Origin of the sequence: Streptomyces sp. NPDC002564, assembly GCF_042889645.1 — a bacterium.
Taxonomy (GTDB): Bacteria; Actinomycetota; Actinomycetes; order Streptomycetales; family Streptomycetaceae; genus Streptomyces.
This window is the reverse complement of record NZ_JBIARE010000002.1, coordinates 248,621-363,963: the sequence shown is the minus strand read 5'-3', so window position 1 is coordinate 363,963 and position 115,343 is coordinate 248,621. Positions and strand designations below refer to the sequence as shown.

The window sequence follows — 115,343 nt, the reverse complement described above, 5'->3', positions numbered from 1 at the left end:
TTGGACCGGTCCCTCCTACACCGTCCACGCCGAGGAGGCCTCCGGGACCGAAGCGCTGCGCATCGGAGCCCGTGCGCTGGCGGCCGGGGAAGCCGACGCCGTCGTGGCCGCCGCGGTCGACCTCTCCCACAACCCGGTGCACAGCGACGCCCTGGCGGCGATGGGGCATGCCGCCACCCCCGGCGACGCCGCCGTCGTCCTGGTCCTCAAGCGGGAAGCGGACGCGACCCGGGACGGCGACCGCATCCTTGCCGTCCTGGACGACAGCCCCGAAAGCGACGCCGCCGAACCTGTTCTCGTCCTCGACAGCGACGGCGGCCTCGTCTCCGACCTGTTCGGCACCGCGCACGCCGCCCACGGCCTGCTGTGCACGGCGGCAGCCGTCCTCGCCCTGTACCACCGGGCCGTCCCCGGCCTCGGACGCCCCGCCACACCCCTCACCGGTGACGGCGTCGCCGAGGTCCGCGTGCACCCACTCGGCGGGATCCCTCACCACCTGCGCCTGCGAGCCGCCCACTGCGCGGGCTGGACGCGCAGGCCGGCGCCTTCGCTGCACACCTACTCGGGGGCCGACCGCGCCGAGGTCGGGCAGGCGGTGCGGCAGGGGCGCCAGAGCGATACCGGCCCCGCGCGGCTCGTGCTGCTGTGCGAGCGGCCCGAGGAACTGATCACCCGTGCGCAGCAGGCCGCGTCCTGGCTCGCAGACGGCGCCGTGACCCCCGCACCGGCCGACACCTTCTACGCCGACGCACCGCTGGGCGGAGAGGTCGCCTTCGTCTTCACCAACGGCTCCGCGGCGCAGCAGCCCATGCATCCTGCCCCGTTCCTCGCCTTGCCCGCGGCCGTGGACCACCTGCGCCACCTCTACGGCAGTCGCCTGCGCTCCACGACGGCCTGGATGTTCACCGAGCCGTCGGGAGAATCGGACGTGCTGACGCAGATGTCCGCGACAGCCTGCCTGGCCCATCTCCACACCCATCTCACCCGGAAGGTCCTTTCCCTGCATCCGTCGGCCGTGATCGGATACTCCTCCGGCGAAGCCACGTCCATGCTGGCGATGGGCGTCTGGCCCAACCGCCGGGCCTTCCTTACCGCGGTGGAGGACTCCGGCCTCTTCCGCACGGCACTGACCGGCCCGCTCACCGCCGTCCGCGCCGCCTGGGCGCACCAGGGCATCACCGGTGACAGCTGGAGCAGCCACCTCGTCCTGGTCTCCCGTGCGCAGGTCGAAAGCGCGCTGGCAGCAGAGAACGCCGCCCATTTGCTGTCGGTCAACGCACCCGGTGTCTGCGTCATCGGCGGCGAAAGCGGCGCCTGCGGACGGGTCCTGGCCCGCCTGCCCGGGGCGGTGCACACCCCTCTGGACTACGACCTCGCCGCGCACGCACCCGAACTGCACGGCGTACGCGACCTGTGGCGCACCGCCCACACCCACCCCGTGGCCGCCCCCACCGGCGTCCGCTTCTATTCCGGCGCCACCACCCATGCCTACTGGCCGACAACCCAGACGGTCGCGGACAGTGTCACCGAGCAGGCCATGGGCACCCTCGACTTCCCGCGAACCGTGGAACGGGCGTGGCAGGACGGTGTGCGGGTCTTCATCGAGCACGGGCCCGCGGCCCTGTGTACCGGGTGGATCCGCCGCACTCTGGAGGGCCACCCTCATCTCGCCGTCGCCCTCGACGACGGTGGCGATCCACGGCAGTTCTGGTCCGCGGCAGCCCAACTCGTGGCAGCCGGTGTGAGCGTGGACCACGAACGGCTCGCCCGGGCCACCGCCCCGTCCGTCGCGGCCCACCATCCGGTCCTGCCGCTACGCGTCGATGTCCGGGCCTCCCCCGTCGAACTCCCCCAGCCCCCCGCCCCACACCCGCGCGGCCCGCACCGGGCGCGGCCCGCACTCCCCGCCCCTCGGCACATACCCGTGCCGGATCAGGTACCGGCGCCGCGCCCGCCGTCCCGGCCCTACGCGGACACTCGTGACACCCTCACCGCCACCCACCAGTGCCACGTCACCGGATACGCGGCGGCACACCGTCAGTTCCTGCACACCATGCACTCACTGCGCAACCTCGCCCTGCCTCTCGACACGCCCGCGCAGCGACCCGGGCGCGCAGCAGCGCCCGCTCCCCTGCGCCCACCGGACAGCCTGCCGCGCGGACTTCGCACCCCCACAGGGCCGTCCTTCAGCCGCGCCGACCTCGAACGCCTGGCGGCGGGCCGTATCTCCGACCTGTTCGGTCCTCGCTTTGCACCCCAGGACGCCTACGCGGTGCAGACCCGCATGCCGCGGCCGCCCATGCTCCTCGCCGACCGTGTCCTGGGCCTGGACGCGGACCCCGGTGTCCTGGCAGCCGGCACCGTCTGGACGGCCACCGACGTGCGGACCGACAGCTGGTACCTCGATCCGGCCGGACGCATGCCGGCCGGCCTGATGATCGAAGCAGGGCAGGCCGACCTGCTCCTCATCAGCTGGATGGGCGCCGACCTCCTCAACCAGGGCGAGCGCGTCTACCGTCTGCTGGGCTGCACCACCACCTTTCACGGACCGTTGCCCACTCCAGGAGAGACCCTCACCTTCCAGATCGTCATCGACGGGCACGGCGAACACGACGGCGTGCGGCTGTTCTTCTTCCACTACGACTGCTGGTCGGGCACCGCACTCAAACTCAGCGTCCGCGACGGCCAGGCCGGCTTCTTCACTCCCGCCGAACTCGCCGCGACCGGTGGCATCCTGCAGGCACCCACCGCCGTCACCTCATCCACGCTTCCGTTCACCCCTCCCCCCAACCCGAGCACCGCCTGCGCCTTCACCGCCGCCGAGGTACACGCCTTTCGCGCCGGGCGACCGGCGGAGTGCTTCGGAGCGGACTGGGATGACACCCGCTGCCATGTGCGCACCCCACGCATCGGGGACGGCCGCCAGGCCCTCTTCGAACGCGTTGATGCCTTCGATCCGGCAGGTGGCCCCCACGGCCGGGGCTACCTGCGCGCCGCCACACCCATCCGTCCCGACGACTGGTTCTTCGCCGGACATTTCCTCAACGATCCCTGCATGCCCGGCACCCTGATGCTCGAAGGCTGCCTGCAGGCCATGGCCTTCCACCTTGCCGCCTGCGGTCTCACCCGGGGCCTGGACGGCGCACGGTTCGAACCCGTCCCCGGCAGCGCGATCCCGATGAAATGCCGCGGCCAGGTCACCCCCGACAGCCGAGAACTGCTCTACGAGGTCTTCGTCACCGGCCTTGGCGACGAGCGCTATCCCACCCTCACCGCAGACATCATGTGCACCGTCGACGGGGTAAAGGCCTTCCACGCCGAGGGCCTGGCCTTGCGCCTCGTGGCCGACTGGCCGCTCGCCCACTGGCGCCAGCTGGGCCCCGCCCGCGTGCAGGAAACCGGAACCCCTGTAGCTCTCGCCGACCTCGCAGGGCTGATCGGGCACCACGAGCAGCGGCCCGCCGCACAGGTCGACGGGCACACCTTCGATCACACCTCCCTGCTCTCCTCCGCCTGGGGCATGCCCTCCGACGCCTTCGGCTCCTTCTACCGCGTCTTCGACGGCGACCGGCGCAGCCCGCGCCTGCCGGGCCCGCCCTACCTCTTCATCAGCAGGATCCGGTCCGTGCGCGGCCCCATGGGCGGGATGGAAACCGGCAGCGAGGTCGTCGCCGAGTACGACCTGCCCGAACGGGTCTGGTTCCGGGAGCAGAACCCCGGCGGGGGTGTGCCGCTGGCCGCACTGATGGAAATGAGCCTGCAGCCCTGCGGCTGGCTCGCCAGCTACGCGGGCAGCGCACTGACCGGCGACCAGGATCTGCTGTTCCGCAACCTCGGCGGCACCGCCACCCTGCACCGGCCCATCGGCGCCGGGCCCCGGATTGTCACCACCCGGGCCACCCTCACCGATCTCAACCAGGACGGCGCCAGCGTCATCGCGTCCTTCGACATCGAGACCTCCGACGCCGAGGGCCCCCTGGCCGAACTCCACAGCTCCTTCGGGTTCTTCCCGCCCGAAGCCTTCGCCGAACAGACCGGCCTCGGCGCCACCGCTGCCGGCGACGGACCGGACGTTCCCTTCCCGGCTCAGCCCGCACCACCCGAGCGGGGCGAGGCAGCCTGCGGACAGCTCGCCGAACCCATGCTCCGCATGATCGACCGCATCACCGGCTACCTGCCCCACGGCGGCAGCGCGGGCCTGGGTCGCATCCGCGGCGAGAAGGCCGTCAGCCCCGACGACTGGTTCTTCAAGTCACACTTCTTCCACGACCCGGTCCAGCCCGGCTCTCTCGGGGTGGAAGCAATGAACCAGCTCGTCCGCCACCACCTCCTGCAGCAACACCCCACAACACGCCCGTCCTTCGACACCCCGCCCACACCGCTTCAGCCCTTCACCTGGACTTACCGCGGACAGGTGACTCCCGCTACCCGGCTGATCACCGTCGAAGCCGACATCACCGCCCGGACAGCCGACGAGCACGGAATGCACGCCGTCGCCGACGCCCGGCTGTGGGCCGACGGGCTGTGCATCTACCGCACTACCGGCCTCGCCGTACGCCTGCACACCCCACCGCACCGAACACCAGGAGCTTGATCATGACCATGGGACGCCGCACCACCCCCCGCATCGCCCCCATCGCTCAGGAAGACTGGGACGAACCCCTCACCCGCATCATGGCCGTCGCCCAGAACCAAGGCGTCAAGCCCGTCAACATCGTCTCCACCATCGCCCGCCACCCCGACCTGTTCAACAGCTGGCTCGGCCTGGCCACCTTCCTCCTGGCCGGCGGCGAAATCCCCCTGCGTGTCCGCGAACTCGCCATCCTGCGCACCGCTCACCACAACCAGTGCAGCTACGAATGGGCCCAGCACGCCTGTCTCGCCCGTGAACTCGGCCTCACCGACGACGAGATCGCCGCTCTGCGTGAGCCCCTCACCCACCACGACTGGCAGGAGGACGACCGAATCGTCCTGAACGCCGTCGATGAGATCCTGAACACCGGGGAGGTCACCGATCCCACCTGGAAGAACCTGACCGGTCGCTACGACGACAAACAGCTGATGGAACTGGTCATCCTCGTCGGCCACTACACCATGCTCGCCTTCGTCGTGCGCACGCTGCGCACCCCGGTAGAGGCCTGGTACGACACCACCGCAGTCTGACCCCACCCCTGCGAGCGCCCGAACAGCGCTGAGGGCGGTCCGTCACCCACCGTGCCCCCCTTTGGCCGGGCGCGGCTGCGCACGCGGTCAGTCCCGGCAGGCGCCACCGCCTGCCGACTGGCAACAGCCTGGGCCACAGCGTGACCGGAGCGGTGGCCTTGGGCTGGATCCTCAACCGAAGAAGACGCCAGCCATCGCCTTCCCCGGCTCCCCCACCCCTGGCGTTCCGGCAGATGGCTGGTCGGAATCTGTGAGATCCACTTCGGTTCTGAACCATCGAGAGGAACCACATGTGGGCAAGACCCCGGGGCCTGTTCTTCTGGCTCTGCCTGGTCATCGTGCTGTTCACGGTCGCTGTGAAGCCCGTCGAGTTCGCCCATGTCATCACCGGCGTCCTCCGCTGCGTGGGCGCGTTCTTCAGCGGCCTGAGGCACTTCCTCAACGCCCTCGCCACCACATGAGCGTGCACTGCACGGAAGGCGGCCCTGCCGACCGGGCCGCAGCACATCTGCGAACAAGAGGAGGAAGCGATGCGTGCAGTGATGGCAGTGCTGGCTCTGTGTGCTCTGAGCGCCCTGGGGCTCGTCGGCTGCAGCGGCACATTTCCCGACGTCACCGTCGGAGGAACCCCTCCCGCACGGGACGCTCCACGGCCTCCCGCGCCGGAGGGCGCTTTCCCCTTTACGGTCCAGAGCCCGATATCCCCTGCGGGAACGCCGCCCAAGACACCGGCGAGCAGCCCTGCGGAGGCAGCCCGCCCCCCGTCAACGGCCCCATCCACAGAGCCCGTCGAGGGCACGTCCGCCTCTGAATCTGCCCCCCTGGCCTACGCCTCCCCGCGGCCCGCGCCCAGCGGGCCTCTCGTGCTCGAGGTCCTGATCCCGTGTCCGGCAGCCCCCGCCGTACCCCCTCCCGACCCGCCCACGCCGAGCGCCACCCCTTCCACCGGGGACGGCTGCCAGGCCGCCGATTCAGCCCCACCGGGCACAGCCTGTGCAGCGACGCCGACAGCACCTCCCCCTGATGTCGCATCGGCGTCGGCTTCGTGCTGCCCGTGCACTTCCGCTCCCGCGCCAGCACAGTGCCGGCACCCCTCACGGCGCCCCTAGAAGCCCATCAGCGACTCCCCCATAGTTCTGTACGGGCCTGCGCACTTCCAGCGCCAGGCCCCGCACCTTCGACTGCTCCTGATCGACGACATCTGTGGCGTGTACACAGCGGCAACCAGCAAGGGCCGTGCCAGCCAGGACGCTTGTCAGCGCGCGGTGCGCGGGCAGAGCGTGCGGTGGGCAGCACGACTGGTCAGGTCCGCCGGAAGAACTCGACCTCCGCCAGTGCGACATGGCGCCCGGGCCTCGTGCCCGTCACCGCCCGCAGGACAAGCCGGGCCTTCACTACATCGCTGACGCCGAGCTGCACCGTCTGGGGTCCCGGCTTGTCGTTGAAGGTCAGGTTCTTGCGGTGCAGCGAGCCGTCGGCGGCGGTCACCACGAGTTCCGCCTCCACGGGCCGCTCCTGCCGGCGGAACTGCTGCGCCTTGGCGGAGGGACCCGTGTGAACCACCATGGCCACCAGCCGGAAGGGTTTGCCGAACTCGAACGACACCCCCGCCCCTGGCCGGGGCGAACCCCAGTACCTGTTGGACAGCCCGTCCGCCGCCATGGCGGCCGGATGGCCCGGGACCTCGGCGCTCGCGCTGACCTTGGTCGGGGCCACTTCCGTCGCCTTGCCCAGCTTGTCCCGCGTGTCCTCGAAGAGCGCCCGACCGGCCGGTACGAGCAGGACGACAGCCGCCAGCACGGCCAGCACCGCCAGGACGGTCAGGACGCGCCGCAGCACGGCGCGGGAACCGGACCCCGCGCGGCGCCGAGGCCTGCGCCTGCGCCACCACGGCAGGGTGGCCACCGCGGCCGGTGGCGTCAGCCGTGCCGCGCAGCGGCGGCAGAAGGTGCGCCCGGCGCGGTTGGGTGTGCCGCAGGCGGGGCAGGGCGGGCCGTCCGGGCCGCGGCCCGACGGCTGGGTGCGCACGACGGGGCGGGGCGCCATCGGGCGCGCGGGCAGTACGGGCACGATCGGGTCGTGCGCGCCGGCGCCCGGCCGGGCATCGGCACGCGCCCCGGGGCGGGGGGCAGGGTCGGATTCGGGGGCCGCAGGGTCTGAGGCCGGTGGGACGGTGGCCGCGGGTGGCGGGGGCCCGAGCGGCGCCGCAGCGGCCGGTGGCGTAGCCGATGGCGTGGTCGGTGGCGTGGCTGACGTGTCCGGGGCGGGCGGCGATGGCTCCTGTGTCCACCCCAGGTAGGAGCCACAGCTTCCGCAGAAGTCGTCGCCCTCGTCATTGGGCACGTCGCAGGTCGGGCACGGGCGCATGGGATCAGCTCCTTGCCGCGTCGGGCGGGCCGGACAGGATCTCGACCTCGAAGCTGAGGTGGGCCGGGCACGACATGCGTACGATCCTGCGGACCTGGTCCGCGTCGAGGTGTTCGGTGCTCACCGGCCAGGCCCGCACCAGGAGTTCACCGGTCGCCGGGGGCGGCGACTCCGGGGCTGCCGCCGTGGTCCAGCGCGCTCCGCCGCCGTCGCGTATCTCGACGCCCGCGCCGAGGCCCAGCCGCAGCAGTTCCGCCAGTCCTCGCCGGGTCCCCCGCCACCGGTGGAGCTCCACGGCGCGTCCCACGACTGCCCTGCGCAGTTCCTCCGGCCACGTGGGGTCGATGTCGATGCCCACCCAGGAGGCCAGCCAGACCAGGAAGTCCGGGGGCGCGAGACCGGGGTCGAGGTAGGCGGGCAGGTTGTCCAGGGTCGAGAGCGCGGGGGCCAGCACGGTGTCGAGCCCTGCGGTGAACCGCTGGGCGAAGTCGTCCTCCGCGTACAGCGCGGGCAGCAGGCCACCGATGCGGTAGCGGCTCTCCAGGCCGGGGATGGCGGCTCTGGTCATCGCACATCGCCTCCGTCCGGGGCGGTGACGACCACCTGGTGCTGGTAGGAGAAGACCAACGCATCGGACGCCACGTCGACGCGGTCGGCGGCGGAGCCGCGGCGTCCGGTGATCGGGTCCGCGGGAAAGAGCTTGATCTCCTCGACCAGTACGGCGCCCGGCACGCGTTGCAGCACGGCGAAGACCTCTCCGTACTGCACGGGTCGTCCGAACGGCCAGCCCGCGCGGTCGGCACCGCCGCGCAGCGGATTCAGATGACGGTAGAGCGCGGCGAGCGCGTCCTCACGCACCCGGTCCGCCCCTCGCCCCGCCTGGATCCGCGCGACCACGGTGACCCCCTGGTACACGGGCGGCTGCACGACGAGGCTGGTGCCGAGCAGCCGCCGCTCGTTCAGCCGGTCGGCGATCGCGGAGAGCATCTGCTCGGAAGGGATGAGCTGTTCCAACCGAAGCCTGTCGCCCTCGTCGGCGACGGCGTCCGGCACGACGAGGACCCGTACTGCACCTCGCTCCCCGGCCTCGGCGGGCAGGCAGCGCACCCGGCGGGCCGAGGGCGCGGCCTCACGGGCGATGAACTCGTGGTCCTCGACCGTGACCGCGCGTTCCTGTACGCGCAGGGCGTGCGGAGCCCGGACCTGGGCGTTGGCGACGCTCTCGCCGTCCACGCCGCCCCGCGCGGCCTCGCGGTTCGCCACGCGGGTCACGTACGGTACAGAGCTGCGCAGCACGGAGATGGCACCGCGGGCCACATTGCCCGCCGCCCCACCGCCGGTGCGGCAGCGGGGCACCTTCAGGTGCGCGCCCTTCTGGGGCACCGCACCGTAGGTACGCAGCGTCCCGTCCGGCTGACGTACGGCGGGCGGGAAGGCGAACTCCCCGGACGTCGCGTCGAGCAGCACATGCCGGTCGTCCTGCGACGAGTTGGCGAAGTGCTCGACGACCGTCCAGGTCTCCCAGCCCTCGCCCGAGGACACTTCGACGACCGGGGCCCCGTCGTCCAGCAGGACGGGGGCGGTGTCGAGCCGGAAGCGCTGGCCCGCGACGCCCGCGGAGGTGCCGAGCGGCACCTCGGTCAGCGTCTCGGCGTGCTCCACGGTGCCGGTGCCGCCGACGGTGAACACCTCGGCCTCGCGGATGGTCGGCGTCTCGGAGTAGAAGGGCTGTCCCGCCTCGGCCCGGGTGACGCGGCAGCGCAGCCACCCGGCCCGCACACCGGCGACGACCGACGCGGTGTGCCCCGAGTGCACGTACAAGGTGACCTCGCCGGGCCTGTTGAGCCCGCCGGTGGTGTCGGCATCGGTCTCGCAGGCCGCCCAGCGCGCTCCGTCCCAGGCCTCCCACACCAGCGGCGGCTGACGAGGATCCACGCCCACCCCTTCCACCCGGCTGTCCAGGCGTACGGCGACGATGCAGCGCGGCACGGCGGTGGGCAGCCCGAACAGGAGGGCGTCACCGGGCTCGGGCGTGGCCTGGAAGCACGGGATGTCCCGGCCTTCGTCGAGTTCGCCCGTGCGGTCGGACTGCTCGCCGGACGCGGGCACGGTCACAAGGCGGTGCAAGGAACTCGGCACGATCGACAGGTCGTCGGTGGTGGCGAAGACGACGGCTTCCCCCACTTCGCCGCGCTCCGTCGCCACCTCGGTGCCCTTGCGCAGGATCACCGTCTCCGGCTGCGGCGCGGACAGCCAGAAGTCGGTGTCCGCGCGGGCGGCCGCGGGGGGAAAGAGCTGCACGCCCAGCAGATTGAGGAACGCCGTGTAGTTCTTGTCGGGCACCCGGTTCAACCGGTAGAGGAGCTGGTCGACCATGTAGGCGAAGGTCTCGATGAGGGTGACGCCGGGGTCCGAGACGTTGTGATCGGTCCATTCCGGGGCCCGCTGCTGCACGTACCGTTTCGCCTCGTCGACGAGTTGCTGGAACCGTCGGTCGTCGAGGTTGGGCGAGGGGAGCGCCATCAGTCACGGCCTCCGTCCGCGGCCGCTTCGCCCACTCCGTCGCTGAACGGGATCGTGTAGAAGGGGAAGACGAGGTTGCGCCGGTCGTTGGTGGTCCGCACGGTGTAGCGGACGTCGATGTAGAGCGTGCCTTCGTCGACCGCGTCGAAGGCGACCGCCACATCGCCGACCTCGATGCGTGGCTCCCAGCGCTCGAGTGCCGAACGGACGTGATGGGCGACGCGCCCCGCGGTGGCGCTGTCCCCCGGCGCGAACACGTGGTCGTGAATTCCGCACCCGAACTCGGGGCGCATGGGCCGCTCACCGGGAGCCGTGCCGAGGACCAGGCGGATCGCCTCCTCGATCTCGCGCTCCCGGTCGACCATGCCGATGCCGCCGGTGGGTCCCACGCGCAACGGGAACCCCCAGCCCCGGCCGATGAACCGTTCGCTCACAACGGCCCTCCGATCAGTACGTCGAACGCGCCCGTGGTGATGGGTGCGCCGCAGGTGGTCATGTCTCGCATCCGGGCCGCCGGGAGCCCGCCGATCAGTACCGTGCCGCGGGCCGCGGCCGCCGGGTTGGGCAGGATGACGTTGCCGGGTCCGAGGTAGGCGTCCGGCACGCACGCGTGCAGGCTGCCGGTGACGGCCGCCGGCCTGCCGGCGATCAGTACGGTGGCGACCAGGACGGCTCCCGGTGGCGGGGTGCCGATCACTCCGCCGTGGCCGGTGAGGTCACCGGTGCGAACTGCGGGAGGCATGGCCTCTTCTCCTTGTATCGCTGGGGGGTACCGCTGGGGGTTTCGCAGGAAGGGCACGGTGGGCTCGTGGTACGGGAACGTGACGTGCGCGGGGCATCGGCCCTCAGTTGATCCGGATGAGTTTCGCCTTGAGGACGGCGAGCAGTCCGCCGTTCACGATGGTCTGCGCCCGCCCGTCGATCACCACGGAGCGGCCGCGCAACTTCACCTCCCCCGTTCCCGCGTCGAGGGTGATTCCGGTCGGGGTGAGGGTGACCGAGCTGAGTCGTCGTCTGCCACCGGGCCCGAGGACCTTCAGCTCCAGCCGGTTCCTGCGCTCGTCGAGGTGGACCACGAGTTGTTTGTCGCCCGTGGTCAGCCGGACTCCGGACGGCCCGCGCGGGGTGTCGAGCAGTTCCACCCTGTTGCCCGAACGCGACACGAGGGAACGGCGGTTGACCTTGCCGGTGGTCTTGTCGACCAGTGGCACGTCATGGCGCGACGGCAGGTCGACGCCGTTGTAGAGTCCGCCGATGACATAGGGGCTGTCCAGCATGCCCTGTTCGAAGCCGACCAGCACCTCGTCGTTCACCTCGGGGCTGAACACCCCTCCCCCGCCCTGTCCGCCCCACTGCACGGTGCGGACCCAGTCGGTGACGTAGGTGTCGTCGAGCCACGGGAACCGCAGCCGGACCCAGCCGCGCTGGCCCCGACCCTCCTCCCGGATGTCGGTGACCAGGCCGATCGCGAGGCCCGGCATGCGTGGGCCGCGTGAGGGAGCGTTCGCGCCGGTGGCCAGTCCGGCGAGGGAACGGTCGGCCGAGGCACTGACGGTGACGGTGGTCCGGTAGCCGCCGTTCGGCTCCAGGACATGGTGGACGGAGGTCGCGGTGTAGCGGCCGGAGAAGGCGGGTCCGACGTTGCCGAGGGTGAGGGCGACCCCCGCACGCAGCTTGGGGTTGCCCTCGGCCACGGCTTCGAACTCGCCTATTCCGGAGCTGACTTGTGCGGCGACGGATCCGGCGACGGCCATCGTCTCCGCCTGGGTGCGGTAGGGCGTGTCCGCCACGGTCACCCGGGCGGGCGCGCCGAACGCCGCGTTGACCAGTCCCGCGCTCAGTCCCGGGTTGACCTCCTTGCTGATCACCGACCGCTCCTTGGCGATCAGCGGCTTCTTGGTCAGGACGTTCCAACCGCGGACCTCGACGCTGCCTGCCTGCGCCGCGCTGGTCAGCACGGCGCGCAGGGACAGGAGGTTGCGGCCGAACTCGAGGACCATCGGGCTCATCACCGCGGAGGTGCTGGGCGGTGGCGCCGTGGCCGCGGGCTTGGGCCGGGTGAACTGCAGGGCGCCCGCGTCGTCGACCCGCACCTGCGCACCGCTCTCGCCGGCCAGGTACTGCAGGAACTCCCAGTCCGAGACATTGGCCTGGGACAGCTGTTGGTACCTGATGGGCTTGGCGTCGATCGTCCCGCAGCGCAGCCCGGCGCCCGCGGCGACCTTGCGGACGATCTCGGTGGTCGACATGTCGCGGTAGGCCACGACCTTGCGGCCGCGCTGGAGCCGGTGGGCTTTGGAGTACGCCCGTACGACGGTGAAGGAGCCCGTGGTGTCGGTGTCCAGTTCGAGCGCGGTGACCTCCCCGCTGAACAGGCGCTGTCGGGACTGGCCCTGCACCGTGACCACCGAGACGGTCAGCCGCTTACCGATGGTGATGCCGGTCTCGGTGAGCAGGGTGTGCTGCGGGTCGCGGAAGGTGAGCGTGGCGCTGTCGGGCAGGCCCACGTTCTCGTCCACCACGCAGCTCACCAACTGGGTGGCCCAGAAGCGGGGCAGTTCACCGGGGACCTCGACAATGGGATCGGCGGCGAAGGACCGGCCGCCCGTCCGTGCGCCCGTCATGACCATTCCTCGCCCAGCAGCGACCGGTGGCCGGGCGGGCCCGGTTCGTCCTCGCGGGCGCCGACGGCCGCACCGACCGTCCAGGCGTCCGTCAGCCCCTCCGACGTGGCACCGGCCTCCACCGCCGCCACCTCTCCGTGCCCGGGCAGGATCAGTTCGGTGCCGGGAGCGACATCCATCGGGTCATCGATGTCATTGGCGCGGGCGATGGCACGCCAGGCCTCGGCGTCGCCGTACTCCCGCCACGCGAGCAGCGGCAGGCTGTCCCCCACCACCACGGAGTGCGTGCTGCGCGACTCGGGCGCACCGGACGTCGGATTCTGGCCGGGCGGATCGACGGTGGCTTCCTCGATGGTGAGGCTGCACTTGGCGCGCAGGGGCTTCCCGTCGACGTCGAACAGCGTGTAGTTGACGGAGAGGTTGGACAGCACCCCGTCGAAGGAGGTCGTCTTGGCGCTGCCCCAGTCCATCCGCACCCAGGGGCTCGCCGGGGCCTTCCTCGCCAGGCTGGCCTGGGTGGGCACACAGGCACGCATGAGCGTCTCGACCGCCTTCTCCACCGAATCGTCGTGCTTGGCCGTCGCGTCCAGGAGGACCTCCAGGGACAGGGACCGGGGCCCGCTGCCGACGAATTCGGGCAGCGCGGACTGGCCGGCCATGCGGGAGGGGGTGCGACGCCACTCCGTGGTCTTGTTCATGGCCAGACTGGCGGGGTTGAACTGCAGCTTGAGCCGGGCGAGGGCACCGCCCGGCTTGCCACCGACTTTCGCGGGCGGCTCCATGAGCGTCAGCTGAGCTCGTACGCGGTTGGTACGGCCGGAGGCCATCCGGTTCCCTCCTTACGGGCCTTGCGGCACCACGGCAGGACGACGAGTGAGCGGGGCGGGGTCGCGACCCGCCGGGTCACCCCGGACGCAGCCCCTCGTGCGCGATCTCCAGGGTTTCGACCGCGGCCTGCGACTGCGCCGGATCGAAGGACGGGCCCTGCCAGCGAACCGGGACGATACCGAGGACCTGCCAGCTGACGATGCGGCTCAGATCGGGTTTGAGCGCGACGATCTCGCCGTCCTTCGGCTCGACCTGCCGGACGAGTTCGTCCAGCCACCGGGCGATCTTGGCGGTGTCCTCCGTCACCGGACGGGTCAGGGTGATGTTCGACCAGGTGATGCGGCCGGGCAGCTGCCAGGCGAAGCCGTTGTTGCCGCCCTCGGCGAACTCCTCGATCTCCACTTGGGCGCCGAGGCCGGAGCAGGTGTGGAACGCGCCGAGATCACTTCCGCCGATCGCGAGCTGGAAGAACACACTCGTCGCGAAGATCTGATCCGTCATCTGTGGCTACCGCTTCTCTCATCGTGTCTCGCCATCTGTGGTGATGCCTCGCCATGTCCCGGCTCGTCTTGGTGTGCTGTGGCGTGCCCCGTCCCTGTGCCGCCCTGATGGCCGGTCAGCGGCCGCTGTCGTACAGGCGGCCTGCGCGTTCCCTGCCTTGGCGTAGATCGGCACGCAACATGCGGCTGAGGGGGCCGAGCAGACGACGGGCCAGCTCGTCCGGGTCGAGCGACGAGGCGGCATCGGCCGACGAGGAGTCCGGCGGGCTCTTGGATGCCGCCTGCGCCGCCGTGGTCCGCTGGACGGCGGGGACGGTCGGGACGCCGGGCGGTGGTCGTACGCCAGGCTGCGCGGCAGGCTTCGCGGATCCCGTCGCCCCTGCGGAGCCCCTCGGTTCACGGCCGTGGCCCGCGCTCGGGTGCGATGACCCGGGAGCCACGGGCAGCACCGGGCCCGTGGCCGATGACCGGGCGGCGGCGGTCCCGTCCCGGGGCGGCTCCACCCCATGGGAGACGAACGGGACGGTCGGCAGGTGTGCGGCGGCGGTCGCCCCCGGCGACGAACGCGCCTGCCGGGGCGTGTCGTTCGGGCGCACAACCGGCCGGGGAGCCGTGGAGCGCTGCACGGCGGTCCGTGCGCTGACCGCGCTCGGTGTCTGGCGTGCACCGTGACCGGGGGTGCCGGTGCGGGCGTCGGTGGTGGTGCGCCGCCCGCGAGCGGGCCCCGACGCGGGCACGGACCCGCGCGTGGGCCCTGGTGGCGGCACGGACCGGTCCCCGGCAACCCTGCCCCGGCTCACTTTCCCGTCGTCTGCGTCCTCGGCCCGCTTCCCCGACCGCCCTCCGCCCCGCCCGCCGGTCTCCCTGCCCCGGGACTTCGTGGCCGGGAGCGGGGGGACGACGGGACCATCACCGGTCAGGCCCCGGCCCACCGGCCGTCCGGCGTCCGACGCCCGCTCCGCAGCGGTGGCATCGCCCGGCCAGGCCACCGGCACGACCGGAGGCGAGGGCTCGGCCGAGGACTCGGGCACGGAACCGTACCCGTCGGAGGTCATGTTCACCGCCAGGGGGCGGTCGACGAGCAGGCTCAATGTCCGCTGGACGGGGAGGCCTTGCTGCCTCCCGCCGCGCCCGCCGAGTTCCGCCCCGCGGGACGGCCCCACCGGTCGGACCGGCACCCTCGCGACCGTGCCGGGGGGACTTTTGGCGGGTGTGCCGGTACGCGGCCGGGCTGCGCCTCGCGGGCCCGTCGGGCCGGTGGCCCGCACCGGCTTGGACGACGTGCCGGATTCCGGGGGCACCGTGGGGTCCGGCCGGGCCGCCACGGGCAGCCGCTCCTGCGGCCCGTCGGTCGGGTGAGTCGTCTCGGTCCCGGCGGTCCGGTCGGTCACGACCAGGGCTTCATCGCCTGAAGTCGTCCCTGTCAGGTCGCCGCTCCCCGCAAGCCCCAGCAACGGGGCGTCCGGCACGGGCTCTTCGTGCCCGTGCGCAGATCCTTGCGGGCCTCGGCCAGTCGCTGCCGCTCCGGGCACGGGGCCTTTGGTCGAAGGGGCGGGCGTGTGTCCTCCGGAGCCTGTCGCCGTGCTGCGCTGGACCGTCTTACCCCGCCCGGTGCCCGGTACGTCTCCCGGTGTGCCGGTGGCGGGGATCGCGGTGGGCGGAAGCGCGGAGAGCTGCGGGCCGATGCCGGTCCGGCGTGGTCGTTCAGGCCACGCCCCGGCCTCGGCGCTCCGGGAGGAGTCGGACCGCGCGGAGTCGGGGTATGCCGGTGCCGGGTCCGACGGCGAAGGGCGCGGCACCCGCGTCGGGCGGTCCACACCGCCCGACGGCGTGGACGACGGCCCTCGCGTCGGCTCCGGCCCCGTACTGGAGGCAGGGTTCGCACGTCCTGGTACGACCGGCAGCGTCGCCCCGTCCGGTGCCGAAGGCGCACTCGACGGGACCGCGTGACTCCCGCCGCCCGCCGGAATCGCGCCGGACGGGAGGTGCCCGAGCGGCTCCCCCAGGGCGGGCCGCAGGCGTTCCACCGGTTGCGCGGATACGGGCCCGCCGTTCGAGTCCGGCACGGCAGGGACCAGGGCGGTCGCAGGGCCGGTCGGGGGTTCGACGGGCGTCACCCGAGGCGCCCCGTCGGCCGGGGGCTGGTGCGTATGCGGCGCAGGCGTGCGCCGTGGCCGCGACGGGGCCGCGTCGGTCCGGCCGTCGCTGTCGGGCGCGGTCCGCGCAGTCCGCGGCGTCCGCGCCGTCTGCACGGTCGGCGCAGCATTCCTCGGCGGCTGGCCGGTCGGGGGCAGCACCGCCTTCAGGGCACGCTTCGGCAGGGCGGGGCTGCGGGCGACGACGGCCGGCGGGCCCAGCGGGCGGGGGCGAACCGACACCGGTCGCTCCGGCACGTGACGCTCCGTCTCACCGACCTGCCTGCCGGTTCCGGCGGGGGGAAGTGAAGGTCTGCCGTTCTCCGGGGCGGACCGGGTATCGCCACCGCCTGTCCGGGGGGTTCGCCCGGGTGCGGCGGGTGTCCGCTGCACGGTCCGTCCCCTCCCGCCCACGGCCGGTTCGGTGCCGGTATCTCCGCCGCCGTCCGGAGTTCGCTGCTCCCTCTCGGTGGCCGAGGTGCCCGGGCGGGTGGGCGTGGTTCCCGGACCGCTGCTCCGCCGCGCCGTCCCCCCCACGGGCCCCGGCCGATGCCGGGGCGAACGGGTCGTGGCGCCCGGCCTGCTCCGCAGGGCGGCCCGTTCGCCCTCGCCCTCGTTCTCGGCGGGCGCCTCGGTATCCTCCTCGCCCGCCCTGGCGACACGCAGCAGCAACGGCCCGCCTCCGGAGGTGGTGCCACCGGATACGGCCGGGCCGGTGACACCGTGGATGATGCCCGCGGGGGCGGACGGGAGGACCGCGTGACCGAGCTCCGCGCCGAATCCCGGGTTCTGCCAGGCCGCGAGGCCGTCCCTGAAACGCAACCCGTCGCTCACAGCGAGCGACGGATGCGCGAGGGTCGTCTCCAGGGGCGTGACCCGACGCCACCCGCCGTCCCAACCGGCCGCCCGGGAGGGCGTCCCGGGCCCGGCCCCCGTCGGCGCACCCCCGTCCCGCTCCGCCTCGCGGTCCGCGCCGGCCCGCCGTCCGGAGCGTGCCCGGCCCACGCCGCGGCGCATCGAGTCCCACGCGCCCATGCCCCTCACCCGCTCTCATTGACGCGGGTGTTGATCCGCGCGATCTCGCCGACCCACTCCAGTCGCTCCCCGTGCGGGAGGTCGAGGATGTCGTCCAGGGGCCAGTGGAAGTGATAGGCGACGTACGCGACTTCCTCCCGCAGCCGGGGAAGGGCGTACGTCACGATTCCCCCAGGCGCCCACCCGAGAGGTCCACCTCGAACGACCCCTCGCACAGCGGACAGGTGACGGCTGCGTGGGTGTGGCCCTCGCTGTTGATGCGCCGGTAGAAGTCCTGGAGGAAGGCGACGTCCGTGGCGTACATCCGCTCGACGACCCCGGCGTGCACGTCGTTGACACTGCCGAGCCGGGTGATCACCTGGCTCAGCAGGACCACGCTCAGATAGGCCGGGTTCTCCTTGACCCTCATGTCGATCTGGGGTCGGAGTTCGTCGCGCGCGGTGGCCAGCCGCATCGTGCCGTCGCGGTGCTCGTTGCCGTCCTCGTCGACGTAGCCCCGAGGCAGGGTGAACGCGAACTCCGCTCGGGAACCGCCGCGTTGCGTGGCGGGGGTGCGGCTCGTCGGCTCGTCCCGCGCCGCCGCCCCCGCGTTCTCCAACAGGTCTTCCAGCTGACTGGCGCCGGACACCGCTCTGCGCTTCATTCGACCACGATTTCCTCGAACGTGATGGTCACCGACTCGGTGGCCCCTGACGATTCGCCGGCCTTCAGGGCAGGGCCCTCCCACTTGCTCGCCCATCCCTGCATGAGCTGGATGCGCCGGACGGCCTCGCCGGTGCTGTCCATGACCTCGATGGTGATGTTCTGTCGGGCCGTGTCGATCGCGCCGTTGTTCAGGGTCTCTTTGATCCACTTGGTGAATTCGCTGCTCTTGTCGAGGCCTCGGGTGATGGTGATCTCACCCGCCTGCCGCGCGCCCGGCTGCTTGCGGATGATCTGTTTGCCCTCCGCCGTCACCTGGCGGACCTCGACGACTTCCTCCTCGACGGTGAAGCCGCTGACTTCCTGAATGGATTCGACGAGGTAGCCGCCCAGCTGCACGCCGAAGATATGGGTGGAAAGAGCATCGCCCTCTGCCATGGCCGTGTGTCACCTTTCGCTCTGGGAAACGTTACGGGCGACCGGCGGGTCACCCCGGGGTCATTCGCTGATGAGGCTCGTGCTGTCGGAGAACTGCGCGAGCCGGAAGACGACGAACTCGGCCGGTTTTACCGGGGCCACGCCGATCTCGCAGACCACGCGCCCGAGATCAATGGACTCCTGCGGGTTGTTCTCCCGGTTGCATTTCACGTAGAAAGCCTCTTCGGCGACGCGGCCGAACAGCGCGCCCCGGCGCCACTCCTCGGTGAGGAATCCGGTGACGTTGCGCCGGATGCTCGACCAGAGCCGGTCGTCGTTCGGCTCGAAGACCACCCATTGGGTCCCCAACAGGATCGATTCCTCGAGGTAGTTGAAGAGCCGCCGCACATTGAGGTAGCGCCAGGCCGGGTCCGATGACAGGGTGCGCGCACCCCAGATGCGGATGCCCCTGCCGGGGAAGGCCCGTACGCAGTTGATGCCGATCGGGTTGAGCAGTGACTGCTCGCCCTTGCTGAGGCGGATGTCGAGGTCGACGGCGCCCCGGATGACCTCGTTGGCCGGCGCCTTGTGCACCCCGCGCTCGCCGTCGCTGCGTGCCCACACACCGGCGACGTGCCCACTGGGCGGGACCATGGTGTTGCGGCCGGTCGCCGGGTCGAAGACCTTGATCCAGGGGTAGTACAGGCTGGCGTAGCGCGAGTCGTACCCCGCGTCCTCGTTTCGCCAGGTGCGGATCCGCTGGGCATTCATGCCGGGCGGAGTGTCCAGCACCGCGACGCGGTCACCCATCTGCTCGCAGTGCGAGATCACCGCGAGCTGCACGGTCTTGACGGCCTCCGCGTCCAGGTCGCCGCGCCGGTGCGCGCTCATGAGGTCCGGGACCGCGACCATGGTGATCTCGTCGATGGTCTCCAGACCCGCGAATCCGGTGCGCGCCTCGGCGTCGCCGACATACTCGCCGGGATCGACCCGGGCCAGTTCGCCGTCGCTCGTGGGGGCGGGCGCCGCCGCGGGGAGGCGGACGGTCTGCTTCTCCGGGCGGGTCTGCTGCACGCCGGGCTGTTCGACGGCGTCGATCAGTTTCGATTCCCGGATCTGCTGGACCAGATAGCTCTTGACGTTCTTGCGGGTGGACACGTCGTGCGTCTCCACCGCCTTGCCGCCCCTGCGTACGACCAGTTTGAACTTGTCCTCGGGCGGGTTCTCGCCCTCCGCGTCGGCGATCTCCACGCTGATGTCGCCGTCCACGCCCGGCGCGACGGAGAGCAGGAAGCCACCCAGTCCCACGGCTTCGGGGGCCGGGGCCGCGGTGGGCTCGGCCTCCGCCGTGTCGCTGCCCCCGACGCGTACGACGTAGGCGGTGCCGCCCCCGTTGGCGAAGTAGCCGTAGACGGAGTGGGCCAGGTAGGTGTCCTCGGTGAAGGAGCCGAAGGTCTGGACGTACTGGTCCCAGTTGGCGATGAGCGTGGGCTCGTGGAAGGGACCGCGCTCCGCGAAGCCCACGAACGCGGCGACCGCGGTGCCGACTCCTTCGATGGGCCGCGCTCCGGACTGCACCTCCTCCACGTACACGCCTGGGGTGAGGTACGACGGCATGTTCGCTCCTTCGGATAGGCGCTGGGTCACTGCCGAGTCTGTGGAGGCGCGAGGGGCATCAGTAGGTCTCCACGCCCTGGGCGGGGGGCAACGAGACTGCCCCCGCGGGCACCCTGCCCGGCTCCGCCCGCTCCGGGGGGCACCCTCGCACTCGCGTCTACTCCCGCCCCAGCCCGGCCCAGGGACCGAATTCGCTCTCCAGAATGAGTCGGCCGAGCTTGCGGTACTCCTGGAGGGTCGCGGTCATGACCTGGGCCATGCCCAGCGGTTTGCCGGTCTCCGCCGCGAGGTAGGCCGCGGTGACCGCGCAGGCGCGGATCGAACCGCCCGCGAGTTCGAAACGCTCGGCACAGAAGTCCAGGTCGAGGTCGTCCGCGCGCGGCATCTCGGGACCCAGACAGCGGTCCCACAGGACCCGGCGCTGCGCGGTGTCCGGCATGGGGAAGTCGACGATGGCGTCCAGTCTGCGCGTGAACGCCTCGTCGAGATTGGAGCGCAGGTTGGTGGTGAGCACGGCGATGCCGTCGAAGGACTCCATGCGCTGCAGGAGGTAGGCCGACTCCACGTTGGCGTGGCGGTCGTGGGCGTCCTTGACCTGCGATCGCTTGCCGAAGATCGCGTCCGCTTCGTCGAAGAGCAGCACCCCGTTGACCGCGGACGCCTCGACGAAGATCCGTTCCAGGTTCTTCTCCGTCTCCCCGATGTACTTGTCGACGACGGTCGACAGGTCCACCACGTACAGGTCCACGCCCAGTTCCGCCGCGATCACCTCGGCCGACATCGTCTTGCCGGTGCCGGACTCACCGGCGAACAGAGCGGTCACACTGCGGCCCCGGCCGCCGCCGGGGCGCATCCTCCACTCCCCGAGGACCTGGTCGCGATGGCGGGCCCGCAGGGCCAGTTCGTCGAGCTGGCGGCGTGTGGGCGCAGGCAGCACCAGGTCCGGCCAGGCCACGCCGGGCTCGACGTGCCGGGCGAGCCTGGCCAGGCCCGCACTGTTCTGCGCACGCACTGCCGCGAGCATGTCCCCCGGAAGCAGGTGGCGGCCCTGGGCGCCCGCCGTCCGTACCGCGACGGCAGCCGCGCGGCGCATCTGCGCGGTGTCGAGCCGGTGCCCGGCGACGGCCTCGACGAACGCCTCGTCCTGCGCTGCGCCCGTCCCCGTGCCGCCAGGGCCCCCCGCCTTCCGGGCCGCGTCCGCGAGTTCCCGCCGCCACTGCCGGGTGCGCTGCGCCCTTCCCGGCGGCGCGACGGTGAGGTTGACGGGGCTCTCGGCCGACCACAGCGGGTCCCAGGCACGGGTCCCGTACGTGATGAGCGGGACTCCGACGGCGGCTGCGCACAGGGCCCGCAACTTCCGGGCCCGTTCGGGTCTTTCCGGTTCGCATGCCTCCAGCGGGCCCATCACGATGCCCGCGCCGCGCAGTCTCGCCTCCGTGACCAGGGTGCGCACCACCGCGTCGGGTGCTGTGCCGGTGGCGAGCGCCGCGGGGTCGAGGACGAGTGGCCTGCCGCCGACGGTGACGAGCGCCTCGACGGCGACGCGCGCCGCGTCGCCCCCCTGGTCCAGCAGATGCACCAGGCCGCAGCCGGTGGTGGCGGCCGCCGCGGCGCGCCGGGTCACCTCGTCGGGGGCCGGTGCGGCGGCGGGCCCGAGCGCGACGGCTCCGCGCAGTGCCGCGTCGACCTCGTCGTCCCCCAGCAGGTGGCCGCTGACCCGGTCGGGCACGGCGAGGGCCCGGGTGAGGAAGGGGCGTTGCCGCTCCCCCACTTCGACCAGGCCGCCCTTGACGAGCGGCGCCGAGGGGGAGAAACGGAAGCGTCCCTCGCCGGCGGCGGGCAGGCCGCACAGTTCCAGGGCCAGCCCGATGGTGGGCCGGCATCGGAAGAGGTCGTCGTTGAGGTACCCGTAGAACCGTTCGAAGCGGGCGTCGACGTCCGGAGCGACGACGATCAGCAGGAGTTCCACGTCCAGTGCGGACAGACCGAAGTCCGCCGCGAGCCGGGCGAGGCGGGACGCGGGGTGCGGCGGCTCGGCGGGTGGCGGCCGGTCGGGTTCGGGCGGCAGGAAGGCGGAGGGGCCGTCGAGGACACGCTGCATGGCCTCGGGGGTGAGGTACTGGCCCCGGTAGGGGTCGTCGGGGTCGGGGTCGGTCGCGCGGCGTGCGGCGACGACGGCCCTGACCCGGCGTTCCACCCGGCTCAGCCGCCCCCAGAGGTGCGCGAGACCCACGGCGTCCGCGGGGGACCGTATTTCAGCGTCGTGGGTCACGGCCCCGCCCCCCTGCGGCGGCGACGGCCCGGCGTCAGGTCGCGCGGGCGGGCCGCGGTGAACCCTTCCGGTCCCGGGTCGTCCAACTCTTCGTAGCGCAGCCGCCGTTCGTCGGCCGCGTCGGCTTCGGCGGCCGAGGTGTCGACGGACCGCACGGTGAGGCCCTCGGTGACGGGTGGGCCCGCCGGCCAGTCGTCACTCGCCAGGGGCGCGGTGACACGCAGGTCCACGGAGGCCTTCATCTCTCCGTCGAGTGCCGACCACACGTCGGCCACCGAGGCGCCCAGGTTGCTCTGGCCCGCCACATCGAGCGTGACGGAGAGACCCAGTTCGGCAAGGGTGCCTGTGTAGAGGCGCGGCGGGAGGACGTCCGATCTCGCGAGGCACCTGAGCACCTGCGAGAGCAGGCGGTGCTCGTCCTGCGGTCTGGCCGTCCACGCGGTGACCATGTAGGTCAGTGCGTACCAACGCGGTGGGGTGCGCCAGCCCATGACGAGGCCATCCTCGTCGTACACCTCCGTCGTGCCGGTCTGTCTGCGGCTGCTGTCCTCGTGGATGTCATACAGGTAGACGCAGATGGTCGGTGCGTTGCGGCGTGCGGACCAGTCCCGGGTCGGGGCCTCGAAGACCACCTCGACGCCGCTCTCCTGGAGGCCCGACTCCGACAGCAGGCGCCGGACCCCCTCGTCGACTTCATGGATCATCGTCGATCCACCTCGTACGGCGGCTGGACGTTGCCGTTGACGACCAGGAAGGGCGTGGTGACCGGGGAGAATCCCGGGCCCTTCGCGGTGATGACGCGCGGGCCCGTCTGGTCCTTGTTGAGGATCATGAGCTGCGCGGTGAAGCGATGGTTCCCGCCGGGCCTTGCGGGTGCGGCCGCGGCGGTGATGCCGGGCTTCCAGGTGAGGGTCACCGGGGCGCCCGGGGGGAAGTCCTTGCCGCGCACCAGGGTCACGAAACCGGGCTTGCCGATGGGCGGCACCGCGACGATGCGGGGCTGGAGGATGCGCAACGGCACGCGGGCGGTGTTGTCGTCCGGGTCCGCGTCGGTTCCCGTAGTGGTCAGGACGGCCTTGATGGTGGTTCTCATGGCCTTCTTCGGGGTGAGGACGACCCGGGTGACCACGGTCTCGCCCGGGGGCAGGTCGGCCAGCGCGCACTCGCCGGCTGCGCAGCCCGCGGGCAGGGGCTCGCTGGGGATGCCCCGCGGCAGGCCGAGCCGCAGCCGCAGACCGGTCGCCAGGGCGTTCTGGCCGTTGCGCACCAGGTAGGTGACGACGACCCGGCCGCCCACGTAGCCGGGGGCGGGCTGCGCGGTGGCGGTCACGCCGGGTCCTGCCACGGGGGGCGGCGGAGGCGGCGCCGGGGGCCGCGGCGGGTTCGGCGCGTCCGTCGGCGGGTCGGTGGGCGGGTTCGTGGACGGCGGCGCGGTGCTGGGCGGTGGCGTGCTGGGGGGCGGGGTGGTGGGCGGCGGAGTGGTCGGCGGCTCGCCGGGCTCGGTGACCTCGATCTCCGTCTGTCCCGCGTTGTCCCCCGGCTCGGCGTCGGTGACGGCGCCGGAGACCGACCAGCCGAGCTGGTGCCGGCCGATCACCACTCCGGTGAGCCGCGCGGTCACCCGTACCGAGACGCCGGACTCGATCAGGCCGAGGACGCAGCGCGGGGACCCGGCGGCGCACTCCCCCGACGTGCTGGTCAGTTCGTCGAGCCGGACGCCCGGGGGCACGGCTGCCGTGAATTCGGTGCCCGGGGAGTCGGCGGGGCCGTTGTTGGTCACGGTGACCGTCACCGTGGTGGCCCGGTCGACCTCCACGGGCGGCGCGGTGGGCGGGGCGGACAGCGTCAGGTCGACGGACTGCTGGACGGAGGGTTCCTTCTGCCGTCCCGGCAGCCGGCCGGTGAGATCGGTCAGCGTGCCGTCGTCGACGTTCAACGCCGACAGGCTTTCCGGCGAGTTGGGCGGCTGCGCCCGGCGCGCGCTGAACAGGAGGGTCTCGCCGTCGGCCGTCCAGGCCGCGTCGCGCGGCTGGAAGGGCCCGCTGTCCGAGGTGTCGCGCAGGTCCTGGCGGCATGCGTCCGGCTCGTCACGCCGTCCGGTGGGCAGCAGGACCCGGCAGTCGCCGTCCGCGAGGGTGGCCAGGAGGATGCCGTTGCGCTCGTTGACGCGGCCGCCGCCGTCCTTGCGGTTGAAGGCGACGCTGAGGCCGTCGGGCGAGAACGCCGGGCTGTCGTCGATGACTTGGCACTCGCCGGGGCAGACCGTGGCGCTCAGGTCACGCTGCTCGTCGAGCTGGTCGGCGGGAACGGTCCAGATGTGTTTGTTGCCGCTGTTGCCGGAGATCTCGTGTACGCGGGTGAAGGCGATGGTGGTGCCGTCCGACGACCAGGTCGGCTGGGCGTCCGCGCCGGTCCGCTGACCGGCGGGCGGATCGATGCGGCCGACGATGTCACCGCTGGCGACGTCGGCGATCAGCACCTGGCTGGGGCCCGCCCGGCCGCCGGTGCCGCCCGGCGAGGTCCGGGTGAAGGCCAGGCGCTTGCCGTCCGGCGAGAAGGTCGGATCGGTGTCCCAGTCCTCGGCTCCCCGACCGGCGAGCGGCATCGGCGCCGCGTTGGCTCCGTCGGCGTCGGCCAGCCAGATCCGCTGGACACGCCCCTCGGCAGTGTCCTCGAAGCGGGTGACGACGATGCGCCGCCCGTCGGGTGTGTAGTTCTGGCGTTCGGTCCACGGGTCGTAGCCGGGTGCGGGGTTGAACAGCGGATCCGCGGCCGGATCGGTGTTCGTGTCGGCCGCCGGGTCCTCCTTGAGGATCGTCACGCCGAGGTCGCGCGGGTCGGAGCCGTCCTGCCGCGCGTCCTGGAGCGTGGCGGTGCGGGTGGTGGGCGCGGAGGACCGTTCGACGACGCTCCCGCCGTCGGCCGTCGTGCCGAGCCAGGTGGGCGAGGCGATCGCCCGGTCCTCGTCGAGCACGAGGGTCGGCACCTCCTGCGCGCGGTCCTTCGCCCGGAAGACGTGGTCGAACAGGGTCGTGCAGTCGCAGGTGCGTTCCGGGCTGATGAAGACCAGCTCGGTGCCGTCGGGCAGCCAGTCGGCCGACCGGGCGTCCCAGTCGGCGCTGCCGCCGCCGAGGAGCGGTTCGTCGAGACCGGCGCCGTCGGTCACCCGCAGCCGGGTCTCGGACGCACCGTCGGTCCGCAAGGTGTAGGCCACCAGGTCGCGGCGGGCCGGATCGGTGGACGGGTTCCAGGCCGGCTCCGTCGCGTCGCCCGCGGGGCCGTCGCTTATCCGGGTGGCCGGGCCGCCCGCCAAGTCCCGCACCATGATCTGCTTGCCGAGGAGCGGATCGGCGTCGGTGGAGTACGCCAGGCGTGTGCCGTCGGGCGACACGGTGGGCGATGTCTCGTCCGCGGGTGTCTCGGTGAGGCGCCGGATGCCGGCGCCGTCGGCTCCGACGATCCACAAATCCCGCTGCCCGGAGCCGGTGGTGTCGGCGGAGTCGAAGACGACCGATCCGCCGTCCGGGGTGAGGCTGGGGTGGGCGGCGTCCTGGCCGGTGGTGAGTCTGCGGACCGCGCCGTCCTTGTCCCGCAGGTACACCTGGGGCCTGGTCTCGTCGCGCAGGCTGGTGAAGACGGTCAGGTCGCCGCGGGCGGACGGCTGCCGGTCCAGGTGCGTGGGGCCCGCACCGAAGAGCGGCTCGCTCGACGTGGTGTCCGTGACCCGGCCGAGGCTGCGGTGCTCGGTGCCCGCGTACGCGATGCGGCCCGGCTCCGCCGCCGCGGCGGCGGGCCGCTCGGCGGAGGCGCCCGACCATGTCGCACCGGCGACGGCGAGCAGTGGGCCCATCAACACCAGAGCGAGGGCCGGTCTGCCGAGGCGGGTCCTCCACGCCGGGCCAGCGGTGCCCATCTCTTCCACCTCACAGTCCGGGGTACGTCCTCCGGACCCCAGCGTGTCGACGGCGCGCGGCCCAAGGACAGGCCCGGAGAACCAGCACCGGGGGCAAGCTCCACCGCCGTTCGGGACAATGGGCGAAGGGACAGGGGGTGACGGCCGTGGCCGCCACCCCGTGGTGTCCGCGCCCTCAGATCAGGCCGTGCCGCATCGCGAACCCGACGGCGTGCGCCCGATTGCGCAGCTGGAGGCGGACGGTGACCTCGCGCAGCACGTTCTTGACCGTTCGTTCGGAGTACGAGGTGCGCTGCGCTATCTCGGCGGTGTCGAGCCCTTCGGCGACCAGCCGGAGCATGTCGGCCTCCCGTGTCGTCAGGGTGGACAGGGCCAGGCCACGGGGATCGAGGACCAGGCGCTGCATGCTGCCCACGTGTTCGAGGAGTTGCCCCAGCAGATCCCCCGGCAGGAAGCCCTCTCCGCTTGCCAGCGCCGTCACCAGGCGGACCAGCCTGTCCTGTTCGGCCTCGGCGCGCCAGAGCACCGCGGCGACCCCGCAGTCGATCACCGATTGCAGGGCCCCGGCCCCGAACCTGCTCACGATCAGACCGACCCGCGTGCCGGTGTCCCGCTGGAGTCTGCGCAGAAGTTGCACGGTCTGCTCGTCGAGGGTGTCGGTCACCACCAGGGAGACCTGGGCGGAGTCGGCGTCGCTCTCGTCGAGCAGCTCCACCTCGGGTCGCTGCCGCAGCTGGTGAACGACGCCGGTGTGCAGGATGCGGTCCTCCGCGTACACCGCCACGGACACCCGTTCCTTGGCCTGCAGGGGTGCCACCCGCGTCTCCACCGCTCTGGCCGGGGACGCCTGCTGCCGCCCCAGAGTGTCGGGCAGCGGCGCGGGGCTTGACGTCATGAAAGTCATCTCTGGACCCGTTCTCTTCGCAGTTCTCGCCGATACTTCCGTTGGTGCGATGTACGTGCGGGGTATCGCGGCCCGTCCTGCCGGACAGCCACGCAGGTCTTGCGTCAGTGCGCCGACGGGACAAGGCGGCGTTGCTCCCCGGGGGCAGCGAATGTGCCCGCCCGATGTCCTCCACGCCCTTCGCCCGGCTGGGAGGGCCGCTCTACGGTCGCGGCGTGACGACATCTGCCGAACTCGAGATCCCCACCGTGACGGTGGCGCCGGGCGGTGAGGCGACCACGCGTCTGACCGTGCGCAACACCAGCGACATCGTCGAGGCGTATGCGTTGGAGGTGGTCGGTGACTGTGCCGCCTGGACCACCGTCGAGCCGCCGCGGGTATCGCTGTATCCGGGCACCGCCCAGGAGGTTACGGTGCGCCTGGCACCGCCTCGCGCGCCCGAGATCCGTGCCGGGCAGGTTCCGCTGGGCATCCGGGTACTGCCCGCCGAGCATCCCGAATCGGTGAGCGTGTCCGAGACGACGGTGTTCATCGAGGCGTTCCGGGATCTGCGCGCCGAACTGGTGCCGCAGCGGCGCCGCGGGTGGCGCAGTGCCAAGTACCGCACGGAGCTGCGGAACCTGGGGAACGCGCCGGTCGGCCTGACGGTCGGCGGCCGGCAGAACGGCGAGGAGCTCACCTTCGCCTTCACGCCCGCCACCCGGCGTCTGGAACCGGGCGAGTCGTCGGACATACGCGTGAGGACGAAGGTCCAGCGGCTGATCTGGTTCGGTCAGCCGTCCACCTGGCCCTTCGAGGTCGACGTCGTCGAGGGCGCGCCGACCGGTCCCGCGTCCACCGGGGACAGCCCTGGTGCCACGGCAACCGGAGCCAGCACCAGCACCGGCAGCACCGGCACAGCCAAGGATCCGGTGGTGCCGGAAACGCACGCGGACGTGGAGCACCACACCCCTGTGCAGGGCGAGTTCGTGCAGGTCCCGCTTCTTCCTCGGTGGCTGCTGGTGCTGCTCGCGGCGCTGCTCGCACTGATCCTGGCGTGGTTCACCCTGATCAGGCCGGCGGTGCGCAGCACCGCCGAAGAGGCGGCCGACAAGGCCGTCAAGGAGGCTCCGGCCGCGGCCGACAAGGAGCCGGGCGCCGACGGCGACGGCAGCTCCCCGGGCGGCAAGGGCGACCCGTCGCAAGGGCCCGGTGGAGGCGGCTCGGACGGATCGCAGGGAACCGGAGCGGGCGGCGCAGGCACGGCGACGGACACGACCGCCGTGCCGGGCACGGGGCGGCAGAGCTCGGCGACCATCGACATCGAGACCGACGGCGGCAGCCAGAAGGTCGGCACCTACCGCGTGCCGAAGGGAAAGGTGCTGGGCATCACGGATGCGGTCGTCGCCAATTTCCAGGGAGACGAAGGTGTACTCACCATTACGTTCGGCGCCCACAAGGTGACGACCATCGCACTGGAGACCTTTCGCAATCAGGACTATCACTGGGTCACCCCCATCCGGATTCCCGAGAATTCGACCGTGACCGCGGCCGTGACATGCGCGAAACCAGGCACACCGGCCAGCGGAAATCAGGCATCCGGATGCCATGAAGTACTGAACGTCAGTGGTGTCCTCAGCGATTTGAAGCGGTGAGCCTGGGACGCGTGCGAAACATGTTGATCCTCACCCAAGGTAAAGGCCAGTCTTTCTTGTGAATTCGTCCAGAAATCGCCCTGCCATTCTCGTGGGTCCGTGAGAGCGCCTCTCCCTCGTCTCCGGAAACGGGCACGACGCCTACGGCACGGGCCCGAACAGGCTCCGAGGTCCGGCCACCTCACGGCGGAGGCCGCCGCATTGCGGGGCCCCATGCACACACCAATCGGGCAACGCCCCAGCCCCGGTGGAGGGCGCGGGACAGCCCGAGGTTCCATCAGGTTGCGGACAGGTATCGGCCAATCACCACGAGAGACGTTGACCGGTATGGAGATGCTCGGAAACGGCAGGGAAGGAGGGCCACATGCACAGACGTCAGGGCAAGGGCCGGTCCGAGGAGCACGACGACGCCGTGCGCGGCGAGAACTCGGCGCGGCGGGAGCGCGATGACCAGGCCGTCGAGTCCGGGTGGCCCGCGCCGGTCCCGGCGGACCGTCTCACCCCCGGGCAGGCCAGGGCGTTGCAGCGAACGGCGGGGAACGCGGCCGTCTCGGCCTCCGTCCAGCGCAGCCGCCCCCCGCACGCCGAGGACCACGACCACGATCTGGCGGACGAGGACACCTCCTCCGTGCAGCGCTCCTCCGTCCACGACGTGCTGGGCTCTCCGGGACGCCCCTTCACGGGCCGGCTGGCCGAGGAGGTCGAGGCGCGGTACGGCGGCGCGGACCTGTCCCATCTGCGGCTGCACACCGATCCCGTGGCGCAGCGCTCGGCGACGGAGATCGGCGCGCGGGCGTACACCTCGGGGCATCACATGGTGCTGGGCGCCGACAGCACGACCGAGGACGTCCTCCATGAGGTGTGGCACACCTTCCAGCAGAGCAGCGGTCCGGTCTCGGGGGAGGACAACGGGCAGGGACTCAAGGTGTCCGACAACGACTCGCCCGAGGAGCGTGAGGCCCGGGCGGTCGCGCGCGAACTCAGCAGCGCGCCGCTGGACACGGCACCTCCCGTGCAGCGTTCGACGCGGTCGGGGGCCACGGCCGTACAGCGGGTCCCCCAGGCCGACGCCTCCACGTCGGGGCAGGCGCAGGCGTCGCCGGCCGCCTCGCAGGCCTCCATCCAGCCGGTATTCGCGTTCTCGCCGACGCTGCCCGCCAACCCGATGCTGTACACGAACGGTGACACCGGCTATTGGGTCGGCCCCAATCCCCCGGACGGCTACTTCGACGTGGACCAGCACTGCTCGTACATGGCCGTCTATTGGCTGCTGCACGGGCAGCCCGCCACCGGTCTGCGCTACGACGGCTTCGACGAGGAGAACCGCCGCCTGGCCTCCGACACGGTGCGGCGCTGGGGCGCCTCCGGTGGCCGCGCGGCGCAGGAGCAGTACGCCAGGCAGCGGCTGGGTGGCGCGGCGGTCACCCGCGATCGGCTCTCCGGACAGGCCACGGCGGGCAGGCTGACACCCGGCACCCTGATCTGGTTCGGCACAGATCTGCACGCGGAGGCCGCGGTGGTCACCACCGGCGGGGTGCTGATGTACGACCCGAACACCGGCAACACGACCACGCGCAATGCGGCGGGATTCGTGGCCTACATCGCGAACAAGAACGCCTTCGTGGTCCGGTACGCCCCCGAGGCCGAGCACGACGCGTCCTGCAAGTGCTGCATCATCATGTGAGCCGGCCGCGGCGGGCCGCCGCGCTCATTGGCTTCCGTGGCACTGTCGGCGGACTCACCGGCAAGGGCACCAAGGGCGACCGGGCTCGCAAGGTTCCCATCGTCGAGGAGATCCGTCCGGCGGACGGATCTTCACCGCCATCGGCCTTCGGCACACCGGACTGACCTGATTCACCGACGCAGGTAGGATGCCGGTCTCCATCCGGTCCCCAGGAACGACCCAGGGCCGGTTTCGGATGATTCCGAAACCGGCCCTGATCTACGACTGTCTCCAGTCGGGACGACAGGATTTGAACCTGCGACCCCTTGACCCCCAGTCAAGTGCGCTACCAAGCTGCGCCACGTCCCGTGATGTTCCGCGCGGTGTTCCCGCGTGATCACAGGTAGAACTCTACCCCACGACGGAGGGTGCTCCGTTCAACGGTGACCGCCGTCAGGCACGCGCGACAATCGCCGTATGAGCACTGCACCTGGACCGTACGACGGCGGCCGTGAGCGGGATCGTGACGAGGAGGGGCGGGCCCGGAACCAGCGGCCCCGCGACGGGCTGGGGCGGCCGCTGCCGCACGGCTCCGAGGGGGTGCCGCGGCAGCCGGAGGGTGTCGTGCGCGCGCCCGGGGAGTCCGTCGCCGAGGCGCAGGAGCTGCTCGACGCGGGGCGGCCCTTCCACGCGCACGAGGTCTTCGAGGACGCATGGAAGTCCGGCCCGGACGCGGAGCGCGGACTGTGGCAGGGGCTGGCCCAGCTCGCCGTCGGCCTCACGCACGCGGCCCGCGGCAACACCACGGGCGGGGCCCGGCTGCTGCTGCGCGGTGCCGGAGCGGTGTCCGCGTGGAGCGCCGGGGCGGAACAGGACCGGCCGTACGGGATCGAGGTCGCGGGACTCGCCGCCTGGGCCGGGGCCCTCGCGGAGCTCCTGGAGCGCGAGGGCGGCGCGGTGGACGCGGCGGCGCACGCACCGCGGCTGCGGGGCGGTGCGCCGGGCGGGGCGGACACCCCGTAGGCCTTCCCCGGGGGCGTCCCCCGGGCCCCGCCCACACCCTGCCCCGTCACCGAACCGGCCTCGCCCCGCATGCACGGGCCCGGCCCCGGTGTGAGGGTGGCGGTGTGACCACCACCGACCAGTCGGCCACGCCGGCTTTCGCCGAGGCGCAGGCGCCGCCCGTCCTGGACCGGCGGCGCCGCAACGTCGTCTTCGTGACGATCATGCTGGGCATGCTGCTCGCCGCCCTCGACCAGACCATCGTGGGCACCGCGCTGCCCACGATCGTGTCGGACCTGGGCGGCGCGGAACACATGTCGTGGGTGGTCACCTCGTATCTGCTCGCGGAGACCGTCGCCACGGTGCTCGTCGGCAAGTTCGGTGACCTGTTCGGGCGCAAGGTGGTCTTCCAGCTCTCGGCGGTCATCTTCATCACCGGCTCGTTCCTGTGCGGCCTGTCGACGAACATGACGCTGCTCATCGCCTGGCGGGCGATGCAGGGCATCGGCGCGGGCGGCCTGATGGTCACGTCCATGGCGCTGATCGCCGACGTCATCCCGCTGCGCGAGCGCGGCAAGTACCAGGGCGCGATCGGCGCCGTCTTCGGGGTGTCCACCGTGATCGGACCGCTGCTCGGCGGGCTGTTCACGGACCACCTGACCTGGCGCTGGGCGTTCTACGTGAACGTGCCGATCGCGATCGTCGTGGTCCTCGCGGCCGCCCGGACGATCCCCGTCGTGAAGTCGGCGGTGCGGCCCGTCATCGACTATCTGGGCATCGCGCTGGTCGCGGTCGGCGCCAGCGCGCTGATCCTGGCGACGAGTTGGGGCGGCAACCAGTACGCGTGGGGTTCGCCGACCATCATCGGCCTGTTCGTCGGCGGTGTCGTCGCGCTGGCGCTGTTCTGCGTCGTCGAGACGCGCGCCGCCGAACCGATGCTGCCGATGCGGCTGTTCGGCAATCCGGTCTTCACCGTCTGCTCGATCCTCAGCTTCATCGTGGGCTTCGCGATGCTGGGGGCGATGACGTTCCTGCCGACGTACCTCCAGTACGTGGACGGGGACTCGGCGACCATCTCGGGCGTGCGGACGCTGCCGATGGTGATCGGGCTGCTCATCGCGTCCATCTTCAGCGGCAACGTGGTCAGCAAGACCGGCATGTACCGCATCTTCCCGATCGTCGGTGCGCTGGTGATGGCGCTCGGCCTCTATCTGCTGTCGCTCATGGGCAGCACCACCAGCACCTGGCTGGAGTCGCTGTACATGTTCGTGCTCGGCACCGGCATCGGTCTGTGCATGCAGGTGCTGACGATCGCCGTGCAGAACACGGTGCCGTACACGGACCTGGGCACCGCCACGTCCGGCGTGACGTTCTTCCGCACCCTGGGCAGTTCCTTCGGCACGGCCGTGTTCGGCACGATCTACGCCAACACCCTCTCGCCGAACCTCAAGGACGGGGTCGCGGCGGCGGCGCGGGCCGGCGGGGACCCCTCGGTGGTCGGCAAGGCGGCGCAGAGTCCGGAGGGGCTGCACGACCTGCCCGCCGCGGCCGCCGCACCCATCGTCAAGGCGTACGCGGACACCCTGCAGACGGTCTTCCTGTGGACCGTCCCGGTCGCGCTCCTCGGTTTCGTCGTGGCGCTCTTCCTCAAGCAGGTCCAGCTGCGCGACAGCGCGCGCATGGGCGCCCCCGACATGGGCGAGGGCTTCGCGCAGCCCAGCAGCGGCGATCCGGGCCACCTCCTGGAGCGGGGCGTCGCCAACATCATCCGCAATGTCGGGATGACCACCGCGCGCGGCATCATCAGGGACTCCGACACCCGCCTGGACATCGCGGGCGCCTGGGCGGTCATGCAGGTGTCGCTGTTCACCCGGATGGTCGGGCACGCCGGCCTCGGCCTGATCGCCGCCCGCCGCAGGATCCCGCCCGAGGTGCTCGTGCCGGTCTTCGACCGGATGGTCGACGAGGGCTACCTGACCCGCACGGGCACGTACTTCGCGCACACCCCGGCCGGGGAGCGCGAGGCGGAGGTCATCTCCAAGGCGTGGGCCGCCTGGCTCGGCGAGGAGGTCGAGAAGGACCTCGGCAGGGCGCCGGACAAGGAGCTGGCGGCGGCGGTCGACGCGATCGCCAAGCGGCTGCTGGCGGAGGACCTGGAGCACGGCCTCTCCCCCGAGACGGCGGGCGCCCCGGTCGGCCCGCGCTGACCGGTCTCCGGGCGGACACGCCTGCGTCCGTCAGCGCAGCAGCAGTTGGAGGCCGCCCAGGACGGTCGCGCCGATCACGAGCTGTTCGAAGAGGCGCTGGTTGATCCGGTGCACGGTGTACTTCCCGAGGAGCGCGCCCGGCACCACGAAGAGCACCAGTGCCGCGTCGAGCAGCAGGGAGCGGGCGTCGATCAGTCCGAGGCCCACGCTGAAGGGCACCTTGGCCGTGTTGACGATCAGGAAGAACCACGCGGACGTGCCCAGGAAGCCCAGCTTCCGGAAGCCCGCCGAGAGCAGGTACATCGACATCACCGGGCCGCCCGCGTTGGCGACCATCGTGGTGAAGCCGCCGAGCACGCCGTACGAGGGCGCCTTGAGGCGGTTGCCGGGCGCGGGGTCCTCCGCCGGTTCCGCCCGCGCCGCCGACCTGCGCCGGGCGAGGGTGACGGCCGCCATGAGCAGCAGGATCGCCCCGATCGACATGCGCATGACGGCGTCGTCGGCCCAGGTCAGGAAGACCGTGCCGAGGACCACTCCCCCGGCGACGGCGGGGAAGAGCCGCCACAGGGTCGGCCAGTGGGCGTGTCTGCGGTAGGTGAGCACCGCGAGGACGTCACCGGCGATCAGGACGGGGAGCAGGACGCCGGTGGAGGCGCGGGCGGGCAGCACCGCGGCGAACACCGCGAGGCTGATGGTGTTCGCCCCGCTCACGGCGGTCTTCGAGAAGCCGACGAGCAGCGCCGCGACGGCGAGCGCGACGAACTGCCAGGCCGACAGGTCCCAGCCCATCGCGCTCCCTCCGCGTACGACGCCCTACGCGCCGCCGTGGCGGGCGCGCGGGTTCCGTCCCGGCGCCTTTCCGCCGGGACCGGTCGATGATCGCATCGATCGCCGCCCTCAGTCGCGTTCGACGAGGAGGGCGCTGCCCTGGCCGACGCCCACACACATGGTCGCGAGGCCGCGCGAGGCGCCGGTGCGGCGCATCCGGTGCAGGAGCGTGGTGAGGATGCGGGCGCCGGAGCAGCCGAGCGGGTGGCCCAGCGCGATGGCCCCGCCGGACGGGTTGACCCGCTCCGGATCGATGCCGAGGGCGTCGACGCAGGCGAGCGCCTGGGCGGCGAAGGCCTCGTTGAACTCCGCTTCCTGGAGGTCGTCGACGCTCCAGCCGACGCGGTCGAGGACCTTGCGGGTGGCGGGCACGGGGCCGATGCCCATGACGTCCGGGTGGACGCCCGCCGAGCCGCCGGCCGCGTACCGCCCGAGGGATTCCAGGCCGAGGTCGTTGAGGGCCTCTTCGCTGACGAGCAGGAGTCCGGCGGCGCCGTCGTTCATCGGCGAGGCGTTGCCCGCGGTGACGGTGCCGTCCTTGCGGAAGACCGGGCGCAGGCCGCTGAGCTTCTCGTACGAGGTGTCCTCGCGCACGCACTCGTCGGTGTCGACGACGACGCCGTCGGGCCGGGTGACGGGGAGCAGTTCGTCGTCGAAGTGGCCGTTCTTGCGGGCGGCGGCGGCGAACTGGTGGCTGCGGAGCGCGAAGGCGTCCTGGCGCTCGCGCGAGACGCCGTACCGTCCGGCGACCTCCTCGGCGGTCTCGCCCATCGCGAGCACGCCGTGCAGGTCCTTCATCCGCGGGTGGGTGAGGCGCCAGCCGAGGCGGGTGTCGGCGGTCTCGATGCGGTGGGGCAGCGCCTCGTCGGGGCGGGGCAGCACGAAGGGGGCGCGGCTCATGGATTCGGAACCGCCCGCGAGGACGATGTCCGCCTCGCCCGCGGCGACGGTCCGCGCGGCGGCCGTGACGGCTTCGAGGCCCGAGGCGCACAGCCGGTTCACGGTCGCGCCGGGCACGGACTCGGGCAGGCCGGCGAGGAGCACGGCCATCCGCGCGACGTTGCGGTTGTCCTCGCCCGCCTGGTTGGCGGCGCCCCAGTAGACGTCGTCGATGCGGGCGGGGTCGAGCTGCGGGATGTCGGCGAGGAGTCCCTTCACGACGGCCGCCGCGAGGTCGTCGGGGCGGACGGAGGAGAGGGCGCCGCGGAGCTTGCCGATGGGGGTGCGGCGGGCGGCGGCGAAGTGGACGGTGCGCACGATACGGCTCCGGATCGTTCTGCGGGGTCTCGCTGATTCGGGTGGTGCGGCTGGTGCGTGGTGCGGCTGGTGCGTGGTGCGGGTGGCACGTGGTGTCGGTGGTGCGTGGTGTCGGTGGCGCGTGGTGCGGGTCTCGCCCCGTAAATTAGCGCTGCTAGTTTTGGAGTCTATGCCGGAGGCGGGGCCAGGGGAAGGGGGCCCCAGGGACCGCCTAGTCGACCTCGCCCTGCCGGTCGGGGCCTCGCGGACACGCCCTAGCCCAGGGCGATCCTGACCGGGCCGCCCGCGGCGTCCACCCGTGCCGTCCAGCCCGCCGAGACGCGCAGCGGGCGGTTCGGGACGGCCGGGCGGCGCGGTCCCGTGCGGTGCAGGGTCCTGCCGTCCTGGGTGACGACCAGCGTCGGGCGGGCGACGAACTCGGTGGTGCGCAGGGTGAACCCGTCGGCGGGCTCCTCCACGGTCAGCCGGTTCGGGGCGATCCAGGCGAGGGGGTCCGCGACCCGCAGCGGCACCGCGGCGGCGGGCCAGTCGCCGTCGGAGAGGTAGCGCCGGACGGCCGCCGAGGCCATCGCGCCCTCACGGGCCACCACGCGCGCCGGTTCGGCCGCGTGCAGCACGTTGCCCACCGCGAAGACACCGCGCTCGTCCGTGCGGAAGGCGCCGTCCACGGCCGGTCCGCGCGTCCCGGGGTCGAGCAACAGGCCTCCTCTACGGGCCAGTTCGTGATCGGGGACGAAGTCGCCGGTGAAGACGACGGTGTCGCAGTCGACCTGCGCGCTGCGGCCGTCCCGGTGCCGCAGCCTGACCCCCGACAGCCGTCCGCGGCCCAGGAGTTCGGCGACGGTGGCGTCCGTGAGGAGCGGCACGCCCCGCCGCAGCCGGGCGTCGAGCACCCGGGTCCGGGGGGCCTGGTGCCGCGGGTGCTCGGTGACCAGGGCCGCGACGGCGACCCCGGCGCGCCGCAGGGTGTCCAGGGCCGCGAAGCTCACCGGTTCCGCGCCCACCACGACGGCGCGCGTGCCGATGCGCTGACGGTGCAGGTCGGCGGCCTGCTGGAGCTCGCCGGTGGTGAACACCCCGGCGGGGCGGGTGCCGGGCACCAGGCGTGCGGCGCGGGGCCGTTCGCGCGCGCCGGTGGCGAGGACGACCGCGCGGGCGGTGATCCGCTCCAGGCCGCGCGGGCTCGTGGAGTCCAGGGTGAGCGGCCCCGCCCAGCCGGTGACGCTGACGCCGGTCCGCAGCACGGCCCCGGCCCCCACGGCCGCGGCGACGCAGCGCTCCGCGTACTGCGGGCCGCTCAGGCCGATCCGCCCGAAGCCGCCGCGCAGACAGTGCCGCGGGATGCCGCCGGCCTGCCGCTCCCGCTCCACCACCTCGACTTCGCCCGCTCCCGCGCCCGCGAGCCCGGCCGCCGCGGCGAGGCCCGCGGGGCCCGCACCGACGACCAGTACGTCGACGATGCGCTCGCGCCTCATCCGGTCCCCCACTGCGCTCCCCGTTCGTAGAGTTCCCGCACTTCGGCGCCGCAGTAGAAGCCCTGGCAGCGCCCGCCGCGTGCCCGCGTGCGGCGCCGCAGGCCGTCGAGCGACCCGGGCGGCACCGTCGCCGCGAGGGCGTCGCGGATCTCGCCGCGGGTCACGCGCTCGCAGTGGCAGACCACGGCACCGTACGCGGGATCCGCGGCGATGAGGTCGCCGCGCTGGTAGGGACGGGGGAAGGCCTCGCCGAGATTGGGCATGGCGACGGGTGCCAGCTCCCCCGGGCCGGGCAGGTCGAGGCCGGTGGCGGCGAGGAGTTCGGTGACGTGGGCGGCGATGGCCAGGGACGCGGTCAGGCCGGTGGAGCGGATGCCGCCGACGGTGACGTAGCGCTGTTCCTTGTGGGCGCCGATGCGGTAGTCGTCGGCCTCGGTGGCGGCGCGCAGGCCGGCGTAGACGGCGGTGACCTCCTCGTCGAGCAGCTCCGGGAGGATCCGGCGGCCCTTCTCGCGCAGCGCGGCGATGCCCTCGGCCGTCGACCCGGTGGCGGTCTTGTCGTCCAGCTCCTCGGCGGTGGGCCCCAGGAGGACGTTCCCGTACACGGTGGGCGCCACCAGGACGCCTTTGCCGAGCGCGGTCGGGACGGGCAGCAGGATGTGCCGCACCAGGCCGCGGGCGAGCTTGTCGAAGACGAGGAGCTGGCCGCGGCGCGGGGTGACGGTGAAGTCGGCGTGGCCCAGGAGCCGGTCGACGGTGTCGGCGTGCAGGCCCGCGGCGTTCACGAGGTACCGGGTGCGCAGGGGGCCCCGGCTCGTGGCCAGCAGGTGGGTGTCGGCGGTCGTGTCGACGTCCCGCACCCGGCAGTCCAGGAGGAGGTCCACTCCGGCCCGCACCGCCTGCGTGGCGTAGGCGAGGGTGGTGGTCCAGGGGCAGATGATGCTCTCGCCGGGCACGTCGAGCGCGCCGAGGGCGCCGGTGCCCAGGTGCGGCTCGCGGGCCCGGACCTCGGCGGGGCCGATCAGGCGGGCCGCGTCGTAGCCGTTGGCCTCCGCCTTGGCCAACAGGTGCGGAAGCGCGGCCAGTTGTTCGTCGTCCCAGGCGACGAGGAGGGCGCCGACGGGCTCGACGGGGATCCCGGACTCGGCGGCGTACGCGGCGAGCAGCCGGCGGCCCTCGCGGACCAGGCGGGCCTCCAGGGAGCCCGGCACGGCGTCGAACCCGGTGTGCAGGATGGCGGTGTTCGCCTTCGACGTGCCGTCGCCGACGTCGCCGGAGGCCTCCACGAGGGCGATCCGCAGCCCCGGGTGGCGGGCCAGCTCACGGGCGACGGCCGCGCCGACGACGCCCGCGCCGATGACGGTCACGTCGTACGTGACGTCCGGCGGCGTCCCGCGGCGCAGCACCCGTCCGGCGCTCGCGGGCGCTCCCCCGGTGTTCTTCGGCACGGTCATGACGGCGAACGTTCCAGGAGGGCCGTGACCGCCGAGCGGAATTCCGCGCGGCGCCCGGCCGCCCGGTCCGCGTCGACGCGCGGTTCGTAGACGGCGGCGGGCCGCCAGGCGGGCACGGCGTCGGCGACGGCGAGGCCGGGGTCCAGGCCGATGCGGGCGACGGCCGCCGCGCCGAGCGCGGTGACGTCGGGCAGCGCCGAGACCTCGACGGGCAGTTGGAGCAGGTCGGCCTGGGTCTGCATGAGCAGCGCCGAGCGGGTCAGGCCGCCGTCGACGCGCAGGCTCGTCAGCGGCCTGCCGAGGTCCGCCGCGGCCGCGTCGGCGAGCTCGGCGACCTGTGCGGCGATGCCCTCGCACAGGGCGCGGACCAGGTGGCCCGGGGTGGTGTCGAGGCCGAGGCCGGTCAGCGAGCCGCGCAGGTCGCCGCGCCACCAGGGCGCCGCGAGCCCGGCCAGGGCGGGCACGAAGGTCACGCCGCCGGTGTCCGGCACGGCGGAGCCGAGGGGGTCGATGTCCTCGGCGCCCGCGATGACGCCCAGGTCGGTGAGCCAGCGCACGGCGGACGCGGCCGTGTAGACCTGTCCGTCCAGGCAGTAGCTGCTCCGCCCGTCGAGCCGCCAGGCGACGCAGCTGACCAGGCCGGAGTCGCCGCGGCAGGGCCGGGTGCCGGTCTGGGCGAGCAGGAACGCCCCGGTGCCGTAGGTGCACTTGGCGCTGCCCGGCGCGGTCACGTCCTGGGCGAGCAGGGCGGCCTGCTGGTCGACCAGCAGGCCGGTGAGGGGGAGTTCGGGGCCGAACGCGGTGGTGGTGCCGACCGGGCCCGCCGCGTCGACGACGCGCGGCAGGTGTTCGTCGGCGAGGCCGTAGAGCTCCAGGGCGCGGGGCGACCACGCGACGGCGTCGAGGTCGAGGAGCTGGGTGCGGCCCGCCGTCGCCGCGTCGGTGACGTAGGCGCCGGTGAGCCGGTGGACGAGCCAGGCGTCGCTGGTGGTGACGACGCCGCGCCGGGTGCGGTGGCGGCGTATCCAGGCCATTTTCGGCGCGGCGAAGTACGGGTCGAGCGGGAGGCCGGTGAGGTCGCGCAACTCCGCCGCGTGGTCGGTGAGTTCCGCGCAGACGGACGCGGCCCTGCGGTCCTGCCAGACCAGGGCGTCGGTGAGGGGTTCTCCGGTGGCCGGGTCCCAGGCGAGGACCGTCTCGCCCTGGTTGGCCAGGCCGACCGCGGCGACCGGTTCGCCGGCGTCGGCGAGTGCCGCGCGGCCCGCGTCGAGGACGGAGTCGAGCAGTTCGGCGGGGTCGACCTCGACCAGGCCGCCGGGCAGGAAGCGGGGGCGTACCGGTGCCGCGCCCGAACCGATCACGCCGCGCTCCGGGCAGACGACGAGCGCCTTCGTCCCCGACGTGCCCTGGTCCACGGCGAGCACGGGCCGCTGCGCCGGAGGCCGCTCATAGGTGATCACCGCGGAGAGACTGCTACAGCGGCCATGAGGCCGTCAAGGGACCGAAATGACTGCGACTGCCCATCAAACGGCCTTTCGGCGCGCCGTGTTGACAAAACAAGGTCATAAAAGATCGGCGAAGTGGTCGGGTTCGAGAAGGGCCGGATCTACACTGTCGCCCGAGTCACACCGCCAACTCCCGTCACACCCAACCCTGTTCCGTGCTCACCCTCCGCCCTCTTCCCCCAACAGAGGTCTCATGCCCATGCCGTTAGCCCGACCGGTGTACCACCCGGCGGGCCACGACGAAGCGCTGCGCGCGGTGCTCCAGGACCTCAGGACGGGCCGCTGGGTCTCCACGCGCAATCTGCTGACCGAGACTCCCGACTGGGGGCTGTGGACGCAGCGAACGCAGATCCTGGGGGCTGCCGTGGCCGGCTCGGACGTGGTCCGCGCCTGGCGCGCCGAGGAGCCGCACAGCGCGTCGGCGGCCGTGCTGCACACCCGCGTCCTGGTGGAGCGGGCCCTGCGGGCGCACCGCACGGGCCACCGCAGGACCAACGACCTGTGGCGGGAGGCGGTCGCCGCGTGCGGCGACGCGTCCTCGATGTCGCCCGAGGATCCCGTGCCGTGGATCTGCCTGCTGACCATGGCCCAGCTCGACGTGGGGCAGCGCTGGGACGAGCACCGGGTGGCGCCGCCGGAGCCGATGCTCTTCCCCGGCCCCTGGCACCTCCTGGGCGAGGCCGACAAGCGGGATCCGGGCAACCGCGAGGCGTACCACCGGATGCTCCAGTTCGTGTACGCACGGCGCGCGCAGGGCCCGCTCACCGAGGCGTACAACTTCGTCCAGTGGGCGTCGGCCTCGGCCCCCGCCGGCTCCGCGCTGCACCTGCTGCCCCTCTACGTCCGCGTCGAGCGGTACCGCAGGGAGGCCGGGCAGGAGCAGGCCCTGGACCTGCACTGGATCTCCGAGGACGCCACCCGCTCCGCGCTGCTCGCGCTGCAGCTGTGGTTCGACCACTCGTCGCCCGCGCTGACCTCGCTGGTCGACCTGAACTACCTGGCCCACGCGCTGTGGGGCGCGCACCAGTTCCACGACGCGTCACGGGTGTTCCAGGCCCTCGACCCGTTCTTCGCCACCGTGCCGTGGACCTACCGCACCCACTCCCCCGGCGACGCGGACGCCGCCGCCGAGGTCTTCGTGCAGGCCCGCGCCCGCTGCTTCAGCGCGTCCCGCGGCCCCGGCTGACCCCCGGAGCCCGCCGCCCACCCCCTCAGCCCCCCTGCTCCCCGTCCCCTTCGGAGGTTCCACCGTGTCCCGCACCACCTGGTCGTCGAGCCCGGTCCCAGCGCCGCGCCAGGACGAGGAAGAGCGGCTCAGAGAGCTCGGCTACCAGCCCGTCCTGGCCCGTCGCATGGGCGGCTTCGGCAACTTCGCCATCAGCTTCTCCGTCATCTCCATCCTGTCCGGCTGCATGACCCTGTACGGCTTCGGCCTCAACACCGGCGGCCCGGCCGTGATGCTGTGGGGCTGGGCGGGCGTCGGCCTGTTCGTGCTCTGCGTGGGCATGGCGCTCGCCGAGGTCACCAGCGCCTACCCGACGTCGGGCGCCCTCTATTACATGGCGGACCGGCTCGGCGGACGCCGCTGGGGCTGGTACACGGGCTGGCTGAACCTGCTCGGGCTGCTCGGCGCGATAGCGGGCATCGACTACGGTGCCGCGCTGTTCACCGGCGCCTTCCTGAACCTGAAGTTCGGCTTCACGCCGACCCCCGAGAAGACGTTCCTGATCTTCCTGTGCATCCTGCTCCTGCACGCCGTCCTGAACCTCTTCAACGTGCGCCTGGTCAGCCTGCTCAACTCGATCAGCGTGTGGTGGCACGTGGCCGGCGTCGCCGTGATCGTCGGCGTCCTCGCGATCGTGCCCGACCACCACCAGTCGCCGTCGTTCGTGTTCGGCGAGTTCGTGAACAACACGGGCTGGGACAACCCGCTCTACGTGACGGCGATCGGCCTGCTCCTCGCCCAGTACACGTTCTGCGGGTACGACGCGTCCGCGCACCTGTCGGAGGAGACGTCCAACGCGTCGGTGTCCGCGGCCCGCGGCATCGTGCGCGCCATCTGGGCGTCGTGGATCGCCGGTTTCGTGCTGCTCGCCGGTCTGACCTTCGCCATCCAGAACTACGCGGGCACGCTCGCCACCGACACCGGCGTGCCGCCCGCCCAGATCATGATCGACGCGATCGGCGAGTCCGGGGCGACCGCGCTGCTGCTCATCGTGATCGTGGCGCAGCTGTTCTGCGGCAACGCCGAGACGGCCGCCGCGAGCCGCATGGTGTTCGCCTTCAGCCGCGACAACGCGCTGCCGGGCTCCGCGATCTGGCGCAAGGTCAGCTCGCGCACCCAGGTCCCGGTCCCCGCGGTGTGGCTGTCGGTCGGCCTGGCCGCGGTCATCGCGCTGCCCTCGCTGTACTCCACGACCGCGTACACGGCGGTGACGGCGATCAACGTCATCGGCATCACGCCCGCGTACGCCATCCCGATCTTCCTGCGGCTGCGCGCGGGCGACCGCTTCCAGCCGGGGCCGTGGAACCTGGGCCGCTGGAGCAAGCCGGTCGGCTGGATCGCGGTGATCTGGGTGGCGTTCGTGACCGTGCTCTTCTGCCTGCCGCAGGTCTCCCCGGTCACGGTCGACTCGATGAACTACGCCTCGATCGCCCTGGCCGCGGTGCTGCTCCTGGCCACGGTGTGGTGGTTCGTGGCACGCCGCTCGTACAGCACCCCGCAGGCGTACGGCTCGGACCGTGAGCAGGCGGAGGTCGCGGAGAACATCGTCTGAGTCCCGCGGGCCCGTGGGGTGTTCCGTCCCACGGGCCGGCCCGTACCGGGTCCGGTGGGTCCTGACGGGCTCGTACGGGCCTACACCGGACGGTCGTTGAGGATCTTCTGGAAGAGCCGGTGGTCGCGCCACGCGCCCTTGATGTACAGGTAGCGCGGCGCGACCCCGAACTCCTCGAAGCCGCACTTCTCCAGGACCCGCTGCGAGGCGGAGTTGTGCAGCAGGGTGCCCGCCTCCAGGCGGTGCAGGCCCAGTTGGCCGTCCGCCGCGGCGCAGACGTACAGCGCGGCGGCGGAGGCGAGGCCGCGCCCCACTTGTGCCGCGTCGATCCAGTAGCCGAGGCTCCCGCTGTGGGCGGGGCCGCGGACGATGTGGGACACGGCGGCATGGCCGACGATCTCGTCGCCGCTCGCGAGCACCCAGTGCGCGGACCGGCCCGCGCGGCCGTCCACGAGCTGCCCCCGGACCCGTTCGGCCTGGCCCTCCTCGGTGTAGAAGGAGTCGGGGCGGTCCGGGTCCCAGGGGTCGAGGTGCGCGCGGTTGCGGCGGTAGGCGCGTGCGAGGGCGGCCGCGTCGTCGGGCGACACCGGCCGGATGACGACGTCCTGGCTGAGGGCGCTCTCTCCGCTGATCATGTGCACAGCGTACGAGTGGATGCCCTCGCCGGGATCACCGGCCGCCCGCCACCCGCAGCACCGTCCCGGTCGCGTACGAGGCCTCGTCCGAGAGCAGCCAGGCGACCGCGGCCGCGATCTCCTCGGGCTGACCGGAGCGGCCCAGCGGAATGCCCGACGCGAGCTTCGCGGGGCGCTCGGGGTCGGCGTGGAACTCCGTCCAGATCACGCCGGGGGCCACGGCGTTGACGCGGATGCCGTCGGGCGCGACCTCCTTGGCCAGGCCGACCGTCATCGTGTCGACGGCGCCCTTGGCGGCCGCGTAGTGGACGTACTCGCCCGGGGCGCCGAGGGTGGCCGCCGCGGACGAGATGTTCACGACGGCGCCGCCGCGCCCCTTCATGTCGCGCACCGCGCGCCGGGCGCAGAGCAGGTAGCCGAGGACGTTGACCTCCAGGGCCCGGCGCAGGCCGGCGGCGTCGGCGTCGGCCAGCGGGCCGACGGGGGCGCCGATCCCGGCGTTGTTGACGAGGCCGGTGACGGGGCCGAGCTCGGCCGCCGCGGTGTCGAAGAGGCGGTCGACGTCGGCCTCGTCGGCGGTGTCGGCCCGTACGGTGACGCAGCGGCGGCCCGCCGCACGGACGGCGTCGGCGGCCTGTTCGGCGGCCCGCTCGTCCGCGTGGTAGCCGAGGACGACGTCGTGGCCGTCCCGGGCGAGGCGGGCGCCGACGGCCGCGCCGATGCCGCGGCTGCCGCCGGTGACGACGGTGACGGGGTGGTGCTGCACGGGGGACCTCCGGCTCTGGGTGGCTGACTGTCGCGCCGCCCGGACGCGGGGATCGCCCGCGTCCGGATCACCTCGTCATCCTACGAAGCGGTGATCTTCGCCGGCCGCCGGGAGGTCCCGTACGTGCCTGGTCGCGGCCGGGGTCAGTGCCCCGGCTCCTGCGGGGCGACGCAGACCAGCGTGCTGCCGACGGTGTCGCGGCGCAGCCTGAGCAGGTTCCAGCGGGGCTGCCACCTGGCCAGGCCCCGGTGCTCGCGCAGCAGGCGGCGCAGGTGCTCGGGGTCGTGGGTCCACAGGGCGGCGGGCACGCCCCGGGTCGGGCCGAGCACGTGCAGGGAGATCCGGCCGTCGTCCGCGACGTCGTGCGAGGACAGCAGGACGTCGACCTCCGGGCCGGGGTCCTTCGCGCTCTCGCGTGCCTGGATCCAGTGGACCTGGTGGCCGGGGGTGTAGGTGTCGCAGGTGTCGTGCGGGTGCGTCATGGTGCGCCTCCGGAGTCGTGGACCCCGGGTGTCGCCGACCCCGGTGATCCGCCGTTCCCCGTGCACGTCGCACGGGGCGGGTCGTCACCCGGGGCACCCGCGACGGAGCGGGGTGCCGTCCAGCGAGCCGGGGCTTGGCGCTGGAACTCGTGACCCGTGCCGACCGTAACACGATGCGCAGGAGCCCTGCCCGGGCATTTTTCGCGGCCCGGACAGGGCTCCTGCGGCACGGATCGACGGGGCTCCGCGACTACGCGATTCCGCGATTCCGCACCTACGCGGCTACGCGGCTAAGAAGCTTTCTCCGGGATGACGGCGTCCTCCGGGGCGGCCGCCTCCGCCGGGAGGCTGTCCATGAAGGAACTCACCGAGAAGACGGCGTTGCCGGGTCCGGCCGGACCGTATCCGGGCGGCGAGGACAGGCCGTTGGCCTCCATCGTCGCGCGGTAGGCCTCCAGGAGACGCACGTGGTACTCCAGCGGGGCGCCCTGCGGGTTGGCCTTGCCGAGCGGCGTCGTGGGCTCCGGGCACCAGGTGGTGAAGCGGGGCGTGATGCCGCGCGACATGAAGTACTGCAGGCCCTCGACGGTGGAGTCGATGGCCTCGTCGACCGTCTTGAAGCCGAACGGCTCCGCCATCTCCACGCCCGCCACGAAGTTCGGGATGACGTTGCGCGGCCCGAACACGTCGGCGGAGTCCAGGATGCGGCGGTGCCACTCGTCACGGCCCACGTAGCGCTCCTTGCCGGGGCAGTAGCGCTCGAAGAGGTACGGGTCCCACACCTCGTAGTTGGGGTGGTAGATCCGCACGCCGTAGTCGTGGAAGCGCTGCACGTCCGCCTTGGGCAGCGCCTGGGCGACGACCTTGCCGATCCAGCGGCCGGGGAAGCGCTCCTCGATGGCCTTGGCGTACTGGCCGTAGAAGTCGGCCTCGTCCTTGCCCTGGAGCTGTGTGGTGATGGCGCCGCCGGTGAGCGTGTACGCGGTGGACGACTTGTTGGTGTCGTACTTGTCGATGATGGCGAGGGCCTCCAGCACCTCGTCCATCGGCTTCACGCCCGTGTAGGGACGGCCCGCCGCCTTCTGCTGGCGCCAGTTGTGGTTGATGTCGCAGTACTGGCACTCCTCCTTGGCGCCGAAGTACTGGCAGACGCGGAAGACCGTGAGGTAGATGAGGTAGCCCCACTGGATGGTGGGCGCCACCTCCATCACGGACTTGCCGTTCTCCAGGGTGTGCCGGTAGTAGTCCGGCATCGGCGGCAGGCCGACGTCGGAGATCCGCACGCCGTCCAGGTAGAGGCCGAGCACGCCGTTGTCGTCGGCGGCCACCCGGTAGGGCGAGGCCGGGTTCACGCGCACCGAGACGACGGTGCGGCGCAGCCCGTAGGGGCCGCCGGTCAGGACGATCTCCTCCGGCGGGCGGCGCAGCGCCGCGGCGCCCAGCTCGGGAAGGGTGCCGTGGTCGAAGGAGAAGATGAAGTACGACTTCGGCTTGACCTCGCCGCCTTCGTTGTCGCTCAGCGCCGATTCGTCGAAGGCCATGCCGCCGCGCAGCAGATCCTCCTTGATCACGGCTTCCCGCGGCACGTGCGGGAACCGCTCCATGAGTGACTCGATGAGTTCGGTACGGCTCTCGCTGCGGCTTGGCATGGGCCGGGCACCTCGGATCCTGTCGGTCGATCTGTCCGCTCCACGCTAATACGCCGCCGATGCGCCGCGGATCCGACTCCGGTCGCAGAGCGCGTCCGGCGCAGGTCTATGCTGCGGGCGGCTCCGTCGCGGTCAGCGCGCCGCCTTCTTGACCACGTCCTTGTCCTGCCAGGCGTACAGCACCCCGTCGACCGCCGCGCCGGACCAGGTACCGCAGTTCGTGTCCGCCTTCGAGGCCAGGTCGGAGGGGAACCAGTCGGCCTTCAGGCGCGGCTCGCCCTGCGCCTTGCCCGGCTTGCAGGCGGCCGGGAACGTTCCGTCCGGCGTCCGGAACCGGATGATCCGGTCGTCGCCCGTGGTCGACATCACGTACTTGATGTCGCTCGCGTCGTCGGGGAGCCAGCGCGGCACGGAGGCGCGGGCGCTCTTCGCCGCCGCGCCCTCCCCGTACGACGCCTTCTCCTCGTGGTCGTCGAAGGGGTTGGCGGAACCGCTGCAGGCGGTCAGCGAGACGGCGAGGGCGGTCACGCCGAGCGCGCAGAGTGCGGTGCGCGAGCGGAAGGGGGTGGCCGTGCGGGTCATGGTGGTCGCTTTCTTCAGGTGCGGGGTGCTGGGGGGGGGGCTGGGGCTGGGGGTGCTCCGGCCGGAGGCGGAGTGACTGGCTCCACTCTCGCCGCCCCCGCACCCCTCGCGCCTCGGCCCTTCGGTCGATCAGCACCGCACCGCTCATGCTTTCGGCCGATCTGCCGGATACGCCCCGATGCGTACATTCGGTACGTGGATGATCACCGCTACCGGTCCGGCACGCCCCGGCCCGGCACCGCCCGGCCCCTGCCCCGCAAGGCACTGCTCCTCGCCGTGCCCGCCGTGCTGCTCTGGCTGCTCGACCTGGTGTCGGGCAGGCCGGACCTCTGCGTGCTGCCGCTCGTCACCGGGCCGCTGGCCGTCGCCGTCCTGTTCCTGGGAGGGGTGCGGGGCCGGCCGGGCATCGAGGTGCGGGCGGGCGGCGCGGCGCTCGTCTCCGGTGGGCTCACCCTCGGGCTGGTGCTCGGTGACGTCCGGCTCAGCAGCTGGGGCGTCCTGGAGTCCTTCGCGCTCCTCGCGCTGCTCACGGTCACGGCACGGACCGCGCGGCTGCCTGCCGCGTACGTGCTCTGCCCGCTGCTCGCCGTCGCGGTCGTGGCCGCGCCGGTGCGTACGGGGCTGCAGTCCGAGGTCGAGACGTTCGCCTTCCTGCTCACCGTGGCGGCGGGCGGCGCCCTCGCGCTCGGCGGCTATCTGCGCTCCCTGGACACCCGGCGGGCCCTCGCGGTGACCGCCACGCAGGAGGAGGAGCGCCGCCGTATCGCCCGCGACCTGCACGACTTCGTCGCCCACCACGTCACCGGCATCGTCGTGCAGGCCCAGGCCGCCCGCGCGATCCGCGAGGTCGCCCCCGACCAGCTCGATCCGCTGCTCGCCGGGATCGAGCGGGCCGGCGGCGAGACCCTGGACTCGATGCGGCGCCTGGTGCACGTCCTGCGCGCCGAGCCCGGCGCCACCACCCGGCCCGACGACCTGCTCACCGAGGTGGCCGCGCTGGTCGCCGCCCACGGGGACGCGGCCACCCTGGAGGTCTCGGCGCGGGCCCGCGCCGCCACGCTCGCGCCCGAGGTCGGGACGTCCGTGCACCGCGTCGTCCAGGAGGCGCTCACCAACGTCACCCGGCATGCGCCCCGCGCGGCGGACGTGCGGGTGCGGATCACGACGGACACCACCACGCACCCCGCCGACGACGCCGACGCCGAGAGCAGCGACGACACCGGCGCCGGGCGCATCTCGGGCGCCGTGCGCACCGACGTGCTGTACGTCGAGGTGATCAACGGGCCCGGCGGGAGCGGCCGTTCCGGTGACCGCACGCCGCCGGGCGGCCACGGCGGGCTCGGTCTGATCGGACTGCGCGAACGGGTCGCCGCGGTCGGCGGCCGGCTCGTCGCCGGGCCGCTGGCGGACGGCGGCTGGCGGGTCGCCGCGACGCTGCCCGTTCTCGGCCTGCCACAATCGGCGCCATGAGCAGCGGCGCCCTGAGCAGCGGCACGACGACCCCGGCCCACGGCACACCGGTCCGGATGGCGGGCGCCCGATGAGCGGATCGCCGGTGCGGGTCCTGATCGCGGACGACCAAGAGATGGTGCGGACCGGGTTCCGGCTCATCCTGTCCGCGCAGCCCGGCATCGAGGTGGTCGGCGAGGCCGCCGACGGCGCCGCGTGCGTGGAGCTCGCGCGGCGCCTGCGGCCCGACGTGTGCCTGGTCGACGTCCGCATGCCGAAGCTGAACGGCCTGGAGGTGACCCGGGCGCTCGCCGGGCCTGGCGCCGTGGACCCGCTGCACGTCGTGGTCGTCACCACCTTCGACCAGGACGACTACCTCGACGAGGCGCTGCGCGGCGGCGCCGTCGGCTTCCTGCTCAAGGACGCGGGGCCCGGTCTGCTCGTGGAAGCGGTGCGCGCCGCCGCCCGTGGCGACGCGCTGGTCTCCCCCGCCGTCACGCTGCGCCTGCTGGCGCGCATGGCGGACCGGCACGGCCCGCGGTGCGGCGCGGCGGCGGACGGGGGGACTCCTGACGGCCTCTCGGAGCGCGAGCGGGACGTGGTCAAGCTGGTCGCGCGCGGCCGGACCAATCAGGAGGTCGCCGAGGAGCTGTTCATCTCGCTCGCCACGGTCAAGACGCATCTGGCCCATGTCCAGGCCAAGTTGGGCGCCCGGAACCGGGTCGAGATCGCCGCGTGGGCCTGGGAGTCGGGCCAGGTCGGGCCCCGCTGACCGGCGCGCCCTCAGCCGCCGTCCAGGGGCACGGGCCGACCGCTGCGGGCCGAGGCGTACCCGGCCGCCACCACGCGCAGGGTGCGCAGGCCGCCCGCCCCGTCGGCGACGGTCGTGCCGCCCTCCTCGGCCCCGTAGAGGAAGGTGCGCAGCATCCGTTCGTCGAGGTCGACGCCGAAGGGCAGCTCTATGCCGCGTCCGGTGCGTTCGCTGAAGCCGTGCACCTTCTGGTCGAAGGCGTCCATCTCCAGGGTGGCGCGCTCGGCGACGACGGTGAGCTCCAGGCCGCCCCAGGAGGGGTGGGAGCGGGGGTGGGACCAGCTGCAGTCGATGGTGGCGACGGTGCCGTCGGAGTAGGTGATGGCGACGAGGCCCGCGGTCTCGGCGTCGACCTCCCCGGCGTACAGGAGGTTGTTGGTCTGGGCGTAGACCTCGACGGGGCGGGCGTCGCCGAAGAGGTCGTCGAGCAGGTCGGCGATGTGCACGGTGTGGTCCATCAGGGCGCCGCCGCCGGACAGCGCGGGCTCGGCGAACCAGCGGCGGGCGCGGGTCGGCATGGCGCCGTTGTTCGCGCCGGACACGGCGAGGACCGGGCCGGCCTCGCCCGAGTCGACGGCCGCCTTCAGGGCGGCGTAGGCGGGGCTGAAGCGGACGGGGTGGGCGACGGCGAGGCGGACGCCCGCGGCGGCGCAGGCGGCGACCATCGCCTCGCCGTCCTCGACCGTGGCGGCCAGCGGTTTCTCGCACAGCACGGGCGCGCCGTACGCGGCGGCGCGCTCCACGAGGGGGCGGTGGCGGGTGTTCTCGGAGCAGACGATCACCGCGTCCGGGCCCCAGGCGAAGGCTTCTTCGTACGTGTCCGCGTAGGCGGCGCCCGCCGCGTCGGCGACCGCGCGGCCGCGCACCTCGCCGGGTGCCGCGAGGTCCGTGTCCGGGTCGCTGCCCAGGACCTCGATGCCGGGCATGCGGGCCAGCAGGCGCAGGTAGCCCGCCGCGTGGACGTGGGCGAACGACAGGACGGCGACCTTCATCGTGCTGCCTCCTCGATCTCGACGACGCGGCCCGTGCGGCTCGATTCGACGGCGGCGGCGGCGATCCGCACCGCTTCGACGCCGTCGCGGGCGCCGACCCGGGGCAGGGGTGCGCCGGGCTGCCAGGACGCGGCGAACTCGCGGAGTTCGGTCAGGTACGGGCTCTCGGTCATGGGGCTGGTGGGGATGCCCCCGGCGGCGGTGCGGGCGCCCCGGGCGGTGATGCGGAGGCCGGGGACCGCGGTCGAGTCGTGCTGCAGCAGGCCGTCCGCGCCCGCGACCCGGAACGTGGTGCGGAACGGCTGGTCGGGCAGCCCCCACAGGCCGCTGACCTGGCTGATCGCGCCGGAGGCGTGGGTGAGGACGGCGGTGGCGGTCACGACCTCGGGCGGCATCCCGGTGGTGTGCTCGGCGCCGCGGGTGCGGGCGTGCACCCGGACGACGTCTCCGGCGAGCCAGCGGGCGATGTCGATGTCGTGCACCATCAGGTCCATGATCACGCCCCCGGACTGGGCCGGATCGCCGAACCAGGGCGCCCAGCGGGGCCTGGCGCCGCCGCGGGTGAGGCGCAGCACGGCGAGCTCGCCGAGGTCGCCGCGCGCGACGGCCCGGTGCAGGGCCGCGTACGCGGGGAAGTAGCGCACCACGTGCGCGGGATGGAGTCGCACGCCCGCCCGGTCGGCGGCGGTCGCGATGTCCTGTGCGTCGCGGGCGGTGAGGGCGAGCGGTTTCTCGCAGACGACGTGCCGGCCCGCGGCGACGGCGGCCAGGGCGAGCGACCGGTGGGTGGGGGTGGGCGTGCAGACGTCGACGACGGTGACCTCGGCGAGGAGGGCGTCGAGATCATCGGCGGCGCGGACGTCGTGCCCGCGCCCGGCGTACTCGGCGGCGAGCTTCTCCGCGGAGCCGTCGAGGGTGTGCACGCTCACCCGGGCACCGAGCGTCAGCCAGCCGGGCAGATGGGCGCGGGCGATGCCGCCGGCGCCGAGCAGGCCGATGTGGAGCGGTGGCATGGGGGACTCTGCCTTTCCGTGGGGGTCTCGTGGGCGGGGCCGGGTCAGCCCTTGGAGCCGGAGAGGGCGACGCTCTGGACGAAGTGCCGCTGCAGGAAGACGTAGACGAGCAGCATCGGCAGGCTCGCGATGAGCGAACCGGCCATCATCACCGGGTAGTTGGTCTCGTACTGGCCCTCCAGGGAGGTCAGTCCCGCGCTGATCGGCATCTTCTGCGGGTCGGTGTTGACGATCAGCGGCCACAGCAGGTCGTTCCACGACCACATGGCGGTGATGACGGCGAGGGCGGCGAGCGCGGGCCGCATCAGGGGCAGCAGCACCGACCAGAAGATGCGCAGGGGTCCCGCGCCGTCGATGCGGGCGGCCTCCTCCAGTTCCTTGGGGAGCGTGAGGAAGAACTGGCGGAGCATGAAGGTGCCGAACGCGCTGAACATGCCGGGCAAAAAGAGCGCGGGCGCGGTGTTGAGCAGGCCGAGCGACTGGATGATGTCGTACTGCGGCAGGACGAGCAGGGAGCTCGGCACCATCAGGACGGACAGGAACAGCGCGAACAGGGCGTTGCGGCCGCGGAATTGCATGCGTGCGAAGGCGTAGGCGGCGAGCGAGCAGAACACCAGTTGGCCGAGGGTGCGTCCGGCGGTGTTGAGCAGGCTGTTGGTGAGCATGGCGCGGAACGGCAGCGCGGTGAAGACCTCGTGGAAACTGGACCGGTTCCAGTGGTCGGGCAGGAAGGTCGGCGGGACCCGTGAGGTCTCGGCGAGGGTCTTCAGCGCGGTGATCAGTTGCCACAGGAACGGGAAGACCATGACGAGCGCGCCGAGGGAGAGCACCGCCTGGGTGGCGAGGGCGCCGGTGTCGAAACGCTTGCGGGCGCCGCGTGTCGGGGGCCGGGCGGTCGAGGGTCGGGCGGTCGGGGGCCGGGCGTCAGGCATGGTGCACCCACCTCCTCTGGATCCGGAACTGCAGATACGTCAGGGCGGCGATGACCAGCATGAGCAAGAAGGCGAGCGCGGCGGCGGCGCCCTGGGCGTTCTCGATGAAGGCCCATTTGTAGAAGAGGCCGACGACGGACTGCGTATCGCCGATCGCGGGATTCTTCTCGGCCATCATGATGTAGATGAGGTCGAAGGTCTGCAGCGAATTGATCATGCAGATCACGGAGGCGAAGAAGAGGGTGGGGCCGAGCAGCGGCAGCGTGATGGAGAAGAATCGGCGCAGCGCTCCCGCTCCGTCGAGTTCCGCTGCTTCGTAGTAGTCCCGCGGGATTCCCTTGATGCCGGCCATGAAGATGACGAGGTAGTAGCCGGTCGTCGACCAGACCATGACCGTGCCGATCGCGTAGACCGCGGTGGAGGGGTCGGAGATCCAGTAGGTGCGGTCGGCGCCGAGGTGGCCGAGCATCTCGTTGACCAGTCCGTAGTCGCCGTTGTAGAGCCAGTTCCAGACGAGGCCGACGGCGACCGGCAGGGTCACGAACGGCACGAAGTACAGGGCGCGGTAGACGGGGACGCCGCGCAGGCCGCGCCGGTTGAGCAGGGCCGCGACGACGATCGCGACCGGCAGCGCGGTCAGCCCGATGGCGCTGTAGATCAGCGTGTTGCCGAGTGCCTGCCAGACCGTGACGTCCTTGACGACGCGTGCGTAGTTGTCGGTGCCGATGAAGGTGTGGCCGCCGAACGCGCCGAATTCGGTGAAGCTGAAGTAGAAGGTCTGCAGCAGGGGCCAGAAGTAGAAGACGGCGAAGCCGATTCCGAGGGGTGCGATGAACCAGTAGGCGACCCGCTGGTCGCGGGATCCGGGCCGTGCGCCGGACGCGGGGGCGCGGCTGCGCCCGGCCGACTTCGCGGCCGCCGTGGCGGGAAAGACACTCATGCGTCGCGTTCCTCCTTCAGGGCCCGGTCCATCTGTTCGCCCAGGGTGCGGGCGGCGCTCTCGACGCCTCCCTTGCCGCTGAAGGCGGCGCCGAGCAGCGGGTATTGGAGGCTCTCCCACACGGCGGTGTTCCTGGAGCTCGGGTAGGGGACCGCGTACTCCTGCATCTCGATGAAGTGCTGGAGGTCGAATTCGGGCATGGACCTGAGCCAGGCGTCCTGCGTTCCGGCGTACGAGGAGATGGTGGCGCCCGCCCCGGCCTGGATCTCGGCGGCCTCACGGCCCGCCATGTAGTGCACGAACCGCCAGGCGGCGGCCTTCTTGCGGCTCTTGGCGGAGATGACGTTCGCCAGGCCGTGGATGATGGTGGCCCGGCGGCGCCCCCGGGGCAGGACCGCGATGCCGCCGTGGTCCTTGAGCGCGGGCACGGCGTACATCTGCCCGGCCATGGCGGACACGTCGTAGTTCATGGCGACCTTCTCCGACCAGTAGCGCACCCGGCCGACGGACTCGACCATGGCGCTCTGCGGGGGCGACCAGCCGCGGTCGACCATGTCGGTCAGGAAGCGCAGGCCGTCGATGGACCGGTCGTCGCCGAAGCCGGAGCGGCCGTTCTTCAGGACGTATCCGCCCGCGGCGCAGACGGCCGGGTAGATCTTGAACTGCCGGTCCATCTCGGCGGCGAAGCCGTGCACCCGCCGGTGCGGGTCGGTGAGTTCGGCCGCCGCGGCACGGACGTCGTCCCAGGTCCAGGTGGCGTCCGGGTAAGGCACGCGTGCCGCGTCGAACAGCTGCTTGTTGTACCAGAGGCCGATGGTGTCGAAGTCCTTAGGCAGGCCGTACTGGGTGCCGCGGTAGGCGTAGAGGCGCACCAGGGGCTCGGGGTGGCGGTCCACGGGAGTGGCGTCGGCCTTGATGTGCCCGGAGAGCGGCTCCAGGACGCCGCCCGCCGCGTACAGCTGGAAGTTGACGGCGTTCATCCAGAAGACGTCGGGTGCCGTGCCGCCGCGCATCGACGTCTTCAGGGTGGTCCAGTAGCCGGCCCAGGGGGTGAGCTGGATCCGCACGGAGATGTGTGGGTTCCGCTTCTCGAACGCGGCGATGATCTTCTGCATGCCCGGCACCTGCGCCGGGTCCCACATCCCGTACGAGAGGGTGGTCCTGCCCCCGCCGTCCGTGCCGTCGCCTCCCGCGGAGCAGGCGGCGAGCAAGGGAGCCGCCACCGCCCCGCCGAGCAGAGTCCTTCTGCGCATCCGCGCCTTCGCCTCCCCTGGAAGTCGTCGGGCGCCGCCGGGGCGCGCCCCCGGGCGGGGGCACGCCGTCAGGACGCCGTGTCCGCGAGCAGTTCCTCCTCCACCTCGTCGAGCGCCTTGCGTACGGCGCCGAGGGCCACGCCGCGTTCGCCGAGCGTGCTCAGGGCGATGCGCGGCACGTGCAGGGTCAGCGGGCGCAGCCGTTCCGCCAGGACGGGTACGAGGTGCCGGCCGACGGGGGTGGCCCCGCCGGTCAGCACGATCAGCTCCGGGTCGACGGCGAGCGCGAGGGCGGCGACGCCCGGGGCGAGGCGCGCCGCGAAGTCCGCGACGGCGGCCAGCGCCCGGGGCTCCCCCGCGTCCGCCGCGCGGGCGAGGGCGGCGACCTCGGACTCGCCGGTGCCGCGTGCGCCGGGCCAGGCCAGGGCCTGTTGGGCGGTGCTCATGCCGAGCAGCGGCAGCATGCCCAGTTCGCCCGCGCCGCCGCGTCGGCCGCGGTGCAGGCGGCCGTCGATGGTGAGGCCGCAGGACACGCGGTGGCCGGTGAGCACGCAGACGACGTCGCCGACGAGGGTGGCGGCGCCCTGCCAGCGCTCGGCGAGCACCGCGAGGTTGACGTCGTTCTCGATCAGGGTGCGGCCGGGGCCGCCGTCGTCGAGCAGCCGGGCGAGGCCGACGCCGGACCACTCCGGTACGACCACGGAGGTGATGGCGCCGCCCGCGTCGACCATGCCGGGTACGCCCACGCAGCGGGCGAGGACGGCGTCCCGGCGGGTGGCGTGCGCGGCGAGGAAGGTCTCGATGCCGTGGCGCAGCAGGGCGAGCCGGTCGCCGCCGGTCAACTCGGGCGACACGTCGTCGCGTCGGGCGGCGACGACGGTGCCGCCGAGGTCGGCGAGGAGCAGCACCATTTTGTGCAGCCCTATGTCGACGCCGAGCACGTACCCGGCCTCGGTGCGGAAGCGGAAGTGCCGGGCGGGGCGTCCCGGCGGGCGGCCCCCGGTCCCGGTCCCCGACTCGCCGACCAGGCCCCGCCCGGTCAGTTCCTCGACGGCGGCCTCGACGGTGGGCCGGGAGAGGCCGGTGCCCGCGGCGAGGCCCGCGAGGGTCTGCGGGCTGCGGCGGTGCAGGGCGCGCAGGACGACGGTGGTGTTGAGGCGCCGCAGCGCGATCAGGTCGTGCCCCCGTGCCGGATTCCGCACCAGTGCTTCACCTCGCATCCGCGCGGCGGCAGCCGTTGTGACGGCCCCGGTCGCCGGTCGGCCCGTGAATTCCGTAGGAGAGTTGCACATCCGCCGCGCCCCGGGAACCCCTTCGACGGCGAGGCCGCGACGAGCGGTGCCGCGCCCCGACGTACGAGCGCCCCACCCGCCACATTTACGGTCCCCTTGACCATAAACAAATCGCCCTCTATCGTCAGCCTGACCAAAAAGGAGGGGGTTCCCGTGCCCGACATCACCCGCAGGTTCGGACTGCGCCACCTGCGCTCCGCGCCCACCGCCCACATCAGGCACCACAAGCGCGGCAAGCTCGTGCACGACGGCCCCGGGCTCAGCTTCTGGTTCCGGCCGCTCAGCGCCGCGCTGTCCGAGGTGCCCGTCGACGACCGCGAGCTGGCCGTCAGCTTCCACGCCCGTACGGCCGACTTCCAGGACGTCACCGTGCAGGCCTCCGTCACGTACCGGGTCAGCGACCCCGCGCTCGCCGCCGCCCGCCTGGACTTCTCCGTCGACCCGGACACCGGCGTCTGGCGCGGCGCCCCGCTGGAGCAACTCGCCACCCTACTCACCGAGTCGGCGCAGCAGCACGCGCTCGCGGTCCTGGCCCGCACCGACCTCGCCGCCGCGCTGGCCGACGGCGTGGCCACGGTGCGCGAGCGGATCGGCGCGGGGCTCGCGGACGAACCCCGGCTGCCCGCGACCGGCATCGACGTGGTCGCCGTCCGCGTCGTCGCCATCCGCCCCGAGCCCGAGGTGGAGCGGGCCCTGCGCACCCCCGCCCGCGAGCGGATCCAGCAGGACGCGGACCGCGCGACGTACGAGCGGCGCGCGGTGGCCGTCGAGCGGGAGCGCGCCATCGCCGAGAACGAGCTCGCCAGCCGGATCGAACTGGCCCGCAGGGAAGAGCGGCTGGTGGACCAGCGCGGCACGAACGCCCGGCGCGAGGCGGAGGAGAACGCCGCCGCCGACGCGGTGCGCGCCGAGGCCGAGGCGGCCCGCACGGTGCGCCTCGCGGGCGCCGAGGCGGAGTCGGTGCGCGCGGTCGGCGAGGCACGCGCCGCGGCACAGGCGTCCTGGCTGCGGGTGCACGGCGATGTCGACGCCGCGACCCTGAACGCGCTCGCCGTGACCCGGCTCGCGGAGAACGTGCCGCGGATCGAGCACCTCACCCTCTCCCCCGACGTCGTCACCGGCCTGCTCAGCAAGCTGGCCGCCCCGGACGGCGGCGAGCGGCCGTGACGCTCGCGCCACGCGCCGTCCTCGTCCACCGCACCACGGAGTACGAGGAGTTGCTCGCCCGGCACGGCACCCACGGGCAGGCGGCCTTCTTCCTCTCCTCGCGGGGCCGCGACATCCGGGAGGTGGCCGAACGGCACCACCGGGCGCACCGCGCGCTGGAGGAGGCGGCCGCCGCGGTGCCGCTGACCTGGCGGCAGGGCCGGGTCGAGCGCGCGGACCTCGACCGGTTCCTCTTCGGCCCCGAGGACGTCGTGGTCGTCGTCGGCCAGGACGGGCTGGTCGCCAACGCCGCCAAGTACCTGACGGGGCAGCCCGTGATCGGCATCGACACCGATCCGGGCCGCAACCCCGGCGTGCTCGTCCGCCACCGGGCCGCCGCCGCCCGGACGCTGCTCCCGGCGGCCCTGGACCGCCGCACCCCGGCCGACGAGCTGACGATGGTCGAGGCGGTCACCGACGACGCCCAGCGGCTGCTGGCCCTCAACGAGATCTACGTGGGCCCGCCGGGCCACCAGACCGCACGCTACCGCCTGGGCGCGGACGAGGACGGACCGGCGGACGGCGACGGCCGGGCCGCCGAGCCGCAGGCCTCCTCCGGCGTCCTGGTCGGCACGGGCACCGGCGCCACGGGCTGGCTGCGCTCGCTGTGGCAGCAGCGGGACAGCGCCCTGCCGCTGCCCGGCGCGGTGGAGGCCCGCCTGATCTGGTTCGTCCGGGAGGCGTGGCCGTCACCGGCCACCGGGACCTCCCGCGTGGAGGGTCTGCTCACGGCGGGCGAACGACTGCGCGTCACCGTCGAGTCCGACCGGCTCGTCGCGTTCGGCGACGGGATGGAGGGCGACGCGCTGGAACTCGCCTGGGGACAGACCGTGCGGCTCGGCGTGGCCGACACCGCGCTGCGGCTTGTCGGTTGACGAAACCGCCCGACCTGTGAAGATCCAGGTGGGGGTATGTGCGACCGGCGTGCGCGGATGCGGCAGGATGACGACCGCGCCGGGTGCGGACCTCTCGTCCCGGCGTGCCCGCACTCCCCGGAATCGAGCAGGTATCACAAGGTGACGACACATCACATACGCCGCGTGCCGCAGCACTCGTCCCGTACGACGGGAGCCGAGCGATGACCCGTGCGCTCACACTGCACGACTGGATCGCGGCAGGCATCGCGGTCGCCGCGGGCCTCGCGGCAGGACTGCTGCTCCGCGCCCTGCTGCGCTGGCTGGGCGAGCGCGCGAGCCGCACCCGGTGGAGCGGTGACGACGTCATCGTGGACGCCCTGCGCACCCTCGTGCCCTGCGCGGCCATCACCGCGGGGCTCGCCGCGGCGGCCGAGGCGCTGCCGCTCACGCCGCGCACCGGACGCAACGTCACCATGACGCTGACCGCGCTGCTGATCGTCGCGGGCACGCTCACGGCGGCCCGGATCGTCACCGGCCTCGTCGGCACGCTGGCGCAGTCCCGCTCCGGGGTGGCCGGATCGGCCACCATCTTCGTGAACATCACCCGCGTCGTGGTGCTCGCGATGGGCTTCCTCGTCGTCCTGCAGACCCTCGGCATCTCCATCGCGCCCCTGCTCACCGCGCTGGGCGTGGGCGGTCTCGCGGTCGCCCTCGCACTGCAGGACACGCTCGCCAACCTCTTCGCGGGCGTCCACATCCTCGCGGCGAAGACCGTCCAGCCCGGTGACTACATCCAGCTCAGCAGCGGCGAGGAGGGGTACGTCGTCGACATCAACTGGCGCAACACCACCGTGCGCCAGCTCTCCAACAACCTCGTCATCATCCCCAACGCCAAGCTGGCCAGCACCAACATGACGAACTACAGCCGCCCCGAGCAGGAGCTGTCGATCATGGTGCAGGCCGGCGTGAGCTACGACAGCGACCTGGAGCAGGTCGAGCGGGTCACCGTCGAGGTGGTGGACGAGGTGATGAAGGACATCACGGGCGCCGTCCCCGACCACGAGGCCGCCATCCGCTTCCACACCTTCGGCGACTCGCGGATCAGCTTCACGGTGATCCTCGGCGTCGGCGAGTTCAGCGACCAGTACCGGATCAAGCACGAGTTCATCAAGCGCCTGCACCAGCGCTACCGCGCCGAGGGCATCCGGGTCCCCGCCCCCGCCCGCACGGTGACCGTCCACCAGGGCGAGCTGCCCCCGCCGCTCGGCATCCCGCACCAGCGCGACGCCTCCCTCTCCCCGCGCTCCCCGCGCGTGCACTGAGCCGGGGGCACTGAGCCGACTGGCCGACCGCTCGGTGGCGGGCCCGGCGGCACCGTGATCCACTCGCGGACATGGGGCACGACCACGGCCCGTCCGCGGCGACGGCGGGCGGCACGCTCAGCGGGACGTACCGCAATCGCCTGCTGTGGACCATCGGGATCAGCGGCTCGATCACCGTCATCCAGGTGGTCGGCGCGCTGCTTTCCGGCAGCCTCGCGCTGCTCGCGGACGCCGCGCACAGCCTCACCGACGCGGTCGGCGTCTCGCTGGCGCTCGGTGCCATCACCCTGGCCCAGCGGGCGCCGACGCCCCGGCGCACGTTCGGCTTCTATCGCGTGGAGATCTTCTCCGCCGTCCTGAACGCGCTCCTGCTGGTCGCCATCTTCGTCTGGGTCCTGTGGTCGGCGATCGGCCGGTTCAGCGAGCCGGTGGAGGTCAAGGGCGGCCTGATGTTCGTGGTCGCGGTCGGCGGCCTGCTCGCCAATCTGGTGGGCCTGTGGCTGCTGCGGGACGCCAAGGACAAGTCCCTCAATCTGCGGGGCGCGTATCTGGAGGTCCTCGGGGACGCGCTCGGTTCGGTCGCCGTGATCGTGGGCGGCCTGATCATCCTCCTCACGGGGTGGCAGGCCGCCGACCCGATCGCCTCGATCGTCATCGGCCTGCTGATCGTGCCCCGCGCCTACGGTCTGCTGCGGGACTCCGTGCACGTCCTGCTGGAGGCCACCCCACAGGACGTCGACCTCGGCGAGGTCCGCAGGCACCTGACCGCGGAGCCCGGTGTGGTCGCCGTGCACGACCTGCACGGCTGGACGGTCACCTCGGGGATGCCGGTGCTCACCGCGCACGTGGTCGTCACGCGGGCGGCGCTCGCCGACGGGTACGGCGAACTCCTCGCGCGGCTGCAGCGCTGCGTCGGCGGCCACTTCGACGTGGCGCACTCGACGATCCAGCTGGAGCCCGAGGGGCACGAGGAGGACGAGGGCGCGCTGCACACGTAGCGGCGTGCGCCCGGCCCGTCCGCCGTTCCCTGCCGTCATCCCCGCTCCGTCCGCCATTCCCTGCCGTCATCAGCGAGTCGATTCGCCCGAGCCCGTCCCCTCTTGCCTATGTTGATCCGGACATGGCCCGCGCGCTCCCCCACCCGCCGACGAGCGCAGGACGTAGACCAACACGTAGACATGGATGCCAAGTTGAAGCTGACCCCTGACATGATCCGCTTGAAGTACGTCGCCCTCACCGGGCTCGCCGCGGCGGCGCTGCTGCTGGGCCCGACGACGGCCACCGCGGCCGGGCCGACGCCGCCCGCGCCCGCCCCGGCCGGTGTCGCGGCCACACCCGAGGCCCCGCAGCCGTCCCTCACCGCGCAGGCGTCGGTGAGCAGCGTGCGGGCCTCGGAGGAGTTCCGCGTCTCCGGGGAGTCCCGCGAACTGCGGGCCGGGACGCCCGTGACCCTGCAGCAGAAGCAGGGCGAGCGGTGGGTGACGCTGCCGGCCACGGTGAACACGACGGCGCAGGGCACGTACGCGATGCGGGTCAGGCTGCAGCTGCAGGGCCGCAACGCCCTGCGCACGATCGCCGGGAACGCCGGGAACACCGGGAACACCGGGAACACGATCTCGCCGGTCGTGTACGTCACGGTCCGCCCCTGACGGTCCGGGCCGGGCGCCGGTTCAGGCAGCGAGCGGGATGACCGTACGGTATTTGCCGCCCGTCGCCTGTCGCGGCGGCTCCTCGGCGCGCTCGACGGTGACGTTGTCGAGCTTGTTGTCGGCGAGCAGGCGGGCCAGGCCGTCGTGGGCGGTGCGCCAGACGTGGTCGGGGTCGGTGCCCGCGGCGCGGACCATGCGGACCCGCAGCGTCGACGGCGCGGTCTGCTCGATCTGGAAGAGCTCGACGCCGGGCATCCGGTCGAAGAGGCTGCTGAAGGCGAGCGGCGCCAGCCGGACGTCGTCCCCGCGGCCGGTGGGGAAGGTCAGGATGTCACCGGCCCGGCCCTGCACCCGGACCGCGGGCGATGCGGTCCCGCAGGGGCAGGGGTCGGGTCGCAGCATGACGCTGTCCCCGAGGTCGTAGCGCAGGAACGGCTGGACGCGGTTGGCGAGGTTGCTGATCAGGACGGTGTGCGAGAACTCCCCGGGCGGGGTGGGCCGGTGGTCGGCGTCGACCGGTTCGAGGAAGGCCCAGTCCTCGTTGACGTGGTACCAGCCCTCCGCGCAGCCGTAGCTGAGGTAGGTGCACTCCGTCGCGCCGTAGAGGCCGCGCACCTGGGCGCCGAAGGCCCGCGCGATGCGGTCGGTGTCGCTCCCGGTCATCGTCTCGCCCGCGGGTTCGACCAGGACCGGGTCGATGTGCAGGCGGCCGGCTTCCTGTTCGGCGGCGAGCAGCATGATCGTGCTGGCGTAGCCGATGACGAAGGCGGGGCGGTAGGCGTTGAGTTCGGCGACCAGGCGCTCCATCGGCCGGTGCACGGAGAAGGGGCGGACGAGCTTGCTGCGCACGCCGCCGTCCTGGGTGAGGCGGGAGTACGCGGCGAAGCCCACGTAGTGGCCCTCGGTGGCGACGAGTTGCGCGAAGCGGCCGCCGCGGGCGACGGCGCGGGCGATGCCGAGGGGGCCGAGCCAGGAGGCGAGCACCCGCGAGGACACGGCGGAGGACACGTCCATGTAGTGGTCGTCGAGCACGAACAGGCCGCGCCTGCCGCTGGTGCCGGAGGTGGTGGCCACCAGGTAGCGGCCGAGGAAGCGCCGGCCGATCAGATCGGGGTCGTCGGTGAAGGCGCGGATCTTCTCCAGGGTGACGCCCCGGTCGGTGGCCCAGTCGTCGAAGTGGTCCATCAGCCGCTTCTTGTCGGTGACGGGGAGCAGGGCCGGGTCGTCGACCCGCTCGGGCAGTCCGCTGTAGAGGTCCCGGTAGTACGGCGACGCGGAGCGGGCGTGGGCGACCAGGTCCGCGAGCCGTCCGGCCCGGCGCCGCGCGAGGGCCGGGGCGTCCTGCTTGCGGGCCCGGCGGATCTCCCGGGTCAGCCACGCCATGCTGTCGCTCATCGTCTTGCGCTCCTTCGGGGGCAGGCCCGGCGGCGGCCGGGGTGCCGGAGGGCAGCGGCGGGGTGCGGGTGGGCACCCTCCCCGCTGCGCGTGTGGGGGGTGTGCGCGCGCCCTCGGGGCGGCGCACGTCACGACGATCGCCCATGAGCCACGGGACAGCACACCCTGAACGAGGCACAGTCACCCCAAATGGTGAAAACGCCCTTTCCGGGGGCCTGTTGGCCGCCGGGCGACCCGCTCCGGGTGCCCCGCGCGTCGGCGGCGACCTGCCGATACCCCCGCGCCCGCCGTGCGCCCGGGTCGCCACGCCGGGGTTTCCCGCCCGGCACATAAGCCCACCGATGGCTGATTCCCGACCATTTCCGGCCGGTCGAGGCCACAAGAAAACAACAAGCCAGAATCAGAGTCGCGGCGCATCCGCACGGCGGCACTCCGAGGAAAACGGCGCTTTTCCGATTCGTTGCGTGAAGAAGTCGTGGTGGCGCAGGCCAGCGAAGTATTAACGAATTAAACCCGTGAAAAGTAATAAGTGGGCAAAGATCATGGCCCCTACAGACAGGCTAGAGCCGTCCTGGGAACCCACCGAAGAGCGACTGCAGCCCCCGCCCGCCCCCACCGCCACATCACCCACATTCACCTGCGGCGACGATCCCTTTGCGGCATCTGCGACGAGGCTCTCCGGCGACCGGATCCGCGCCCCCCGGAAGAGAATGTTAAGCATGCATATTGAAATTTACCTCAACCTTGCCGGGCGTGATTCGATCACATCAGAATCGCAAGGGAAACGATAGGGAATGGCTTATTCCGCCCTGTCTCTGTCTTAGTCACGTTGCCCTTTAAAGTTTGAGCTGCGCATGATCAGGAGCGGCTAAGCAATGCGGCGACACCGTTGTCAGCGATCCTGACGAAGGGAAAGATCTTGCCCGCCTCCCCCACACCCGATATGTCGGATACCTGGATACGTCGCTTTCGGCCCCAACCGGAAGCTGAAATTCGGCTGGTCTGTTTCCCCCACGCGGGGGGCTCGGCCTCCTACTACCACCCCCTGGCGCAGTCCCCCGCCCTGCGGCCCCACGTCGAGGTCCTCGCCGTGCAGTACCCCGGCCGGCAGGACCGGCGCAGGGAGCCCCTCATCGACGACGTCCCCGAACTCGCCGACCTCATCACCCGGGCACTCGCGCCTTTCGACGACCGCCCGCTGGCCTTCTTCGGCCACAGCATGGGCGCCGTCCTCGCCTTCGAGGTCGCGCGGCGCCTGCGCGACGGGGCCGGGAAGCAGCCGTGCAGACTCTTCGTCTCGGGCCGGCGCGCGCCCTCCCGCTTCCGTCCCGGCACCGTGCATCTGCTCGACGACGCCGCGCTGGCGCAGGAGCTGCGCCGGGCCGGCGGCACCGACCCCATGTTCCTCGACGACCCGGAGCTGCTCGCCGAGATCCTCCCGGTCGTCCGCAACGACTACCGGGCGGTCGAGCTGTACCGGTGGACCCCGTCCCCGCCGCTGACCTGCCCCGTCACCGCCCTGGTGGGCGACCGGGACGCGCAGGCGGCGACCGCCGACGTCGAGGCCTGGCGGGAGCACACCGAAGGCCCCTTCGACCTGAAGGTCTTCTCCGGGGGCCACTTCTACCTGAACAGCCACCAACAGGCCGTCACGGAGGTCGTCTCGAAGACCCTGGCGGACCACGCAGATCAGCTCGCGACGGCAAGGGGGAACGCGCGGTGAGGTACGAAATGCTGGGCCCGCTCCGCATCCGGGACGGAAACAAGTACTCCACGATCAACGCGCAGAAGGTGGAGATCGTCCTCACCGTCCTCCTCATCCGCGCCGATCAGCTGGTCTCCCTGGAGCAGCTGATGCGGGAGATCTGGGGCGAGGACCTGCCCAAGCGGGCCACCGCGGGGCTGCACGTGTACATCTCGCAGCTCCGCAAGTTCCTGAAGACCCCCGGCGCCCCGGGCAACCCCGTCGAGACCCGCGCGCCGGGGTACGTGCTGCACAAGGGCGACGACCGGATCGACGCCCAGGTCTTTCCCGAACTGGTCGACGTCGGGCGCTCGTTGCTCCGCGAGCAGCGGTACGACGAGGCGGCCTCCTGTTTCGGGCAGGCCCTCTCGCTGTGGCGCGGTCCCATCCTCGGCCAGGGCGGCAACGGCACCGAGGCCAACGGCCCGATCATCGACGGGTTCTCGACCTGGCTGACCGAGATCCGCCTGGAGTGTCAGGAGATGCTGGTCGAGTGTCAGCTCCACCTGGGCAGGCACCGCGAGGCGGTGGGCATGCTGTACGCCCTCACCGCCGAGAACCCGATGTGCGAGGCGTTCTACCGTCAGCTCATGCTGGCCCTCTACCGCTCCGAGCGGCAGGCCGACGCGCTGAAGGTGTACCAGTCCGTGCGCAAGACGCTCAACGAGGAGCTGGGACTCGAACCGGGGCGCCCGCTCCAGGACCTGCAGCGGGCGATCCTCTCGGGTGACATGCACCTGATGTCACCGACCCTCGCGCTCTCCGGCCACTGACCGGAGGGGCCGGAGAGGCCTGAGGGGCACGCGGTGCCGGTGCGCCCGGCGAGACGTACGTATGCGGAGGAGACGTACGACCTCAGAAGGCGCACCGCAGGTGCTTGATGCCCTCGATGAAGCTGGAGTCGAGCCTCCGGGGCTGCCCCACGGCGTGGATCCGCGGCAGCTCGGCGAGGAGCTCGCGGTAGAGGGCGGTGATCTCCATCCGGGCGAGGTGGGCCCCGAGACAGACGTGCGGGCCCACCGCACCGAACGTGACATGGGAGTTGGCACCGCGCGTGATGTCGAAACGGTACGGGTCCGGGAACACCTTCTCGTCCCGGTTCCCCGACCAGTAGAAGAGGAAGATCCGGTCGCCCCTGCGGAACCGGTGGCCGTTCATGTCGCAGTCGCGGGTGGCGACGCGACGCATCCAGTTGATGGGGGTCGAGACCCGCAGCACCTCCTCGACCGCGTCCTTCGCGTACCGGTCGAAGTCGGAGAGCAGCAGCTCCTTCTGCTCGGGGTGCTCGGTGAGCAGCACCAGGGCGTGCGAGATGGCGTTGCGGGTCGTCTCCATCCCGGCGATGACGAGCAGGATGAAGAACGAGACGAGCTCCTGCCGGGTCAACTGCTCGCCGTCGGACTGGACCTGCACCAGCTTGGTGATCAGGTCCCGGCCGGGCGCGGCGAGCCGCTCCTCGCGCAGCCCGGCGATGTAGTCGCCCAGCTCCTTCGACGCCTCGATCACCGCACGCTCGGAGTCCGCCCGGTCGGGCACGTAGTCCGGGTCGAGCGGGCCCACGATCGTGTTGGACCGCTCGAAGAGGAAGTCGTAGTCCTTCTCGGGGATGCCCATCATGTCGCTGAGCACGGCGATCGGCATCTCCGCCGCCACCGGCCTGATGAAGTCCCCCGGGCCGCGCGCGACGAGCTCGCGGATGATGCGCCGGGCCGTGCGCGTGGCGACCGCCTCGAACTCGGGGACCATGTTGCGGCCGAAGGAGCGCGAGACGATGCGGCGCAGCCGGGAGTGCTCCGGATTGTCCATGTTGATCATCGAGCCGTAGTACTCGTCCAGCTCCGGCGGCAGGCCGATGATGGTGGTCGCGCCGACCGAGGAGAAGTCCTGCGGCCTGCGGCTCACCTCCACGATGTCCGCGTACTTCACCAGCGCGTGGTACCCGAACGCCCAGGGCACGCCGGGCATGCTCTGCTGGACGAACGCGGGACGCGGCAGCCCGCGCAACTCCTCGAACAGCGCCACGCGTTCCTCGTGCGGCCGCGCCCAGAAGGACGGGTCCACCAGGTCGGGGAGGGTGGCGGCCGGCTTGCTATCCGTGATGGGCACGATGCCTCGCTTCGCGTTGTCCGGACCGACGGCCAGACCCACCCACGCCCGTCGGCACGGCGGCTCGGCCCGGCCGCACCGGCGGCGTGGCGACCCCGCCGCGCGGAGCGTGACGGCCTGACACCGGCACACCCTGACAGCCGCCGCTTAAGCGCACCTAAGAAGTGCCTCCGCCCCGCACCCGGCCCCTCGCCCCGCCGCCCGCAGGCCCGCCACCTGCGGCGAAGGTCCGCGGTCCGGGGCGCACGAAGCCGAGTACGGGGCGTACACAGCCGAGTATTAGGAGGGCTTTAGCGGCTTCGACGAGTCTGCCGTCCGGCGGGGCCCCGCCTGCCCGATGCTCACGCCGATCTGCCGGCTGTCCGGTCATCGGGTCAGGGGTCCGGCCGTTCTCGCGGAGAGGAGCGGTTGTCCCGGGATGGCGCACACCGAAGAGAAGCTTCTTGAATACCTCAAGCGTGTCACTGCGGACCTGCGTCAGACGGAACGCCGGCTGCAGGACGTCGAGTCGGCGGGCCACGAGCCGGTCGCGGTCATCGGCATGGCGTGCCGGCTGCCGGGCGGGGTCCGGTCTCCCGAAGAGTTCTGGGAGCTGATCTCCGCGGGCGGCGACGCCGTCGCCCCGCTGCCGGCCAACCGCGGCTGGGACCTCGACCGGCTCTACGACCCCGACCCCGAGAGCACCGGCACCAGCTACGTGCGCGAGGGCGGCTTCGTCTACGACGCGGGTGAGTTCGACCCCACCTTCTTCGGCATCGGGCCCAGCGAGGCCCTCGCCATGGCACCCCAGCAGCGGCTCGCCCTGGAGACCGCCTGGGAGGCGATCGAACGCGCCGGCATCGACCCGCTCGCCCTGCGCGGCAGCGACACGAGCACGTTCATCGGCTGCGACGGGCTCGACTACGCGCTGGGCGCCACCGAGATCCCCGAGGGCACCGCCGGGTTCTTCACCATCGGGAACTCCGGCAGCGTCACCTCGGGGCGCGTCGCCTACACCCTGGGCCTGGAGGGCCCGGCGGTCACCGTCGACACCGCGTGCTCCTCCTCGCTCGTCTCCCTGCACCTCGCCACCCAGGCGCTGCGCACCCAGGAGTGCTCACTGGCCCTCGCGGGCGGCACCTACGTGATGTCCTCCTCCGCCCCCCTGATCGGCTTCAGCGAGCTGCGGGGCCTGGCCCCCGACGGCCGCTGCAAGCCGTTCTCCGCGGGCAGCGACGGCATGGGCATGGCCGAGGGCACCGGAGTGGTGCTCCTGGAACGCCTCTCCGACGCCCGCCGCAACGGTCACAAGGTCCTCGCCGTCATCCGCGGCTCAGCAGTGAACCAGGACGGCGCCAGCAACGGCCTGACCGCCCCCAACGGCCCCTCGCAGGAACGCGTCATCCGCGCCGCCCTCGCCAACGCCCGCCTGACCGCCGACGACGTCGACGTGGTCGAGGCGCACGGCACGGGCACGACGCTGGGCGACCCGATCGAGGCCGGGGCCCTCATCTCCGCCTACGGCCAGGAGCGCGCGGAGGACCGGCCGCTGCTGGTCGGCGCGGTGAAGTCGAACATCGGCCACACGCAGATCGCGGCGGGCGTCGCGGGCGTCATCAAGATGGTGCTGGCGCTCCGCCACGAGCTGTTGCCCGCCATCCTGCACGTCGACGCCCCCTCGCCCCACGTGGAGTGGGACGGGAGCGGGCTGCGGCTGCTCACCGAGCCGGTGAAGTGGTCCCGCGGCGAACGCCCGCGCCGGGCGGGCATCTCCTCCTTCGGCTTCTCGGGCACGAACGCGCACCTGATCCTGGAGGAGGCGCCGGAAGAGACCCCTCGGGCGCCGTCCTCGGACGCCTCCCCAGGGGGGGAACGTGGTGGTGCGGTGGTGCCGTGGGTGGTGTCCGGGCGGAGCGCGACCGCGTTGCCCGAACAGGCTCGCCGTCTGGCCGACTTCGTAGCGGGCGCTCCCGGGGCGCCGCCCACGGAGGTCGGCTGGTCCCTGGCCACGACACGGTCGGTCTTCGAGCACCGGGCCGTCGTGGTGGGCCGCGACCGCACGGCACTGGCGACCGGACTGACCGCGCTGGCCTCCGGCACGGTGTCCCCGGACGTGGTGTCCGGCGCCGCGACCTCCGCGGGCGCGGGGCCGGTGCTGGTCTTTCCCGGGCAGGGGTCTCAGTGGGTCGGCATGGGTGCTCAGCTGCTGGATGAGTCTGCGGTGTTCGCGGCGCGGATTGAGGAGTGTGAGCGCGCGCTTTCGCAGCATGTGGACTGGTCGTTGTGTGAGGTGTTGCGGGGGGATGGTGCTGAGCTGTCCCGGGTCGAGGTCGTCCAGCCGGTGTTGTGGGCGGTCATGGTGTCGCTTGCCGCCGTGTGGGCCGACTACGGGATCACCCCGGCCGCGGTGGTGGGCCACTCCCAGGGCGAGATGGCTGCCGCCTGTGTGGCCGGTGCGCTGTCGCTGGAGGATGCGGCGCGGATCGTCGCCGTGCGCAGTGATGCGTTGCGCCGGTTGATGGGTCACGGAGACATGGCCTCCCTCAGCACGGGCGCCGAACAAGCCGCCGAGCTCATCGGGGACCGGCCAGGCGTATGCGTCGCCGCCGTCAACGGGCCTTCCTCTACGGTGATTTCGGGACCGCCCGACCATGTGGCGGCCGTGGTGGCGCAGGCTCAGGAGCGTGGTCTTCGTGCCCGGGTGATCGACGTCGGCTACGCCTCCCACGGCCCGCAGATCGACGACCTCCACGGCCTGCTGACCGAGCGCCTGGCCGACATCCGGCCGGTTGCCACCGACGTGGCGTTCTATTCGACGGTCACCGCCGAACGGCTCGCCGACACCACCGCGCTGGACACCGAGTACTGGGTCACCAACCTGCGTCAGCCGGTCAGGTTCGCCGACACCATCGACGCTCTTCTCGATGACGGCTACCGCCTCTTCATCGAGGCCAGCCCCCACCCCGTCCTCAACCTCGGCCTGGAAGAGACCGTCGAAGCCGCCGGCGCCACCGCCGCCGTCATCCCCACCCTGCGCCGCGACCACGGCGACACCGCCCAACTCACCCGCTCCGCCGCCCAGGCCTTCACCGCAGGCGCGGAAGTGGACTGGCGGCGCTGGTTCCCCGCCGACCTCGCCCCCCACACCATCGACCTCCCCACCTACGCCTTCCAACGCCAGCACTACTGGCTCGACCGCTCCGCCGCCGCCTCGCCGTCGCCCACAGGCGGTCCCGGCGAACACGGCCCTGCCGAGCAGCAGTTGTGGCAGGCCGTCGACGAGCTCGACCTCGGGCTGCTGGGCGAGACGCTGGCGTCGGAGGAAGGGAGCGAGGAGGCGGTCCGGTCGCTGGAGCCCGCGCTGCCGGTGCTGCGGGGCTGGCGCCGCCGGCACCGGGAACAGGCCACCATCGACGCGTGGCGCTACCACGTCACCTGGAAGTGCCACCCCGACGCCCAGACGCCCGAACTCGGCGGTGAGTGGCTGCTGTTCGTGCCCGCCGACCGTGCCGAGCATCCAGCCGTGCGCGCCACGGCCGACGCCCTCTCCGGGCACGGCGCGACCGCCGTCCGGCTGCACCCCGTGGAGACCGGCCGGGTCACCCGCGCGGACCTCGCCCCGGTGGACACCGCCGGGCTCGCCGGGATCGTCAATCTGCTGGCGCTGGACGAGGAGCCCCACCCGGAGCATCCCGCCGTGCCCGCCGGACTCGCGGCGACCACCGTCCTGGTCCAGGCCCTGAGCGACAACGGCACCACCGCCCCTCTGCACACGATCACGCAGGGCGCCGTGTCCACGGGCGCGACCGACCCGCTCACCCACCCGCACCAGGCCCATGTGTGGGGACTCGGGCGGGTCGCGGCGCTCGAACACCCGCGGCTGTGGGCCGGACTCGTCGACCTGCCCGCCCGTATCGAGCGCAGGACGCTCGGCCGGCTGGCCGCCGCCCTCCTCCCCCAGGAGGAGGACCAGACCGCCGTCCGCCCCACCGGCAGGCACACCCGGCGCCTCACCCACGCGCCCGCCACGCCCTCCCCCGGCGCGGTCGGTTCCGAACCCGGCGCGCAGCCCCGCGGCTCCACCCTCATCACGGGCGGTACCGGCGGCATCGGCGCCGTCCTCGCCCGTTGGCTCGCCCACCGCGGCGCACCCCACCTCCACCTCACCAGCCGCCGTGGCCCCGACGCGCCCGGCGCCCGTGAGCTCGCCGCCGAATTGGAGGCGTCGGGTACCGCCGTCACGCTCACCGCCTGTGACGTGGGCGATCCCGACCAGCTCCGCGCCCTGCTCGACCGCACGCCCGCCGAGCATCCGCTGAGCGCCGTCATCCACGCGGCCGGCATCACCGACCTCACGCCGATCGGCGAGCTCACGTCGGCGCGCCTGGGCGAGGTGCTCGGGTCCAAGTCCGACGCGGCCTGGCGCCTGCACGAGCTGACGCGGGACGCGGACCTCTCGGCGTTCGTGATGTTCTCCTCCGGAGCCGGTGTGTGGGGCAGCGGCCAGCAGGGCGCGTACGGCGCGGCCAACCACTTCCTCGACGCGCTCGCCGAACACCGCCGCTCCCTCGGACTGCCCGCCACCTCCATCGCCTGGGGCCCCTGGGCGGAGGCCGGCATGTCGGCGGACGAGGAGTCGCTGGCCTACTTCAAGCGCTTCGGCCTGCACCCGATCGCCCCCGACCTGTGCGTCAAGGCGCTGCAGCGGGCGGTCGACTCGGGCGAGGCCACGCTGACCGTGGCGAACTTCGACTGGACGACGTTCACGCCGACGTTCACCGCGCAGCGCCCCAGCCCGTTCCTCGACGACATCCCGGAGAACCGGCGGGAGGCCGAACAGACCGGGTCCGCCGCGGAGACCAGCGCCTTCCGCGAGGAGCTGGCGAAGACCCCCGCGTCCCAGCGGCACGGATTCCTCGTCCAGCACGTCCGTACGTACGCCGCCGCCACCCTGGGCCGCACGGTCGAGGACATTCCCGCGGCGAAGCCCTTCCAGGAGCTCGGCTTCGACTCGTTGACGGCCGTCCAGCTCCGCAACCAGCTCAACACGACGACCGGGCTCACGCTGCCCGCCACCGTGATCTTCGACCATCCCACGCCGGAGGTCCTCGCCACGCACCTGCGCGGACAGCTCAGTGACGACGGCGAGGCCACCGGCGAGGGCAGCGTCCTCGCCGCGCTCGACCAGTGGGACGCCGCCTCCGGTACGGCCCGGATGGACGAGGCGGCCCGGCGGCGGATCGCGGGACGGCTGCAGGTGCTGGTCGCCAAGTGGAGTCCGGCGCAGGACGGCCCCGAGGGGGCCGACTCCGCCCACGCCGATCTGGAGGCGGCGAGCGCGGACGACATCTTCGACCTCATCTCCAGCGAGTTCGGGAAGTCCTGACCTCCCGCTCCGGCCTCCGCGCGTCCGCCGACCACCCCGCCCCACCCGCATACCTCCCGATCACCACGTAACGTCAAGGAGCCTGGGTCAGATGTCGAACGAGGAGAAGCTTCTCGATCACCTCAAGTGGGTCACCGCCGAACTGCGCGAGGCCCGCCAACAGCTCCGCGACAAGGAATCGGCCGAGCCGGTCGCCATCGTGGGCATGGCCTGCCGCTATCCCGGTGGCACCCGGTCCGCCGAGGACCTGTGGCAGTTGGTGCGGGACGGGGGCGACGCCGTCGCCGGGTTCCCCGACGACCGCGGCTGGGACCTGGAGGGCCTGTACCACCCGGACCCCGAGCACCCGGGCACCAGTTACGTGCGGGACGGCGCGTTCCTGTACGACGCGGGCGACTTCGACGCCGAGTTCTTCGGCATCAGCCCGCGCGAGGCCGTGGCGATGGACCCGCAGCAGCGGCTGCTCCTGGAGACCGCCTGGGAGGCCATCGAGCACGCGGGCATGAACCCGCACGCGCTCAAGGGCAGCGACACCGGCGTCTTCACCGGTGTCAGCGCCCACGACTACCTGACGCTGATCAGCCAGACCGCGAGCGAGGTCGAGGGCTACATCGGCACCGGCAACCTCGGCAGCGTCGTGTCGGGCCGGATCTCCTACACGCTGGGCCTCGAAGGCCCCGCCGTGACCGTCGACACGGCGTGTTCCTCGTCCCTGGTGGCGATCCACATGGCGAGCCAGGCGCTGCGGCAGGGCGAGTGCTCGCTGGCGCTGGCCGGCGGCTCGACCGTGATGGCCACGCCCGGATCGTTCACCGAGTTCTCGCGCCAGCGCGGGCTCGCGCCCGACGGCCGCTGCAAGCCCTTCGCGGCCGCCGCCGACGGGACCGGCTGGGGCGAGGGCGCCGGGGTGGTGGCCCTGGAGCTGCTCTCCGAGGCCCGCCGCCGCGGCCACAAGGTGCTTGCGGTGGTGCGGGGTTCGGCGATCAACCAGGACGGCACCAGCAACGGTCTCGCCGCGCCCAACGGCCCCTCCCAGGAGCGCGTCATCCGCGCCGCCCTCGCCAACGCCCGCCTCTCGGCCGAGGACATCGACGCGGTGGAGGCGCACGGCACCGGCACCACGCTCGGCGACCCCATCGAGGCCAACGCGCTCCTCGCGACCTACGGCCGGGGCCGGCCGGAGGACCGGCCGCTGTGGCTCGGGTCCATCAAGTCCAACATCGGGCACACGCAGGCCGCCGCCGGGGTCGCCGGCGTGATCAAGATGGTCATGGCGCTCCGCGACGGCCTCCTGCCCTCCTCCCTGCACATCGACGCGCCCTCGCCGCACGTCCAGTGGGAGCAGGGCGGCGTACGCCTGCTCGCCGAACCGGTGGAGTGGCCCGCGGACCGCACGCGCCGGGCCGGCATCTCGGCGTTCGGCATCTCCGGGACGAACGCGCACCTGATCCTGGAAGAGGCCCCGGACGGCCTCGAAGAGGCCCCGGACGAGATACCCGAGGCCGGGGCCGACGGTGCCGGGCGTCCGGCACCCGAGGCCGCGCAGGACGGCGCGGTGGTGCCGTGGGTGGTGTCCGGGAAGACCGGCGAGGCCCTGCGCGAACAGGCCCGCCGTCTCGGCGTGTTCACCGCGGAGGAGGCCGGTTCCTCGCCCGTCGAGGTCGGCTGGTCGCTGGCCACGAGCCGGTCGGTGTTCGCCCACCGGGCCGTCGTCGTGGGGCAGGACTCCACCGACGCGGCCACCGCCCTCGGGGCGCTGGCGTCGGGTGAGGCGTCCGCGGACGTGGTGTCCGGGGTGGCCGGGGATGTCGGTCCGGGGCCGGTGCTGGTCTTTCCCGGGCAGGGGTCTCAGTGGGTGGGCATGGGTGCTCAGCTTCTGGACGAGTCCGAGGTGTTCGCGGCGCGGATTGAGGAGTGCGAGCGCGCGCTTTCGGCGCATGTGGACTGGTCGTTGTGTGAGGTGTTGCGGGGGGATGGTGCTGAGCTGTCCCGGGTCGAGGTTGTTCAGCCGGTGTTGTGGGCGGTGATGGTGTCGCTTGCCGCTGTTTGGGCCGACTACGGGATCACCCCGGCCGCTGTCGTCGGCCACTCCCAGGGCGAGATGGCTGCCGCCTGTGTGGCCGGTGCGCTGTCCTTGGAGGATGCGGCACGGATCGTCGCCGTACGCAGTGACGCGCTGCGCCAGTTGATGGGTCACGGAGACATGGCCTCCCTCAGCACGGGCGCCGAACAAGCCGCCGAGCTCATCGGGGACCGGCCGGGCGTATGCGTCGCCGCCGTCAACGGACCTTCCTCTACCGTCATTTCGGGGCCGCCCGACCACGTGGCCGCCGTCGTCGCCGAGGCCGAAGCGCGCGGGCTGCGTGCCCGGGTGATCGACGTCGGCTACGCCTCCCACGGCCCGCAGATCGACAACCTCCACGACCTGCTCACCGAACGCCTGGCCGACATCCGGCCGGTGGAGACCGACGTGGCGTTCTACTCGACCGTCACCGCCCGACGGCTCGACAGCGTCGCCGAACTGGACACCGAGTACTGGGTCACCAACCTGCGTCAGCCGGTCCGGTTCGCCGACACCATCGACGCTCTTCTCGCCGACGGCTACCGGCTGTTCATCGAGGCCAGCCCCCACCCCGTCCTCAACCTCGGCATCCAGGAGACCATCGAGCAGGCCGGTGCGCCGGCCACCACCGTCCCCACGCTCCGCCGCGACCACGGGGGCCGCACCCAGCTCACGCACGCGGCCGCGCAGGCGTTCGTCGCGGGCGCCGACGTCGACTGGCGGCGCTGGTTCCCCGCCGAGCCCGCCCCTCGTACCGTCGACCTGCCCACGTACGCCTTCCAGCGGAAGCACTACTGGGTGGAGCCACCCGCGGCCGTCACGGCCCGGGGCGGCGGGCACGATCCCGTCGAGGCCCAGGTGTGGCAGGCCATCGAGGAGCTGGACATCGAGGCCCTCGCCAGCAGCCTGGAGATCGAGGGGCAGACGGAGACCGTCGGCGCCCTGGAGCCCGCGCTGCCCGTCCTCTCGGCCTGGCGGCGACGGCACCGCGAGCAGTCCACGGTCGACTCCTGGCGGTACCACGTCACATGGAAGCATCTGCCGGACGCCGCGCCGCCGGAGCTCGGCGGGACCTGGCTCCTGGTCGTGCCCGCGGCGCACGCCGAGCACGCCGTCGTCCGGGCGACCGCGCAGACGCTGGCCGCGCACGGCGCCACCGTACGCCGGCACGTGGTCGACGCGGGCGCCGTGACGCGGGCCGGTCTCGCCGAGGAGCTGCGCCCCCTGACGGGCGAGGGCGCATGCGCCGGGATCGTCAATCTGCTCGCCCTCGACGAGGAGCCGCACCCCGAGCACTCCGCGGTGCCCGCCGGACTCGCGGCGACCACCGCGCTCGTCCAGGCCCTGGGGGACAACGGCGTCGACACGCCCGTGCGCACCCTCACGCAGGGAGCCGTGTCCACGAGCGCGACCGACGCGCTCACCCGGCCCGTGCAGGCCCAGGTCTGGGGCCTCGGGCGCATCGCCGCCCTGGAGTACCCGCGGCTGTGGGGCGGTCTCGTGGACCTGCCCGCGCGCATCGACCACCAGACGCTCGCCCGGCTCGCCGCCGCGCTGGCCCCGCAGGACGAGGACCAGCTGTCCGTGCGGCCGGGCGGCCTCCTCGCGCGGCGCCTGGCGCACGCGCCCGCCGCGCCGAACAGCGGCGTGAAGTGGCGGCCTGAGGGCACCACCCTGATCACCGGCGGCACCGGAGGCATCGGAGCCGTCCTGGCCCGCTGGCTCGCCCGGGAGGGCGCCCCGCATCTCGTCCTGACCAGCCGTCGCGGCCCCGACGCGCCCGGCGCCCGTGAACTCGCCGCCGAACTGGCCGAGTCGGGCACGAAGGTCACCCTGGCCGCCTGTGACGTCGGCGACCGGGAGCAGGTCCGCGGCCTCCTCGACGGGATGCCCGCGGAGCACCCGCTGAAGGCCGTCATCCACGCGGCGGGCGTGCCGAACTACATCGCGCTCGGCGAGGTGACGGACGCGGCGCTCGACGAGGTGCTGCGGCCCAAGGCGCTCGGCGCACTGCATCTGCACGAGCTGACGCGGGACGCGGACCTCTCGGCGTTCGTGATGTTCTCCTCCGGAGCCGGTGTGTGGGGCAGCGGCCAGCAGGGCGCATACGGCGCGGCCAACCACTTCCTCGACGCGCTCGCCGAACACCGCCGCTCCCAGGGCCTGGTCGGCACGTCCGTCGCCTGGGGCCCGTGGGCGGAGGCCGGAATGGCGTCCGACCAGGCCGCGCTGACGTTCTTCAGCCGCTTCGGCCTGCACCCGCTCAGCCCCGACCTGTGCGTCAAGGCGCTGCACCAGGCGCTCGACACGGGCGAGACGACGCTGACGGTGGCGAACTTCGACTGGACGCAGTTCACGTCGACGTTCACCGCGCAGCGCCCCAGTCCGCTCCTCGGCGACCTGCCCGAGAACCGGCGGGCGAGCGCCCCGGCGGCGGAGGACGAGTCCGCGGAGTCGTCGTCGCTGCAGCAGGAGCTGACCGCGGCGAAGCCCACGCAGCAGCGGCAGTTGCTGCTCCAGCACGTGCGCTCGCAGGCGGCGGCCACGCTGGGGCACTCGGACGTCGACGCCGTGCCCGCGACGAAGCCGTTCCAGGAGCTGGGCTTCGACTCGCTGACCGCGGTGGAGCTGCGCAACCGGCTGAACAAGAGCACCGGTCTGACGCTGCCGACCACCGTCGTCTTCGACCACCCCACGCCCGACGCGCTCACCGACGTGCTGCGGGCCGAACTGTCCGGCGACACCGCGGTCGCGGGCGGCGGGGGCGCGTCCGCCGCGTCCGCCGACGACGAGCCGATCGCGATCGTCGGCATGGCCTGCCACTACCCGGGCGACGTCCGCTCCCCAGAGGACCTGTGGGACCTGGTCGCCAACAAGGTGGACGCCATGGGCGCCTTCCCCGAGGACCGGGGCTGGGACCTGGACACGCTCTTCGACCCGGACCCGGAGAGCCGCGGCACCAGCTATGTGCACGAGGGCGGATTCCTCTATGACGCGGCCGACTTCGACGCCGGGTTCTTCGGCATCAGTCCCCGCGAGGCCATCGCCATGGACCCGCAGCAGCGGATGCTCCTGGAAGCCGCCTGGGAGGCGGTCGAGCGGGCCGGGATCGACCGCGAGGAGCTCAAGGGCAGCAACGCCGGGGTGTTCACCGGCCTGACCATCTTCGACTACATGGCGCTCGTCGGCGAACAGCCGACCGAGGTCCAGGGCTACATCGGCACCGGCAACCTCGGCTGTGTCGCCTCCGGCCGGGTGTCGTACGTCCTCGGTCTGCAGGGCCCGGCGCTGACCCTCGACACCGGCTGCTCCTCGTCCCTGGTGGCGATCCACCAGGCGGCGCAGGCGCTGCGGCAGGGCGAGTGCTCGCTCGCCTTCGCGGGCGGTGCCACGCTGATGGCCACTCCGGGCGCGTTCGTGGAGTTCTCCCTGCAGCGGGGGCTCGCGAGGAACGGCAGGCCCAAGCCGTTCGCGGCCGCCGCCGACGGCACCGGGTGGGCCGAGGGAGTCGGCCTCGTCCTCCTCGAACGCCTCTCGGAGGCGCGGCGCAACGGTCACAAGGTCCTCGCGGTGATCCGGGGTTCGGCGATCAACCAGGACGGTACGAGCAACGGGCTCACGGCGCCCAACGGCCAGGCGCAGCAGCGGGTGATCCGGCAGGCCCTCGCGAACGCGCGCCTGACCGCCGAGGACGTCGACGCGGTGGAGGCGCACGGCACCGGCACCATGCTGGGCGACCCCATCGAGGCCAACGCGCTGGCCGCCACGTACGGCAAGGAGCGGCGGGAAGACCAGCCGCTGTGGCTCGGCTCGATCAAGTCGAACATCGGGCACGCGCAGGCGTCGGCCGGTGTCGCCGGTGTGATCAAGATGGTGATGGCGCTGCAGAACGAGCAGTTGCCGGCCTCGCTGCACATCGACGCGCCGACGCCGCACGTGGAGTGGGACGGCAACGGTGTGCGGCTGCTGGAGGAGCCGGTGGCCTGGCCGCGGACCGAGCGCCCGCGCCGTGCGGGTGTCTCCGCCTTCGGCATCTCGGGCACGAACGCCCACGTGATCCTGGAGCAGGCGCCGGACGAGCCGGAGCCCCTGACCGACCCGTCGGCGGAAGCGCCGACCGGTGTGGTGCCGTGGGTGGTCTCGGGGCGCGGTGACGCGGCGCTGCGCGCCCAGGCCGCGCTGCTGGCCGAGCGCGTGACGGCCGACCCGCGGCTCGCGTCCCCGCTGGACGTGGGCTGGTCGCTGGTCAAGAGCCGTTCGGTGTTCGAGAACCGTGCGGTCGTCGTCGGCGGGAACCGGGAGGAGCTGCTGGCGGGGCTGCGCTCCCTGGCGGCGGGCGAGCCGTCGGCGGACGTCGTCGAGGGGGCCGTGCACGGGGCTTCCGGTGCGGGTCCCGTGTTCGTCTTCCCCGGGCAGGGCGGGCAGTGGGTGGGGATGGGGGCCCGGCTGCTGGATGAGTCTCCGGTGTTCGCGGCGCGGATCGCGGAGTGTGAGGAGGCGTTGTCGGCGTATGTGGACTGGTCGTTGACCGGTGTGCTGCGCGGGGATGGTGGTGAGTTGTCGCGGATCGATGTGATCCAGCCGGTGCTGTGGGCGGTGATGGTGGCCCTGGCGGCTGTGTGGGCCGAGCAGGGCATCGTGCCGGCGGCGGTGGTGGGGCACTCGCAGGGGGAGATCGCTGCGGCGTGTGTGGTGGGTGCGATCACGCTGGAGGAGGGTGCCCGGCTGGTGGCGGTGCGCAGCATTTTGCTGCGCCGGCTTTCGGGCCGGGGTGCGATGGCTTCGCTGGGGGTGGGTCGTGAGCGGGCCGAGGAGCTGGTGCAGGGGTATCCGGGGGTGGTGGTGGCTGCGGTCAACGGCCCGTCCTCCACGGTGATTTCGGGTTCGCCTCAGGGGGTCGAGGCGGTGGTGGGTGTGGCCAGGGAGGCGGGTCTGCGGGCCCGGGCGGTCGGCTCGGACGTGGCCGGGCACGGGCCGCAGCTGGACGCGATCATGGATCAGCTCACCGAGGGACTCGCCGGGATCCGGCCCACTGCCACGGGTACGGCGTTCTATTCCACCGTCACCGGGGCGCGGCTGGCCGATACCACCGAGCTGGATTCGGCGTACTGGGTCAGGAACGTGCGGCACACGGTGCGGTTCGCCGAGACGGTCGATGCGCTGCTGGCGGATGGTTACCGGTTGTTCATCGAGGCCAGCCCGCATCCGGTGCTGACGTTGGCGATGGAAGGGATCATCGAGGCCGCGGATCTGCCGGCCACCGTGGTTCCCACCCTGCGCCGCGACCACGGCGACACCGGCCAACTCACCCGCGCCGCCGCCCACGCCTTCACCGCAGGCGCCGACATCGACTGGACGGGCTGGTTCCCGGCCGTGCCGCTGCCCCGCGTGGTCGACCTGCCCACCTACGCCTTCCAGCGGGAACGGTTCTGGCTGGAGGCCAAGCGTGCGCTCGCCGGGGACCCGGCGGGGCTCGGGCTCTCCTCGGCGGGGCACCCGCTGCTCGGGGCCGCCGTGGAGCTGGCGGACGGCAGCAGCCACCTGCTGACCGGCCGGATCTCCCCGCGCGACCAGGCCTGGCTGGCCGAGCACCGGGTCATGGACAACGTGCTGCTGCCCGGTTCGGCGTTCGTGGAGGTCGCGCTGCAGGCCGCGGCGCGGGCCGGCTGCGGGGAGCTCGCCGAGCTGACGCTGCACACGCCGCTCACCTTCGGCGGCGAGGGCGCGGCAGCCGTCGACCTGCAAGTGGCGGTGGGCCCCCTGGCCGAGGACGGGCGGCGCCCCGTCTCCGTCCACTCCCGCTCCGTGAGCGAGGGCGAGGACGCCCCCTGGACCCGGCACGCCGCAGGTGTCGTCGCCCCCGCGGACCCCGGGGCCGGGGACGCGTCGTTCGACGGGGCCTGGCCGCCGCCGGGCGCCGCGCCGGTCGGCGGTCACGATCCGTACGACGAACTCGCGGCGCACGGCTACGAGTTCGGCCCGGCGTCGCAGGGCCTGGTCGCGGCCTGGCGGCTCGGTGACGACATCTACGCCGAGCTGGAACTGCCCGACTCGGAGAGCGGCAAGGCGGGCCGCTACCGGGTGCACCCGGTGCTGCTCGACGCCGCGCTGCACGCGCTGATCCTGGACGCGGTCACGTCGTCCGCCGACACGGACCAGGTGCTGCTGCCGTTCTCCTGGAGCGGCCTGCGGGTGCACGCGCCGGGCGCGGCCAAGCTGCGGGTACGCATCGCACGTACCGCCGCCGACCAGCTGGCCCTGACGGCCGTGGACGGCGGCGGGGCACCGGCCCTGACACTCGACTCGCTCACCGTGCGGCCGGTCGCCGCCCACCAGATCGCGGGCACCCGCGCCACGGACCGTGACGCGCTCTTCCGCCTCGAGTGGACGCCGGCGGCCGAGCGTACGGAGGCCGTCGCCTCGGTCGCGCGTCCCGCCGTCGTGGCACCGGTCGGGGATCCGCTGGGCGCGACGGTGTCCGGTGCGCTGTCCGGCGCCGCGGTGCGGGACACGTTCGCCGGGCTGCGCGACGCCGTCGCGGACGGCGCCGAGGCGCCCGACGTGGTGGTCGCCGTGTGCGCGACGCCCGGTACGGCGACGGGCGCCGACGCGGGCGGGTTCGCCCGGCTGGCCTCGGTGTCGCTGCTCGGACTCCTCAAGGAGTGGGTCGACGAGCCCGCGTTCGCGGCGAGCCGGCTCGCCGTGGTGACCCGGGGCGCGGTCGCGACCCGACCCGGCGAGAACGCCGACGACCTGCCGGGTGCCTCCCTGTGGGGTCTGGTGCGCAGCGCGCAGGCCGAGAACCCGGGCCGGATCACGCTGCTCGACGTCGACGACTCGGAGGCGTCCCTGACGGAGCTGCCGGTCGTGCTCGCCTCCGGTGAGCCGGAGTCGGCGCTGCGCGCCGGGCGCGTCTTCGTGCCGCGGCTGGTGCGGGACAGCGCCGCGTCGCGGCTCGCGCCGCCGCTCGGGTCGCCGACGTGGCGGCTCGCGGGGGCGGACGAGGACGGCACCGGAGGGGAGTTGGCGCTGGTCGACGCCCCGGAGGCCGGGCGGGTACTGGAGCCGCACGAGGTGCGGGTCGCGCTGCGGGCCGCCGCCCCGGCACCGGCCCCGTTCGCCGCGGGCTCGGTCGAGGGCGCGGGTGTGGTGACGGAGGTCGGCGGTACGGTCGGGCACCTGGCCGTGGGCGACCGGGTGATGGGGCTGTTCGACGCGGTCGGCCCGGTGGCCGTGACCGAGGGCGCGCTGGTCCTCCCCGTGCCGTCCGGGTGGAGTTGGGCGCAGGCCGCCGGATCCGTGGGGTCCTATGCGGCCGCGTATCACCTTCTGGCGGACGTCGTCGCGCCGGACGGCGGGGAGTCGTTGCTCGTCGAGGAGGAGACGGGGGCGGTCGGCCGGGCCGTCGTGCGCCTCGCGCCGCGCTGGCGCGCGGACGTCGTCGGCGGTGCGCTGTCCGCCCGCGGGGCGGACGGCGAGCGGGCCGCCGACATCGTCATCGGCGGGCAGGACACGGCGGCCGCGCCCGGCGCGGGCACACTGACCGTCCGCAGGACCGATGCCACGGACACCGCGCTGACCGTCGCGCCGCCCGAGCCCTCCCGCGTACGGGACATCGTCGCGGCCCTGGCCGAGGTGAGCGGTGACGGCGCGCTGGAGCCCCTGGACGTCGCCGTGTGGGACGTCCGGCAGGCCCCGGCCGCGCGGGCCGCCGAGGCCTCGCGGGCCCGGACGGTGTTCGCGCTGCCCGTCGCCTTCGACCCCGAGGGCACGGTGCTCGTCACCGGCGGCACCGGCGCCCTCGGCGCGCTGACCGCCCGCCACCTGGTGGGACGGCACGGCGCCCGGCACCTGCTCCTGTCCAGCAGGCGCGGGGCGGACGCGCCGGGCGCCCTGGAGCTGGCCGCCGACCTGTCCGCGCTCGGCGCGCGGGTCACCTTCGCCGCCTGCGACCCGGGCGACCCGGAGGCGGCAGCCGCCCTGGTGGCGTCCGTGCCCGCGGAGCATCCGCTGACCGCCGTCTTCCACTGCGCGGGCATCGTCGACGACGCGGTGGTGCAGAACCTCATGGCCGGGCAGGTCGAGAAGGTGATGCGGGTCAAGGCCGACGCGGCCTGGCAGTTGCACACGCTGACGCGGGACATCGACCTGTCCGCGTTCGTCCTCTTCTCCTCGGTCGCCGGTCTGCTCGGCGGCCCCGGCCAGGCCAGTTACACGGCCGCCAACGCGTTCCTGGACGCGCTGGCCCGGCACCGGCACGACGGCGGGGCGGCGGCGACCTCCCTGGCGTGGGGCTACTGGGACCTGGACAGCGGCATGTCGGGGCGCCTGGCCGACGTGGACAAGGCCCGGCACGCCGGGGCGGGGGTGATCGGCATCGGTGCCGACGAGGGGCTCTCCCTCCTGGACACCGCGTGGTCCAGCGGTCTGCCGCTGCTCGCGCCGGTCCGCCTCGACCTGGCCCGGCTGCACCGGCAGGCCCAGGACCGGCCCGCTCCCGCGCTCCTGCAGGACTTGGTGCGCGGCGCGGGCAGGAGCGGCGGCCGCCCGTCCGGAGCGGGCTCGTCCGCGCTGCTCAAGGCACTCGGCACGATGTCCGACGCCGAACGCGAGGAGGCGCTGCGCGACCTGGTGTGCACGCACATCGCGGCGGTGCTCGGCCACGAGCCGGGTACGCCCGTCAACGCGACGCAGGGGTTGCGGGAGCTCGGCTTCGACTCGCTGACCGCGGTGGAGCTGCGCAACCGGCTGTCGACGGCGACCGGACTCAAGCTGCCGGCCACGTTCGTCTTCGACCACCCGAACCCGGCCGAGCTCGCCGCGCACCTGGGGCAGGAGCTCGCGCCGCGTGCGGCGGACCCGCTCGCCGACGTCATCGCGGAGTTCGAACGCCTGGAGACCTCACTCCTCTCGGTCTCCTCGCAGGACGGCACGGCGCGGACGGAGCTCGCCGGGCGGTTGCGCGCCACGCTGGCCCGCCTCGACGTGCCGCAGGAGACGCGGGAGGCGGCCGAGGAGGCCGCGGTGGCCGTCCGCATCCAGGACGCGTCGGCCGACGAGATCTTCGCGTTCATCGACCGGGACCTCGGCAAGGACAGCGGCAACGGCAACGGCAACGGACACAGCGTGGAAGGACAGCGATGAACGAGTTCGCGCGCAAGAAGCGCGTCCTGGAGCTCAGCCGGCGGGTCAACGCCGGGGATCTGGACGCCGTCGTCGAGATGTACGCGCCCGACGCCGTCCTGGAGGACCCGGTGGGGCTGCCGCCGCTGACCGGGCACGACGCGGTGCGCGCCCACTACGCACTGCTCCTGTCCGCACGCCTGCGGGAGGAGGCGGCCGAGCCCGTCGCGGGACAGGACGCCACGCACGCCCTGCTCCAGATCACCTCCGTCATGGACTACCTGCCGCTGGGCCCCGAGTACGCGGCGCGGGGCTGGCTCAAGGCGCCCGGATCGCCCGGGACGGCGCGCCTGGAGCGCACCGCGATGCTCGTGGTGCGCATGGACAAGTCCGGACTCGTCCAGCACCTGAAGTCGTACTGGGGCACGTCCGACCTGACCGTCCTCGGCTGACCCCCCGCGATTCCCGGCGGCACGGCCGCCGGCCCACCCTTTCTGGAGGTGCAATGCCCGACGAGGCCTCGCGCAAGAAGATGGCCACCGACTACGCCCGGCGGATCAACGCCGGCGACATCGAGGGCGTCCTCGACCTGTTCACGGACGACATCGTCTTCGAGGACCCGGTCGGGCAGCCGCCCATGGTGGGCAAGGACGACCTGCGCAGGCACCTCGAACTCGCCGTGTCCTGCGGCACGTACGAGGTGCCCGACCCGCCGATGACGTCGATGGACGACCGTTTCGTGGTGACGCCGACCACGGTCACCGTGCAGCGTCCGCGGCCGATGACCTTCCGCATCGTCGGCATCGTCGAGCTCGACGAGAACGGGCTCGGCCGCCGGGTGCAGGCGTTCTGGGGCGTCACCGACGTGACCATGGACGGGCCCGCCGAGGCCGCCGCGACCCCCGCCCACGAGGACCGGCAGGACGCGGCGGACGGGCCCAGTGACCCCACCCATCCCGAAGGGATCCGCGCGTGACCACCACCCGACCCGCACACGCCGTCGTACTGGGCGCCAGCATGGCAGGCACCCTCGCGGCGCACGTCCTGTCCCGCCACGTGGACACCGTCACCGTCGTCGAGCGTGACGCGCTCCCCGAGGAACCCCTGAACCGCAAGGGCGTGCCCCAGGGCCGCCACGCCCACCTGCTGTGGTCCAACGGTGCCCGCCTCATCGAGCAGATGCTGCCCGGCACCACCGACCGGCTCCTCGCGGCCGGTGCCCGCCGCCTCGGTTTCCCCGAGGACCTGGTGACCCTCACCGGGCAGGGCTGGCAGCACCGCTTCCCCGCCACCCAGTTCGCGCTGGTCGCCAGCCGCCCGCTGCTCGACCTGACCGTACGGCGGCAGGCCCTGGCCCCCGCGAACATCACCGTCCGCCAGCGCACCGAGGCCGTCCGTCTGACGGGCGGCGACCGCCTGGTCACCGGTGTCGTCGTCCGCGACGTCGACACCGGCGGGCAGGAGACGCTGGAGGCCGACCTGGTGATCGACGCCACCGGCCGCGGCTCCCGCCTCAAGCCGTGGCTGTCCGACCTCGGCGTGCCCGCCCTGGAGGAGGACGTCGTGGACGCCGGCGTCGCCTACGCCACCCGGCTCTTCCAGGCCCCGCCCGGCGCGACGACCCGCTTCCCCGCGGTGAACATCGCCGCCGACGACCGGGTCCGCGAGCCCGGCCGCTTCGGTGTCGTCTACCCCATCGAGGGCGGCCGCTGGCTCGCCACGCTCTCCTGCACCCGGGGCGCGCACCTCCCCACGAGCGAGGACGAGTTCATCCCGTTCGCGAAGAACCTCAACCATCCGATCATCGCCGACCTGCTGCGGGACGCCGAGCCGCTCACCCCCGTCTTCGGCTCCCGCTCCGGCGCGAACCGCCGCCTTTACCCGGAGCGGCTCGAACAGTGGCCCGACGGCCTGGTCGTCATCGGCGACTCGCTGAGCGCGTTCAACCCGATCTACGGGCACGGCATGAGCTCGGCCGCGCGCTGCGCCGACACCCTCGACCGCGAGTTCACCCGCACCCCGGACACGGGCGCCGGGTCGGCCCTGCGCCTGCAGAAGGCGATCGGCGCGGCGGTCGACGACCCGTGGATCCTGGCCGCGACGAAGGACATCGACTACGTCAACTGCCGGGTCTCCGCGACGGATCCACGGCTCAGCGGCATCGACACGGCGCAGCGCCTCCGGTTCGCCGAGGCCATCACCGCGGCATCGATCCGCTCCCCCAAGGCCTCCGAGATCGTCACGGAGGTCATGAGCCTCAACGCCCCGCAGGCCGAACTGGGCTCCAACCGGTTCCTGATGGCGATGCGCGCCGACGAGCGCCTGCCCGACCTGAGCGCTCCGCCGTTCCGCCCGGAGGAACTGGACGTGGTGAACCTGGACGCGGCCACCGTCACCGCGGAGCCGGTCGGCCCCTGACACGATCCCACCCGTACGGCGCCCCCACCGCATCCGGTGGGGGCGCCGTTCGTCGGCTACGCGAGTGCCGCCCGCAGGTCCAGTCGTCCGACGTCGAGCTTCCGGTAGATCCGGGTCAGGTGCTGCTCCACGGTGCTGACCGTGACGCACAGCGTCCGGGAGATCTCCCGGTTGGTGAGCCCGTCCGCGGCGAGCTCCGCGACCCGGCGTTCGGCGCTGCTCAGTTCGGCGTCCGGGCCGGCGGGGGGCCGTTCCGGCGGCTCGGGGACGGTGCCGGGCGCGGGCGAACCGCCCCAGCGCCGGGCCAGGATCTCCGCCTTGCGGGCCAGCAGCCGGGCGTGTTCCGTCCCGCCCTCCTCGCGGACCGCCGCGGCCTGGTCGGCCACGGCCCGCGCCAGCTCGAAGGGGTCGCCGGCCTCCTGGAGCACGGCCACGGCCTCGTCGAGCAGCGCGGCCCGCCCGGGTGCGGGTGACGTCGCCGCGCGCAGGCGCAGCGTCGTGCCGCGCGTACGGCCGGTGTCGGGGACGGGCAGCGCGAGCTGATCGTCGACGAGTTGACGGGCGAGGAGCGTCTCGCCGAGCGCCAGGTACGCCTCGGCGGCGCCGAGCCGCCACGCCTCGACGGCGGGCAGGTCCACGCCCCAGCTGCTCATCCGCGTGCCGCACGCGTAGAAGTCGCACAGCGCCGCGTAGTGGCAGCCGGTCGCCAGGTGGTAGCGGCCTCGGGCGGCCAGGTAGTGCAGGCCGGGGCGGGTCTGGAACACGGCCTGCGGCACGGGCCGTTCGAGCAGGGCGGCGGCTCCGTCCACGTCACCGAGCGCCGCCTTGGCCTGTACGGCGGCGGCCAGGGGAAGCCCGATCGCGGCGCCCCAGCCCTTCGGGCCGAGCAGGGCGAGCGCCGTGCCGGCCTGCCGTTCGGCCGCGGCCGGGTCGCCCTGGCGCAGATGGATCAGGGCCCGCCAGCCGTGGAACAGCGCCTGCCAGGTGGGGCTGTTGTGCTCACCGGCCTGCGCGAGCAGCCCGTCGCACCAGGCTGCGGCCCGATGCGGCCGGTCGCGGTAGGTGAGCGCGGCCAGGGCGGCGGACTGCACGGCGACGGTGCGCGGGCCGAGCCGGTAGCGGTTCAGGGCGCGTTCGGCCGCCTCGACGGCGTCGCCCTCACCGCCGTACAGCAGGTCGTTCATCAGGGTTCCCGCGCCCTGCAGTTCCGGGGTGACCGCGGGCGGGGCCGAGCCCTGGGCGGACAGGACGCCGGAGCCGAGCCGCTCCTTGACATGTCCGGGGTAGAGGAAGGCGCCCCACAGCCACGGGGTGTCCAGGTCGGCGGCGTTCATCGGTGGCGCCCCGGCCGGCCCGGGGCCGGTGAGCGCCCCGATGGCGTCCAGTCCCTCGTCGACCCGTCCGTGCCAGAGGAGATGGGTGGGGAGGGGCGGGTGCTGGGGGGCGTGGGTCCGGCTGCGGGCGGGGTGGCCCTCGCCTGCCGGTGCGGGCAGGTGGCGCAGGGTCTTCGCCGGGTCGAGACGCCACTCCGCGTCGGCGAGCGCGCCGACGATCGCGGCCCTTTCCCCGGCACCGTGGCACCGCTGGTGGGCGGCGCGCAGGAAGTCGACACCGTCCGCCACCTTGTCCTGCTCCAGGGCGAGTTGGGCGGCCTCCTGGAACACGGGCACCGCCCAGGGCGCGTCCCGCCGGTCGGCGGACAGGAGGTGGGCGGCCACCTCGGTGGCCGGTGCGCCCTCTTCGTGGAGCAGGCCGGCGGCCCGCCCGTGCAGGGCGCTCCGCTCCTGCGGCGGCATGCCGTCGAGGACCGCCGCACCGAACGCCGGATGGCACAGGCGGCCCTCGTGCAGCATCTGTGCGTCGGTCAGCACACGCACGGCCCGCGCGACGGACGCCGCGTCCGCGTCCGTGTCCGTATCGACAAGTCGCGCGACCAGAGAGGGCGTGGCGCACTCGCCCAACACGGCGACGCAGCGGGCGACTTGGGTGACGGGCGCCTCGTGCCGGTAGAGGAATCCGAGCACGGCACGCCCGTACGCCTCCCCTGCGCCGCCCCCCGTACGGTGGTCCTCGGCGAGGGCCTCGACCAGGAGCGGGTGGCCCGCGCTCATGTCCTGGACGACCGGGGTGAGGTCCTGGGCCGTGCGCTCGTCGAGATGCCGCGCGAGGAGGGCTTCGACCCCGGCCTTCGACAGCGGTTCCAGGGTGATCCGCCGCAGCCCGGGCTCGTGCGGGAACTCGCTGGCGAGCAGCGCGTTCGACGCCTTCTGCCGGGCGTCCTCGGTGAACACCACGTGGAACGGTACGGACCCGAGCCGGCGCACGAGGTACAGCAGGCACCGCAGGGACGCCGCGTCGGCGTGGTGGGCGTCGTCGACGGCGACCACGACGGGCCGCTCGGCGACCAGGGCACGCAGCACCTCGCACAGCCCGCGCAGGGCGGGGGCGGTGAGGGCGACGGCGTCGGCGTCGGCGGCTGCCGGTCCGGGAGGGGGGCCGTCCGCCGGGGGCCCGCCGGTCGAGTATCCGCCTGTCGAGTACCCGCCGGTCGAGTGCCCACCGGTCGGGTACCCGCCGGTCGAGTGCTCTCCGGGAGAGGACGACCTGTCCGCCGTCGGCCCCGCGCCGACCGCGCTCTCGACCCACGCCAGCGCGCGTTCGGCGCTCGCGGCGGGCAGGCCTGGGCTGCGCACCAATTGCTCCAGGACACCCAGCGCCAGGTCACGTTCGGCACGGCAGGCGGTGGCGGTCAGCACCAGGGCCCGTATCCCGAGAGCGGCCGTCCAGGTCCGCAGCAGCGCGGTCTTGCCGGTGCCGACCGCGCCGCCGAGCACCACGAGGCTGCCACCGGCCGGTGCGGGCGCGTCGAAGGCGGCCCGCAGGGCGGCCAGCTCCTCGGTCCGTTCCACCAGGTCCACCGCTCGCCCCGTTCCCGTGATCACTGGACGGCCCGCGGCCACCGCGGACCGGTCTTCGCGCCGCCGACATCGTTCGGGCCCCGTCCGACCGCACGCGTCACCGCGTCGTCCCCCACTCCCGGTCGATCAGCGCGAACATGTCGTCGGCGCTCGCCGTGGCCAGGTCCTCCCCCTCGCCCGGCTCGTCGTCGGCGGGCGCGCCGACCGCCGTGGCGTCCGGCTGCTTCCACAGCAGGGCCTGCAGGCGCCGGACGAGCCCCTTGCGGCGCGGGTCGTCCACGGCGAGCCCGGCGAGGGTCGCCTCCAGGTCGTCGAGATGGGCGGCCACCGGCAGCTCGCCGGCCCCGCCGTCGGGCAGCACCCGGTCCAGGAGGTGCTCGGCCAGGGCGCGGGGGGTCGGATAGTCGTAGACCAGGGTGGCGGGCAGCCGCAGGCCGGTGGCGGCGCGCAGCCGGTTGCGCAGCTCGACGACCACGAGGGAGTCGAAGCCCAGGTCCTTGAACGCCCTCTCCGACTCGACGTCCTGTCCCGGCTCGTAGCGCAGGACGGCGGCGACCTGCGTACGGACCACCTCCAGGAGCATGCCGGTGCGTTCGCGCGCAGGGAGGGCGGCCAGCTCGCGGCGCAGGGCCGAGGCGTCCTCCGCGCTCTCGGCACCGTCCGAGGAGGCGTCGAGGATCCGCCGGGCCGCGGGCACCGCGTCGAGCAGGCGGGTGGGCCTTGCCAGGGTGTACAGCGGCGCGAACCGGTCCCAGTCGACGTCGGCCACCAGGGTGTGTCCCGCACCGCCGCCGAGTGCCGCACGCAGGGCGCCGAGTGCCAACTGCGTCTCCAGGGGCGGAAGCCCTTGTCGGCGGGAGAGCCCTCCGGCGCCGCGTGCGACGTCATCATCGTCCGGCAGGTCCCAGAGGCTCCAGCCCACGGAGACCGTGCGTCGTACTCGGGCTCCGGCTCCGGCTGCCGCTTCGGGGTCGGCTTCGGCTTCGGTCCGCTGCGCGAGCGCGTCGAGGTAGGCATTGGCGGCCGCGTACGCGCCGTGCTCCCTGCTGCCCAGCGAAGCGGCGACGGAAGAGAAGTACAGGACGGTCTCCACCGACCCGGCCCAGGCCGCCTCCGCCAGTCCGGCCAGCCGCACGGCGGCGGAAGCGGCCTCGCCCAGCGCCTCGGGGGTCACTTCGGCGAGCGGTGCGAGCTCGCCGGGCAGCGAGGTGTGGATGACGGTGCGTATCTCCCCGTCCGCGAGCCCGTCGAGCGCCTCCACCCCGTGGAGGGGACCACCCGCAAGGAGTGTCAACTTGGTTCCGTGCGAGGCTACTTCGGCGGCGAGCTCATCGTCCCGGTGACCGCCGCCTTCGGGGTCGGTGTCCAGGAGTACGACGTGCTCGGCCCCGGACGCGGCGAGCCACCGTACGACCTGATCGACGAGCGGGCCGACGCCGCCCGTCACGAGAACGGTGCCGTGCGGCTCCCAGTGTTCGGCGGGCCCGGCACCGGACGTCACGTCGGGCATCAGGCGGCGGCCGAGCGCACCGCCCCGGCGCAGCGCGACCTGGTCCTCGGCGCCGTCCCCGCACAGCAGCGCGTACAGCGCCTGCGTGTCCAGTGCGTCCGGCTCCGCGGGCAGGTCGAGCAGGCCGCCCCACAGCTCAGGGTGTTCGAGCGCGGCCACGCGGCCGAGTCCCCATACGGCGGCCTGTTCCGGGGAGATCACCGGATCGGCGTCGCCGCAGGAGACGGCACCGCGGGTGGCGCACCACACGGGCGCCTCGATGCCCGCGTCGAGCAGGCCGTGCAGCAGGGACAGGGTGCCGGTGAGGCCGTCGGGCGACGCGGCCGGGCCGGAGGGGTCCGTCCCCTCGCCGAGGGCCAGCAGCGACAGGACTCCGGCGAGCGGCACGCCGTCCGCGATGCCGGCCTGCCCCGACCTCAGCAGCGCGGCGACGTCTGCCCGCTCCGCGCCCGGATCCACCTCGACGAGAGCCACCGGCACACCGGCATCGTCCAACGCACGTGCGCAGGTCTGCGGCCAGGATCCGGCGCCGGTCGCGGGTGCCACGATCACCCAGGCGCCCGCCCCGGCGGCGGCGGGCACCGGAAGGTCGACGTGCTGCCAGTCGACGCGATACCGCCACCCGTCGACGACCGACTGCTCACGGCGTTCGCGCCGCCAGGCGGACAGCGCGGGGAACACCGTCTCCAGAGCCGCCCTGTCCGCGTCGCCCTTGAGGTGCAGGGTGTCGCAGAGCGCCTGGACGTCCGCGCCCTCGACGGCCGCCCAGAACCCGGCGTCGTCGCCGCCCGCCTCCGCCGCCGCACCGGTGGCCGGGAGGTCGCCCAGCCAGAACCGCCGCCCTTGGAAGGCGTAGGTGGGCAGGCCGACGGTGCGGGGCGCGGGGTCGGCCGGGAAGTACGCCGACCAGTCCACGTCGACGCCCGCTGTGTGCAGGCGGGCCATCGCCTGCGCGAAGGCGACGTCGTCGGGCTCTGCGGGGTGGAGTGAGGCGGCGACGACCGGCTCCGGGCCGTCCGCGACGGGGGCGGCGCCGGGGGCGCTTCCGGTGTCCGCGTCGGCGTCGGCGTCGGCGTCGGCCAGCAGGCCGTCCAGGGTGTGCTGGGCGGCCGTGATCAGCACCGGGCCCGGGCCGAGCTCGACGAACACCCCAGCCTTGTCAGCAACTTGGGCGATGGCGGGGTGGAAGAGCACCGGCTGACGGATATGACGCACCCAGTACTCGGGAGTCGCGATCTCCTCCCCCGCCTCCCGGCCCGACACGTTGCTGATCAGCGGGATCGACGGCCGACGGAACTCCACACCCCGAAGAGCCTCACCGAACTCCGCCAGCATCGGCTCCATCAACACCGAATGAAACGCGTGACTGACCGTGAGCGCCTTGGTCTTGCGCCCCCGCGCCCGCCACAGTCCAGCGACCCGCTCCACTTCCTCCGACGGACCCGAAATCACCGTCGAATCAGGCATGTTGACCGCGGCGACACCGACATCAGACCCCTCAAGGTCTCCCGCCAGCTCGTCCGCCGTCGCCTCAACGGCACACATCGCGCCACCCACCGGCAACCCGCCCATCAGCCGGGCCCGCGCACCCACCACCCGACAGGCATCCGCCAACGACAAAACCCCCGCCACATGAGCAGCGGCGATCTCGCCGACCGAATGGCCGACCACCACATCCGGCCGGACACCCACCGACCCCCACAACCGCGCAAGCCCCACCTGCAACGCAAACAACCCCGCCTGCGCCCACATCGTGTGATCCAACCGCTCCCGCGGCCCGTGAAACACCGTCTCCCGAAGCGACCCGCCCGATACCCCCAACTCCGCTTCCAACAGCCCACACACCTCGTCAAAGGCGGTCGCGAACACCGGGAAACGCTCATACAACCCCGCACCCATACCCACGACCTGGCTGCCCTGACCACTGAACAGCCACACCACGTCCTTGCCGGCGCCGACCGCCGCCGGTGCCGGGCCGATCAGGGACGGATGCGGCTCCCCTGCCGCCAGCGCCGCCAGCGCGGCCACCAGGTCGGCCCGCTCCGCGCCGATGACGACGGCTCGACGGTCGTGCAGCGCACGGGTCCTCAGGAGGGACCAGCCGACCTCGACGGGGTGCACCAACTCGGTCTCGGTGCGTGCCCGTTCAGTCAGGGCGGCCGCCTGGGCCCGCAGCGCGTCCTGGCCGCGTGCCGAGACCAGCCACGGAACCACGCGGCCGTCGGAGGGGGCGGCGGAGTGCTCCGTCGGCTCCTCCTCGGTGGCGGTCGGTTCGGGGGCCTGTTCCACGATCAGGTGGGCGTTGGTGCCGCTGATGCCGAAGGAGGAGACGCCCGCCCGGCGGGGGCGGTCCGTCCTGGGCCACGGCACGGGGTCGGTCAGGAGCCGTACCCCTGCGTCCTCCCAGTCCACGTGGGGCGTGGGCCGGTCGATGTGCAGGGAGGCGGGCAGCTCGCCGTGGCGCATGGCCATGACCATCTTGATGACGCCCGCGACCCCGGCCGCGGCCTGGGTGTGGCCGATGTTCGACTTCACCGAGCCGAGCCAGAGGGGCCGGTCCGCCGGCCGGTCCTTGCCGTACGTGGCGAGGAGCGCGTTGCCCTCGATGGGGTCGCCGAGCGTGGTGCCGGTGCCGTGCGCCTCGACGGCGTCGACGGAGTCCGCGGTGACGCGGGCGTTGGTCAGGGCCTGGTGGATCACGCGTTCCTGGGCGACGTCGTTGGGAGCGGTGAGGCCGTTGCTCGCGCCGTCCTGGTTGACGGCCGAGCCGCGGACGACGCCGAGGATGTGGTGTCCGTTGCGGCGCGCGTCGGAGAGGCGTTCCAGGAGGATCAGGCCGACGCCTTCGGAGAAGCCGGTGCCGTCGGCCGCCTCGGCGAACGGCTTGCAGCGGCCGTCCGGGGCGAGACCGCGCTGGCGGGAGAACTCCACGAACGCCGTGGGGGTGGACAGTACGGTCACCCCGCCGGCCAGCGCCAGGTTGCAGTCGCCCTGGCGCAGTGCCTGGCAGGCCAGGTGGATGGCCACCAGCGACGCGGAGCACGCCGTGTCCAGGGTGACCGCGGGGCCCGCCAGGCCGAAGGTGTAGGCGATGCGGCCGGAGATGACGCTGGAGAGGGTGCCCGTGGTGGCGTACCCCTCGACCTCCGGCGGCACCTGGCCGCCGGACATGTGGTCCTGGCTGGACATGCCCGCGTACACGCCGGTGAGCGTGTCCCGGAGGGTGGCGGGGTCGATGCCCGCGCGTTCGAACAGTTCCCAGGCCACTTCGAGGAGCACGCGCTGCTGCGGGTCGGCGGCGAGTGCCTCGCGCGGGTTGACGCCGAAGAAGTCCGCGTCGAAGCGCGCGGGGTCCCGCAGGAAGCCCGCCTCCCGCACGTAGGTCGTGCCGGGGTGGTCCGGGTCGGGGTGGTAGAGGCCGCCGACGTCCCAGCCGCGGTCCGCGGGGAACGCCTCGATGGCATCGCCCTGGGCGGCGACCAGGTCCCACAGTTGTTCGGGCGACATCACGCCGCCCGGGTACCGGCAAGCCATCGCGACGATGGCCACCGGTTCCCGCCGCCGCTCCTCCAGGTCGCGCAGGCGCTGGCGGGTCTGCCCGAGGTCGGCGGTCACGCGCTTCAGGTAGTGGCGGAGCTTGTCCTCCGTACCCGGCATGTCTTTCGTACCCGGCATGTCTTCTCCACTCCTGATCAAGAAGGCAGTTCTCGGTCGATCAGCTCGAAGAGCTCGTCGTCCGACGCGGAATCGAGGTCGCCGTTCTCGCCTGCGTCCGCGTCGGCTTCCGCCGCGCCGCCCCCGGTGTCGTCCAGGCGCCACAGCAGGTTCTGCAGGCGCGCCACGAGCCGCCCCCGGGTGTCCGCGTCGTGGGCGTGGCCGGTGATCGCCGTCTCCAGCTTGTCCAGCTCGCCGAAGAGGGGTGCCGACGGGTCGGCGCCCGCGGGGCACAGCCTCGTGCGCAGTTCGTCGGCGATCGCGGACGGGGTGGGGTGCCGGAAGATGAACGTGGCGGGCAGGCGCAGGCCGGTCGAGGACGAGAGGCGGTTGCGCAGCTCGACGGCGGTGAGCGAGTCGAAGCCGAGGTCCTGGAAGGGGGCGTCGGCGCGTACGGCGTCGGCACCGCCGTGGCCGAGCACCGCCGCCGCGTGCGTGCGCACCAGGTCGAGCAGGGTGCGGTGCTGGTCCTCGACGGACAGGACCGAGAGTTTGCCCGCCCAGTCGATGTTCTGCCGGGCGGCGGCCGCCGTGGGCCGTGCGGAGCCCTGTCCGGCGGCGAACGCGCGGAGCAGGGCGGGCAGGGCCTCGGCGGGCCTGCCCGCGAAGGTGCGGGTGTTCAGGTCGGCGGCGACGAGGTGGGCTTCGCCGTGGCGGTGGGCGGCGTCGAGCAGCGTCAGCGCGTACTCCCCGCTCATGGGCTTGACGCCGATACGTCCCATCCGGGCGACATCGGCCTCGCCGAGGCCGCCCGTCATGCCGCCCGTGGCCTGCCACAGCCCCCAGCCGACGGACAGTCCGGCTTGACCGTGTGCGCGTCGGTGCTGCATGAGCGCGTCGCAATAGGCGTTGGCCGCCGCGTAGTTGGCCTGTCCGGGACTGCCGAGGGTGGCGGCGGCCGAGGAGAACACCACGAACATGCCGAGGCGCATCCCGGCCGTCGCCTGATGAAGATGCCGAGCGGCGGCAGCCTTGGCCGCCCACACGCGACCCAAGCCCTCCGGGGTCTGCGCGGTCACGACGGCGTCCTCCAGCACACCCGCCGCATGCACGACCCCGGTCAACGGATGCGAAGGATCCGTCTTGCCGATCAGCTCCGCCACCGAATCCGCGTCGCCCACATCGGCAGCGGCCACGGCCACCTCCGCACCCAACTTCTCCAGCTCCGTGACGAGTTCGCCGACTCCGGGGCCTTCCGTACCGCTGCGGCTGGCGAGGAGCAGGTGCCGTACACCCCACTCCCGCACCAGATGCTCGGCCACCAACCGCCCGAGGACTCCGGTACCGCCGGTGATCAGCACCGTGCCCTCGGGGTCGAGCGGCGCGGGCACGTCGAGCACCAGTTTGCCGGTGTGCTTCGCCTGGCTCATGAACCGGAACGCCTCGCGTGCCTTGTCCAGCGGCCAGGAACGTACCGGCAGCGGAGCGAGGTCCCGGGAGGCGAAGCGTTCGCCCAACTCCCGCATCATGACCGCGATGCGGTCGGGTCCGGCGTCGCCGACGAGGTCGTACACGGTGTACGTGACGCCCGCGTACCGCGCGGCCACCTCCTCGGGAGTGCGCAGGTCGGTCTTGCCCATCTCCAGGAACCGGCCGCCCTCCCCCAGCAATCGCAGCGAGGCGTCGATGAATTCACCGGTCAGGCTGTTGAGCACGACGTCCATAGGCCGACCGTCCGTGACCTCACGGAAGGCGCCCTCGAAGCCGGTGTCCCGGGAGGACGCGCGGTGGGCGGCATCGATGCCCATGTCCTCCAGCACGGCGTGCTTGCCGGGACTCGCGGTGGCGAACACCTCGGCGCCGAGATGGCGGGCGATCCGGACCGCCGCCATCCCCACGCCACCGGTGGCGGCGTGGATCAACACACGCTCGCCCGCCTTCAGCCCGGCCAGCTCCACCAACCCGTACCAAGCGGTGAGGTAGGCGACCGGCATTCCGGCCGCCTCGCGCATGTCCCAGCCCCGGGGGACGGGCGCGACCATCCGCGTGTCCGCGACGGCCGTCGGGCCGAAGGAGCCGTGGAGCACGCCCATGACTCGGTCGCCGACCGACAGGTCCGACACGTCGGGGCCGACCTCGGTCACGACCCCGGCGCCCTCACCGCCCAGGCCGATCTGCCCCGGCACCATGCCCAGGCTGACGAGGACGTCGCGGAAGTTGATGCCCGCCGCGTGGACGTCAAGGCGGACCTGTCCGGGAGCGAGGGGCTCCAGGACCTCCGGGTACGCGACGGGCGCCACGCTCTCCAGGGTCTCCGCGCCGCCCTTGTCGAGCCGCCAGGCGCGGTCGGCGGGCGCCGGCAGCGACGCGCCGTCGGTCGCACGGACCAGACGCGGGACCACCATCACGTCGTCTCGCAGGGCGAGTTGGGGTTCGTCGAGGTCTTCGACCGCTCGGCGGATCAGGGGCTGGGGCAGGGACTGGGGCAGCCACTGGGGGAAGTCGTGCGGGAGGTCCTCCGCGTGAGGCCCGGCGTCGACCAGGGCGAGGCGGCCGGGGTGCTCGGACTGGGCGCTGCGGACCAGGCCCCACGCGGCAGCGGCGGAAGGGTCGAGCCCGGCGCCGCCGTTACCGTCCCTGTCGACCGCCACGGCTCCCCGCGTCACGAGCAGCAGCCGGGACTCGGCCAGCTCCGGCGCCGCAAGGAACTCCTGTACGAGGGACAGCACGTGCCCGGCGACCGGCAGACCGTCGTCCGCGGCGGCTCCGACGGGCGCGAGCACCGCCCACGGCGCCTCACCACCCGCCGCCACGGCCTCCGCGACTTCGGTGATCCCGGCGATTCCGGCGCCGTCAGCCAGCACGGCCCAGTCGTCACCCTCACCGTCACCGCCGCCTTCGCCCGTTTCCTGCGTCAGGGGGAGCGGCGTCCAGTCGACCGCGAACAGGCCCTCCTGCGGCTGCGCGGTCCGCAACTGACCGATGTCCGCGGGCCGCAGGGACACCGAGCCCACGCTGAGGACGTTCGCCCCCGTGGCGTCGGTGACCAGCACCCGTACGTCCCGTTCGGCCTCGTCGTGCGCGCCGGGCGACAGACGTACGCGTACGGTGCCGGCGCCCGCGGCCCACAGGGAGATCTCGTTCCAGGTGAACGGCAGCCAGACCTTGCCGTCGCCGCCCTCCGGCTGGTCCGTGTGGTCCGGCCAGTCGAGGAGCAGGGCCGGGTGGAGGGTGGCGTCCAGGAGGGCGGGGTGGATGCCGTAGCCGTCGTGCGCACCGGCCGCCTCGGGCAGGACGACCTCGGCGACGAGGTCGTCGCCGTCCCGCCACACGGCGTGCAGCCCCTGGAACGCGGGCCCGTACGCGTAACCGGCCTCGGCCACCCGCTCGTAGAAGTCCTCGACGCCCACCGGTTCGGCACCGGCCGGAGGCCACAGGCCTGCCAGACCGTCGGCCGCGTCGGGGGCGGGGGTGGGGGTGGGGGTGAGGATGCCGGTCGCGTGGCAGACCCACGATCCGTCACCGTCCAAGGCCTCGGCATCAGGGCGCGTGTAGACCTGCACGCCCCGACGGCCGTCCTCCGCCGCCTCCTCGACCACGACCTGTACCCGCAGACCCGACGACTCAGGCACCACCACAGGCGCCTGCAACATCAACTCCTCCACCGAACCGCAACCCACCTCATCCCCGGCCCGCAACGCCCACTCCACCAACGCCGCACCCGGCACCAACACCGCCCCGGCCACCACATGATCAGACAGCCAACCCACCGACGAACGAGACAACCGCCCCGTCAACAAACAACCACCCCGATCAGCGAACTCCACCGCCGCACCCAGCAACGCATGCTTCGCCGACACCAGACCCAGCCCCGACACATCCGCCCCACCCGAACGCCCCACCAGCCAAAAACGCTCCCGCTGAAACGCATACGTCGGCAGACCCACCACACCCGGCACCCGATCGCCCGGGAACAACCCCGACCACTCCACCCCCACACCAGCCACATGCAAACCCGCCACCGCACCCACGAACGCCTCCTCCTCGGAGCGTTCGCCCGCAGGGCCCGCGCGTCCGGAGAGCGAGGAAACCAGCACGGGCTCGGGGCCCTGAGGATCAGCGACGTCATCAAGGGTGTGTTGCGCGGCCGTGGTGAGTACGGGGGCCGGACCGAGCTCGACGAACACACCCGCCCTGGAGGCCACTTGGGCGATGGCGGGGTGGAAGAGCACCGGCTGACGGACATGACGCACCCAGTACTCGGGAGTCGCGATCTCCTCCCCCGCCTCCCGGCCCGACACGTTGCTGATCAAAGGAATCGACGGCCGACGGAACTCCACACCCCGCAACGCCTCACCGAACTCCGCCAGCATCGGTTCCATCAGCACCGAATGAAACGCGTGACTGACCGTGAGCGCCTTGGACTTGCGCCCCCGCGCCCGCCACAGTTCAGCAACCCGCTCCACTTCCTCCGACGGACCCGAAATCACCGTCGAATCAGGCATGTTGACCGCGGCCACACCGACATCAGATCCCTCAAGGTCAGCCGCCAGCTCGTCCACCGTCGCCTCAACGGCACACATCGCACCACCCACCGGCAACCCGCCCATCAACCGGGCCCGCGCACCCACCACCCGACAGGCATCCGCCAACGACAAAACCCCCGCCACATGAGCGGCGGCGACCTCACCGACCGAATGGCCGACCACCACATCCGGCCGGACACCCACCGACCCCCACAACCGCGCAAGCCCCACCTGCAACGCAAACAACCCCGCCTGCGCCCACATCGTGTGATCCAACCGCTCCCGCGGCCCGTGAAACACCGTCTCCCGAAGCGACCCGCCCGACACCCCCAACTCCACATCCAACAGCCCACACACCTCATCAAAGGCGGTCGCGAACACGGGGAATCGCTCATAGAGCCCGGAGCCCATACCCACGAGCTGGCTGCCCTGACCACTGAACAGCCACACCACGTCACCGTGGGACGTCGCCGCTCCGTTGCGCGGCTCGGTCAGGGCCGGGTGGGTTTCTCCCGCTGCCAATGCTGCGAGTCCGGCCAGCAGTTCGGAGCGCTCGTGTCCGGCGACGACCGCTCGCTGCTCGAACAGCGAGCGCGTGCGCAGCAGGGACCAGCCCACGTCGTGGAGGGGTGCGGCCGGATCGAGTGTCACCGCGTCGATCAGGCGTCGCGCCTGGTCGCGCAGGGCCTCCGTGGTGCGTGCCGACAGCATCCAGGGCACGATCGCTCCGGTGTCGTCGGTGACCGGGACACCCTCCGAGACCACGGGCTCGACGACAGCCTGCGGGACGGACTCCAGGATGACGTGCGCGTTCGTCCCCGACGCACCGAACGACGACACACCAGCCCGCCGCGGACGACCCACCTCCGGCCACGCCACCGACTCCACCGCCAACCGCACCGCACCCGCATCCCAATCCACATGCGGCGACGGCTCATCCACATGCAAACTCGCCGGCACCACACCACACCGCATCGCCATCACCATCTTGATGACACCCGCAACACCCGCAGCGGCCTGAGTGTGGCCGATGTTCGACTTCACCGAGCCGAGCCACAGAGGCCGGTCCACCCCACGACCCTGCCCATACGTCGCCAACAAAGCCTGCGCCTCGATCGGATCACCCAACGTCGTCCCCGTACCGTGCCCCTCCACCACATCCACATCAGCCGCCACCAGACCGCCACTCGCCAACGCCTGACGAATCACCCGCTCCTGCGACGGACCATTGGGCGCCGTCAACCCATTACTCGCACCGTCCTGATTCACCGCCGAACCCCGCACAATCCCCAGGACCTGGTGACCGTTGCGACGCGCATCGGAGAGACGTTCCAACAGGAGTACGCCGACTCCTTCGCCCCAGCCCGTGCCGTCGGCCGCGGCGGCGAACGGCTTGCAGCGGCCGTCGGGGGCCATGCCTCGTTGCCGCGAGAAGCCGGTGAAGACCTCGGGGGTGGCCATGACGGTCACGCCACCCGCGAGGGCGAGGTCGCACTCACCCTGACGCAGTGCTTGCGCGGCCAGATGGATCGACACCAGCGAGGAGGAGCAGGCCGTGTCGACCGTCACCGCGGGCCCCTCCAGGCCCAGGGTGTAGGCCACCCGGCCGGAGACGACGCTGCCGGATCCCGCCAGCATGGAGTAGCCCTCCAGCTGGGCGTCCTGCGCGAGGCCTGCCGCGTAGTCGTGGTACATCACGCCCACATAGGTGCCGGTCGGGCTGCCCTTGAGGGTCGTCGGGTCGATGCCCGCACGCTCGAACACCTCCCACGACGCCTCCAACAGCAACCGCTGCTGCGGATCCATCGCCAACGCCTCACGCGGATTGATCCCGAAGAACGCCGCATCGAAATCACCCGCGTCCGGCAGAAAGGCCCCTTCGTCGGCGTAGCTGGTGCCGGGGTGGTCCGGGTCGGGGTGGAAGAGCCGGTCAAGATCCCAGCCACGGTCGGCCGGGAACGCACCCATCGCGTCCACACCCCGGTCCACCAGGTCCCACAACGCCTCCGGAGAGGTCGCCCCACCCGGGTACTTGCAGGCCATGGCGACGATCGCGACCGGGTCGTCCGTCGTGGACACGGAGGGTGCCACGGGGGCGGCGGGCACGTTCGCGGTACCGCCCAGTCGGGTGGAGAGGTAGGTCGCGAGGGCCTGCGGGGTCGGATGGTCGAAGGCCAGGGTGGCGGGCAGGCGGAGGCCGCTGGCCGCCGAGAGCCGGTTGCGGAGCTGGACCGCCGTGAGCGAGTCGAAGCCCAGGTCCTTGAAGTTGGCCCCGGTCCGGACGTCGGACGCCGAACGGTGGCCGAGGACGGCCGCCACGCACTCCCGGACTACGTCGGCGACGACATCGCGGCGAGCGTCTTCGTCCAGGCCCGCGAGGCGGCGCTCCAGCGCGCCCTTGTCCACGGTGGCGTCGGACGCGGCCCTGCGGCGGGTCCGGCCCGCCAGGTCGCGGAGGATCGCGGGCACGTCGTCCCGGGCGAGTCCGCCGACGTCGATGCCCGCGGCGACCACGAGGGAGGTGTGCGCGGCGGCTTCCCGTGCCGCGTCGAGGAGGGCGAGTCCCTGCTCGTCGAGGAGTGGCTTCACGCCTCCCGCCCGCAGACGTGCCAGGTCGGCATCGTCCAGGTGACGGGTCATGGCGCTGCCCCGCGCCCACAGGCCCCAGGCGATGGACAGGGCGGGCAGGCCGGCGCCGTGCCGGCGGGCGACGAGGGCGTCGACGAAGGCGTTGGCCGCCGCGTATCCGGCCTGCCCCGCGTTGCCGAGGACACCTGCGGCGGAGGAGAACATCACGAACAGCGCGAGCGGCAGGCGGGAGGTGGCCGCGTCCAGGTTGGCGGCGACGGAGGCCTTGGCCGCCCATACCCTGGCCAGCTTGTCGGCGGTCTGGGCGGTGACCACGGCGTCGTCCAGGACACCGGCCGCATGGATCACGCCGGTCAGCGGGTGCGCCGGGTCGACCGACGCGACGAGCTCGGCGGTGGCCCGCTCGTCCGTCAGGTCGGCCGCCACGATCCGCACGTCGGCGCCGAGTCCGGTGAGGCGGTCGGCGAGGTCACGGGCGTCCGGCGCGTCGGGGCCCTGTCGGCTGACGAGCAGGAGATGGCGTACCGCCCAGGCCTGGACGAGGTGTTCGGCGACCAGGCCGCCCATCATGCCGGTGCCGCCCGCGATGAGGACGGTGCCGTCGGGGTCGAGCTCCGTGTGCTCCGCGGCTTCCGGGTTCCCCTGGCCGTGGGCGGTGGCACGTGCGAGGCGGGGGGCGAGGGGCACGCCGTCGCGCAGGGCCAGCTGCGGTTCCCCGGTGGCGAGGGCGCGCGCGACAGCAGCGCCTTCCGCGCCAGGCGCTGTGCCCTCTGCGCCCGGTGCTGTGCCCTCTGCGCCCGGTGTCGCGTCCACCGCGCCCGGCGTGACGTCCACCGCGCCCGGCGTAGCGCCCTCCGCGCCCGGCGTGACGTCCAACAGGACGAAACGGTCGGGGTGTTCGGCCTGTGCGGCGCGGATCAGGCCCCACAGAGCGGCGGCGGGAGCGTCAATCTCCGCCGCGCCCTGCCCGCCGTCGCCTGCCGCCGGTATCGACACCGCGTGGGTGGTGAGCAGGACGAGCCGGGACTCGGCGAGACGCGGCTCCGCGAGCCAGCCGCGCAGCAGGTCCAGGGCCTCCTCGGCGACGGCCCGGCCACGCGCGTCGAGCTTCGTGTCCGCCGCCGCGCCGACCGCCTCTGCGCCGTCAGCACCGGCTCGGCCCACCGGAGCGGCGAGCCCGGCTGCTGCTCCGCCGTCCGCGGAGGCGAACCCGGCCAGGACCGTCGCGGGAGCCCGGCGCCCCTCGTCGAGCGAGGCCACGAGATCCGCCAGATCCGGGTGGCGGGTCGTGTCCGGCCCGGCCCAGGATGGGATGTCCCGGCCGAGCACCACCCACTCGGACGCATCCTCCGCCACGACGGCCTCGGGCAGGGGCGTCCACCGCACGGTGAACAGATTGCCGGTGCCTCCGCCGGTCCGGCCGGCCGCGCGCAGCAGTTCGGGGTCGGCGGGCCGCAGGGCGAGGGAGTCCACGCTCAGCACCGGCGCTCCGGCGGCGTCGGCGACGGTCACGCGCAGGGCGGCGCCGCCCTCCTCCACGTACGGGGTGAGACGTACCCGTACGGTGTTGGCGCCGGTCGCCCACAGGGACACCCCGTTCCAGGCGAACGGGAGGCGCGGGCCCACGGCGTCGCCGTCGTCCGCGGCGTCGCCGTCCAGCAGGAGCGCCGGGTGCAGGGCGGCGTCCAGCAGGACGGGGTGGATGCCGAAGCCGTCCTCGGCGCCCGCCTGTTCGGGCAGCGTCACCTCCGCCAGCAGGTCCCGTCCGTCCCGCCACACGGCACGCAGGCCCTGGAACGAGGGCCCGTACGTGTAACCCTCCGACGCGGCCCGCTCGTACAGGTCGCCGATCTCCACCGGCTCGGCGCCGACCGGCGGCCAGGTGCCGGCCAATCCGTCGGCCACGTCGGCGGGTTCGGGACTCAGCATCCCGGTGGCGTGGCACGTCCAGCCCTCGTCCGGGTCCGCTGCCTCGTCGGAGTCGACGCGGGAGAAGACGCGCACCTCGCGCCGGCCGCCCTGCTCGTCGGCCGTGCCCACGACCACCTGGACCTGCAACCCCCCGGTGGCGGGCAGCACCAGGGGCGACTGGAGCGTCAGTTCCTCAAGCGTGGCGCAGCCCGCCTCGTCGGCCGCCTGCAACGCCCACTCGACCAGCGCGGCGCCGGGCACGAGGGTCGTGCCCGCCACCGCGTGGTCGGCGAGCCAGCCGCCGCTGCCGGACGCGGCGAGCCGCCCGGTCAGCACGAGCGCTCCGTCGGCGAGCCCCAGCGCCGCGGGCAGCAGCGTGTGCTCGAGCCGCCGCAGCCCGGCGGACCGCACGTCCCCGACACCGTCCACCGGAAGCCAGTAGCTGCGCCGCTGGAAGGCGTACGTGGGCAGATCGACGGTACGAGGGGTGGGCTCGGCGGGGAACCAGCGCCGCCAGTCGACGTCGGCACCCGCGACGAACGCCTGCGCGGCGGAACGGGCGAGCTGGGCGGCATCCCCGTGGTCACGGCGCAGGGTGGGGACCACGGAGGCGGAGACGTCCGCCCGCTCGATGGTCTCCTCCATGCCCAGACCGAGCACCGGGTGGGCACTGGCCTCGATGAACAGGCGGTAGCCGTCGGCGAGAAGAGCGTCGATGGTGTCGGCGAAACGGACCGGCTGCCGCAGGTTGGTGACCCAGTACTCCGTGTCCAGCGCCGTGGTGTCCCTCAGGCGCTCGGCCGTGACGGTCGAGTAAAACGCCACGTCGGTGGACACCGGCTGGATATCGGCCAGGCGTTCGGTGAGCAGGTCGTGGAGGTCGTCGATCTGCGGGCCGTGAGAGGCGTAGCCGACGTCGATCACCCGGGCGCGAAGACCATGCTCCTGAGCCTGCGCCACCACGGCGGCCACATGCTCGGGCGGCCCCGAAATCACCGTAGAGGATGGCCCGTTGACGGCGGCGACGCATACGCCTGGCCGGTCCCCGATGAGCTCGGCGGCTTGTTCGGCGCCCGTGCTGAGGGAGGCCATGTCTCCGTGACCCATCAACCGGCGCAACGCATCACTGCGTACGGCGACGATCCGCGCCGCATCCTCCAGCGACAGCGCACCCGCCACACAGGCGGCAGCCATCTCGCCCTGAGAGTGCCCGACGACCGCGGCCGGGGTGATCCCGTAATCGGCCCACACGGCGGCAAGCGACACCATGACCGCCCACAACACCGGCTGGACAACCTCAACCCGGGACAGCTCACTCCCGTCCCCCCGCAACACCTCACACAACGACCAGTCCACATGCGCCGAAAGCGCGCGCTCACACTCCGCGATCCGCGCCGCGAACACCGCAGACTCGTCCAGGAGTTGAGCACCCATGCCCACCCACTGAGACCCCTGCCCGGGAAAGACCAGCACCGGCCCCGGACCCACATCCCCGGCCACCCCGGACACCACGTCCGCGGACGCCTCACCCGACGCCAGCGCCCCGAGGCCCGCCGTCAGTGTGTCCCGGTCGCCGCCGACGACCACGGCTCGGTGTTCGAGGACCGAGCGGGCCGTGGCCAGCGACCAGCCGATCTCACCGATCGGCGCCTCGGCGTGCTCGGACACGAACTCGGCCAGCCTGCGGGCCTGTTCGCGGAGTGCGTCCTCGCCCCGGGCGGAGACCACCCAGGGCACCAGCGCGTCGGTCGCCCCGGCCGGGCGCCCGGGAAGCTGCCCGGTCGGCTCCTCGGCCGGTTCCTCCGGCGCCTCCTCCAGGATCACGTGCGCGTTCGTGCCCGAGATGCCGAAGGACGAGACGCCCGCCCGGCGCGGGCGCTCGCCGCGCCGCCATGGCACGGGTTCGGTCAGCAGGCGCACGCCGCCGCCGTCCCACTGGACGTGCGGGGTGGGTTCGTCGACGTTCAGGGTGGCGGGCAGCAGGTCGTTCTGCAGGGCCATCACCATTTTGATGACGCCCGCGACGCCCGCCGCGGCCTGCGTGTGGCCGATGTTCGACTTCACCGAGCCGAGCCACAGGGGCCGTTCGTCCTCGCGTTCCTTGCCGTACGTGGCGATGAGCGCCTCGGCCTCGATCGGGTCGCCGAGGCGCGTGCCGGTGCCGTGCGCCTCGACCACGTCGATCTCCGACGTGGCGAGGTGGGCACTGGAGAGGGCCTGCCGGATGACGCGGCGCTGGGAGGGGCCGTTGGGTGCGGTGAAGCCGTTGCTGGCGCCGTCCTGGTTGATGGCGGAGCCGCGCAGCACCGCGAGGACCTTGTGCCCCTTGCGGCGGGCGTCGGAAAGGCGCTCCAGGAGGATCAGGCCGGCGCCCTCGCCCCAGCCCGTGCCGTCGGCCGCCGCGGCGAACGGCTTGCAGCGGCCGTCGGGGGCCAGGCCCCGCTGGCGGGAGAAGCCGGTGAACACCTCCGGCGTGGACATGATGGTGACGCCGCCCGCGAGGGCGAGGTCGCACTCTCCCTGGCGCAGGGCGTTGGACGCCAGGTGCATGGCGACGAGCGAGGAGGAGCACGCCGTCTCGACGGTCACCGCGGGGCCTTCGAGACCGAGCGTGAAGGAGACCCGGCCGGACAGGACGCTGGGCGCGGTGCCCGCGTACCCCTCGGTGGCCTTGCCCCCGGAGTCGCCCTGGGTCTGGTTGCCGGTGGTCGCGGCGCCGACGTAGACGCCGGTGGGGCTGCCCTTCAGGGTCGCGGGGTCGATGCCCGCCCGTTCGAGGGCCTCCCAGGACGTCTCCAGGAGCAGTCGCAGTTGCGGGCTGCTGGCGAGGGCCTCGCGGGGGCTGAACCCGAAGAAGTCCGAGTCGAACCGGTCGGCGCCGCCGACGAAGCCGCCTTCGCGGACGTAGCAGGTGCCCGGGTGGTCGGGGTCCGGATGGTAGATGCCCGCCAGGTCCCAGCCGCGGTCGGTCGGGAAGGGCTCGATGGCGTCGTCGCTCGCGGCGACCAGGTCCCACAGGCCCTCGGGCGTCTCGATGCCGCCGGGGAACCGGCAGGCCATGCCGACGACCGCCACCGGCTCCTGGCGGCGGTCCTCCACCTCGCGCAGGCGCTGCCGGGTGTCGTGCAGCTCGGCGGCCACCCGCTTGAGGTAGTCGACCAGTTGCTCTTCACTCGCCATGAGAGTTCACCCAGCCTTCAGCGTGGTTGTCGCGCCGTGCACGGTCGTTTCACACACCCAGTTCTTTGTCGATGAAGTCGAGGACCTGGTCGGTCGTGGCGACCTGGAGCTGCTCCTTGGTGCTGCCGGAGCCGGGGGCGGCCCCGGCCGCCTTCCACTTCGACAGGAGCGTCTCCAGGCGGGCCGTGACCGCTTCGGCGTCGAGGTCCCCGACCGGTCCCGCCGACAGCGCGTTCTCCAGCTTCGCCAGCTCGCGGAGGACCGGGTCGGTGGCCTCCTGTCCGGCGGGGGTGTCGCCGCCGGGGGCGAGCTGCTCGCCGAGGTGCGTGGCGAGGATGTCGGCGTCCGGGTGGTCGAAGACGAGCCCGGAGGGCAGGCGCAGGCCGGTGGCGGCGGACAGCCTGTTGCGCAGCTCGACCGCGGTGAGGGAGTCGAAGCCGAGTTCCTTGAAGGTGCTGCCCGTCGCGAGGCTGTCGGCGTGGAGGCCGAGAACCGTGGCGGCCTGCTCCCTGATCAGGCGTACCAGCGTGTGGTGCCGGTCGGACGCGGGCAGGGCGGCGAGCCGGCCCGCCAGGTCGGCGGGCTGCCCGCCGGCCGTCGCGGTCGGCCTGGCCGTCGCGCCCGGGCCGGGTACGGCGAGGCCCCGCAGGAGGGCGGGCCGGGTGTCCACGGGGTGCGTGGCGAGCGTACGGAGGTCGAGGTCGAAGCCGACGAGGTGGGCGCGGTCGTGGCGGTGGGCGGCGTCGAACAGGGCGAGTCCGTGCTCGTCGCTCATCCCCTTGACGCCGATACGGCTCATCCGGGCCACGTCGGTCCGGCTGAGCCCGCCGGTCATGCCACCGGCCTTGCCGTCCTTCGTGCTGCCCGCGCTGTCGTCCGCCGGGTCGCCCGTGGCCTGCCACATGCCCCAGCCCACGGACAGTCCGGCCTCGCACTGGCCCCGCCGGTGCTGCATGAGCGCGTCGCAATAGGCGTTGGCCGCCGCGTAGTTGGCCTGTCCGGGACTGCCGAGGGTGGCGGCGGCCGAGGAGAACACCACGAACATGCCGAGGCGCATCCCGGCCGTCGCCTCATGAAGATGCCGAGCGGCAGCGGCCTTGGCCGCCCACACACGCCCCAGACCTTCCGAAGTCTGCGCGGTCACGACGGCGTCCTCCAGCACACCCGCCGCATGCACCACACCGGTCAACGGATGCGAAGGATCCGTCTTGCCGATCAACTCCGCCACCGAATCCGCGTCACTCACATCAGCAGCGGCGACGGTTGCTTCCGCACCCAACCCCGCGAGCTTCGCGACGAGTTCGTCGGCCCCGGGCGCCTCCGCGCCGCTGCGGCTGGCGAGGAGCAGGTGCCGTACACCCCACTCCCGCACCAGATGCTCGGCCACCAGCCGCCCGAGCGCGCCGGTACCGCCGGTGACCAGCACCGTGCCCTCGGGGTCGAGGGCAGGCAGGACCTCCAGCACCAGCTTGCCGGTGTGCTTCGCCTGACTCATGAACCGGAACGCCTCCCGCGCCTTGTCCAGCGGCCAGGAACGTACCGGGAGCGGCTTAAGCCGATCTGAGGTGAACAACTCGCCGAGCTGGTCCAGCATCCGGCCGATGCGGTCGGGCCCCGCGTCGCCGACGAGGTCGTAGACCGTATACGCGACGCCCGCGTACCGCGCGGCCACCTCCTCGGGAGTGCGCAGGTCGGTCTTGCCCATTTCCAGGAACCGGCCGCCCTCCCCCAGCAACCGCAGCGACGCGTCGATGAACTCACCGGCCAGGCTGTTCAGTACGACGTCGACACCTCGGTCGCCCGAGATCCGGCGGAACGCCTCCTCGAAGGCGGTGTCCCGGGAGGACGCACGGTGGGCCGCGTCGATGCCCATCTCCTCCAGCAGAGCGTGCTTGCCGGGACTCGCGGTGGCGAACACCTCGGCACCCAGGTGCCGGGCGATCCGCACCGCCGCCATCCCGACACCACCGGTGGCCGCGTGGATCAGTACCCGCTCGCCCGCCTTCAGCCCGGCCAGCTCCACCAACCCGTACCAAGCCGTCAGGAACGCCGCCGGGACACCGGCGGCCTCACGCATGCCCCAGCCCTGCGGCACGGGCGCGACCATCCTTGCGTCGGCGATCACGACGGGGCCGAACGCCCCCTCGAAGACACCCATGACACGGTCACCGACCGACAGGTCCGACACGTCGGGACCGATCTCGGTCACCACGCCGGCGCCCTCACCGCCCATGGCTCCGTAGGCGGGCACCATGCCCAACGCCACCAGCACGTCGCGGAAGTTGACCCCGGCCGCGTGCACCGACAGACGGACCTGCCCGGGTGCCAGGGGTGCCGACGCCTCGGGGCAGGCCACCGCCTCCAGGTCGTCGAGCGAGCCGCCCTCGACCATGCGGAGCCGCCACGCGGGCTCACCGGGCGGCGCGACCAGTTCGGCCGGGCGACGGGCCTGGGCGAGCCGGGGAATGTAGAGCGACCCTCCGCGCAGGGCGAGTTGGGACTCGTCGAGGTCTTCGGCGGCCTGCCGGATCAGATCCTGGGGCAGGGCCCCGAGGTCGGTGCCGGTTTCCGTGTCGAGCAGGACGAAGCGGCCGGGGTGCTCGGACTGCGCGCTGCGGACCATGCCCCACACCGCGGCGGCGGCCGGGTCCACGTGAACATTCCACCCGCTGTCCCCGTCCGCCCCCTCACCGGCGGCCACGGCCCCGCACGTCACCAGCACCAGCCGCGACCCGGCCGACTCCGGAGCGGCAAGGAACTCCTGTACGAGCGACAGCGCCCGTTCCGCGACCGACAGCCCGTCGGCTCCGGCGCCGCCCACACGGGAGACCACCGCCCAGGGAGCCTCACCCCGGACCGGCACCGCGCCGGCCGGACCGACCCCGTCGGCGAGGACGACCCAGTCGCCGCCAGCCGTTTCCGTCGCCGCCGCCTTCGTCGTTGCCGTCGTCGTCTGCGGTGAGGGGAGGGCGGTCCACTCGACCGTGAACAGGCCACGCACATCGTGTTGTTGTGCGGCGGCGAGCTGTCCGGGCTTCACCGGCCGCGTCCGCAACGCGTCGACGCGCAGGACGGGACCGCCCGTGGTGTCGGTGACGGTCACGCTCATCCCCTGGTCGAGGCTCTCCCCCACCGGGCGGAGGCGCACGCGGACCGCCCCGGCCCCGACCGCCCGCAACGACACTCCGGTCCATGCGAAGGGGACGTGGACCTCGCCGTCATCGGCGCCGCCCGCAAGCCGGTCGGCGAGGAGGGGGTGGAGGGTGGCGTCCAGGAGGGCGGGGTGGATGCCGTAGCCGTCGTGCGCACCGGCCGCCTCGGGCAGGACGACCTCCGCCAACAGGTCCCGGCCCTGTCGCCACACCGCTTGCAGACCCTGGAACGCCGGCCCGTAGCCGTATCCGGCCTCTACGGCCCGCGGGTAGAAGTCCTCGACGTCCACCGGTTCGGCACCGGCCGGAGGCCAGGCACCGCCCGTCTCGGCATCGGCCGCGTCCGGGGTGGGGCCGGGGGTCAGTGTGCCGGTGGCGTGGCAGACCCACGCCCTCTCACCATCCACGGCATCGGTGTCCGGGCGCGTGTAGACCTGCACGCCCCGACGGCCGTCTTCCGCCGCCTCCTCGACCACGACCTGCACCCGCAGACCCGACGACTCAGGCACCACCACAGGCGCCTGCAACATCAACTCCTCCACCGAACCGCAACCCACCTCATCCCCGGCCCGCAAAACCCACTCCACCAACGCCGCACCCGGCACCAACACCGCCCCGGCCACCACATGATCAGACAGCCAACCCACCGACGAACGAGACAACCGCCCCGTCAACAAACAACCGCCCCGATCAGCGAACTCCACCGCCGCACCCAGCAACGCATGCCTCGCCGACACCAGACCCAGCCCCGACACATCCGCCCCACCCGAACGCCCCACCAGCCAAAAACGCTCCCGCTGAAACGCATACGTCGGCAGACCCGCCACACCCGGCACCCGATCACCCGGGAACAACCCCGCCCACTCCACCCCCACACCAGCCACATGCAAACCCGCCACCGCACCCACGAACGCCTCCTCCTCGGGCCGACCACCGGCCAGGGAGGCGACGAGCACCGGATCCGCGTTGTCCACCTCGTCGAGGGTGTGCTGAGCGGCCGTCGTGAGGATCGGGGCGGGTCCCAGTTCGATGAACGCGGCTGTACTGGACGCCACTTGGGCGATGGCGGGCTGGAAGAGCACCGGCTGACGGACATGACGCACCCAGTACTCGGGAGTCGCGATCTCCTCCCCCGCCCGCTCACCGGAGACGTTGCTGATCAGGGGGATCGACGGCTGACGGAACTCCACACCCCGAAGGGTCTGGGCAAATTCCTCGAGCATGGGCTCCATCAGCACCGAATGGAACGCGTGACTGACCGTGAGCGCCTTGGTCTTGCGCCCCCGCGCCCTCCACAGTCCAGCGACCCGCTCCACTTCCTCCGACGGACCCGAAATGACTGTCGAATCAGGCATGTTCACCGCGGCAACACCGACATCAGATCCCTCAAGGTCACCCGTCAGCTCGTCCACCGTCGCCTCAACGGCACACATCGCGCCACCCACCGGCAACCCGCCCATCAACCGGGCCCGCGCACCCACCACCCGACAGGCATCCGCCAACGACAAAACCCCCGCTATATGGGCAGCGGCGATCTCGCCGACCGAATGGCCGACCACCACATCCGGCCGGACACCCACCGACCCCCACAACCGCGCAAGCCCCACCTGCAACGCAAACAAACCCGCCTGCGCCCACATCGTGTGATCCAACCGCTCCCGCGGACCCTCGAACACCGTCTCCCGAAGCGACCCGCCCGATACCCCCAACTCCACATCCAACAGCCCACACACCTCATCAAAGGCGGTCGCGAACACGGGGAATCGCTCATAGAGCCCGGAGCCCATACCCACGAGCTGGCTGCCCTGACCACTGAACAGCCACACCACATCGCCGCCCGTCCGCGTGCGGGCGGGGGACGGTCCGATGAGGGCCTGATGCGTCTCGCCGGCCGCCAGCGCCGCCAGCGCGGCCACCAGGTCGGCCCGCTCCGCGCTCGCCACGACGGCACGGTGTTCGTGCAGCGCGCGCGTCGTGAGCAGGGACCAGCCCACCTCGGTCAGGGGCGCCCGGGACGGATCGGCGGCGAAGTCGCCCAGACGGCGCGCCTGCTCGCGAAGGGCCTCGGCGCTTCGGGCGGAGACCACCCACGGCACGATCGCTCCGGTGCCGTCGGCGACCGGGACACCCTCCGAGACCACGGGCTCGACGACAGCCTCCGGGACGGACTCCAGGATCACGTGCGCGTTCGTCCCCGACGCACCGAACGAGGACACACCAGCCCGCCGCGGACGATCCGCCTCGGGCCACGCCACCGACTCGACCGCCAACCGCACCGCACCCGCATCCCAATCCACATGCGGCGACGGCTCATCCACATGCAAACTCGCCGGCACCACACCACACCGCATCGCCATCACCATCTTGATGACACCCGCGACCCCCGCCGCGGCCTGAGTGTGGCCGATGTTCGACTTCACCGAGCCGAGCCACAGGGGCCGGTCCACCCCACGACCCTGCCCATACGTCGCCAACAAAGCCTGCGCCTCGATCGGATCACCCAACGTCGTCCCCGTACCGTGCCCCTCCACCACATCCACATCCACCGCAGCAAGCCCACCACTCGCCAACGCCTGACGAATCACCCGCTCCTGCGACGGACCATTCGGCGCCGTCAACCCATTACTCGCACCGTCCTGATTCACCGCCGAACCCCGCACCACCGCAAGAACCTGGTGCCCCCTGCGACGCGCATCGGAAAGGCGCTCCAGGAGGAGCACTCCTACTCCTTCGGAGAAGCCGACTCCGTCGGCCGCGGCGGCGAACGGCTTGCAGCGGCCGTCCGGGGACAGGCCCCGCTGGCGTGCGAAGCCCGCGAACATGTCGGGGTCGGCCATGACGGTCACACCGCCCGCCAGCGCCAGGTCGCACTCACCCTGACGCAGTGCTTGCGCGGCCAGATGGATCGACACCAGCGACGACGAACACGCCGTGTCCACCGTCACCGCGGGCCCCTCCAGACCGAAGGTGTAGGCCACCCGGCCGGAGACCATGCTGCCGGTGCTCGCCAGGTAGGCGTAGCCCTCCAACTGGGCGTCGGCCTCGGGGAACGACTTGGCGTAGTCGTGGTTCATGAGTCCGACGTAGGTGCCGGTCGGGCTGCCCTTGAGGGCCGTCGGGTCGATGCCCGCACGCTCGAACACCTCCCACGACGCCTCCAACAGCAACCGTTGCTGCGGATCCATCGCCAACGCCTCACGCGGATTGATCCCGAAGAACGCCGCATCGAAATCACCCGCGTCCGGCAGGAATCCGCCCTGGTCGGCGTAGGTGGTGCCGAGGTGCTCGGGGTCGGGGTGGAAGAGCCGCTCCAGGTCCCAGCCCCGGTCTGCGGGGAATGCGCCCATCGCGTCCACACCCCCGTCCACCAGGTCCCACAACGCCTCCGGAGAGGTCGCCCCGCCCGGGAAGCGGCAGGTCATGGCGACGATGGCGACCGGGTCGTCCGTGTCGGCCGTCGTCCGCCGGGGCCGCGGGGCGACGGGCGCGGGCGCCGCGGTGCCCGCGAGGCGGTGCACGAGATGGGCGGCGAGGGCCTGCGGTGTGGGGTGGTCGAAGATCAGGGTGGCGGGCAGGCGGATGCCGCAGGCCGCCGAGAGACGGTTGCGGAGCTCCACGGCCGTCAGCGAGTCGAAGCCCAGGTCCTTGAACGCGATGTCGACGCCGACCTGGGCGGCCGAGCCGTGGCCGAGGACGGCGGCGACGTATTCGCGTACGACATCGGTGAGGAGCCGCAGTCGGCCGTCCGCGTCGAGGCCGGCCAGGCGGGCCGCGAGGGCCCCGTCGGCCAGGCCCTCGGAGGCCACGCGCCGCCGCCTCGTGGGGGCGGCCAGCGTGCGCAGCAGCGGGGAGAGCCCGTCGGTGTCGGCGCGCGGGTCGAGGTCGGCCGCGACCACGTAGGCGTGGTCGTCGGCGCGGGCCGCGTCGAGCAGGGCGAGGCCCGCCTCGTCGGTCAGCGCGGCGAATCCGGTCCGCTTCATGCGGGCCAGGTCGGTGCGGCTCAGCTCGCCGGTCATGCCGCTGGTCGCCTGCCACAGGCCCCACGCGATGGACTGGCCCGCCAGCCCCTGGGAGCGGCGGCGCCGGACGAGGGCGTCGCAGTAGGCGTTCGCTGCGGCGTAGTTGGCCTGTCCGGGGCTGCCGAGGGAGGCGGCGGCCGAGGAGAACACCAGGAAGAGGCCGAGGGGGGTGTCGCGTGTCGCCTCGTGCAGGTGGCGTGCGGCGGTCGCCTTCGCCGCCCACACGTGCGCGAGGCGTTCGGGGGTCTGGGCGGTGACGACGGCGTCGTCCAGGACGCCCGCCGCGTGGACCACGCCGGTCAGCGGGTGCGCCGGGTCGACGGACGCGACGAGCTCGGCGACCGCTTCGGCGTCGCCCACGTCGGCGGACGCGAGCGTGACGTCCGCGCCCGCGGCGACGAGACGGGCCCGGAGTTCGTCGCCGCCCCGGGCGCGGGCACCGCTGCGGCTGGCGAGCAGCAGGTGGCGTACGCCCCACTCGCGTACCAGGTGCTCGGCGACGAGTTGGCCGAGCACGCCGGTGCCGCCGGTGATGAGGACCGTGCCGTCGGGATCGAGCGCTCCGGGGCCTTCGGGTCCGTCCGTGTGCTCGCCCGAAGGATCCGTGTGCTCGCCCGGGGGAGGTGACGGTTCGGACGGGGTCGTCCGTGCGGCGCGGGCGAGTCGCGGGACTCGTGTCTCGCCGCCGTGGAAGGCGAGTTGGGGCTCTTCGACGCGGGCCGTCGCGAGGGCGTCGGCGAGGGTGTCGTCGGGGCCCAGGTCGATGAGCGTGAAGCGGTCGGGGTTCTCCGACTGGGCGCTGCGGACCAGGCCCCAGACGGCGGCGGACGCCACGTCGACGTCACCGGCCACGGCCGTCCCGTCGCCTTGGCCGTCACCCGTGGGCGCCACCGCGCCCCTTGTCGCCAGCACCAGGCGGGAGTCGGTGAGGGGTGAGGCGAGCCAGTCCTGGAGGAGGCCGAGGACGCGGGTGGTCAGGGCGAGGCCGTCGTCGCCGGGGTCGGGTTCGACGAGGGCGGCGACGAGCCGCGGTGCCGGGGAGCCGGACTCGACGGAGGTCAGTAGGTCGGCGAGGCTCGGGACGTCCTCGCCGAGGATGACCCGGTCGCCGCCGTCCCGGCCCGCGTCGGAGGCCTGCGCCGAGGTGGCGGTGTGCGCCGGGTCGGTGGCGGCCTGCGCCGAGGTGGCGGTGTGCGCCGGGTCGGTGGCGGCCCGCGCCGAGGTGGCGTTGTGCGCCGAACTGCCGGTGTGCGCCGGGTCGTTGGCGGTCTCGGGTGCCGTCCACTCCAGCGTGAAGAGCCCCTGGCGGCCGGGAGTGCCGGCCGTGGCGAGCCGGTCGGTGTCGGTGGGGCGGGAGCGCAGGTCCCGCACGGTGAGCACCGGGGCGCCCACCGCGTCGGCCACGGTGATCCGCAGGCCTTGGTCGATCCGGTCGCCGAGCGGCGTGAGACGCACCCGGACCGAGGTGGCCCGTACGGCGTGCAGGGCCACGTCGTTCCAGGAGAACGGCAGCCACACCTGGTCCGAGCGGTCGGCATCGGCGGGCGGCAGGAGCAGGGCCGCGGGCTGCAGGACGGCGTCGAGGAGCGCCGGGTGGATGCCGAACCCGTCCGGGTCGCCCGCCTCCTTGGGCAGCGCCACTTCGGCGAGGACGTCCTTGCCGTGCCGCCACAGGGCGCGCACTCCGCGGAACGCGGGTCCGTAGCCGTACCCGGTCCGGTCGGCCCGGGCGTAGAGCTCTTCGGTGTCGGCCGGTTCGGCTCCGGCGGGGGGCCAGGCGCCATCCAGGGGTGCGGCGGCGTCGTCCGTCGGGGCGGGGGCCAGCAGACCGGTGGCGTGGCAGGTCCAGGGCCTGGCCGAGGAGAAGACGTCGTCGTCATCGGGGCGGGAGAACAGCTCGACCCGGCGCAGGCCGTTCGTGTCGGCCGCCGCCACGACGACCTGGATCTGCAGGCCTCCGGCGGCGGGCAGGACGAGCGGTGTCTGCAGGGTGAGTTCCTCCAGGGCGGGGCAGCCCGCCTCGTCGGCGGCCCGCAGCACCCACTCCACCTGTGCGGCGCCGGGCACGAGCGCGTGGCCCGCCACGGTGTGGTCGTCGAGCCAGGACGCCGACTGCCGCGACACGCGGCCGCTCAACAGGTGTACGTCGCCGCTCGCCAGACCCACCGAGGCGCCCAGGAAGGGGTGGCCCGACGCGGAGAGCCCGAGTCCGGCGGGGTCACCGGCCCGCCCGCTGCCGGGGGCGATCCAGAACTCCTGGTGCTGGAAGGCGTAGGTGGGCAGGTCGACGGTACGAGGGGTCGCGTCGCCCGGGAACCAGCATTGCCAGTCCACCGGGGCGCCTGCGGTGAAGGCGTGGGCGGCGGCGCGGGTGAGTTGGCCGGTGTCGCCGTGGTCGCGGCGCAGGGTGGGAACCACGGTGGCCGGAAGATCCGCGGCCTCGATGATCCCTTCCATCGCCAACGTCAGCACCGGATGCGGGCTGGCCTCGATGAACAACCGGTAGCCATCCGCCAGCAGCGCATCGACCGTCTCGGCGAACCGCACCGTGTGCCGCACGTTCCTGACCCAGTACGCCGAATCCAGCTCGGTGGTATCGGCCAGCCGCGCCCCGGTGACGGTGGAATAGAACGCCGTACCCGTGGCGGTGGGCCGGATCCCGGCGAGTCCCTCGGTGAGCTGATCCATGATCGCATCCAGCTGCGGCCCGTGCCCGGCCACGTCCGAGCCGACCGCCCGGGCCCGCAGACCCGCCTCCCTGGCCACACCCACCACCGCCTCGACCCCCTGAGGCGAACCCGAAATCACCGTGGACGACGGGCCGTTGACCGCGGCCACCACCACCCCCGGATACCCCTGCACCAGCTCCTCGGCCCGCTCACGACCCACCCCCAGCGAAGCCATCGCACCCCGGCCCGAAAGCCGGCGCAGCAAAATGCTGCGCACCGCCACCAGCCGGGCACCCTCCTCCAGCGTGATCGCACCCACCACACACGCCGCAGCGATCTCCCCCTGCGAGTGCCCCACCACCGCCGCCGGCACGATGCCCTGCTCGGCCCACACAGCCGCCAGGGCCACCATCACCGCCCACAGCACCGG

61 protein-coding genes, 1 tRNA gene, 1 pseudogene and 1 riboswitch (2 of these 64 running past the window's edge) are annotated in these 115,343 nt (G+C 72.9%); of the genes and pseudogenes, 24 read left to right on the top strand and 39 right to left on the bottom strand.

Annotated elements, in window-relative coordinates:
- The 3 genes from ACFYXE_RS08130 to ACFYXE_RS08120 form a co-directional block, all read left to right on the top strand.
- Positions 1-4,594, top strand: partial view of a beta-ketoacyl synthase N-terminal-like domain-containing protein gene (locus ACFYXE_RS08130; RefSeq protein WP_389310206.1) — the 3' portion only. The gene continues 1,814 nt to the left of window position 1, outside the view; the window shows 4,594 of its 6,408 coding nt (coding positions 1,815-6,408); its start codon lies off the left edge, out of view; the stop codon is at positions 4,592-4,594.
- A 2-nt stretch (positions 4,595-4,596) separates the two neighbouring features.
- Positions 4,597-5,163 carry a carboxymuconolactone decarboxylase family protein gene (locus tag ACFYXE_RS08125; RefSeq protein ID WP_389310204.1) on the top strand — a complete coding sequence of 189 codons (567 nt, stop codon included), beginning with the start codon at positions 4,597-4,599 and terminating at the stop codon, positions 5,161-5,163.
- A gap of 290 nt (positions 5,164-5,453) precedes the next feature.
- Positions 5,454-5,624: a hypothetical protein gene (locus tag ACFYXE_RS08120; RefSeq protein WP_389310202.1), complete on the top strand. Its 171-nt coding sequence runs from the start codon at positions 5,454-5,456 to the stop codon at positions 5,622-5,624.
- A gap of 841 nt (positions 5,625-6,465) precedes the next feature.
- Here the strand turns inward: ACFYXE_RS08120 and ACFYXE_RS08115 are convergent.
- The 16 genes from ACFYXE_RS08115 to ACFYXE_RS08040 all read right to left on the bottom strand — a co-directional run bounded on the left by ACFYXE_RS08115 (position 6,466) and on the right by ACFYXE_RS08040 (position 26,931).
- Complete coding sequence (locus tag ACFYXE_RS08115; RefSeq protein WP_389310200.1) at positions 6,466-7,233, bottom strand: zinc ribbon domain-containing protein; 768 nt, start codon at positions 7,231-7,233, stop codon at positions 6,466-6,468.
- A gap of 301 nt (positions 7,234-7,534) precedes the next feature.
- Positions 7,535-8,098: a phage tail protein gene (locus ACFYXE_RS08110; RefSeq protein WP_389310198.1), complete on the bottom strand. Its 564-nt coding sequence runs from the start codon at positions 8,096-8,098 to the stop codon at positions 7,535-7,537.
- Positions 8,095-10,053 carry a putative baseplate assembly protein gene (locus tag ACFYXE_RS08105; protein ID WP_389310196.1) on the bottom strand — a complete coding sequence of 653 codons (1,959 nt, stop codon included), beginning with the start codon at positions 10,051-10,053 and terminating at the stop codon, positions 8,095-8,097. Before ACFYXE_RS08105 ends, ACFYXE_RS08110 begins: the two co-directional genes overlap by 4 nt.
- A complete protein-coding gene (locus ACFYXE_RS08100; protein WP_389310194.1) occupies positions 10,053-10,487 on the bottom strand; it encodes a GPW/gp25 family protein in 435 nt (144 codons plus the stop codon). Before ACFYXE_RS08100 ends, ACFYXE_RS08105 begins: the two co-directional genes overlap by 1 nt.
- Positions 10,484-10,795: a PAAR domain-containing protein gene (locus ACFYXE_RS08095; protein WP_389310192.1), complete on the bottom strand. Its 312-nt coding sequence runs from the start codon at positions 10,793-10,795 to the stop codon at positions 10,484-10,486. The genes ACFYXE_RS08100 and ACFYXE_RS08095 overlap by 4 nt, the downstream gene beginning before the upstream one ends.
- 103 nt (positions 10,796-10,898) lie before the next feature.
- Complete coding sequence (locus tag ACFYXE_RS08090) at positions 10,899-12,677, bottom strand: VgrG-related protein (protein WP_389310190.1); 1,779 nt, start codon at positions 12,675-12,677, stop codon at positions 10,899-10,901.
- Positions 12,674-13,504 (bottom strand): peptidase M23, encoded by an 831-nt coding sequence (locus ACFYXE_RS08085; RefSeq protein WP_389310188.1) that lies wholly within the window; start codon positions 13,502-13,504, stop codon positions 12,674-12,676. The genes ACFYXE_RS08090 and ACFYXE_RS08085 overlap by 4 nt, the downstream gene beginning before the upstream one ends.
- A 76-nt stretch (positions 13,505-13,580) precedes the next feature.
- On the bottom strand, positions 13,581-14,006 hold the full coding sequence (locus ACFYXE_RS08080) for a phage tail protein (RefSeq protein ID WP_389310186.1): 426 nt from the start codon (positions 14,004-14,006) through the stop codon (positions 13,581-13,583).
- 3,174 nt (positions 14,007-17,180) lie between these two features.
- Complete coding sequence (locus ACFYXE_RS08075) at positions 17,181-17,339, bottom strand: DUF6760 family protein (RefSeq protein ID WP_389310184.1); 159 nt, start codon at positions 17,337-17,339, stop codon at positions 17,181-17,183.
- Positions 17,336-17,818: a hypothetical protein gene (locus ACFYXE_RS08070; protein WP_389310182.1), complete on the bottom strand. Its 483-nt coding sequence runs from the start codon at positions 17,816-17,818 to the stop codon at positions 17,336-17,338. Before ACFYXE_RS08070 ends, ACFYXE_RS08075 begins: the two co-directional genes overlap by 4 nt.
- The gene (locus ACFYXE_RS08065) at positions 17,815-18,255 is read right to left on the bottom strand and encodes a phage tail protein (RefSeq protein ID WP_389310180.1); all 441 of its coding nucleotides are present in this window, start codon (positions 18,253-18,255) and stop codon (positions 17,815-17,817) included. Before ACFYXE_RS08065 ends, ACFYXE_RS08070 begins: the two co-directional genes overlap by 4 nt.
- Positions 18,256-18,315: 60 nt before the next feature.
- Positions 18,316-19,851, bottom strand: coding sequence for a phage tail sheath family protein (locus ACFYXE_RS08060; RefSeq protein ID WP_389310177.1), 1,536 nt, complete (start codon positions 19,849-19,851; stop codon positions 18,316-18,318).
- Between the two features lie 157 nt (positions 19,852-20,008).
- Entirely contained in the window at positions 20,009-22,123 is a 2,115-nt protein-coding gene (locus tag ACFYXE_RS08055) for an ATP-binding protein (RefSeq protein ID WP_389310175.1), read from the bottom strand.
- Complete coding sequence (locus tag ACFYXE_RS08050) at positions 22,120-22,827, bottom strand: DUF4255 domain-containing protein (RefSeq protein WP_389310173.1); 708 nt, start codon at positions 22,825-22,827, stop codon at positions 22,120-22,122. Before ACFYXE_RS08050 ends, ACFYXE_RS08055 begins: the two co-directional genes overlap by 4 nt.
- Complete coding sequence (locus ACFYXE_RS08045) at positions 22,824-26,036, bottom strand: hypothetical protein (protein ID WP_389310171.1); 3,213 nt, start codon at positions 26,034-26,036, stop codon at positions 22,824-22,826. The genes ACFYXE_RS08050 and ACFYXE_RS08045 overlap by 4 nt, the downstream gene beginning before the upstream one ends.
- A gap of 175 nt (positions 26,037-26,211) precedes the next feature.
- Positions 26,212-26,931, bottom strand: coding sequence for a response regulator transcription factor (locus tag ACFYXE_RS08040; protein WP_389310169.1), 720 nt, complete (start codon positions 26,929-26,931; stop codon positions 26,212-26,214).
- Positions 26,932-27,155: 224 nt separating this feature from the next.
- Between ACFYXE_RS08040 and ACFYXE_RS08035 the strand changes: the two genes are divergently transcribed.
- Positions 27,156-28,574: a hydrolytic protein gene (locus ACFYXE_RS08035; protein ID WP_389310167.1), complete on the top strand. Its 1,419-nt coding sequence runs from the start codon at positions 27,156-27,158 to the stop codon at positions 28,572-28,574.
- A gap of 364 nt (positions 28,575-28,938) precedes the next feature.
- On the top strand, positions 28,939-30,258 hold the full coding sequence (locus tag ACFYXE_RS08030) for a DUF4157 domain-containing protein (RefSeq protein WP_389310165.1): 1,320 nt from the start codon (positions 28,939-28,941) through the stop codon (positions 30,256-30,258).
- Positions 30,259-30,532: 274 nt separating this feature from the next.
- Here the strand turns inward: ACFYXE_RS08030 and ACFYXE_RS08025 are convergent.
- A tRNA-Pro gene (locus ACFYXE_RS08025) sits at positions 30,533-30,606 on the bottom strand.
- Positions 30,607-30,714: 108 nt separating this feature from the next.
- Between ACFYXE_RS08025 and ACFYXE_RS08020 the strand changes: the two genes are divergently transcribed.
- Together ACFYXE_RS08020 and ACFYXE_RS08015 are read left to right on the top strand one after the other, a co-directional pair.
- A complete protein-coding gene (locus tag ACFYXE_RS08020) occupies positions 30,715-31,260 on the top strand; it encodes a DUF309 domain-containing protein (RefSeq protein ID WP_389310163.1) in 546 nt (181 codons plus the stop codon).
- Between the two features lie 203 nt (positions 31,261-31,463).
- Positions 31,464-33,446, top strand: coding sequence for an MDR family MFS transporter (locus ACFYXE_RS08015; RefSeq protein WP_389311373.1), 1,983 nt, complete (start codon positions 31,464-31,466; stop codon positions 33,444-33,446).
- A gap of 30 nt (positions 33,447-33,476) precedes the next feature.
- Here ACFYXE_RS08015 and ACFYXE_RS08010 read toward each other — a convergent pair whose 3' ends face one another.
- The 5 genes from ACFYXE_RS08010 to ACFYXE_RS07990 all read right to left on the bottom strand — a co-directional run bounded on the left by ACFYXE_RS08010 (position 33,477) and on the right by ACFYXE_RS07990 (position 39,920).
- Positions 33,477-34,235 (bottom strand): sulfite exporter TauE/SafE family protein, encoded by a 759-nt coding sequence (locus tag ACFYXE_RS08010; protein ID WP_361169427.1) that lies wholly within the window; start codon positions 34,233-34,235, stop codon positions 33,477-33,479.
- A gap of 108 nt (positions 34,236-34,343) precedes the next feature.
- Positions 34,344-35,531 carry a thiolase family protein gene (locus ACFYXE_RS08005; protein ID WP_389310161.1) on the bottom strand — a complete coding sequence of 396 codons (1,188 nt, stop codon included), beginning with the start codon at positions 35,529-35,531 and terminating at the stop codon, positions 34,344-34,346.
- Between the two features lie 254 nt (positions 35,532-35,785).
- Positions 35,786-37,006 (bottom strand): NAD(P)/FAD-dependent oxidoreductase, encoded by a 1,221-nt coding sequence (locus tag ACFYXE_RS08000; RefSeq protein WP_389310159.1) that lies wholly within the window; start codon positions 37,004-37,006, stop codon positions 35,786-35,788.
- Entirely contained in the window at positions 37,003-38,460 is a 1,458-nt protein-coding gene (locus ACFYXE_RS07995) for an FAD-dependent oxidoreductase (RefSeq protein WP_389310157.1), read from the bottom strand. Before ACFYXE_RS07995 ends, ACFYXE_RS08000 begins: the two co-directional genes overlap by 4 nt.
- Complete coding sequence (locus ACFYXE_RS07990; RefSeq protein ID WP_389310155.1) at positions 38,457-39,920, bottom strand: FGGY family carbohydrate kinase; 1,464 nt, start codon at positions 39,918-39,920, stop codon at positions 38,457-38,459. The genes ACFYXE_RS07995 and ACFYXE_RS07990 overlap by 4 nt, the downstream gene beginning before the upstream one ends.
- A 238-nt stretch (positions 39,921-40,158) precedes the next feature.
- Between ACFYXE_RS07990 and ACFYXE_RS07985 the strand changes: the two genes are divergently transcribed.
- Together ACFYXE_RS07985 and ACFYXE_RS07980 are read left to right on the top strand one after the other, a co-directional pair.
- Entirely contained in the window at positions 40,159-41,151 is a 993-nt protein-coding gene (locus ACFYXE_RS07985; RefSeq protein WP_389310153.1) for a hypothetical protein, read from the top strand.
- Between the two features lie 64 nt (positions 41,152-41,215).
- Positions 41,216-42,742, top strand: coding sequence for an amino acid permease (locus tag ACFYXE_RS07980; protein ID WP_361169445.1), 1,527 nt, complete (start codon positions 41,216-41,218; stop codon positions 42,740-42,742).
- An 80-nt stretch (positions 42,743-42,822) separates the two neighbouring features.
- Here ACFYXE_RS07980 and ACFYXE_RS07975 read toward each other — a convergent pair whose 3' ends face one another.
- The 5 genes from ACFYXE_RS07975 to ACFYXE_RS07955 form a co-directional block, all read right to left on the bottom strand.
- A complete protein-coding gene (locus ACFYXE_RS07975) occupies positions 42,823-43,377 on the bottom strand; it encodes a GNAT family N-acetyltransferase (protein ID WP_389310151.1) in 555 nt (184 codons plus the stop codon).
- A 34-nt stretch (positions 43,378-43,411) separates the two neighbouring features.
- On the bottom strand, positions 43,412-44,143 hold the full coding sequence (locus tag ACFYXE_RS07970) for an SDR family oxidoreductase (protein WP_389310149.1): 732 nt from the start codon (positions 44,141-44,143) through the stop codon (positions 43,412-43,414).
- Between the two features lie 143 nt (positions 44,144-44,286).
- Positions 44,287-44,625: a hypothetical protein gene (locus ACFYXE_RS07965; protein ID WP_389310147.1), complete on the bottom strand. Its 339-nt coding sequence runs from the start codon at positions 44,623-44,625 to the stop codon at positions 44,287-44,289.
- A gap of 45 nt (positions 44,626-44,670) precedes the next feature.
- Positions 44,671-44,780, bottom strand: a riboswitch (SAM riboswitch).
- A gap of 135 nt (positions 44,781-44,915) precedes the next feature.
- A complete protein-coding gene (locus ACFYXE_RS07960) occupies positions 44,916-46,274 on the bottom strand; it encodes a radical SAM protein (RefSeq protein ID WP_361169456.1) in 1,359 nt (452 codons plus the stop codon).
- Positions 46,275-46,406: 132 nt separating this feature from the next.
- Positions 46,407-46,856, bottom strand: coding sequence for a hypothetical protein (locus ACFYXE_RS07955; protein ID WP_389310145.1), 450 nt, complete (start codon positions 46,854-46,856; stop codon positions 46,407-46,409).
- Positions 46,857-47,051: 195 nt separating this feature from the next.
- Between ACFYXE_RS07955 and ACFYXE_RS07950 the strand changes: the two genes are divergently transcribed.
- Entirely contained in the window at positions 47,052-48,326 is a 1,275-nt protein-coding gene (locus ACFYXE_RS07950) for a sensor histidine kinase (protein WP_389310143.1), read from the top strand.
- A 70-nt stretch (positions 48,327-48,396) separates the two neighbouring features.
- Positions 48,397-49,077, top strand: a complete 681-nt coding sequence (locus ACFYXE_RS07945) for a response regulator (protein ID WP_389310141.1) — start codon at positions 48,397-48,399, stop codon at positions 49,075-49,077.
- An 11-nt stretch (positions 49,078-49,088) separates the two neighbouring features.
- Here the strand turns inward: ACFYXE_RS07945 and ACFYXE_RS07940 are convergent, their stop codons facing one another.
- The 6 genes from ACFYXE_RS07940 to ACFYXE_RS07915 all read right to left on the bottom strand — a co-directional run bounded on the left by ACFYXE_RS07940 (position 49,089) and on the right by ACFYXE_RS07915 (position 55,448).
- Entirely contained in the window at positions 49,089-50,108 is a 1,020-nt protein-coding gene (locus ACFYXE_RS07940) for a Gfo/Idh/MocA family protein (RefSeq protein ID WP_389310139.1), read from the bottom strand.
- Positions 50,105-51,121, bottom strand: coding sequence for a Gfo/Idh/MocA family protein (locus ACFYXE_RS07935; RefSeq protein WP_389310136.1), 1,017 nt, complete (start codon positions 51,119-51,121; stop codon positions 50,105-50,107). Before ACFYXE_RS07935 ends, ACFYXE_RS07940 begins: the two co-directional genes overlap by 4 nt.
- Before the next feature lie 44 nt (positions 51,122-51,165).
- Entirely contained in the window at positions 51,166-52,053 is an 888-nt protein-coding gene (locus ACFYXE_RS07930) for a carbohydrate ABC transporter permease (RefSeq protein WP_389310134.1), read from the bottom strand.
- Positions 52,046-52,993 carry a carbohydrate ABC transporter permease gene (locus tag ACFYXE_RS07925; RefSeq protein ID WP_389310131.1) on the bottom strand — a complete coding sequence of 316 codons (948 nt, stop codon included), beginning with the start codon at positions 52,991-52,993 and terminating at the stop codon, positions 52,046-52,048. The genes ACFYXE_RS07930 and ACFYXE_RS07925 overlap by 8 nt, the downstream gene beginning before the upstream one ends.
- Positions 52,990-54,246 carry an ABC transporter substrate-binding protein gene (locus ACFYXE_RS07920; protein ID WP_389310129.1) on the bottom strand — a complete coding sequence of 419 codons (1,257 nt, stop codon included), beginning with the start codon at positions 54,244-54,246 and terminating at the stop codon, positions 52,990-52,992. The genes ACFYXE_RS07925 and ACFYXE_RS07920 overlap by 4 nt, the downstream gene beginning before the upstream one ends.
- 68 nt (positions 54,247-54,314) lie before the next feature.
- Positions 54,315-55,448 carry an ROK family protein gene (locus ACFYXE_RS07915; protein ID WP_389310126.1) on the bottom strand — a complete coding sequence of 378 codons (1,134 nt, stop codon included), beginning with the start codon at positions 55,446-55,448 and terminating at the stop codon, positions 54,315-54,317.
- A 243-nt stretch (positions 55,449-55,691) separates the two neighbouring features.
- Between ACFYXE_RS07915 and ACFYXE_RS07910 the strand changes: the two genes are divergently transcribed.
- The 5 genes from ACFYXE_RS07910 (at position 55,692) to ACFYXE_RS07890 (ending at position 60,572) form a co-directional block, all read left to right on the top strand.
- Positions 55,692-56,705, top strand: a complete 1,014-nt coding sequence (locus ACFYXE_RS07910) for an SPFH domain-containing protein (protein ID WP_389310124.1) — start codon at positions 55,692-55,694, stop codon at positions 56,703-56,705.
- Positions 56,702-57,619: a hypothetical protein gene (locus ACFYXE_RS07905; RefSeq protein ID WP_389310121.1), complete on the top strand. Its 918-nt coding sequence runs from the start codon at positions 56,702-56,704 to the stop codon at positions 57,617-57,619. The genes ACFYXE_RS07910 and ACFYXE_RS07905 overlap by 4 nt, the downstream gene beginning before the upstream one ends.
- A 203-nt stretch (positions 57,620-57,822) precedes the next feature.
- Positions 57,823-58,923, top strand: coding sequence for a mechanosensitive ion channel family protein (locus ACFYXE_RS07900; protein ID WP_389310118.1), 1,101 nt, complete (start codon positions 57,823-57,825; stop codon positions 58,921-58,923).
- Positions 58,924-58,994: 71 nt separating this feature from the next.
- Complete coding sequence (locus ACFYXE_RS07895; protein WP_389310115.1) at positions 58,995-59,921, top strand: cation diffusion facilitator family transporter; 927 nt, start codon at positions 58,995-58,997, stop codon at positions 59,919-59,921.
- Positions 59,922-60,101: 180 nt separating this feature from the next.
- Complete coding sequence (locus tag ACFYXE_RS07890) at positions 60,102-60,572, top strand: hypothetical protein (protein ID WP_389310111.1); 471 nt, start codon at positions 60,102-60,104, stop codon at positions 60,570-60,572.
- Positions 60,573-60,593: 21 nt separating this feature from the next.
- Here ACFYXE_RS07890 and ACFYXE_RS07885 read toward each other — a convergent pair whose 3' ends face one another.
- The gene (locus tag ACFYXE_RS07885; RefSeq protein ID WP_389310108.1) at positions 60,594-61,967 is read right to left on the bottom strand and encodes a phenylacetate--CoA ligase family protein; all 1,374 of its coding nucleotides are present in this window, start codon (positions 61,965-61,967) and stop codon (positions 60,594-60,596) included.
- 943 nt (positions 61,968-62,910) lie between these two features.
- Here ACFYXE_RS07885 and ACFYXE_RS07880 point away from each other — a divergent pair.
- Both ACFYXE_RS07880 and ACFYXE_RS07875 read left to right on the top strand, forming a co-directional pair.
- Positions 62,911-63,690 (top strand): thioesterase II family protein, encoded by a 780-nt coding sequence (locus tag ACFYXE_RS07880; RefSeq protein ID WP_389310105.1) that lies wholly within the window; start codon positions 62,911-62,913, stop codon positions 63,688-63,690.
- Positions 63,687-64,484, top strand: a complete 798-nt coding sequence (locus ACFYXE_RS07875; RefSeq protein WP_361169507.1) for an AfsR/SARP family transcriptional regulator — start codon at positions 63,687-63,689, stop codon at positions 64,482-64,484. The genes ACFYXE_RS07880 and ACFYXE_RS07875 overlap by 4 nt, the downstream gene beginning before the upstream one ends.
- A gap of 82 nt (positions 64,485-64,566) precedes the next feature.
- Here the strand turns inward: ACFYXE_RS07875 and ACFYXE_RS07870 are convergent, their stop codons facing one another.
- Positions 64,567-65,817 carry a cytochrome P450 gene (locus ACFYXE_RS07870; protein WP_361169510.1) on the bottom strand — a complete coding sequence of 417 codons (1,251 nt, stop codon included), beginning with the start codon at positions 65,815-65,817 and terminating at the stop codon, positions 64,567-64,569.
- Positions 65,818-66,235: 418 nt separating this feature from the next.
- Here ACFYXE_RS07870 and ACFYXE_RS07865 point away from each other — a divergent pair, with 418 nt between their 5' ends.
- The 6 genes and pseudogenes from ACFYXE_RS07865 (at position 66,236) to ACFYXE_RS07840 (ending at position 84,785) form a co-directional block, all read left to right on the top strand.
- Positions 66,236-71,182 (top strand): type I polyketide synthase, encoded by a 4,947-nt coding sequence (locus ACFYXE_RS07865; RefSeq protein ID WP_389310101.1) that lies wholly within the window; start codon positions 66,236-66,238, stop codon positions 71,180-71,182.
- A 91-nt stretch (positions 71,183-71,273) separates the two neighbouring features.
- Positions 71,274-71,318, top strand: a pseudogene (locus ACFYXE_RS07860) (hypothetical protein); the annotation flags it as partial.
- Positions 71,319-71,324: 6 nt separating this feature from the next.
- Positions 71,325-82,388: a type I polyketide synthase gene (locus ACFYXE_RS07855; RefSeq protein WP_389311371.1), complete on the top strand. Its 11,064-nt coding sequence runs from the start codon at positions 71,325-71,327 to the stop codon at positions 82,386-82,388.
- The gene (locus ACFYXE_RS07850) at positions 82,385-82,819 is read left to right on the top strand and encodes a nuclear transport factor 2 family protein (RefSeq protein WP_389310098.1); all 435 of its coding nucleotides are present in this window, start codon (positions 82,385-82,387) and stop codon (positions 82,817-82,819) included. The genes ACFYXE_RS07855 and ACFYXE_RS07850 overlap by 4 nt, the downstream gene beginning before the upstream one ends.
- A 53-nt stretch (positions 82,820-82,872) precedes the next feature.
- A complete protein-coding gene (locus ACFYXE_RS07845; protein WP_361180634.1) occupies positions 82,873-83,343 on the top strand; it encodes a nuclear transport factor 2 family protein in 471 nt (156 codons plus the stop codon).
- A complete protein-coding gene (locus tag ACFYXE_RS07840; RefSeq protein ID WP_389310096.1) occupies positions 83,340-84,785 on the top strand; it encodes an NAD(P)/FAD-dependent oxidoreductase in 1,446 nt (481 codons plus the stop codon). The genes ACFYXE_RS07845 and ACFYXE_RS07840 overlap by 4 nt, the downstream gene beginning before the upstream one ends.
- A gap of 56 nt (positions 84,786-84,841) precedes the next feature.
- Here the strand turns inward: ACFYXE_RS07840 and ACFYXE_RS07835 are convergent, their stop codons facing one another.
- From ACFYXE_RS07835 to ACFYXE_RS07820, 4 genes are all read right to left on the bottom strand, one after another.
- Positions 84,842-87,703, bottom strand: coding sequence for an AAA family ATPase (locus tag ACFYXE_RS07835; protein WP_389310093.1), 2,862 nt, complete (start codon positions 87,701-87,703; stop codon positions 84,842-84,844).
- Positions 87,704-87,800: 97 nt separating this feature from the next.
- A complete protein-coding gene (locus ACFYXE_RS07830; protein WP_389310091.1) occupies positions 87,801-92,888 on the bottom strand; it encodes a type I polyketide synthase in 5,088 nt (1,695 codons plus the stop codon).
- A gap of 17 nt (positions 92,889-92,905) precedes the next feature.
- Positions 92,906-105,073 carry an SDR family NAD(P)-dependent oxidoreductase gene (locus tag ACFYXE_RS07825; protein WP_389310088.1) on the bottom strand — a complete coding sequence of 4,056 codons (12,168 nt, stop codon included), beginning with the start codon at positions 105,071-105,073 and terminating at the stop codon, positions 92,906-92,908.
- 49 nt (positions 105,074-105,122) lie between these two features.
- Positions 105,123-115,343: the 3' portion of an SDR family NAD(P)-dependent oxidoreductase gene (locus ACFYXE_RS07820; RefSeq protein WP_389310085.1), read on the bottom strand. It continues 2,004 nt past the right edge of the window; the window shows 10,221 of its 12,225 coding nt (coding positions 2,005-12,225); its start codon lies beyond the right edge, outside the window; the stop codon is at positions 105,123-105,125.

What these genes read in the sequence shown, in the direction of transcription:
- ACFYXE_RS08125 (WP_389310204.1), top strand. Translation starts at nt 4,597, where the DNA reads ATGACCATGGGACGCCGCACCACCCCCCGCATCGCCCCCATCGCTCAG.
- ACFYXE_RS08120 (WP_389310202.1), top strand. Translation starts at nt 5,454, where the DNA reads ATGTGGGCAAGACCCCGGGGCCTGTTCTTCTGGCTCTGCCTGGTCATC.
- ACFYXE_RS08110 (WP_389310198.1), bottom strand. Translation starts at nt 8,098, where the DNA reads ATGACCAGAGCCGCCATCCCCGGCCTGGAGAGCCGCTACCGCATCGGT.
- ACFYXE_RS08105 (WP_389310196.1), bottom strand. Translation starts at nt 10,053, where the DNA reads ATGGCGCTCCCCTCGCCCAACCTCGACGACCGACGGTTCCAGCAACTC.
- ACFYXE_RS08095 (WP_389310192.1), bottom strand. Translation starts at nt 10,795, where the DNA reads ATGCCTCCCGCAGTTCGCACCGGTGACCTCACCGGCCACGGCGGAGTG.
- ACFYXE_RS08090 (WP_389310190.1), bottom strand. Translation starts at nt 12,677, where the DNA reads ATGACGGGCGCACGGACGGGCGGCCGGTCCTTCGCCGCCGATCCCATT.
- ACFYXE_RS08085 (WP_389310188.1), bottom strand. Translation starts at nt 13,504, where the DNA reads ATGGCCTCCGGCCGTACCAACCGCGTACGAGCTCAGCTGACGCTCATG.
- ACFYXE_RS08080 (WP_389310186.1), bottom strand. Translation starts at nt 14,006, where the DNA reads ATGACGGATCAGATCTTCGCGACGAGTGTGTTCTTCCAGCTCGCGATC.
- ACFYXE_RS08070 (WP_389310182.1), bottom strand. Translation starts at nt 17,818, where the DNA reads ATGAAGCGCAGAGCGGTGTCCGGCGCCAGTCAGCTGGAAGACCTGTTG.
- ACFYXE_RS08065 (WP_389310180.1), bottom strand. Translation starts at nt 18,255, where the DNA reads ATGGCAGAGGGCGATGCTCTTTCCACCCATATCTTCGGCGTGCAGCTG.
- ACFYXE_RS08060 (WP_389310177.1), bottom strand. Translation starts at nt 19,851, where the DNA reads ATGCCGTCGTACCTCACCCCAGGCGTGTACGTGGAGGAGGTGCAGTCC.
- ACFYXE_RS08050 (WP_389310173.1), bottom strand. Translation starts at nt 22,827, where the DNA reads ATGATCCATGAAGTCGACGAGGGGGTCCGGCGCCTGCTGTCGGAGTCG.
- ACFYXE_RS08045 (WP_389310171.1), bottom strand. Translation starts at nt 26,036, where the DNA reads ATGGGCACCGCTGGCCCGGCGTGGAGGACCCGCCTCGGCAGACCGGCC.
- ACFYXE_RS08040 (WP_389310169.1), bottom strand. Translation starts at nt 26,931, where the DNA reads ATGACGTCAAGCCCCGCGCCGCTGCCCGACACTCTGGGGCGGCAGCAG.
- ACFYXE_RS08030 (WP_389310165.1), top strand. Translation starts at nt 28,939, where the DNA reads ATGCACAGACGTCAGGGCAAGGGCCGGTCCGAGGAGCACGACGACGCC.
- ACFYXE_RS08020 (WP_389310163.1), top strand. Translation starts at nt 30,715, where the DNA reads ATGAGCACTGCACCTGGACCGTACGACGGCGGCCGTGAGCGGGATCGT.
- ACFYXE_RS08015 (WP_389311373.1), top strand. Translation starts at nt 31,464, where the DNA reads ATGCTGGGCATGCTGCTCGCCGCCCTCGACCAGACCATCGTGGGCACC.
- ACFYXE_RS08010 (WP_361169427.1), bottom strand. Translation starts at nt 34,235, where the DNA reads ATGGGCTGGGACCTGTCGGCCTGGCAGTTCGTCGCGCTCGCCGTCGCG.
- ACFYXE_RS08000 (WP_389310159.1), bottom strand. Translation starts at nt 37,006, where the DNA reads ATGAGGCGCGAGCGCATCGTCGACGTACTGGTCGTCGGTGCGGGCCCC.
- ACFYXE_RS07995 (WP_389310157.1), bottom strand. Translation starts at nt 38,460, where the DNA reads ATGACCGTGCCGAAGAACACCGGGGGAGCGCCCGCGAGCGCCGGACGG.
- ACFYXE_RS07985 (WP_389310153.1), top strand. Translation starts at nt 40,159, where the DNA reads ATGCCCATGCCGTTAGCCCGACCGGTGTACCACCCGGCGGGCCACGAC.
- ACFYXE_RS07975 (WP_389310151.1), bottom strand. Translation starts at nt 43,377, where the DNA reads ATGATCAGCGGAGAGAGCGCCCTCAGCCAGGACGTCGTCATCCGGCCG.
- ACFYXE_RS07965 (WP_389310147.1), bottom strand. Translation starts at nt 44,625, where the DNA reads ATGACGCACCCGCACGACACCTGCGACACCTACACCCCCGGCCACCAG.
- ACFYXE_RS07960 (WP_361169456.1), bottom strand. Translation starts at nt 46,274, where the DNA reads ATGCCAAGCCGCAGCGAGAGCCGTACCGAACTCATCGAGTCACTCATG.
- ACFYXE_RS07955 (WP_389310145.1), bottom strand. Translation starts at nt 46,856, where the DNA reads ATGACCCGCACGGCCACCCCCTTCCGCTCGCGCACCGCACTCTGCGCG.
- ACFYXE_RS07945 (WP_389310141.1), top strand. Translation starts at nt 48,397, where the DNA reads ATGAGCGGATCGCCGGTGCGGGTCCTGATCGCGGACGACCAAGAGATG.
- ACFYXE_RS07940 (WP_389310139.1), bottom strand. Translation starts at nt 50,108, where the DNA reads ATGAAGGTCGCCGTCCTGTCGTTCGCCCACGTCCACGCGGCGGGCTAC.
- ACFYXE_RS07935 (WP_389310136.1), bottom strand. Translation starts at nt 51,121, where the DNA reads ATGCCACCGCTCCACATCGGCCTGCTCGGCGCCGGCGGCATCGCCCGC.
- ACFYXE_RS07930 (WP_389310134.1), bottom strand. Translation starts at nt 52,053, where the DNA reads ATGCCTGACGCCCGGCCCCCGACCGCCCGACCCTCGACCGCCCGGCCC.
- ACFYXE_RS07925 (WP_389310131.1), bottom strand. Translation starts at nt 52,993, where the DNA reads ATGAGTGTCTTTCCCGCCACGGCGGCCGCGAAGTCGGCCGGGCGCAGC.
- ACFYXE_RS07920 (WP_389310129.1), bottom strand. Translation starts at nt 54,246, where the DNA reads ATGCGCAGAAGGACTCTGCTCGGCGGGGCGGTGGCGGCTCCCTTGCTC.
- ACFYXE_RS07900 (WP_389310118.1), top strand. Translation starts at nt 57,823, where the DNA reads ATGACCCGTGCGCTCACACTGCACGACTGGATCGCGGCAGGCATCGCG.
- ACFYXE_RS07895 (WP_389310115.1), top strand. Translation starts at nt 58,995, where the DNA reads ATGGGGCACGACCACGGCCCGTCCGCGGCGACGGCGGGCGGCACGCTC.
- ACFYXE_RS07890 (WP_389310111.1), top strand. Translation starts at nt 60,102, where the DNA reads ATGGATGCCAAGTTGAAGCTGACCCCTGACATGATCCGCTTGAAGTAC.
- ACFYXE_RS07885 (WP_389310108.1), bottom strand. Translation starts at nt 61,967, where the DNA reads ATGAGCGACAGCATGGCGTGGCTGACCCGGGAGATCCGCCGGGCCCGC.
- ACFYXE_RS07880 (WP_389310105.1), top strand. Translation starts at nt 62,911, where the DNA reads ATGTCGGATACCTGGATACGTCGCTTTCGGCCCCAACCGGAAGCTGAA.
- ACFYXE_RS07865 (WP_389310101.1), top strand. Translation starts at nt 66,236, where the DNA reads ATGGCGCACACCGAAGAGAAGCTTCTTGAATACCTCAAGCGTGTCACT.
- ACFYXE_RS07850 (WP_389310098.1), top strand. Translation starts at nt 82,385, where the DNA reads ATGAACGAGTTCGCGCGCAAGAAGCGCGTCCTGGAGCTCAGCCGGCGG.
- ACFYXE_RS07845 (WP_361180634.1), top strand. Translation starts at nt 82,873, where the DNA reads ATGCCCGACGAGGCCTCGCGCAAGAAGATGGCCACCGACTACGCCCGG.
- ACFYXE_RS07830 (WP_389310091.1), bottom strand. Translation starts at nt 92,888, where the DNA reads ATGCCGGGTACGAAAGACATGCCGGGTACGGAGGACAAGCTCCGCCAC.
- ACFYXE_RS07825 (WP_389310088.1), bottom strand. Translation starts at nt 105,073, where the DNA reads ATGGCGAGTGAAGAGCAACTGGTCGACTACCTCAAGCGGGTGGCCGCC.